Origin of the sequence: Nocardia beijingensis NBRC 16342, from assembly GCF_001612785.1 — a bacterium.
GTDB lineage: Bacteria > Actinomycetota > Actinomycetes > Mycobacteriales > Mycobacteriaceae > Nocardia > Nocardia beijingensis.
The window spans coordinates 1-115,343 of sequence record NZ_BDBC01000012.1 but is presented as its reverse complement, the minus strand read 5'-3'; the positions used below and the strand labels follow the sequence as shown (position 1 = coordinate 115,343).

The 115,343-nt window shown below is 69.8% G+C and carries 88 protein-coding genes and 1 pseudogene (1 of these 89 running past the window's edge); 52 read left to right on the top strand and 37 right to left on the bottom strand.

Annotated elements, in window-relative coordinates:
• The 7 genes in view from NB3_RS08360 to NB3_RS08330 are tightly spaced (at most 40 nt apart) and all read left to right on the top strand, a layout consistent with a single transcriptional unit that may run on beyond the window.
• Positions 1–281 carry the 3' portion of a sulfurtransferase gene (locus NB3_RS08360; protein ID WP_084485997.1) on the top strand. It extends 628 nt beyond the left edge of the window, so only the last 281 of its 909 coding nucleotides appear in the window; its start codon lies off the left edge, out of view; it ends in the stop codon at positions 279–281.
• Between the two features lie 6 nt (positions 282–287).
• Entirely contained in the window at positions 288–1,235 is a 948-nt protein-coding gene (locus tag NB3_RS08355; protein ID WP_084485995.1) for an ABC transporter permease, read from the top strand.
• A complete protein-coding gene (locus tag NB3_RS08350) occupies positions 1,232–2,083 on the top strand; it encodes an ABC transporter permease (protein WP_067799059.1) in 852 nt (283 codons plus the stop codon). The genes NB3_RS08355 and NB3_RS08350 overlap by 4 nt, the downstream gene beginning before the upstream one ends.
• Positions 2,080–3,693, top strand: coding sequence for an ATP-binding cassette domain-containing protein (locus NB3_RS08345; protein ID WP_067799056.1), 1,614 nt, complete (start codon positions 2,080–2,082; stop codon positions 3,691–3,693). Before NB3_RS08350 ends, NB3_RS08345 begins: the two co-directional genes overlap by 4 nt.
• Positions 3,686–5,389, top strand: a complete 1,704-nt coding sequence (locus NB3_RS08340) for an ABC transporter substrate-binding protein (RefSeq protein WP_067799055.1) — start codon at positions 3,686–3,688, stop codon at positions 5,387–5,389. Before NB3_RS08345 ends, NB3_RS08340 begins: the two co-directional genes overlap by 8 nt.
• 40 nt (positions 5,390–5,429) lie before the next feature.
• Entirely contained in the window at positions 5,430–6,428 is a 999-nt protein-coding gene (locus NB3_RS08335; protein WP_067799054.1) for a ScbA/BarX family gamma-butyrolactone biosynthesis protein, read from the top strand.
• On the top strand, positions 6,425–7,090 hold the full coding sequence (locus NB3_RS08330; protein ID WP_067799053.1) for an HAD family hydrolase: 666 nt from the start codon (positions 6,425–6,427) through the stop codon (positions 7,088–7,090). The genes NB3_RS08335 and NB3_RS08330 overlap by 4 nt, the downstream gene beginning before the upstream one ends.
• A gap of 8 nt (positions 7,091–7,098) precedes the next feature.
• On the opposite strand, the gene NB3_RS08325 is transcribed toward NB3_RS08330, so the two are convergent.
• On the bottom strand, positions 7,099–8,505 hold the full coding sequence (locus NB3_RS08325; RefSeq protein ID WP_067799051.1) for an FAD-dependent monooxygenase: 1,407 nt from the start codon (positions 8,503–8,505) through the stop codon (positions 7,099–7,101).
• 165 nt (positions 8,506–8,670) lie between these two features.
• Here NB3_RS08325 and NB3_RS08320 point away from each other — a divergent pair, with 165 nt between their 5' ends.
• Positions 8,671–9,999, top strand: a complete 1,329-nt coding sequence (locus NB3_RS08320; protein ID WP_067799049.1) for an MFS transporter — start codon at positions 8,671–8,673, stop codon at positions 9,997–9,999.
• Positions 9,996–11,207, top strand: a complete 1,212-nt coding sequence (locus tag NB3_RS08315; RefSeq protein ID WP_067799038.1) for a cytochrome P450 — start codon at positions 9,996–9,998, stop codon at positions 11,205–11,207. Before NB3_RS08320 ends, NB3_RS08315 begins: the two co-directional genes overlap by 4 nt.
• Here NB3_RS08315 and NB3_RS08310 read toward each other — a convergent pair.
• Entirely contained in the window at positions 11,197–11,541 is a 345-nt protein-coding gene (locus tag NB3_RS08310; RefSeq protein WP_067799034.1) for an ArsR/SmtB family transcription factor, read from the bottom strand. The genes NB3_RS08315 and NB3_RS08310 overlap by 11 nt on opposite strands.
• Positions 11,542–11,784: 243 nt before the next feature.
• On the opposite strand from NB3_RS08310, the gene NB3_RS08305 reads away from it, so the two are divergent.
• From NB3_RS08305 to NB3_RS08275, 7 genes are all read left to right on the top strand, one after another.
• Positions 11,785–12,198, top strand: a complete 414-nt coding sequence (locus NB3_RS08305; protein ID WP_067799031.1) for a YciI family protein — start codon at positions 11,785–11,787, stop codon at positions 12,196–12,198.
• Positions 12,199–12,205: 7 nt separating this feature from the next.
• Entirely contained in the window at positions 12,206–13,447 is a 1,242-nt protein-coding gene (locus NB3_RS08300; protein WP_067799028.1) for an RNA polymerase sigma factor, read from the top strand.
• Between the two features lie 80 nt (positions 13,448–13,527).
• Complete coding sequence (locus NB3_RS08295) at positions 13,528–14,172, top strand: pentapeptide repeat-containing protein (RefSeq protein ID WP_067799025.1); 645 nt, start codon at positions 13,528–13,530, stop codon at positions 14,170–14,172.
• Positions 14,173–14,412: 240 nt separating this feature from the next.
• Positions 14,413–15,378: an AraC family transcriptional regulator gene (locus NB3_RS08290; RefSeq protein ID WP_169810656.1), complete on the top strand. Its 966-nt coding sequence runs from the start codon at positions 14,413–14,415 to the stop codon at positions 15,376–15,378.
• A gap of 282 nt (positions 15,379–15,660) precedes the next feature.
• Positions 15,661–16,686, top strand: a complete 1,026-nt coding sequence (locus NB3_RS08285) for a PP2C family protein-serine/threonine phosphatase (protein WP_067799019.1) — start codon at positions 15,661–15,663, stop codon at positions 16,684–16,686.
• A gap of 35 nt (positions 16,687–16,721) precedes the next feature.
• Positions 16,722–17,582, top strand: coding sequence for an SDR family oxidoreductase (locus NB3_RS08280; protein ID WP_067799016.1), 861 nt, complete (start codon positions 16,722–16,724; stop codon positions 17,580–17,582).
• 53 nt (positions 17,583–17,635) lie between these two features.
• Positions 17,636–18,163 carry an AAA family ATPase gene (locus tag NB3_RS08275; protein WP_067799013.1) on the top strand — a complete coding sequence of 176 codons (528 nt, stop codon included), beginning with the start codon at positions 17,636–17,638 and terminating at the stop codon, positions 18,161–18,163.
• 15 nt (positions 18,164–18,178) lie between these two features.
• On the opposite strand, the gene NB3_RS08270 is transcribed toward NB3_RS08275, so the two are convergent.
• From NB3_RS08270 to NB3_RS08250, 5 genes are read right to left on the bottom strand one after another with little or no spacing between them, the layout of a single operon-like run.
• Positions 18,179–19,684, bottom strand: a complete 1,506-nt coding sequence (locus NB3_RS08270; RefSeq protein ID WP_067799010.1) for an FAD-dependent oxidoreductase — start codon at positions 19,682–19,684, stop codon at positions 18,179–18,181.
• Positions 19,685–19,736: 52 nt separating this feature from the next.
• Complete coding sequence (locus NB3_RS08265) at positions 19,737–20,672, bottom strand: glycosyltransferase family 9 protein (protein WP_067799007.1); 936 nt, start codon at positions 20,670–20,672, stop codon at positions 19,737–19,739.
• Entirely contained in the window at positions 20,669–20,986 is a 318-nt protein-coding gene (locus NB3_RS08260) for a hypothetical protein (RefSeq protein ID WP_067799004.1), read from the bottom strand. Before NB3_RS08260 ends, NB3_RS08265 begins: the two co-directional genes overlap by 4 nt.
• Positions 20,983–21,441, bottom strand: coding sequence for a hypothetical protein (locus tag NB3_RS08255; protein WP_067799001.1), 459 nt, complete (start codon positions 21,439–21,441; stop codon positions 20,983–20,985). The genes NB3_RS08260 and NB3_RS08255 overlap by 4 nt, the downstream gene beginning before the upstream one ends.
• 52 nt (positions 21,442–21,493) lie before the next feature.
• Entirely contained in the window at positions 21,494–21,835 is a 342-nt protein-coding gene (locus tag NB3_RS08250; protein ID WP_067798999.1) for an MFS transporter, read from the bottom strand.
• Between the two features lie 195 nt (positions 21,836–22,030).
• Between NB3_RS08250 and NB3_RS08245 the strand changes: the two genes are divergently transcribed.
• Entirely contained in the window at positions 22,031–22,447 is a 417-nt protein-coding gene (locus NB3_RS08245; protein WP_067798996.1) for a CBS domain-containing protein, read from the top strand.
• Between the two features lie 12 nt (positions 22,448–22,459).
• Here the strand turns inward: NB3_RS08245 and NB3_RS08240 are convergent, their stop codons facing one another.
• Genes NB3_RS08240 through NB3_RS08230 form a run of 3 tightly spaced genes read right to left on the bottom strand, consistent with a single transcriptional unit; the run spans position 22,460 to position 24,018 of the window.
• Positions 22,460–23,179, bottom strand: a complete 720-nt coding sequence (locus NB3_RS08240) for a metallophosphoesterase family protein (protein WP_067798993.1) — start codon at positions 23,177–23,179, stop codon at positions 22,460–22,462.
• Between the two features lie 5 nt (positions 23,180–23,184).
• Positions 23,185–23,454, bottom strand: a complete 270-nt coding sequence (locus NB3_RS35520) for a BON domain-containing protein (protein WP_067798990.1) — start codon at positions 23,452–23,454, stop codon at positions 23,185–23,187.
• Positions 23,455–24,018, bottom strand: coding sequence for a nucleotidyltransferase family protein (locus tag NB3_RS08230; RefSeq protein ID WP_067798988.1), 564 nt, complete (start codon positions 24,016–24,018; stop codon positions 23,455–23,457).
• 141 nt (positions 24,019–24,159) lie between these two features.
• On the opposite strand from NB3_RS08230, the gene NB3_RS08225 reads away from it, so the two are divergent.
• On the top strand, positions 24,160–24,585 hold the full coding sequence (locus tag NB3_RS08225; RefSeq protein WP_067798985.1) for a ChaB family protein: 426 nt from the start codon (positions 24,160–24,162) through the stop codon (positions 24,583–24,585).
• Positions 24,572–25,084, top strand: a complete 513-nt coding sequence (locus tag NB3_RS08220; protein ID WP_084485985.1) for a DUF6328 family protein — start codon at positions 24,572–24,574, stop codon at positions 25,082–25,084. Before NB3_RS08225 ends, NB3_RS08220 begins: the two co-directional genes overlap by 14 nt.
• Before the next feature lie 15 nt (positions 25,085–25,099).
• On the opposite strand, the gene NB3_RS08215 is transcribed toward NB3_RS08220, so the two are convergent.
• Complete coding sequence (locus tag NB3_RS08215) at positions 25,100–26,311, bottom strand: glycosyltransferase (RefSeq protein WP_067798979.1); 1,212 nt, start codon at positions 26,309–26,311, stop codon at positions 25,100–25,102.
• 387 nt (positions 26,312–26,698) lie between these two features.
• Here NB3_RS08215 and NB3_RS08210 point away from each other — a divergent pair, with 387 nt between their 5' ends.
• The 4 genes from NB3_RS08210 (at position 26,699) to NB3_RS08195 (ending at position 29,237) form a co-directional block, all read left to right on the top strand.
• Positions 26,699–27,112, top strand: coding sequence for an STAS domain-containing protein (locus NB3_RS08210; protein WP_067798977.1), 414 nt, complete (start codon positions 26,699–26,701; stop codon positions 27,110–27,112).
• 91 nt (positions 27,113–27,203) lie between these two features.
• On the top strand, positions 27,204–27,887 hold the full coding sequence (locus NB3_RS08205) for a PAS and ANTAR domain-containing protein (RefSeq protein ID WP_067798974.1): 684 nt from the start codon (positions 27,204–27,206) through the stop codon (positions 27,885–27,887).
• Between the two features lie 143 nt (positions 27,888–28,030).
• On the top strand, positions 28,031–28,462 hold the full coding sequence (locus NB3_RS08200) for an ATP-binding protein (protein WP_067798971.1): 432 nt from the start codon (positions 28,031–28,033) through the stop codon (positions 28,460–28,462).
• Positions 28,452–29,237, top strand: coding sequence for an RNA polymerase sigma factor SigF (locus tag NB3_RS08195; RefSeq protein ID WP_067798968.1), 786 nt, complete (start codon positions 28,452–28,454; stop codon positions 29,235–29,237). The genes NB3_RS08200 and NB3_RS08195 overlap by 11 nt, the downstream gene beginning before the upstream one ends.
• Before the next feature lie 10 nt (positions 29,238–29,247).
• Here the strand turns inward: NB3_RS08195 and NB3_RS08190 are convergent, their stop codons facing one another.
• Positions 29,248–29,544 (bottom strand): hypothetical protein, encoded by a 297-nt coding sequence (locus NB3_RS08190; RefSeq protein ID WP_067798965.1) that lies wholly within the window; start codon positions 29,542–29,544, stop codon positions 29,248–29,250.
• 203 nt (positions 29,545–29,747) lie between these two features.
• Between NB3_RS08190 and NB3_RS08185 the strand changes: the two genes are divergently transcribed.
• The 7 genes from NB3_RS08185 (at position 29,748) to thpD (ending at position 35,617) form a co-directional block, all read left to right on the top strand.
• A complete protein-coding gene (locus NB3_RS08185) occupies positions 29,748–30,095 on the top strand; it encodes a hypothetical protein (RefSeq protein ID WP_067798962.1) in 348 nt (115 codons plus the stop codon).
• A 445-nt stretch (positions 30,096–30,540) separates the two neighbouring features.
• On the top strand, positions 30,541–31,251 hold the full coding sequence (locus NB3_RS08180; RefSeq protein WP_067798959.1) for a response regulator transcription factor: 711 nt from the start codon (positions 30,541–30,543) through the stop codon (positions 31,249–31,251).
• Between the two features lie 55 nt (positions 31,252–31,306).
• On the top strand, positions 31,307–32,347 hold the full coding sequence (locus NB3_RS08175; RefSeq protein WP_244891809.1) for an ATP-binding protein: 1,041 nt from the start codon (positions 31,307–31,309) through the stop codon (positions 32,345–32,347).
• 84 nt (positions 32,348–32,431) lie between these two features.
• Complete coding sequence (gene ectA / locus NB3_RS08170; protein WP_084485983.1) at positions 32,432–33,034, top strand: diaminobutyrate acetyltransferase; 603 nt, start codon at positions 32,432–32,434, stop codon at positions 33,032–33,034.
• Complete coding sequence (gene ectB, locus NB3_RS08165) at positions 33,031–34,308, top strand: diaminobutyrate--2-oxoglutarate transaminase (protein WP_067798950.1); 1,278 nt, start codon at positions 33,031–33,033, stop codon at positions 34,306–34,308. The genes ectA and ectB overlap by 4 nt, the downstream gene beginning before the upstream one ends.
• Positions 34,305–34,703, top strand: coding sequence for an ectoine synthase (locus NB3_RS08160; RefSeq protein WP_067798947.1), 399 nt, complete (start codon positions 34,305–34,307; stop codon positions 34,701–34,703). Before ectB ends, NB3_RS08160 begins: the two co-directional genes overlap by 4 nt.
• Positions 34,704–34,711: 8 nt before the next feature.
• The gene (gene thpD / locus NB3_RS08155) at positions 34,712–35,617 is read left to right on the top strand and encodes an ectoine hydroxylase (RefSeq protein ID WP_067798945.1); all 906 of its coding nucleotides are present in this window, start codon (positions 34,712–34,714) and stop codon (positions 35,615–35,617) included.
• A gap of 82 nt (positions 35,618–35,699) precedes the next feature.
• Here thpD and NB3_RS08150 read toward each other — a convergent pair whose 3' ends face one another.
• The 3 genes from NB3_RS08150 to NB3_RS08140 form a co-directional block, all read right to left on the bottom strand.
• A complete protein-coding gene (locus NB3_RS08150; RefSeq protein WP_244891808.1) occupies positions 35,700–36,863 on the bottom strand; it encodes a lactate 2-monooxygenase in 1,164 nt (387 codons plus the stop codon).
• A 66-nt stretch (positions 36,864–36,929) separates the two neighbouring features.
• Positions 36,930–37,742 (bottom strand): 23S ribosomal RNA methyltransferase Erm, encoded by an 813-nt coding sequence (gene erm / locus NB3_RS08145; protein ID WP_084485981.1) that lies wholly within the window; start codon positions 37,740–37,742, stop codon positions 36,930–36,932.
• A 281-nt stretch (positions 37,743–38,023) separates the two neighbouring features.
• Positions 38,024–40,114, bottom strand: a complete 2,091-nt coding sequence (locus tag NB3_RS08140; protein WP_067798939.1) for a tetratricopeptide repeat protein — start codon at positions 40,112–40,114, stop codon at positions 38,024–38,026.
• Between the two features lie 432 nt (positions 40,115–40,546).
• On the opposite strand from NB3_RS08140, the gene NB3_RS08135 reads away from it, so the two are divergent.
• Both NB3_RS08135 and NB3_RS08130 read left to right on the top strand, forming a co-directional pair.
• On the top strand, positions 40,547–41,629 hold the full coding sequence (locus NB3_RS08135) for an NAD(P)H-dependent amine dehydrogenase family protein (RefSeq protein WP_067798937.1): 1,083 nt from the start codon (positions 40,547–40,549) through the stop codon (positions 41,627–41,629).
• The gene (locus NB3_RS08130) at positions 41,626–42,126 is read left to right on the top strand and encodes a carboxymuconolactone decarboxylase family protein (RefSeq protein WP_067798935.1); all 501 of its coding nucleotides are present in this window, start codon (positions 41,626–41,628) and stop codon (positions 42,124–42,126) included. The genes NB3_RS08135 and NB3_RS08130 overlap by 4 nt, the downstream gene beginning before the upstream one ends.
• Here NB3_RS08130 and NB3_RS08125 read toward each other — a convergent pair.
• Both NB3_RS08125 and NB3_RS08120 read right to left on the bottom strand, forming a co-directional pair.
• Positions 42,099–42,830, bottom strand: coding sequence for a hypothetical protein (locus NB3_RS08125; RefSeq protein WP_157111633.1), 732 nt, complete (start codon positions 42,828–42,830; stop codon positions 42,099–42,101). The genes NB3_RS08130 and NB3_RS08125 overlap by 28 nt on opposite strands.
• 77 nt (positions 42,831–42,907) lie before the next feature.
• Positions 42,908–44,470 (bottom strand): amino acid permease, encoded by a 1,563-nt coding sequence (locus tag NB3_RS08120; RefSeq protein ID WP_067799523.1) that lies wholly within the window; start codon positions 44,468–44,470, stop codon positions 42,908–42,910.
• A gap of 153 nt (positions 44,471–44,623) precedes the next feature.
• Between NB3_RS08120 and NB3_RS08115 the strand changes: the two genes are divergently transcribed.
• On the top strand, positions 44,624–45,997 hold the full coding sequence (locus NB3_RS08115; protein WP_067798929.1) for an FAD-dependent oxidoreductase: 1,374 nt from the start codon (positions 44,624–44,626) through the stop codon (positions 45,995–45,997).
• A 5-nt stretch (positions 45,998–46,002) separates the two neighbouring features.
• On the opposite strand, the gene NB3_RS08110 is transcribed toward NB3_RS08115, so the two are convergent.
• Together NB3_RS08110 and NB3_RS08105 are read right to left on the bottom strand one after the other, a co-directional pair.
• Positions 46,003–46,392, bottom strand: coding sequence for an ankyrin repeat domain-containing protein (locus NB3_RS08110; RefSeq protein ID WP_067798927.1), 390 nt, complete (start codon positions 46,390–46,392; stop codon positions 46,003–46,005).
• Between the two features lie 27 nt (positions 46,393–46,419).
• Positions 46,420–47,055, bottom strand: a complete 636-nt coding sequence (locus tag NB3_RS08105) for a UdgX family uracil-DNA binding protein (RefSeq protein WP_067798924.1) — start codon at positions 47,053–47,055, stop codon at positions 46,420–46,422.
• 126 nt (positions 47,056–47,181) lie between these two features.
• Between NB3_RS08105 and NB3_RS08100 the strand changes: the two genes are divergently transcribed.
• The gene (locus tag NB3_RS08100) at positions 47,182–48,477 is read left to right on the top strand and encodes a glycosyltransferase 87 family protein (RefSeq protein WP_067798921.1); all 1,296 of its coding nucleotides are present in this window, start codon (positions 47,182–47,184) and stop codon (positions 48,475–48,477) included.
• 12 nt (positions 48,478–48,489) lie between these two features.
• On the opposite strand, the gene NB3_RS08095 is transcribed toward NB3_RS08100, so the two are convergent.
• Both NB3_RS08095 and NB3_RS08090 read right to left on the bottom strand, forming a co-directional pair.
• Positions 48,490–48,936 (bottom strand): nuclear transport factor 2 family protein, encoded by a 447-nt coding sequence (locus NB3_RS08095; RefSeq protein WP_067798918.1) that lies wholly within the window; start codon positions 48,934–48,936, stop codon positions 48,490–48,492.
• 74 nt (positions 48,937–49,010) lie between these two features.
• Positions 49,011–49,202: a hypothetical protein gene (locus tag NB3_RS08090; RefSeq protein WP_067798915.1), complete on the bottom strand. Its 192-nt coding sequence runs from the start codon at positions 49,200–49,202 to the stop codon at positions 49,011–49,013.
• 111 nt (positions 49,203–49,313) lie between these two features.
• Between NB3_RS08090 and NB3_RS08085 the strand changes: the two genes are divergently transcribed.
• Entirely contained in the window at positions 49,314–50,507 is a 1,194-nt protein-coding gene (locus NB3_RS08085; RefSeq protein WP_067798913.1) for a GNAT family N-acetyltransferase, read from the top strand.
• A 58-nt stretch (positions 50,508–50,565) separates the two neighbouring features.
• On the top strand, positions 50,566–51,330 hold the full coding sequence (locus tag NB3_RS08080) for a trans-aconitate 2-methyltransferase (protein WP_067798912.1): 765 nt from the start codon (positions 50,566–50,568) through the stop codon (positions 51,328–51,330).
• 9 nt (positions 51,331–51,339) lie between these two features.
• Here the strand turns inward: NB3_RS08080 and NB3_RS08075 are convergent, their stop codons facing one another.
• On the bottom strand, positions 51,340–51,624 hold the full coding sequence (locus NB3_RS08075; protein WP_067798910.1) for an ANTAR domain-containing protein: 285 nt from the start codon (positions 51,622–51,624) through the stop codon (positions 51,340–51,342).
• Positions 51,625–51,798: 174 nt separating this feature from the next.
• On the opposite strand from NB3_RS08075, the gene NB3_RS08070 reads away from it, so the two are divergent.
• Complete coding sequence (locus NB3_RS08070) at positions 51,799–52,080, top strand: hypothetical protein (RefSeq protein ID WP_067798908.1); 282 nt, start codon at positions 51,799–51,801, stop codon at positions 52,078–52,080.
• A gap of 72 nt (positions 52,081–52,152) precedes the next feature.
• Here the strand turns inward: NB3_RS08070 and NB3_RS34880 are convergent, their stop codons facing one another.
• The 3 genes from NB3_RS34880 to NB3_RS34875 all read right to left on the bottom strand — a co-directional run bounded on the left by NB3_RS34880 (position 52,153) and on the right by NB3_RS34875 (position 53,778).
• Positions 52,153–52,326, bottom strand: coding sequence for a hypothetical protein (locus tag NB3_RS34880; protein WP_157111631.1), 174 nt, complete (start codon positions 52,324–52,326; stop codon positions 52,153–52,155).
• A gap of 264 nt (positions 52,327–52,590) precedes the next feature.
• Positions 52,591–53,349: an SDR family oxidoreductase gene (locus tag NB3_RS08065; protein WP_067798905.1), complete on the bottom strand. Its 759-nt coding sequence runs from the start codon at positions 53,347–53,349 to the stop codon at positions 52,591–52,593.
• 258 nt (positions 53,350–53,607) lie between these two features.
• Positions 53,608–53,778, bottom strand: a complete 171-nt coding sequence (locus tag NB3_RS34875) for a hypothetical protein (RefSeq protein ID WP_157111629.1) — start codon at positions 53,776–53,778, stop codon at positions 53,608–53,610.
• Between the two features lie 484 nt (positions 53,779–54,262).
• On the opposite strand from NB3_RS34875, the gene NB3_RS08060 reads away from it, so the two are divergent.
• Positions 54,263–55,054 carry a hypothetical protein gene (locus NB3_RS08060; RefSeq protein WP_067798902.1) on the top strand — a complete coding sequence of 264 codons (792 nt, stop codon included), beginning with the start codon at positions 54,263–54,265 and terminating at the stop codon, positions 55,052–55,054.
• A 128-nt stretch (positions 55,055–55,182) separates the two neighbouring features.
• A pseudogene (locus tag NB3_RS08055) lies at positions 55,183–55,830 on the top strand (dienelactone hydrolase family protein); the annotation flags it as partial.
• Here NB3_RS08055 and NB3_RS08050 read toward each other — a convergent pair.
• Positions 55,811–56,932: a CapA family protein gene (locus NB3_RS08050; RefSeq protein ID WP_067798899.1), complete on the bottom strand. Its 1,122-nt coding sequence runs from the start codon at positions 56,930–56,932 to the stop codon at positions 55,811–55,813. The pseudogene NB3_RS08055 and the gene NB3_RS08050 overlap by 20 nt on opposite strands.
• Before the next feature lie 68 nt (positions 56,933–57,000).
• The gene (locus NB3_RS08045) at positions 57,001–57,531 is read right to left on the bottom strand and encodes a hypothetical protein (protein ID WP_067798896.1); all 531 of its coding nucleotides are present in this window, start codon (positions 57,529–57,531) and stop codon (positions 57,001–57,003) included.
• A gap of 642 nt (positions 57,532–58,173) precedes the next feature.
• On the opposite strand from NB3_RS08045, the gene NB3_RS08040 reads away from it, so the two are divergent.
• Positions 58,174–58,950: an MHYT domain-containing protein gene (locus NB3_RS08040; protein ID WP_157111625.1), complete on the top strand. Its 777-nt coding sequence runs from the start codon at positions 58,174–58,176 to the stop codon at positions 58,948–58,950.
• Between the two features lie 143 nt (positions 58,951–59,093).
• Complete coding sequence (locus NB3_RS08035; RefSeq protein WP_067799513.1) at positions 59,094–60,062, top strand: TIGR03557 family F420-dependent LLM class oxidoreductase; 969 nt, start codon at positions 59,094–59,096, stop codon at positions 60,060–60,062.
• A gap of 22 nt (positions 60,063–60,084) precedes the next feature.
• Here the strand turns inward: NB3_RS08035 and NB3_RS08030 are convergent, their stop codons facing one another.
• Positions 60,085–60,546, bottom strand: coding sequence for a MarR family winged helix-turn-helix transcriptional regulator (locus NB3_RS08030; protein ID WP_067798893.1), 462 nt, complete (start codon positions 60,544–60,546; stop codon positions 60,085–60,087).
• A gap of 113 nt (positions 60,547–60,659) precedes the next feature.
• On the opposite strand from NB3_RS08030, the gene NB3_RS08025 reads away from it, so the two are divergent.
• Positions 60,660–61,307, top strand: a complete 648-nt coding sequence (locus tag NB3_RS08025) for a nitroreductase family protein (protein WP_067799510.1) — start codon at positions 60,660–60,662, stop codon at positions 61,305–61,307.
• Positions 61,308–61,313: 6 nt separating this feature from the next.
• Here the strand turns inward: NB3_RS08025 and NB3_RS08020 are convergent, their stop codons facing one another.
• The 3 genes from NB3_RS08020 to NB3_RS08010 form a co-directional block, all read right to left on the bottom strand.
• Complete coding sequence (locus NB3_RS08020; RefSeq protein ID WP_084485977.1) at positions 61,314–61,925, bottom strand: TetR/AcrR family transcriptional regulator; 612 nt, start codon at positions 61,923–61,925, stop codon at positions 61,314–61,316.
• Entirely contained in the window at positions 61,922–63,553 is a 1,632-nt protein-coding gene (locus NB3_RS08015) for an FAD-binding oxidoreductase (protein ID WP_067798890.1), read from the bottom strand. Before NB3_RS08015 ends, NB3_RS08020 begins: the two co-directional genes overlap by 4 nt.
• 110 nt (positions 63,554–63,663) lie before the next feature.
• Positions 63,664–64,701, bottom strand: a complete 1,038-nt coding sequence (locus tag NB3_RS08010) for a cupin domain-containing protein (RefSeq protein WP_067799504.1) — start codon at positions 64,699–64,701, stop codon at positions 63,664–63,666.
• A gap of 361 nt (positions 64,702–65,062) precedes the next feature.
• Between NB3_RS08010 and NB3_RS08005 the strand changes: the two genes are divergently transcribed.
• Positions 65,063–74,176 (top strand): non-ribosomal peptide synthetase, encoded by a 9,114-nt coding sequence (locus tag NB3_RS08005; RefSeq protein ID WP_067798887.1) that lies wholly within the window; start codon positions 65,063–65,065, stop codon positions 74,174–74,176.
• Here the strand turns inward: NB3_RS08005 and NB3_RS08000 are convergent.
• Entirely contained in the window at positions 74,166–75,302 is a 1,137-nt protein-coding gene (locus NB3_RS08000; RefSeq protein WP_067798884.1) for an NAD(P)/FAD-dependent oxidoreductase, read from the bottom strand. The genes NB3_RS08005 and NB3_RS08000 overlap by 11 nt on opposite strands.
• Before the next feature lie 183 nt (positions 75,303–75,485).
• Between NB3_RS08000 and NB3_RS07995 the strand changes: the two genes are divergently transcribed.
• The 4 genes from NB3_RS07995 to NB3_RS07980 all read left to right on the top strand — a co-directional run bounded on the left by NB3_RS07995 (position 75,486) and on the right by NB3_RS07980 (position 103,993).
• The gene (locus tag NB3_RS07995; protein ID WP_067798882.1) at positions 75,486–76,853 is read left to right on the top strand and encodes a wax ester/triacylglycerol synthase family O-acyltransferase; all 1,368 of its coding nucleotides are present in this window, start codon (positions 75,486–75,488) and stop codon (positions 76,851–76,853) included.
• Between the two features lie 185 nt (positions 76,854–77,038).
• Positions 77,039–77,491 (top strand): pyridoxamine 5'-phosphate oxidase family protein, encoded by a 453-nt coding sequence (locus NB3_RS07990; RefSeq protein ID WP_067798879.1) that lies wholly within the window; start codon positions 77,039–77,041, stop codon positions 77,489–77,491.
• Positions 77,492–78,752: 1,261 nt separating this feature from the next.
• Positions 78,753–103,205, top strand: coding sequence for a non-ribosomal peptide synthetase (locus tag NB3_RS07985; protein WP_067798877.1), 24,453 nt, complete (start codon positions 78,753–78,755; stop codon positions 103,203–103,205).
• A complete protein-coding gene (locus tag NB3_RS07980) occupies positions 103,199–103,993 on the top strand; it encodes an FkbM family methyltransferase (RefSeq protein WP_067798874.1) in 795 nt (264 codons plus the stop codon). The genes NB3_RS07985 and NB3_RS07980 overlap by 7 nt, the downstream gene beginning before the upstream one ends.
• 94 nt (positions 103,994–104,087) lie before the next feature.
• Here NB3_RS07980 and NB3_RS07975 read toward each other — a convergent pair whose 3' ends face one another.
• Complete coding sequence (locus tag NB3_RS07975) at positions 104,088–105,923, bottom strand: acyl-CoA dehydrogenase (RefSeq protein ID WP_067798871.1); 1,836 nt, start codon at positions 105,921–105,923, stop codon at positions 104,088–104,090.
• Positions 105,924–106,143: 220 nt separating this feature from the next.
• Positions 106,144–107,370: a TetR/AcrR family transcriptional regulator gene (locus NB3_RS07970; protein ID WP_067798867.1), complete on the bottom strand. Its 1,227-nt coding sequence runs from the start codon at positions 107,368–107,370 to the stop codon at positions 106,144–106,146.
• 210 nt (positions 107,371–107,580) lie between these two features.
• On the opposite strand from NB3_RS07970, the gene NB3_RS07965 reads away from it, so the two are divergent.
• Positions 107,581–108,027 carry a MarR family winged helix-turn-helix transcriptional regulator gene (locus NB3_RS07965; RefSeq protein WP_067798864.1) on the top strand — a complete coding sequence of 149 codons (447 nt, stop codon included), beginning with the start codon at positions 107,581–107,583 and terminating at the stop codon, positions 108,025–108,027.
• A gap of 31 nt (positions 108,028–108,058) precedes the next feature.
• On the opposite strand, the gene NB3_RS35885 is transcribed toward NB3_RS07965, so the two are convergent.
• Positions 108,059–108,244 carry a hypothetical protein gene (locus NB3_RS35885; RefSeq protein ID WP_218020554.1) on the bottom strand — a complete coding sequence of 62 codons (186 nt, stop codon included), beginning with the start codon at positions 108,242–108,244 and terminating at the stop codon, positions 108,059–108,061.
• A gap of 154 nt (positions 108,245–108,398) precedes the next feature.
• Between NB3_RS35885 and gnd the strand changes: the two genes are divergently transcribed.
• Positions 108,399–109,844, top strand: coding sequence for an NADP-dependent phosphogluconate dehydrogenase (gene gnd / locus NB3_RS07955; protein ID WP_067798859.1), 1,446 nt, complete (start codon positions 108,399–108,401; stop codon positions 109,842–109,844).
• On the opposite strand, the gene NB3_RS07950 is transcribed toward gnd, so the two are convergent.
• Entirely contained in the window at positions 109,841–111,793 is a 1,953-nt protein-coding gene (locus NB3_RS07950) for a heavy metal translocating P-type ATPase (protein ID WP_067798856.1), read from the bottom strand. The genes gnd and NB3_RS07950 overlap by 4 nt on opposite strands.
• 93 nt (positions 111,794–111,886) lie before the next feature.
• On the opposite strand from NB3_RS07950, the gene NB3_RS07945 reads away from it, so the two are divergent.
• The 3 genes from NB3_RS07945 (at position 111,887) to NB3_RS07935 (ending at position 114,691) form a co-directional block, all read left to right on the top strand.
• Positions 111,887–112,249: an ArsR/SmtB family transcription factor gene (locus NB3_RS07945; RefSeq protein WP_067798853.1), complete on the top strand. Its 363-nt coding sequence runs from the start codon at positions 111,887–111,889 to the stop codon at positions 112,247–112,249.
• 46 nt (positions 112,250–112,295) lie between these two features.
• Positions 112,296–113,723, top strand: coding sequence for a DUF1214 domain-containing protein (locus tag NB3_RS07940; protein WP_084485973.1), 1,428 nt, complete (start codon positions 112,296–112,298; stop codon positions 113,721–113,723).
• Between the two features lie 92 nt (positions 113,724–113,815).
• The gene (locus tag NB3_RS07935) at positions 113,816–114,691 is read left to right on the top strand and encodes an LLM class F420-dependent oxidoreductase (RefSeq protein ID WP_067798850.1); all 876 of its coding nucleotides are present in this window, start codon (positions 113,816–113,818) and stop codon (positions 114,689–114,691) included.
• Positions 114,692–114,768: 77 nt separating this feature from the next.
• Here NB3_RS07935 and NB3_RS07930 read toward each other — a convergent pair whose 3' ends face one another.
• Entirely contained in the window at positions 114,769–115,251 is a 483-nt protein-coding gene (locus NB3_RS07930) for an adenosine-specific kinase (protein WP_067798847.1), read from the bottom strand.
• Between the last annotated feature and the right edge of the window lie 92 nt (positions 115,252–115,343).

The window sequence follows — 115,343 nt, the reverse complement described above, 5'->3', positions numbered from 1 at the left end:
GCGCCGAACGGGCAGGCCGGATTCCGGGCGCGCGTAGCCTGCCCGCGCAGGATCTGCTGGACGAGCACGGACTGCTGCGGCCGGTGCCCGAACTCCGGGAACGGGTGGCGGCGCTCGGCATCGACAGTGCCGACCGGATCATCGCCTACTGCAGGCTCTCGCATCGCGCCGCGCTGGGCTGGCTGGTGTTCACCGACCTGCTCGACGATCACCGGGTCCGCGTCTACGACGGGTCATGGACCGAATGGGGCAGCCTGGTCGGCGCGCCCATCGAGGACTGAGCCGCGATGAATCCACACCGGCGCAAAGTGTTCGGCCGCATCGCGAGCGTGGTCCTGTCCGCAGCGGCGATGATGTGGGCCGCGGTCACCCTGGCATTCCTGGCCGTGCACATCGCCCCCGGCGATCCGGTCACCGCGATCATGGGGGAGTCCAGCGATCCGGCCTTGCGCGCGCGGATCGAACAGGACTGGGGTCTGGACCGCCCGCTGCTCGTGCAATACGGGCAACACCTCGCACGGCTGCTGCACGGCGACCTCGGCTACTCGTACGTGCGCGGCGAACCCGTGACCGACATCGTTTTCGGCGAACAATTGGGCAGCAGTGCGCAACTCGCCGGATTCGCCCTGCTCCTCGCGGTCGTCCTCGCGCCACTGCTGGCCGTGCTCACCGCGGGCAGACGCGATGCCCTGAGCCGGTCGATCACCACGGCCGAGATCGTGGTGGCCTCCGCGCCGCCCTTCTGGACCGGGTTGTTGCTGATCTGGATCTTCGCCTTCACGCTGAAAGTGCTGCCGGTGACCGCGGGCAACGAGTTCCAGCGCCTGATACTCCCGGCCGTCACCCTGGCTCTGCCGATCGCCGCGGTGCTGTCCCAGGTCATGCGGGAGGGGATCGAGCGCGCGCTCGAGCAACCGTTCGCGCTGACGGCCCGATCACGCGGCATCGGCGCCATCCGCCTGCGCCTGCGACACGGGCTGCGGCACTCACTGATCCCGGCCGCGACCCTGGCCGGATGGGCCGTGAGCGGTTTGCTCACCGGGACCGTCGTCATCGAGGAGGTCTTCGGCCGGTCCGGCGTGGGACGGGCGACGGTCGAGGCCGTCGGCTATTCCGACGTTCCGGTGGTACTCGGTGTCGCGCTGCTGTCTGCCGCGGTCTATCTCATCGTCACGGTCGTCGTCGACATCGCCTATCTCTGGATCGATCCGCGCCTGCAGGAGGCCGCCGCATGACGACAGCCATACTGCGGCAACGCTTCACCTTCCCGGTGCCGCACCGTCCCGTCGCCGTCCTGATCGCGGGCGCTGTGCTCGTTCTCGCGGTGACCGCCGCCCTCGTGCCCACCCTGCTGGCCTCCGGCGATCCGCTGCACACCGATCTGGTGGCCGCGCATCACGCGCCCTCGCTGTCGCATCCGTTCGGCACCGATCAACTCGGCCGTGACGTGTTCACCCGTGTCGTGCACGGCACCCGGTTGTCGCTGTTCATCGGGGTGTCGGCGACGGCACTCGCGGTGCTGCTCGGCGTGAGCGCCGGACTGGTGGCCGGAATCGGTGGCCGGATCGTGGACTCCGTCGCCTCGCGCGCCTTCGATCTGCTCGGCGCGTTCCCCGAGGTGCTGCTCGCCTTGGTGCTCATCACCTTCACGGGCACCGGAACCGGCAATCTCGTCTTCGCCCTCGGCATCGCCGCGGCGCCGAGATTCGCCAGGGTGATGCGGGCGGAAACCCGGGCGGTGCGCGCCGCCGACCACGTCGCGCAGGCACGGCTGCTGACCCGCTCACGCGCGCGGATCGTCGTTCGCCACATCCTGCCGAACGCGTTGCGGTCGTTGCCGGTCGTGGTCACCCTCGGCCTCGGGACCAGCATTCTCGGCGCCGCCGCCCTCAGTTTCCTCGGCTTCGGCCCGCAACCCCCCGACCCGGAGTGGGGTTCCATGCTCGCCGAGGCGCACGGCGATCTGCGTATCGCGTGGTGGTCGGTCGCCTTCCCCGGCGCCGCCGTCACGGTCGTGGTCCTGGCCACCACGGTGCTCGGCCGCCACGTGGGACACCGTTTCGAACGAAGGGCACAGCCATGACGCTCACCGCCGCCGCCGTGCCGAGCGCGGGCACCGTGACCGAGACCGTGCTGAGCGTACGGAACCTGCGCGTCGGTTTCCCAGGGACCGAGGGCGATGTCGTCGAGGGCGTCGGCTTCGACCTGCGGCGCGGCGAGATCCTCGCCATCGTCGGCGAATCGGGATCGGGCAAATCGGTGACCACACGCAGCCTCGTCGGCCTCGCGGGGGCGGGCGCCCGGGTGCGAGCCGACCGTTTCGACCTGTTCGGCGCCCCGGCACTCGGACTGAGCGAACGGCAGTGGCGCCGGATCCGTGGCGCCCGAATCGGATTGGTGTTCCAGGACGCGCTCGTCGCGCTCGATCCGCTGCGCACCATCGCCGCCGAGATGTCCGAAGCGTTGCGCGCGACACCGCGCTCTCTGCGCGCCGCCCGCATCGACGAGCTGCTGCTCTCGGTGGGGATCGCCGATCCCGAGGCGCGCAAGCGGCAGCGGCCGTTCCAGCTGTCCGGTGGCCAGCGCCAGCGCGCGCTGATCGCCTCCGCCCTCGCGGGCGACCCGGACATCCTCATCGCCGACGAACCGACCACGGCGCTGGATGTGACGGTCCAGGCGCAGGTGCTCGACCTGCTGGTCCGGCAGGTCGCCGACGGACGGTCGATGATCCTGGTGAGCCACGACCTGGCGGTGGTGGCCTCGGTGGCCGATCGCATCCTGGTGATGAAAGCGGGGCGCGTCGTGGAGCAGGGGCCCGCGGCACAGGTCATCGGCGCTCCGCGGCACGAGTACACCAGGGCGCTGATCGCCGCGGTGCCGCGGGGCCGGGCGGGCGCACCGCCGTCCCGTCCGGGCGCACCGATCTTCACCGCGAGGGCGCTGAGCAAGTCGTATCGGGTGCGTGGCCGTTCGGTACCCGCGGTCGCAGGCGTCGGCTTCGAGATCAGGGCCGGTGAGGTGCTCGGTGTGGTCGGTGAATCCGGTTCGGGCAAGTCGACGGTGGCGAAGATGGTCACCGGGCTGATCGAGCCGGACAGCGGCGACATGCGTTTCGCCGCAGCGCCGTTGACGCCGCGCACCCGCCGTCCCGGCCGGATCGGCCTGGTCGCACAGGATTCGACCGGGTCCTTCGACCCCCGCTACCGGGTGGGCGAGATCATCGGCGAGAGCGTCGCCCTTCGGGTCGGCCGTCGCGAGCGGCGCGCCGAGGTGCTGGATCTGCTCGACGCGGTGCACCTGCCCGCGGCCTGCGTCGATCGCCACCCCCGCGAACTGTCGGGCGGACAGCGGCAGCGCGTCAATATCGCCAGGGCGCTGGGCAGCAGGCCGGAACTGGTGGTCTGCGACGAGCCGGTGTCGGCGCTCGACATCTCGGTGCAGGCCCAGATCCTCGATCTGATCGCCGAACTGGCGCGCGAGCGCGGGGTCGGCATCCTGTTCATCTCCCACGATCTGGCCGTGGTGCGGCAGATCTGTCACCGCCTGCTCGTCCTGCACGGCGGCGTGATCGTCGAATCCGGTTCGTCCGACGACGTTTTCACGGCGCCGACTTCGCCGTACACCCGTTCCCTGCTCGATTCCGTGCCGCGCCTGGCGGTACCGGACACCACAGAAAGCCCCTCGCGTGCGTAATCGCCTCACTCGACTGTTCACCGCGCTGGCCGTCGGCGTCGTCCTCGCCGCAGGCGCCTGCGCCTCGGACCCGGAACCCGGCAGCGGCAAGGGCGGGCCGACCTCGCCCGCACAGCCGGGCGGCACCTTCACCATCGCCTTGCCGTCCTATCCGACCCGCGGCCTCAATCCCCACGTCGGCGCGGCCTTCGACGCCTCCCAGGTGCTGCGCAACAGCTACGACAGTCTCATCGCCGAGGACCGCGACGAACAGTTCCACCCGTGGCTCGCCTCCGAGTGGACCGTTTCCCCCGACGGCACGGTGTACGAATTCACGCTGCGCCGGGACGTGACCTTCCACAACGGGGAGAAGCTGGACGCCGCCGCGGTCAAGGCGAACATCGATGTGCTGAGGAACCCGGACAACCCGTCCTGGACGGTGCTCGGCCTCCTGCAGTACTCGAGCGTCAGCGCGGTGGACGTGGTCGACCCCTACAAGGTGCGGATCACGCTGAGTACGCCCCGCGCTGACTTCCTGTCCACCCTCGCCGGACTCAGCGGCGCCATCGTGGCTCCCAGCACGCTGAACGTCGACAAGGAGACCCTCACCAGCGGCGCCGGGCTGGTGGGTTCGGGTCCGTTCATCCTGGACAAGGCGGTCCAGGGGCAGGAACTGAGGTTCCACCGCAATCCCGACTACCGATGGGGTCCCGCCACCGCCGCGCATCAGGGCGCCGCGTACGTGGACGATCTCGTCGTCAAGTACATCCCGGAAGCCTCCACCCGCGCCGGCCTGCTGCGCAGCGGCGAGGTGGACGCGATCGGCACGGTCAAGGCCACCGACATCTCCCTGTTCGACGGGATCGACCGATTCCAGTACGAACAGATCGGCTCGTCGGCCGCGCCCACGGTGATCATGCTCAATCTCACCAACGGCCCGACCACCGACGTGCGGGTGCGGCGCGCCATCGCCGGGGGCGTCGACATCGCCGCGGTGGTGGACAGCCTGACCAAGGGTTCCCAGAAGCGCGCCTGGAGTCTCATCTCTCCGGACAGCGCCTATTACGACGCCAAGTACGAGTCCAAGGGCAAGCCCGATGTCGCCGCCGCCCGCGCCCTGCTCGATCAAGCGGGCTGGACCGGCAAGGACGCCGACGGCTACCGCACCGACGCGGCGGGACAACGCCTGACCGTCCGCCTGCTGGCCACGACGCCGACCTACCCGGAGGACGATTTCCTGAAGGCATGGCAGGCCGAGCTGCGCCAGAACCTCGGCATCCGGGTCGAGCTGCAGTTCGTCGAGAACGCCCAGGTCTACGACCTGCTGGCGCGCAACCAGTACGAGGCGTTCCCGCGGCAGGTCGGCGGCCTGGACCTGTCGCTGCAGTTCAACCGCGCCTACGGCTCCACCACCCCCGATCTGAAGTACGGCCAGATCGACGGCATCACCCTCGGCTCCATCGTGGCGGGCGCCAAACTGGCCGATCCCCAGGTGGACCGGTGGCTCGTCGAATCGACCAAGGCGACCGACCCGCAACAGCGCAAGCGGCTGTTCGACACCATCACCGCGCACCTGCTCGACAACGCCGTCGCGATCCCGCTCTACACCGACCGCAACAGTGTCGCGGCGAGTTCCGCGATCCACAACGTGACCACACTGTTCGACCCGCCCCGCAACACCGTCAATGCCTGGGCATACGACATCGCCGTCCGCTGACCAGTCTGCCGCCAACCCATAGTTCCAGGAAGGCTCGATCATGACCGCCGCAACGCAAACCCTCACCTTCGATCGCAATATCCCGCGCGGCATCGTGCACCGGGAATCGATCGCCGAGGTGTTCCTCACCGACGCGCAGCCGATTCTCGACGGCGCGGTGTTCGCCGCCCAATTGCCGCGCAACCACTCGTATTTCAGCGACCACCGTGGCACATCGACCACCTACGATCCCCTGCTGCTCATCGAGGTGTTCCGGCAGGTCGCGATCTATTACGCGCACACCTTCCTCGGAGTGGCCCGCGAGGAGAAATTCATCTTCGGTTCGGCGGATTTCACCATCGCCGACCCCGACACCTTGCGGATCGGCAACTGCCCGGGGCACTGCGTCATCGAGGCGCGGGTGATCGGCGAGAAGCGCCGTGACGATCAGGTCATCGGCCTGTCGCTCGAGATGGTCGCCGAGATCGAGGGCCGGGAAGCCGCCCGGGAGGTGATGGTCTACCAGTGGATGCCCGCCGCGGTGTGGAACCGGATCAGGGTGCGGGGGCGCGCGGCGCTGGGTCTGCCGGCCCAGCACGTGATCCCGGAGCAGGTGCCGGTCGCGCGGATGCGGCCGGGTTCGGTCGGCAGGCACAACCCGCGCAACGCGATCCTGGCGAATCCGGTGCTGTCGGCCGAGCACGAGCTGACGGCGTCGACCATCATCGACACCAACCATCCCTCCCTGTTCGATCACGCCCTCGACCACGTCCCCGGCATGTTGCAGTTCGAGGCGGCCCGGCAGGTCGCGATGGCCGCCGCGAACGCCGTCCTCGGCCTGGACACCAGCCGCATGGTGATGCAGCGGCTGAGCATCGAGTTCACCAAATTCGGTGAATTCGAGCGCGAGACCATCGCCAGGGCCACCGTCGCCCCGCTTCCTGGTGCGGGCGGCGGCGTGCGGGCGCAGGTGGCACTGACCCAGGACGCGGATGTCATCGCCGCCGGTGAGGTGGAGCTACGCTTCCGCCCGGCCGACGTCGGGACGATGGTCCAGTGACCGCCGCGAAGACGGCGGGGCCGTTCGTCTGGTTCGATTTCGGCGGGGTGCTCTCGCCGCCGCTCGACGAGCTGTTCCTGCGCTACGAGGAGGTCGCGGGCATTCCGTCCGACCTGCTGAAATTCGCCATCGCCGAGGTGGGCGCCGAATACGGGCTCGCGCCGCTGGCCCCGATCGAACTGGCGCTGCTCGATGAACGCGAGTGGGTCGGCAAGCTGCACGCCGTGCTCAGGGCCAAGCAACCCGAGCTCGATCTCTCCCGCAGCGAACCCGATTTCGGCAGGCAGTGGTTCGCGGGCCACCGGGCCAACAGCGCGGTCCGCGACTTCGCGATCGAGCTGGCCGACAGCGGCATCCCGGTCGGGGTGCTCAGCAACAATGTCGTCGAATGGGAGCCCTACTGGCACGAAATGATCGATCTGGACGGGGTCCTGAGCGCCCTGGTCGATTCGTGCAAAGTCGGGTTCCGCAAGCCCGATCCGGAGATCTTCGCCCTCGCCGCCGAGCAGGCGGGCGTCGCCCCCGGTCAGTGCCTGCTCGTCGACGACCTCGCGGAGAACTGTGCCGCGGCACGGGAATCCGGCTGGCGGGCGGTGCGGTTCCGTACCGCCGAGCAGGCGATCGCCGAGGTTCGCGAGGTGCTGGAGCGATGGCCGGGCTGAGCGCCGTCTCACCAGGTGCCGGCAAGGTAGCCGTCCGGACGGACCAACGCGCAGGTCCACGTCTGGTCCGGAGACACCTTGCCGGTCACCGTGATCGCGTCGGCGGGGGCGTGCGGCACCGGGACGTGCTCGTCGGGCCGGATTGCCACGAACCGGCCCGCCCGCAGCAACTCGGTGAGGGTCCGCACGCCGCCGCCGGCTTCGGTGACCACCAGATCGTGCTGGAATCCGGACTGGAACTGCCCGCTGACGAGCTGCGCGACGGCGTCGTGGATCGCCGGGACCGCGAGCATGGCCACCATCGCCGTACGCAGCTCGGGCTCGCGCGGGTTCATCATCCGCGATTGCAGCACGGTGTTGGCGACCACCGCCGCCGCGACGGCGACCCGTTCGCGCGAGTACTCGTCCAGGACGGCGGGCCCGTCGTGGCCGGTGATCACGCGGGCCAGTCGCCAGCCCAGCGCGAAAGCGTCCTGCATGCCGGTGTTGAGGCCCTGGCCGCCGAGCGGGTAGTGACTGTGCGCGGCGTCGCCCGCCAGCAGCAGCCGTCCGTCCCGCAGACGGGTGCGGTAACGGCCGTGGTCGCTGAACCGGGTGAGGTGGCTGATCCCGCTCAGCGCGGGCGGTGCGCCGAGCACGTATTCCAGGCGTTGCCGGTACTCCGGCGCGCCGGGCTCGGGCCGGTGGTCGAGGGCGCCGCTGAAGTCCATGGCGATGATCCGCGCGGGACCGTGCGGATTCGGATTGTGCAGGGTCCATCCGGTGGGCGTCGGATTCCAGCCCGGTGGAATCCCGCTGTCCGTGGCCGCGATCGCCAGCCCGGCGATGGCGTTCATGGTCGCCGGGTACACCTGCGCGGGGAAGTCTCCGGTGCGGGCGACGAGGCTGCGGGCGCCGTCGGCGCCGACGGCGTAGCGGGCGCGGACACGCAGCGAGCGATCCGCGCCGTCGACGGCCACCTCGGCCACCACCGCGTCGTCGCGGACCTCGAGCCCGGTGACGGTGTGACCGCGCAGGATTCGTGCGCCGAGATCACCCGCGCGCGCCTCGAAGGCCGCCTCCAGCCGTGCCTGCGGGATGCCCGCGATCGGACCGGGCTCGACACTGGGCGCGCTGATCGTCAGCACCGGTTGCGCCGCGAACTGGAAGGGGGTCCGGCGTACACCGTGCGGATCACGCTGTATCGCTTCGGGATTCACGGACGGGAGGTATCCGCGGCGCGCCAGCAGCGACAGCGACCGGGCGTGCACCGTGCCCGCTCGTGGGCGCAGGTCCAGTTCGGTGCGGGTCTCGACCACGACGACCCGGATGCGCTGGAGCGCCAGTTCGGCGGCGACCAGCATGCCGACCGGGCCGCCGCCGACCACCAGCACATCGGTGTCGAGGAAATCCGGTCCGGGGTGCGCCGTGCTCATCACATGCTCCTGGGGCGAGGTCGGGGATCTGGTCCGCGGCAGCAGTTGTACGAAGCTCATCGTAGCTACTAACATCATAGTACCTATTAGCCCGGTGGTACCTCGCGCGTTCCGAAGTCCTTCCGCCGTGCCGAGCCCACCCGACCACCGCCCCAGGGGGTATGCATGTCGACCGTCACCACCGAAACCGAAACCCGCGGCGCGCCACCCAGCGGCGCGACACTGCCCGTGGTGCTCGCCGCCCAGTTCGTCACGCCGATGGCCATCGCGGGCACCGCCATCGCGCTTCCGCTCATCTCGCAGGACCTCGGATCGAATCCCGCCGCGCTGCAATGGGTCGTCAACGGATTCAATGTCGCCTTCGCCCTCACCACGCTGCTGTGGGGTGCGGTCAGCGACCGCATCGGACATCGGCGCACCTTCGGAATCGGTACCGCGCTCGTGGTCGCGGGCAGTGTGGGCAGCGTCGCCGCACCGAACCTGTTCGTCCTCGACCTGGCGCGCGTCGTCGCGGGCGTCGGCGCCGCGGCCATCCTCACCGGCGCCACCGCGCTGCTGTCGGCGGCATACGAGGGTGCCCGCAGGACCAAGGCGTTCGCCGTCTTCGGCACCGTGAACGGGCTCGGCCTCGCGCTCGGCCCCACCATCTCCGGCATCCTGATCTCGCTGCTGGACTGGCGAGGCGTCTTCCTGGTGCACGCGGTGATCCTCGCGGCCGCAGGCGTCGCCACACGGGTGCTGCCCGCCGTGAAACCCGCTGTCGCCGAACACGGCCCGATCCTCGACTTCGGCCTGCTGCGCAATCGGGAATTCCTGGCCATGTGCCTGGTCCCGGTCGCCGGATCGATCGGCTTCGTCACCCTGCTGACCTACCTGCCATCGGCGTTGAGCGGCATCACCGACCTCTCGGCGGGGGCCTCCGGATTGCTCATGCTCGCGATGACCATTCCCGTCTTCGTCGCGCCGGTGGCCGTCGGCCAGCTCGTCACCCGCTTCCCGGCGCTGACCGTCGGCCGGGTGGTCTACCTCGCGCTCGGCGCAGCGATCCTCGGCAACGCCGGTGTGCTCGCCCTCTCCGAAGACCGTTCGGTGGCCTGGATCATCGTGCCGATGGTGTTGCTCGGCCTGGGTTTCGGCCTGCCCATCGGTCTCGTCGACGGTCACGCGCTCTCGGTGGTGCCCGCCGAACGCGGCGGCACGGCCGCGGGCCTGCTGAACTTCTTCCGCATCGGCAGCGAAGCGCTGTTCGTCGCCGGATACGCCATCGTGCTGTCCACGGTCGTCGGCACCCGGCTCAGCGGGAAGGCCGCCGACGACACCGCCGCGGGCCAGTTCGGCCACCCCGACGTCTACCGCTCCGCCTTCACCGTCACCGTCGGCGTCCTCATCGCCCTGCTCGTGGTGCTCACCATCCTCATCGTCGCGGTGCGCGGCAACACACGAGCCACCGAGAACCGTGACATCGGTTCCAGCCCAGAAGGAGTCACCTCATGACCCACGCACTCGACGCGGTCCGCGTCGATCTCGACGGCATCGCCAATATCGCGCCGCCCCTGATGATCGAACCACTACCGCGGCGTTCCGCCGGCGGACTACCGCAGGTGAAACTGCCCAGCGGCCACACCGCCGTGCACGTGACCGCTTACCGCGACGTGCACGCGGTCCTGACCGACCTCAGCTTCGCGCGCGCCGAGACGAACGTCGAGGACGGGCCGAGCTTCCTGCCGACCATCATGCCGACGGAAATGCTGCTCAACCTCGACCACCCCGAGCACGGGCGGCTCAAGGGCTTCGTGGCCTCCGCCTACAGTGCCGCCACCATGGCCAGGCGGGTGCCCGCGGTGCACCGGGTGCTCGACGACGCGCTCGCCGACCTGCGCGCCCAGCACGAGCGCGGATCGGCCGATCTCGTTCGCGCGCTACTGGATCCGGTCACCATCGGCGTCAACGTCGACTACCTCGGCATACCGACCGCCGACCTCGCCTATTTCCGGCACCTGTCGCGGGAGATGCAGCTCGGCGACGGCAGCGATGTGGACAAACTGCTGGCCGATTTCTGGACCCTGTACCACTACATCGAGGATCTCGTCGCCCGGCGGCGTGAGCTGCGGCCCGGCCTGATCCTCGACCTGCTCGCCGCGCGCGATTCCGTGTCGCCGCCGGTCACCGACGGGGAGTACGCGGCGATCCTGCTCGGCTCACTGGTCGGCGGCGACCAGAACATCCTGTCGGTGATCACCAAAATCGCCTACGTCGCCCTCGCCAGGCCGGAGCTGTGGCAGTACCTGGTGGACCATCCGGACGCCGTCCCCGCCGCGGTGGAGGAGTTCCTGCGGTTGCTTCCGCTGGGACGGATCTCGACCTTCCCGCGCGTCACCACCCGGGAACTCGCGCTCTCGGAGGGGACGCTGTATCCCGGCGACATCGTCTACGCCGACGCGCATTCGGCCAACCGTGATCCCGAGGTGTACCCGGACCCCGCGGTGATCGACCCGGCCCGTAACGGCAAGCGGCACCTGCAATTCGGTTACGGCATGCACCACTGCATGGGTGCGGCCATGGCGCGCATGGAGATCACCGAGGTGCTGCGCAGGCTCGTCACCGAGCTGCCGACGCTCCGGCTCGCCGTCCCTGAAGACCGGATTCCTTGGGAGACCGGCATTCTCGTGCACCGGCCGACATCGCTGCCGGTCACCTGGTAGCCGGCGTGGCCGGATGGCGACTCCTGTCGGCGTCGAGAATCGCCGCCAGCAGGCCGGGAAACACCTTTTCCATGTCCTCGCGTCGCAGCCTCGTCATCCGGCCGTTGCCGACATCACGCTGCCAGATCAACCCCGCCTTGCGCAGCACCCGGAAATGATGCGTGCGCGTAGACGGCGCCCACGGCATCCCGAACACGCTGCAGAACTGCTCGGTGCCCTCCGGCTCCGCATAGAGTTGCGCGATCACACTGCGCCGATTGTCATCGGCGAGCGCGGCCAGCACCGTGGAAAGATCGAACTCCTCGATATCGGGATGCCCATCCGCATCGGCCACGACCCACTCCTCTCCGCCGCAGCAGCCTGCGAGCGACTGCCGAAGGTATGAAAACCATAGTACCTATCCGGACGGGTTCCGGACCCGCTGGGTTGCGGTGCGCTGGCTCGTCCGCATGGTTGTCCTCGGGCTCACCTCGCGGAAATGGCCTGCGCGTCCACCGCGATGTCCGAGAATGGTCAGCGGCTCCGACGTTCCGGACGAGCGGCGCCACCGGGGCGCCGACGACGCAGAGGAATCGCCATGAAATACATGATCCTGAGCTACGCCTCGCAGCGGGACTACGACGGCATGGTGGGCAAGGACACGGGCAAGCCCGCGTGGAGCGCCGAAGAATTCGCGGCGATGGCCCAGTTCATGACCGAGTTCAACAAGAGGCTCGAGGAATCGGGCGAACTCGTGGAGACCCGCGGCCTGGTGGAGCCGGTGCATACCAGGAGGCTGGGCGTCGAGGACGGAAAACCGTTCGTCACCGACGGCCCCTACGCCGAGACCCAGGAAGTGCTCGCGGGATTCTGGATCGTCGAATGCGAGAGCTTCGACCGCGCCACCGAGATCGCCTCCGAGCTGAACAAGTGCCCGGCGCCCGCACACGTGCTCCAATCCGTCTACGTCGATGTGCGCCCGATCGCCGAGGCCGCCCCCGAGTTCGGCTGAGCGACGCGTGTCCGATTCCGCGGCGACGGACCTGCTGCGCCCGCTGGCGCCGCAGGTCCTCGCCGCGCTCGTGCGCAGATACGGGCACTTCGACACCGCGGAGGACGCGGTGCAGGAGGCGCTGCTGGCCGCGGCGACCCAGTGGCCCGCCGACGGTGTCCCGGCCAAGCCGCTGGCCTGGCTGATCACCGTCGCGTCGCGCAGGCTCACCGATCTGTTGCGCGCCGAGCAGGCCCGCAGGCGGCGCGAAGAGACCGTGGCCCGGCGGATGCTGCCGGAGGACTGGCTGACGCCGCCCGCCGACCGGCAGACCAGCGACGCGGACGACACCCTGATCCTGCTGTTCCTGTGCTGTCACCCCGCGCTGTCTCCCACTTCGCAGGTCGCGCTCACACTCCGCGCGGTCGGCGGCCTCACCACCGCGGAGATCGCCCGGTGCTTCCTGGTCCCGGAAGCGACCATGGCCAAACGCATCGGCCGGGCCAAGCGCGCCATCTCCGCCAGCGGCGTGCCGTTCGCCCCGCCGTCGGCGGCCGACCGCGCCGACCGGCTGGCCACCGTGCTGCATGTGCTGTACCTGATCTTCACCGAGGGCTACGCCGCCACCTCCGGCCCCCGTCTGCACCGAGTCGAGTTGTCGGCCGAGGCGATCCGGCTCACCCGCCTCGTGCATCGCCTGCTTCCGGAGGACGGCGAAGTGGCGGGGCTGCTGGCGCTGATGCTGCTCACCGACGCCCGACGCGCCGCGCGCACGGGCCCCGGCGGCGAGCTGATCCCGATGGAGGAGCAGGACCGCGGCCGGTGGGACGCCGAGGCGATCACGGAGGGCATCGCGCTGATCACCGCCGCACTGCCGCGGGGAATTCCGGGGCCGTACCAGTTGCAGGCCGCGATCGCCGCACTGCACGACGAGGCGCCCAGTTACGCCGCCACCGACTGGCCGCAGATCACCCTGCTCTACGAACGCCTGCTGGCGGCAGTCGACAATCCGATGATCGCGCTGAACCACGCGGTCGCGGTGGCGATGGCCGTCGGACCCGAGGCGGGGCTGAAGCTGGTGGAGGACCTCGGCGACCGTCTGGCCGACGACCACCGGCTGCACGCCGTGCGCGGGCACCTGCTGGAGCTGCTCGGCGACATCGCCCGCGCCCGCGAGTCGTATCTGACCGCGGCACGGCGGACCACGAGCATTCCGCAGCAGCGCTACCTCCTGTCCCGCGCCGTCCGGCTGGAGCCCGACGGCGGGTGATCCTCGCCGGGCGCCCAACTTGTCATGGCACACCGGAATACTCGGCGCCGACCGATCTTCGTGACGAACTGGAGGACCGAATGGCGCGCGAACTCGAGGACCTGCCCTACGCGCGGTACCTCACCGCCTTGGACGGCGACCTCGAAGCGGAAGGCGACTACGACTGCGTCCGGCTGGACGGCGGTGCCCTGGACGACGTCGATGTGCCGCACGCGCGCTTCAACGAGTCGGCGTTCGTCTCGAACACCTTCACCCGGGGGACTCTGCGCTACAGCCGGTTCACCGATGTGTGGCTGCGCCACGTCCGCTGGGTCGGCACCGAATTGGCCGACACGACTTGGCTCGACGGGGAGATGGTGGCCGGCGCGATGTCCGGCGTCGACTTCGCGGGGGCGAACCTGCGGCGGGTCCGGTTCGAAGGTTGCAAGTTCGACTCGGTCAACTTCCGTCGCGCCCGCTTGCGCGAGGTGTCCTTCGCCGACTGTGTGCTGCGCGATTGCGACTTCGCCGAGGCGGCGCTGACCGAGATCACGGTGCCCGGCTCGGCATTGGTGCGGCTCTCGTTGCGCAATGCTCGCCTGACGAAGGTGGACCTGCGCGGCGCGACGGCGCTCGACATCACCGACGGGCTCGACAGTCTGCGCGGCGCGACGATCAGCAGTCCGCAGCTGATGGATCTCGCGCCCGCCTTCGCGCGTTCCATCGGTATCGCCGTGCGGGATTGAGCGCGCGTCGCTCGCACGATACCGGTCACCGCGCTCGGTGCGGCGACGAAAACGCCCGACTGCCAGGGGCTGTCGTGACGGCATTTCGGCGAACCGCCGATGCGCGCGACACCCGATTGATACATTGCGCCGATACCGCGCAGTACCGCTTCATCGAGGATACGAGCCATGGTCGATCCGGATCTCCTCCGCAGTACCGCCGGCGTGCGCGCTCTCGTCCGCATCGCCGGAGAGCGGGGCATGACGTCCGCCGAGTGCCTGGCGGGCACCGCTCTGGCGCCCGCGGAGCTGGGCGACCCGTCCGCCATGATCACCGTGCAGGACGAACTGCGGGTGGCGCACACGGTGCTCGGCCGGTTCGGCGACGAGCCGGGACTGGGTCTCGCGGCGGTTCGTCACGATCCGCGGTCGCGCGGACCGTGGCGCCTCGCGCTGCTGGGCAGCCGGACACTGCGTGAGCTGATCGAGGTGGGGTCGCGCTACGTCGGCCGCACGGTGCCGTTCGGGCGGCTGACCGTCGAGGAAGCCGACGGCGAAGCGCGGCTGGTGTTCGAGGACACCGGCCTCCCGCCGGGGATGCGGGCGTTCTTCGCCGAGGCGGCCCTGGCCGGGCTGCCCGCCTTCGATCGCGAATTGTTCGCCGTCGGCGTCCCGGTACGGCGAGTCAGTTTCCGGCACGCGTGCCCGCACGATACGAAGCGATACCGCGAAGCCTTCGGCGTCGTACCGATTTTCGGCGCGAAGATCAGCGCGGTGGTCTTCGACCGCGGTTTGCTGGACCGGCCGCTGCCACCGGCGAGCGCCGCCGCGCGGGACAACTGCGGGCAACTGTGCCGCGACCTGCTGGACCGGCACCGGTCGCGCACCGGCGTCGCGGCGTCGGTGCGCGACCGGCTGGTGCGCACCCCGGGAGAGATCCCCGATCAGGCGACGGTCGCCTTGGGGCTGTTCATGAGTTCGCGCACGCTGTCGCGGCGGTTGCACGAGGAGGGCACCTCGTTCCGTGCGCTGCTGGACGAGGTGCGCCAGACCATGTCGGAGCTGCTGCTCGCGCATACCGATATGACCACCGAACAGGTCGCCGCACGGCTGGGGTACGCGGAGGCGGCCTCCTTCATCCGGGCCTTCCGCCGCTGGCAGGGCTGTCCGCCGCAGACGTTCCGCTCGCAGGGTCGGCGCTCGTTCCGGGCGCCCGAGCTGGTCTGAGCGACGCACGGCCGCTCTCGTGCCGGACCATCCGCCGCCGCGTGCCGTGCCCGGCGGAGGTGGGCAGACCGTGGGCTATCGTGCTGCCGGGCAGCGCGCAGGTCGATCCGGCGCGGGAATCCCGGACCCGAACGCTCCCGTACTATCGCGAGCGGAGTCGGCCTGCCGGGGAGATGAAGGAGGAGGGTGTGGAAGTTCGCACCAGCAACGAGCCACTGTGGTTACGGTTGGGCCAACGACTTCCGGAGCATGCCGCGGCGCCGTCGGCCGGGGAGCCGTCCGATGAGCGATGACGGCACCGACCTACGCTGCGCCGGATGCTCGGCTGTCGGACTCGACGGCGAGCGGTGCGCGTCCTGCGGTCTGGAACTCGGTTATCGATATGTAGCGCTGCCCGGTCCCGAGGCGACCTCGTGCGCCGAGTGCGGGGGTGACCACTTCTACGCCGACGGGCGCTGCGCGCGGTGTGGCCGGTCCGGGCCGGTGCGGGATCGCTTCGACATCGATCTCGGCGCGGTCGCCGTGCTCACCGATCGTGGCATCGTCCACGCGCGCAACGAGGACGCCGTCGCGGCCGGGGTGCTGCGGGACGTGGTGGCGGAGGTGGATACGGCCGTCGTGATCGCGGTCAGCGACGGTGTGTCGACGTCGTCGCGGCCGCAGGTGGCCTCCGGTGCCGCGGTGCGGGCCGGTGTCGGCGCCACCGCAGCCGCGCTCGCCGCCGGGCAGCCCGCGGCCGAGGCGATCATGGCCGGGCTTGCCGCGGCGGTGCAGGCGGTCCGCGACGTGGACGTGCCCGACGGCCCGGCGCCCTCGTGCACCTACGTGTCCGCCGTCCTCGCCCACCACGGCGCGGAAACCGAGATCACCGTGGCCAATGTCGGTGACAGCCGCGCCTACTGGCTGCCCTCGCCCGAAGGCGAGGGGCAACCCGAGCGTTTGACCGTCGACGACTCGTGGGCACAGGCGCTGGTCGACGCGGGCGCGATGGACGAGCGCGCGGCGATGGCCGATCCGCGGGCGCATACGCTGATCCGCTGGCTCGGCGCCGACAGCCCGCCGCGGCCGTGGGCCGACAACTGCGTACGGACGGTGCGCGTCTCGGGCCCCGGCGTACTGCTGCTGTGCTCCGACGGACTGTGGAACTACTCGCCGTCGCCATCGGCGCTGGCCGATCAGGTGGCGGGGAAGCCGCCCGCGGAGGCGGCGCGCGCCCTCGCGGAGTTCGCGCTGCGGTGCGGCGGCGGCGACAACATCACGGTCGCGCTCGCGCCCGTTCCGGGGGAGAGCCCTTCGCCGGTTCCATAGACAGCGGTGTTCATGGTTGCGTATGGTCGTCGACTATGACGAAGTTCGCCGGCAAAACCTGTCTGATCACCGGCGCGGCCAGCGGTCTCGGCCGTAGCACGGCGCTCGCGGTGGCGGCCCGAGGCGCTTCGCTCGTGCTGACCGACATCGCCGCCGACGGCCTGGCACGGACCGCGGCCGACGCGCGCGCCGCCGGGGCGACCGTCCACCTCGCGCAGGCGGCCGATGTCAGCGACTACGAGCAGGTCGTCGCGCTGGCAGCCGAGGTGCACGACGTGGCCGGCAGCGTCGACATCGTCATGAACGTGGCCGGAATCGCGACCTGGGGGACCGTCGACCGGCTGACGCACGAGCAGTGGCGGCGCACCGTCGACATCGACCTCATGGGCCCGATCCACGTGATCGAAGCGTTCGTTCCGCCGATGATCGCGGCCGAGCGCGGCGGTCACGTGGTGAACGTGTCCTCGGCGGCCGGCCTGTTCGGCTTGCCGTGGCACGCGCCCTACAGCGCGGGCAAGTTCGGCCTGCGCGGGGTGTCGGAGGTGCTGCGTTTCGATCTGGCGCGCCACCGCATCGGCGTGAGCCTGGTGTGTCCCGGCGCCATGGCCACTCCCATGGTCGACAGCGTCGACATCGCGGGCGTCGATCGGACGGCCGAAGCGGTGCAGCGGGGCATGGCGCTGTTCATGCGGCACGCGGTCACCCCCGAGGCGGCGGCGCGATCGATCGTGCGTGGCGTCGAGCGCAACCGCTACCTCGTGTTCACTTCGCCCGACATCCGGGTGGGCTTCTGGGCGCAGCGGTATTTCCCGCCCGCGTACAACGCCGCGATGCGCGGACTGAACTGGGCGATGAACCGCTACGTCGCGCAGGGGGCTGGCGCTCCCGTGAACTGAGCGCGGCGGGGCCGCCGCCACCGGCCGCACGGCGGATCGCCATGATCGTTGTCATGGCATCGGCTGTCTATCTGATCACCGGCATCCAGGCCGCGGGCAAATCCACCGTCGCCCAAGCGCTCGCCGAACGCCTGCCCCGCTCGGCGCACGTGCGCGGCGACGTCTTCCGCCGGTTCGTCGTGAACGGACGCGCGGAGATGAGCGCGGACCCCTCGCCGGAGGCGTTGGCCCAGCTGCGGCTACGGCACACCCTGGCCGCCGCGACGGCCGACGCCTATGCCGATGCCGGGTTCACGGCTGTGCTGCAAGATGTCGTCCTCGGCGAATTCCTGCCATGGACGGCGGAGCTGATCGTCACGCGACCGCTCTATGTGGTCGTGCTGGCGCCACGCCCCGAAGTCGTCCTGGCGCGCGAAGCCGGACGCGCGAAAGACGCCTACGACGAATTCACCGTCGCGGGGCTGGACCGAGTGCTGCGCGAGCACACACCCCGGATCGGGCTCTGGCTGGATACGTCGGATCTGACGGTCGAGCAGACGGTCGATCGAATCCTCGCCGACGCCACGCCGCTGGCGGACTGAGCAGCCGGTCCGCTCCTACCCGCTGTCGCGCGGCACCCGCAGGGGAGTCAGCGAACTGGTGGCCGGGCCTTCGAGCAGGGTGCCGTCGGCGGCGAAGCGGGAGCCGTGCAGCGGGCAATCCCAGGTCCGCTCCTCGTCGTTCCAATCGAGGATGCCGTACAGGTGCGGGCACACCGCAGAGACCCGGTTGGTGACGCCGTCGACCGTGCACACCGCCGTCGGGTGCAAGCCCTCGCGCAGTACGGTGCCGCAGCCTTCGGCCGGAGCGGCGCCGTCGTGGCGGGTCGCGACCCGCAGCCAGCCCGCGGACAGCTTCTGCGCCACGGCGCCGTTGATCTTCGTCGCCGCCGGCAGTGCCTTGAGTTCGTCCGGACGCCAGCTCGCCAGCGCGCCCGCCCACCGAGGTGTCGCCCCGGTGAGGCGTCCGGCCAGCGCGATCGCCGCGGCCACCCCGTTGGTCAAGCCCCACTTGGCGTAGCCGGTGGCCAGCTGGATATCGTTCTGCCCCGGCAGCAACGGACCGACATAGGGGAGTTCCCCGACGGGGGAGTAGTCCTGAGCGGACCAGCGGTGCGTGAGCTCGGCGCCGGGGAACCAGGTGCGCGTCCAGTGCACCAGATCCTCCACTTTCTCCCGGGTGGATCCGCCCCGGCCGACGACGTGACCGTTGCCGCCGACCAGCAGGAGCTCGCCGTCCGTTCCCTGGGCACGGCGCAGGGAACGGGTCGGGCTGCCCGCGCTGATGTACATATCGCGCGGCGCGGGCCGGTCCAGGCGGAAGGCCGTCAGATAGGAGCGTTGCGGAGTGAGGCGGGCGAAGAATCCCCCGCGATCGAGGATCGGCGTCCCGGTGGCCAGCACCACCCGGCGCGCACCGAGGTCGCCGTGCTCGGTGTCGACGACGAGCTCACCGCGGTCGCCATGGTGTACGCCGCGCACGAGGGTGGATTCGTAGATCGGCGCTCCGTGCGACTCCACGTCGGCCGCGAGTGCGGCCAGCAGCGCCATCGGATCGAGCTGGGCCTGATCGGCGAGGCGCACCGCGCCGCGCACCGGGAAAGGCGCGTCCACCTCGCGGAGCAATTCGGTGGGCAGCCCCGCTTTCTGGGTCGCGGCGTATTCGGCTCGCACGGCCGACAATTCGTCGTCGTCCTGCGCGTAGGTCAACGCCGCGGCCCGATCGACGGTGACGCCGTGCGCCGCGCAGAACCGCAGGAGCCATTCCTGCCCTTCGCGATTGGCCGCCACGTAGTCGCGCAGGACGTCGTCGGAGTGGTGCCGCGCGATCTGCTGAGCCCGCGTTCCCTGCAGCAGGCTGACCTTCCCGGTGGTCGCGCCGGTGGTGCCCGCGCCGACGCGCCTTCCTTCGACCACGGCCACCTCGACACCGTTCTCGGCCAGCAGCAGCGCGGTCACCAGTCCGGTGAGCCCACCGCCGATCACCACCGTGTCGAAGCGCGATCCCGGCGTCAACCGCAACCGCGCCGGAACCTGCGCGCCGTGCAACCATAGGGACGTCATATGCCCGAGATAGCCGGTCTCGCCGGGGTGAAACGCCCGTGCGGCGTCCTTCTCACACTCGCACGTGGCCGCTGAGTTGCCGATCCGCGGCGGCGAGCACTTCGGCGGCGCTGATCATCGCCAATCCGGGCGCGGGCGTGTCCGACCGCGGGTCGCCGGGGTGCCCGGCCCACAAGGCGACATGGGCGGCCCGTTCCGGTGGCGGTCCCCAGACCTCGGGTGAATCGGGACCGAAGATCAGCACCGACGGCGTGCCGAACGCCGTGGCCAGATGCCCTACCCCGGTATCGCCGCTGAGCACGAGGGACGCGTCGGCCACCGTCACGGCGAGTTGGCGCAGCGTGAGTTCGCCTGCCAGAACATCGTTCTCGGACAACCCGGCCCGGTCGGCGACGCTGCGCGCGAGCGGCCGGTCCTCGGCGCTGCCGACTATCCGCACCGGACATCCCCACTCGCGCAGGCCCGCGGCCACGGCCGCGAAGCGGTCGGCGGGCCAGCGCCGAGCCGGCGCCCCGCCCGGGTGGACGACGATGGAGCGGCGTTCACCGGTGCACTCCGGTGGCGGCGTGATGTCCAGTCGAGCCGGGTCGGCCGGGATTCCCGCCCATTCCAGCAGCTTGCACCACCGCAGCGGGTCGGGCAGGCCCGGCTCGAACAGCGGGCCGGGCACGCGCGGAAAGTCCTTGTGGCGGTGAGTGATCATTCGTTCCGGGTCGGTGGCCAGCAGCGCGCGGATGCTCTCGGCTCCGGCGTCGTGCAGATTGACCGCGAAAGTCGGCGCGGGGGCATTCCAGCGCAATCCGCCCGCCAGCGGCGTCGCGTGGAATTCGTCGGCGCACGCGGCCAGATCGACGACCGGGCGCAGCCATCCCGGCGCCGCCAGCACGAGCCGGTGCCGCGGACGCGCCTCGTGCAGCGCGCGCAGAGCGGGAACCGCGGTGAGCAGTTCCCGCAACCCGTGCGCGCGCAGCGCGAGCAGCACCGTCATTTCGGCACGAAGATGCCGGTGAGGTCGGCCTTGCGGATCGGCGTGTCCGGGTTGGCCTGCGCCGCGCACATCAGCTTGATCGCCGCGATCGCCGCGTCGACGGTCCTGGCGTCGGGCGTCTCGTTACCCTCGCGCTCCTCTTCGAGGAACTTCTCGGTGGTGATGCGCTGTTTGTCGGGATCCTGGGCGACGTATTCGTTGCACGGGGTGTCACCGCCCTTGTTCACGATCTTCTCCGGCTCGTCGCCGCACCCTGCCGCGCACACCGCCAGCGCGGCCAGCACGGCGACACCCATCCGGCTCGCGGCGCTCATCGCCCGAACCCCGCCAGCGCCGACGCCAGGTCCGGCACGCCCAGCGCCTCCAGCGCCTGTTCGCGCACCTGCGGGCAGGTCTGCGTGGTGATGGTGTCGATCGTGCCGCGGTCGGTGACGACGACGTCGTTGAGCCCGCCGTTACGGGCCGCCCAATTATGGACGGTGCCGTTGAACGTCACTTTGGCCACCGTGGCGCCCTGGCTGCGCCAGGTGTCGATGTCTGCGCCCATCATGTCGCACAGCTGCTTCGCCGCTTCCGCGGTGATCTGGTCGGTGTCGGGCACCTGGCGGCTGCTCGGCGCGGGCATGGTGATCGAGACGGTCGCGGGCGCCGGCGTGTCCGCCGCGGAATCGCCGTCGTCGACCGAACACGCCGTGAGCGCCGAACCCGCGGCCAAGACGCCGGCGAGCAGGGTGAAGCGGCCCAAGGGCCGGTTGGGCTGGTTTCTCATTCTTTCTCCTGGAGTGCAAAGCCCCGTTCCCGGGGCGGGCGCGAGCGATCGATCAGTGGCCGGCGGCGTCTCGCAGCCGCTTGCCTTCCCGTGCCTTGACCCGACGGTGCTCGGCGACGATCACCAAGACGCCCGCGATGATGCAGACGCCGCTGACGATCCCCGCCACCACCGCCCATCCCTCGAACCCGTACCCGGCGGCGGTGAGCGTCAGCGCCATGGCCACGAGGCCGACCGCGACCAGGATGATGCCCGGCCAGTTGCGGGCGTCCTCGATGGATTCTCCGGCGTGCGCCCGGATGGTGCGGCTGTCGTCCGGGAACCCCTGGGTCCGGGGTGTGTGCTGCTCTCCGGGGCCGGATCCCGCGGTCGGCTCGTTCGGTGCTGGCAGCATCGGATGTCCTTTCTGCTGAGCGGCAACGATTTCGGTGCGCCCGGCAGCCCGTGGCCCGCGGTGTTCGAGCGGGCCGTCCTTGGCGGCCGTACCGGTCGAATGCCCGCGTTAAGGCGTCCGAAACGGGGGTAGCACCTCAGCGAGCGGCCCTGTTCCCGGCCGCTCGTACCCGCGAGAAGTTCCAGGAGGATCCCGATGACAACAGCACGGGAGATCATGACCCCGAACGTCGAGTGCGTCCGCTCCAGCGACACGGTGGTCGCGGCCGCGCAGCGTATGGCGGAGTTGAACGTCGGCGCCTTGCCCATCCGCGGTGAGGACGACAAGCTGAAAGGAATGCTCACCGATCGCGACATCGTCGTGAAGGTGATCGCCCAGCGTAAGGACCCGCTCGGCGTCGACGCGGGCGAACTCGGGGGCGAATTGGTCACCGTCGAAGCCGACGACGACGTCCGCAAGGTGATGTCGGTGATGTCGCAGCATCAGGTGCGCCGCGTGCCGGTGCTTGACCACGGCAGGCTGGTCGGCATCATCGCGCAGGCCGACGTCGCCACCACGGTCGAGAACGCCCAGTCGGGCAGCACCGTGGAAGCGATCTCGATCGACTTCTGAGTCCGGCGGCGCTCAGACCGCGGCCGGGTGCATGTCGTAGACCGCGTAGGCCGCTCGGATCACCGGCTGGGCGACATTGCGCACCCGGATGCCGCCCGGGGTGGTGCCGCGCTCGGTGCCCGCGTGGGCGTGACCGTGCAGCGCCAAGTCGGCGCCGTGCGCATCGATCGCCTCGCCGAGCAGGTAGGAGCCGAGGAACGGATAGATCTCCCTCGGCTCGCCGTGCAGGGTGTCGCTGATCGGGGAGTAGTGCGTGAGCGCGACGGTGACATCGGTCCGCAGATCGGCCAGCGCGTCGCCGAGCGCCGCGGCCACGTCCACGGTGTGCCCGGCGAATTCGCGCATCAGGGGTTCACCGAAGACGCTCGCGCATTTGCCCGCGAAGCCGCCGCCGAAGCCTTTCGTGCCCGCGACTCCGAGCGTGCTCCCGTCGACGTCCAGCGTCACGGAGGTGCCCTCGAGGACCGTGATGCCGTGGTCGGTCAGCACCTTGCTGATCTCCTGTTCGGCGTCGCCGTGATAGTCGTGGTTGCCGAGGACGGCGACGACCGGCACACCCAGCTCGGCGAACTCCTCCGCGACGACCCGGCCCTCCTCGACGGCGCCGTGGCGGGTCAGATCGCCCGCGAGCAGCAGCACATCCGCCCGCTCGGACAGCCCCTCCAGCGCCGGCCGCCACTGGCCGCGCGAGTCCGCGCCGAGATGTACGTCACCGACCGCGGCTATCCGCATGCGGCTCAACCCCTTTCGGATACGTCGGGCTCCAGCGTCTCGATCTCGACGGGCGCCGTCGGGCGGGTGACATGGACGTCGTTGTGGATTCGCGCGTGCGGAAGTTGCTCGTGCACAACGGTTTCCATCTGCTGCTTGCAGTTCTCGCTGCTCACCTCGCCGCACAGCACCACGACGTCGCCGCGAATGGTCACCTGCACACCGAGTTCGGCGGTGCGGGGATCCTCGGCCAGCGCCCGGCGCAAGCGGGCGACCAGGTATTGCGGCTGCTCCATCTACTCCACCTTTCCGGTGCGGGTGATGCCGAGATCGTCGATCAGGCCCATGAACGCCCGCGCGTAGGGCGAGGCCTTGGTCTGCTCGCGCACCACCTCCCAGTCGACCTGCTCGCGCAGGTCGCGCGCGATGTGCAGGATCGGGCTGAGATCGAGGCGGTGCGCGTCGAAGACGAGCATCTTGTCGATCATCAGGTCGGTGCCGCTGATCACCGGGGCCTTGGCCGGTCCGATGCGCATCTGGGTGGCCCGGTCGAGCAGTTCGTCGGTCACCTCGCGATCGTTCGGGCGATGGATGACGTCGACCAGGATGTCGTCGGCGTAGACCTTGCGCAACCAGTTCTCCGGCGGGTCGCACACCCGCAGGCCGGCTCGGGCCAGCGCGTTGATCGCCCGCCCGCTGTCGGCGGGTTTGACGAAGATGTCGACGTCGTGCTGGGAGGCGGGGCCGCCACGGGCGTAGACCGCGCAGCCGCCCGCCACCGCGAATCGGATATCAGTCGCCGCCAGGGCGTTCACCGTACGGGTGAGCGCATGCAGCAGCTGATCGGTGGTAACGGCCATGCAGCGGTGGTACCCGGCGGACGCCGGGTTAATCGGCGTTTCACCGGGTATGCGTCCGGATATCCGGAGGGCCCGGCGCGGCCCCACCCCGGGTTTCCGGACCACTTCGGACCGACTTCGCGAGCAGGGAAGGGAGCGATCATGCCCAAGACGACAGCGCGCGGCGACGTGAAGAAGTCCGAGTTGCCGAGCACGCTGAAAAGGTCGGAGGAGAAGGCGCAGCGCACCTTCGCCGAGGCGCACGACGCCGCGCTGGAGCAATACGACGGTGACGAACAGCGCGCGCACCGTGTCGCCTACGCCGCGCTGAAGCACAGCTACGAGAAAGTCGGCGACCACTGGGAGGCCAAAGCGCGCCGCGGTCCATCGGATGAACGCGCCGAGCAACGCGGGCCGGACGCGCGGGGCGAGACGGCCGAAGGCGTCGACGCCAACGCGTCGAAGGACCACTTGCTCGATATCGCCCGGCGATTGGAGGTCACCGGGCGCTCGCGGATGACCAAGGACGAACTCGTCGAGGCGATCAAGAAACGCAATCGCCAGGAGGCCGCGCGTGCCAGGAAGTGACGACGACGCCTGGGCCCGCCGCGAGCGCGGCGAGACCGAGCTGGAACGGCTGGACCGGAACTGGGGAAGCCTGGTCCAGGAGTTGCGTGTCGTGCAGACGGGCGTGCAGTTCCTGTTCGGCGCGCTGCTGGTCCTGCCGTTCCAGGCGTCGTTCGGCACGTTGACACCGGGGATGCGAGCGCTGTACCTGGCGACCTTGGCCACCGTTCTCGGTGCCACGGTGTTCCTGATCGCGCCGGTGTCCTGGCATCGGATCCTGTTCCGCAGGCACCGGCTGGGCAATGTCGTCTCGGCGGCCCACCGCTGCGCGATGGCGGGCGTCGCCCTGCTGGGGCTGGCGCTGATCGGCGCGGTGATCCTCGTGGTCGACTACGTGATCGGCGTGGCCGCGGCGATCGTGGCGGGCGTCGCCGCCGTGGCGTTGTTCGTGTCCACGTGGCTGGTCGCGCCGTGGCGCTGGCGCAGCGCGTCCGAAGACGTCCGCGCCGAGCGCTACTGAGCAGGCGCTACCTGGTCACCGCGCCCAGGACACGACCTCGCCCGCGTGCGCGGGAGCGCCGCGGTGATAGGCGCTGAGCGTCTCGACCGCGACCCGGTCCCAGGAGCTGCGGCTCGCGGCCCGCTGATAGCCCGCGGCGCCCCAGGTTTCGCGCAACGTCGAGTCCGCCAGCAGCGGGCGCACCGCCCGCACGATGGCGTCGGGTTCGGGCGGAGCGACGAATCGTCCCGTGACGCCGTCGACCACGGTGTCCAGCAGGCCACCGACGGCCGTGGCGACCACCGGCTTCCCGCAGGCCATCGCCTCCAACGCCACCCGGCCGAACGGCTCGTACCAGGGGGTGCAGACCACGACGTCGGCGGAGCGGTACAGCCGGGGCCGCAGCGGCCGCGACACCGGCCCGGTCAGCCGGAGGCGTTCGCGCACACCGTGTTCCGACGCGATGCGGCGCAGCCTGCGGCCTTCGGCGTCGTCCTCGTCGTCGGCCGCCGGGCCGCCGACGATCACCAGTTCGGTGTCGGGCAGCTGCGGCAGCGCGCGGATCACGGGGTCGAATCCGCTGCGACGCACCAGCTCTCCGGCCGCGAGCAACCGGTGGGTGGCGTGCCGATCGGCGGCGGCGCCCTCCGGGGTGAACGTCGTGAGGTCGACCCCGTGCGGCACGATCGATGTCCGGAAACGCGGCACGCCCATCCTGGCCAGTTCCGCGACCTCGTCGGAGCAGGTCGCCACCACGTGCGCCGCCCGCGTCGCGATGAGCCGCTCGAACCTGATCCGCGAGCGCGGGCTCGGGTCGGCGAGGCCTTCGGAGCGCCGCTGCACGGTGCCGAGCCCGTGGAAGGTCAGCACCACCGGGATGCCGTGCGCGCGGGAGGCCAGCTCGGCGGCGAGCCCGGATTTCCAGTAGTGCGCGTGCGCGATGTCGGGTCGGTCGGCGGTCCAGTGCCGCCGCAGCACCGTGCCGAAATCGCCGAGGTAGGGCAGCGTGCGGTCGCTCGGCAGGGGAGTGGGCGGTCCGGCCGGCACGTGCACCACGCGATAGCCGCCCTCGGCCAGTAGCTCGGCGGGAGCACGCGGACTGATGCGCCGGGTGTAGACCGTCACGTCGTGGCCGCGGCGGGCGTACGCCGCCGACAATTCCGCGACGTAGGCGCCGCGGCCGCCCCCGTCCGCGGGGCCGCCTTCGGCGAGCGGGCTGGCGTCTTCGGAAACCATGGCAATCTTCACCGGGTGCTCCGTTCTCTCGTCGCGGGCACATCCGGACGCGCGTGTACGCGCGGTTGCCCTACGACCGGCATCGCGTGACGTTCGGGAATATGGTCGGGATGCCCGGAGGCCGCCCGATGAAACCCCACGTCAGCGGCCGCATAGCGGGCCGATCGGTCGGTTTTGCCCGGTTGCGGGCCCTGCGGCGGCGGGTCACGTTCTCCTACCGAACGCTGTCGGGAACGGGTCGGCCGTGCCACACTGTAGGGAGGTTGAGATCACAGCCGACCCCGGTTCGACGCATTCGGCGCAGCCGGTCGATGGGACGGCACGGCAACCGGTTCGCGCTCGCGCCGCCCTCCCCGGCCGTCGCGAAGGACTGGATACCCCCTACACGGGAGGTTCGACTTGTCTGCCATTTCTCTGCTACGGGACCACGCCGATGGCGTGCATCTCAATGGTTCGGGACCGGGACGTCGTCGGGACAACCGGTTGTGGGCACAGCGGGTGGACCGCCGTCGCGAATGTGTGGTGGTCCGGGTCGAAGGCGAGTTGGACGCCGCCGTGTCGGCCGAATTCTTCGAGACGGTCGAGCGTGCGCTGCAGTCACCGTGCGATGCCGTGGTGATCGATCTGCGCGGGGCGAGATTCCTGAGTCTGCGCGCGGCCGTGCGGCTCGGTGCGCTGCGGGGCGAGGGGTCGGGTCATCCGGATCTGCGCATCGTCGCGGGCGGAGCGGGAGTCGAGCGGGCACTCGAAGTGACCGGCGTGCGGTCGCTGTTCGCCCGCTATCCGTCCATGCGCACGGCCTTGGACGCCTGAGCCGGAGGCCGCCGACACGAAGCCCGTGCTCGCCGGTGTGACCCCGTCCGATCCGGTCACACCGGGCGCACCGGCATCGGATACTTCAGCAGTGAGTGAGAGCAGGTCGGTCCAGCCGGAGAACGCCATCGCGCTGGATCGGGTGATCGGTACCGGAACGCCGCAAAGTGTCGGCAGCTTCCGTTTCTGGTTCGCCGACCAACGGTGGGAATGGTCGGGCGAGGTCGCATCGATGCACGGCTACGCACCGGGGGCGGTGACCCCGACGACGGAGTTGTTGCTGGCGCACAAACACCCCGACGATCGCGAAGCGGTGGCCAGCGCCTTGGCGCGGTCGATCGCCGACGCGGAACCGTTCTCCAGTCGCCACCGCATCATCGATACCGCGGGCGCCGTGCACCATGTGATCCTGGTCGCCGACCGGATGGTCGACGACGCGGGGCATGTGGTCGGCACCTCCGGCTACTACATCGATGTCACCGACACCCTCGCCGAGCATCGGCAGGAGACACTGCACGACGCGCTACCCGAGCTGTACGCGGCCCGCGCGGTGATCGAGCAGGCGAAGGGCGCGCTCATGCTGATCTATGGCGTCGGCCCCGAACAGGCGTTCCGGGTACTGAGCTGGCGATCGCAGGAAACGAACGTCAAACTGCGCAAACTGGCCGCGCGGCTGGTCGCGGATCTACCCGGCCTTGCCGGGGTCACGGTAAGGCTGCGAACCGAATTCGATCATCTGCTGCTCACCGCCCACGAGCGCATCGACGGCGACTGACCGGCGTTTCGATCCCGGCGCGGCGGGTACGTCCCCGAACGAGGAACGTGGCGATTTATTTCCGCTCCACAGTCCGTGGCGCCAGGGTGTGCGGTACGCAGGCCACAGTGGAGTGGCTGTGAGGACAAGGTGGTGATGGGCCAATGGGGGAGTCGACTTCCCGATCCTCGACCGACACGACGACGGTCGGTGTACGAGTGCCCGCCCGGCTGGAACAGTTGACCATGCTCCGCGCGCTCGCCGAGACGGTCGCTCTCATCGCGGACTTCGCCTTGGACGAGGTGACCGACATCCGGCTCGCGCTGGACGAGGTGGCGACCTCGCTCATCCTCGACGCCGCCCCCGGCTCGACGATCGACTGCGAGTTCACCTACGACGACGGCAAGATGTTCGTGCACGTCTCCTCGGTGGCGGTCACCGAGTCGGTGCTCGGATACGCCGGGCTCGGCTGGCACATCGTGCGCACGCTGACCGACTCGATCGCGGCCGCGCAGGGCTCCTACGACAGTGTGCTCGGCGGATATCCCACCGTGATCGACTTCAGCTGGGTACGAGGGGCCCCGAATGGCGGGTGAGCCGAGGTCGCGCGGGGACACCTACGACAACATCGAGCCGCTGTTCGAGAAGATCGCCGCGCTGGACCCGGGCGACGCGCGCCGCGAGACGCTGCGCCGGGAACTGATCGAACGATGCCTGCCGCTGGCCGAGCACATCGCCCGCAAGTTCGCGGGCCGTGGCGAGAACTTCGACGACCTGCTGCAAGTGGCCCGCCTCGGGTTGGTGCAGGCAGCCGACCGGTTCGACGTCACGCGCGGCTCGTCGTTCCTGTCCTTCGCCGTGCCGACGATCATGGGCGAGGTCCGGCGGCACTTCCGGGACAACACCTGGGCCGTGCGGGTGCCGCGCCGCACCAAGGAGATCCAGCTGAGCATCGGTCCGACCGTCGAAGCGCTGTCGCAGAAGCTGGGCCGGATGCCACGCGCCAGGGAGATCGCGGCGGAGCTGGACGTCGACCTGGTGGAGGTGACCCAAGCACTGATCGCGGGCAACGCCTACCAGTCCTCGTCCATCGACGCGGCCACCGGCGAGGACGCCGAGAGCGCCGCGCAGCCGCTGCTGGACAGCCTCGGCGCGGAGGAGCCCTCGTATCACCTGGTCGAGGACGTGATGGCGGTCGGGCCGCTGCTCGGCGAGCTTCCCGAGCGCGAGCGTCAGGTGCTGACCATGCGATTCTTCGAGTCTTTGACCCAGAACCAGATCGCCGAGCGGCTCGGGGTCTCCCAGATGCACGTCTCGCGCATTCTCTCCAGAACCCTGAGCGCGCTGCGCGAGCAGGCGCTGCGGGACTGAGCGCGGCCCGCTACACCGGATTCGGCGGCGCCGGGTCCGGTGACGGCCCCGGCAGACCGGGGTCCGGCGACGGGCGGCCCGGGTCCGGCGTCGGCGGGACCGGGTCGGGGCCGGGGCCGGGCGGCCGCGGCGCGGGACCGGGAACCGGCGGCAGGGGATGCGGATCGGGTTCCGGCGGAACGGGATTCGGCTCCGGAATGGGGTCGGGCTCGGGAATCGGCGGCACGGGATCCGGTTCCGGGATGGGCGGCACCGGGTCCGGCTCCGGCGTGGGCGGGACCGGATGCACCGCGCTGTCGGTGGACATGCGAACTCCTCCTCCTTCGGGCGACCGGCTGCGCGACCTCGGCGACCGCGCTCGACCGGCCGATCATCGGCCGGTTACCCACCGATCGCCGGGCCAACCGGTCCGCGCCCGGCGGCGGTCCGGCCGACCAGTTTGCCGATCGGACCCAACGGGTAGTCAGACAGGAACCGGACAACAGATGCCGATGGCTCGAGGAGCTCGTCATGACCGACCAGCGCCGCCCAGGCACCCGGAATCCGCGGTTCGGACCGGGTGGGCCGGGGGCGTCGACGCAGTCCCGAGGGATCTCCGTCACCAGGAACCACGACGTCATCCGCCGCTGGGCGGCCCAGCGCGGAGCGCGGCCCGCGACAGTGCCGGGCAGCGAGCAGGACGGGCGGCTGGGGGTGCTGCGATTCGACTTTCCCGGGTACGGGGGCGCCGTGCTGCGCCGGGTGGGATGGGACGAGTGGTTCGCGACGTTCGATGCCAGGAAACTTCGCTTCTGGTACCAGGAGCGCGACACCGACGATCCGCCGAGTAACTTCAACCGCTTGGAGCCGCCGCGATAGCCGGTCGGGCGCTGGGGTGGCCGTGATACCGGTCACGGACGGCTGGAGTGATCGTTCCATCGGAAGCGATGTGACGCAGGGCATGATCGCCCGGCGAGCCCCGTTGTCGCGCCTGCGGTTCTCTCCGTTGCGAGAAGAGCCGATTACGCCGTCGAAAATGGCTGTTACCGTGCGCCTTTCATGATCCGACTCGTTCTCTGGGTACTGCGGTGGCGCGCGGACGACAAACTTCGGTGCCGCCCCGCTGTTGCCGGAATCGGGCGGGTGTATAGCGTCGAGGGAACGACGACGAGGCCCCGCTTCGGTCTGCCGGATGTTTACCGGAGGGGCACCGGGGTACTCCCAGCCGAGCAAAGGTTGCTCGAAAAGCGGAAAGTCGCGTCGGTATGGGGATGCGGTCGTCCGCATCGTGACGCGCTTGCGCATGTCTGCAAGGGATAAGGTCTTGAGCGCAAACCTGATGATCGTGGAAGACGACGACCGGGTCCGTGGTGCGTTACGGCTCGCTATGGAGGACGAGGGATACGACGTCGACGAGGCGGAGGAAGCCGAGGACGCGCTCACTCATCTGCGCAGCAACGGTGTTCCCGATGTGATGATCGTCGATCTGATGCTCGGCGGCATGGACGGATTCGAATGTATCCGGGAGATCCGCCGCGACCACGACGTCCCGATCATCGTGGTCAGCGCCCGCGACGACACCCACGACGTGGTGGCCGCACTGGAGGCGGGCGCGGATGATTTCGTCACCAAGCCGTTCGAGATCAAGGAGATCACCGCGCGTATGCGCGCGGTGCGGCGCCGCGCCCGGCTGACCGCCGAGCGCGAGACGCCACAGGAGATGGTGCTCGACGCCGACGACACGGCTCCGCTCGTCCTCGCCAGGGACAGCGGGGTGGTGCGCCGCGGCGACGAGGAGATCCGGCTCACGCTCACCGAGTTCCGGCTGCTGTGTGAGCTGGCCGAGACGCCGGGTCGCGTGCTCAGCCGGACGGTGTTGCTCGAACGGGTATGGGACCGTGGCTTTTTCGGCGACGAGCGCATCGTGGACGTGCACATGCGCCGCTTGCGCACGAAGATCGAGCGGGACCCGTCCGATCCGCGCATCGTGGTGACGGTGCGCGGGCTCGGCTATCGGCTCGATGTGCGGCGCTGAGCGCTGCCTCGACGCCGAACGCTGGAATCCGAACGCCTGGAGCCTACGAGCCAGGGTGACCGCAGCCTTCGCGACCATCGCCGCACTGATGTCGCTGGTCCTGGTCGTTTCGGTCTTCGTGATCAGCCGCGGCTACCTGGAAGGGCAGCGAACGCACGCGGGCAGCGAATCGCCGGGCGACCTCAACGCGGATCTCGATCTGCTGCGCAACGTGCTCATCTGCTGCGCGGTCGTGGTCACCTCGATCGGCGCGGCCGTCGGCTGGTGGGCGAGCAGGCGGGTGCTGACACCGCTGCACCAGCTCGCGGGCACCGCGGCGCGGATCGCCTCCGGCGACCTCGATCAGCGGCTGCCCGCGACCGGGGACCAGGATCTGGCGATCACCGTCGAATCGTTCAACACCATGGTGGACTCGCTGCAACGACGCATCGAGCGCGAACACCGGCTCTTCGGTGACGTCAGCCACGAGCTGCGCACGCCGCTGACCACCCTGATGGCAGGCGTCGACGTGCTCAACCGGCACCGCGACGATCTGCCGGAACGTTCGCAGCGGGCGCTCGGCCTGGTCACCGCCGAGGTCGAGCACCTGCGCAAGCTGCTGGACGATCTGCTCGCCCTGGCGCGGGTGGAAGCGGGCATGCACCACGGCGACGCCGAGCCGCTGTCGGTGCGCGACCTGCTGGTCCACACCCTCGGCGACCGCCGTTACCCGGGTGAGCTGCTCACGGTGCGTCAGGACGTCACCGTGCGCGGCCGCAAGGTGGAGCTGGAACGCGCGGTGGCCAACCTGCTGCACAACGCCGACCGACACGGCGGCGGTGTGGTCGCGGTCACCGTCGACCGCGACGGCACCGACGCGGTGCTCACCGTCGACGACGCGGGCCCCGGCGTGCCCGCCGCCGATCGCGACCGCATCTTCGAACGATTCGCCACCGCCCGCAGCGGCCGCCGTTCACCGGACGGGACGGGGATCGGCTTGGCGCTGGTCGCCGAGACGGTCGCCACGCACGGTGGCCGGGTGCACTGCACCGACCGGCCCGGCGGCGGCGCGCGATTCGTCGTGCGGCTGCCCCGGCTCGGCGACATCCATCCGTAATACGACCGTAAAGAACTCGACAGGTTCACCTCAAAGTGGCTTCGCAAGCCTGAATAAGTAGTGCTGATCAGACGAGGGAGTTGTATGTCATCGCCAACCCTGTCCCCAGCGGAGATCGAGCGATCGCGGGTCGGTAACGCCGCGGCCGCTCTCCGGGCCACCCCGGCCCGGAACGAGGCCGGACCGGCCGTGGTCCTGCGCACGCCTCGCTTGGCCGACGGCGCGCAGATGTGGCGGATCGCGAAGGATTCCGCGGTGCTCGACGTCAATTCGAGCTACGCGTACCTGCTGTGGTGCCGGGACTTCGCCGGAAGCTCGGTGGTCGCCGAATCGGACGGCCGCGTCGTGGGATACGTGATCGGATTCGTCCGTCCGCAGGCGCCCGACACCGTCTTCGTCTGGCAGATCGCGGTGGACCGCGCGCAGCGCGGCCGCGGCATCGGCGCCCAGCTGCTCAACACGTTGCTCAACAGTGTTGCCGCTCAGGGTGTTTCGGTGCTCGAAACGACCATCTCGCCGGACAACGCCGGTTCCGTGGCGCTGTTCACGTCGGTGGCCGCGGCGCGCGGCGCCGACGTGCACAAGCGCCCCTTGTTCGACGCGGGCGTCTTTCCCGACAGCCACGCACCCGAAGACCTGTATCGCATAGCCCCGACCGCCCGCACCACCGAGGAGGATCACCGATGATCAACGCGGACACCACCGTTTTCGAAAGTCTGGAGTCGAACGTGCGCGGTTACTGCCGCGCCTGGCCCACCGTGTTCACCACCGCGAAGGGCAGCTGGCTGCGCGACGAGGAAGGCAAGGATTACCTGGACTTCTTCGCGGGCGCGGGCGCGCTGAACTACGGCCACAACAACGACGTGCTCAAGAGCGCGCTGCTGGACTACATCGCGAGTGACGGCATCACCCACGGCCTCGACATGTCGACCGGGGCCAAGCGAGAACTGCTGGAGACGCTGCGCGACACCCTCTTCACCCCGCGCGGCCTCGACTACAAGGTCCAGTTCCCCGGCCCTACCGGCGCGAACGCGGTGGAGGCCGCGCTCAAGCTGGCACGCAAGGTCACCGGGCGCGAGACCATCGTCAGCTTCACCAACGCGTTCCACGGCATGACCCTGGGCGCGCTGTCGGTCACCGGCAACGCCGCCAAGCGCGCCGGGGCCGGTGTGCCACTGGTGCACGCCGCGCACATGCCCTACGACGGCTACTTCGACGGCACCACCGCCGACTTCCAGTGGATGTCGAAGGTGCTCGACGACACCTCCTCCGGCTTCGACCGCCCCGCCGCGGTGATCGTGGAGACGGTGCAGGGCGAAGGCGGCGTCAACGTCGCCCGCGCCGAGTGGCTGCGCCACCTCGCCGGTCTGTGCGCCGAGCGCGAGATCCTGCTGATCGTCGACGACGTGCAGATGGGCTGCGGCCGCACCGGACCGTTCTTCTCCTTCGAGATCGCGGGCATCACGCCCGACATCGTGACGCTGTCGAAGTCGATCGGTGGTTACGGGCTTCCGATGGCTCTGGTGCTGTTCAAGCCGGAGTTGGACGAATGGTCGCCGGGCGAGCACAACGGAACCTTTCGCGGCAACAACCCCGCGTTCGTCACCGCGACGACCGCGCTGCGCCACTACTGGTCCGACGACGCTCTGCAGACGGCGACGCGGGCCAAGGGCGAGAAGATCGCGCGCACCCTGGGCGAAATGGCCGATCACTTCCCCGGTGTCTCGACCCGTGGACGCGGTCTGGTGCAAGGCGTGGTGTTCGACGATCCCTCGCAGGCAGGCAAGGTCTGCCAGATCGCGTTCGAACGCGGACTGCTGGTGGAGACCTCCGGCTCGACCGACGAGGTGGTGAAGTTGCTGCCGCCGTTGACGGTCACCGACGACGAACTCGACCAGGGCCTGCAGATCCTCACCGGCGCGGTCGATTCGGTGTGCGGCGGGATGGGGGCGATCGCATGATCGTGCGCAGCACCGCGGAGATCACCGGTACCGAGCGCGACGTGGCGGGCGAGGGCTGGCGTAGCAAGCGCATCGTCCTCGGCGGCGACGGCGTCGGCTTCTCCTTCCACGAAACCACCATCGACGCCGGGACGGTGCACGTGTTCCACTATGTGCACCATGTGGAGGCCGTATGGCTGGTCGAGGGCGAAGGCACGCTCACCGATCTGGACAACGACGTCACCTACGAACTCGGGCCCGGCTCGATGTATCTGCTCGACGGACACGAGCGGCACCGCTTGGAGGCGCGCACCAGGATGCGGATGATGTGCGTGTTCAACCCGCCGGTCACCGGGCAGGAGGTTCACGACAGCAACGGCGTCTACCCGCTGGTCCACGCGGCGATCGGAGGTTGAGCACACCCATGGTTCTGCAGCACATCGAAACACCGCCCGAGACGGCTCGCTACGATCGTTACCCGACCCGTCTCGGCGCGCCCGCTCCGCACCTGGAACGGGCCGACCCCGCGGTGTGGGGGGAGATCGAGAGCCAGGAGCTGGCGTCGTTCGACGCCGACGGGTTCGCCATCCTGGACCAGCTGCTCACGCCGACGGAAGTGGCCGAGTACAGCGAGGAGATCACCAGGCTGGCCAACGATCCCGCGCTGCGCGACGACGACCGTGTCATCGTGGAGAAGTCGTCGAACCGGGTGCGTTCGGTCTTCGAAGTGCACAAACTGAGCGAGGCGGTCGCCGAACTGGTGCGTCAGCCGCGGGTGCTCGGGCTGGCCGAGCAGGTGCTCGGGTCGCCGGTGTACGTGCACCAGAGCCGGGTGAACTACATGCCCGGCTTCCGCGGCACCGGTTTCTACTGGCACTCCGATTTCGAGACCTGGCACGCCGAGGACGGCATGCCCGCGCCGCGTGCGGTGAGTCTGTCGATCGCGCTGACCGACAACTATCCGATCAACGGCAGTCTCATGGTGATGCCGGGCTCGCACCACACCTTCGTGCCGTGCCTGGGCAGCACTCCGGCCGAGCACTACCGGGAATCGTTGCAGGAGCAGGAGATCGGCGTGCCGACGACCGACGACGTCACCGCGCTCGCGAACCGGTACGGGATCAGTCAGTTCACCGGCCGGGCCGGCTCGGCGCTGTTGTTCGACTCCAACCTGATGCACGGGTCGTCGAACAACATCACGCCGTTCCCGCGCTCGAACATCTTCGTGGTGTTCAACAGCGTGCACAACACGCTGGTCGAGCCGTTCGCCGCGCCCGCGCCGCGACCGGAGTACATCGGCAGCCGCGACTTCACGCCGCTGTCGGCCTGATCTCGGCGACCGCCCCGCGCGTGCGGCTCGCTCCCTCCCAGGGGCGGGCCGCACGCGCGGGGCGTTTCGCGTGTTCCCCGTGTCAGGCGAGCCGCCGGATCGCTTCCGGACCGAGGTCGGCGATCGTCGGGTAACCGTCCACTGCCATCAGCAGATCGGCCTCGGCGAGCAGCGAACGCACCACGTGCACGAGCCCGTCGACGCCTCCGAGGGCGAGGCCGTAGGGGTAGGGGCGGCCGAGGCCGACGGCCGTGGCGCCGAGCGCCAGCGCTTTGACGATGTCGGCCCCGGTGCGGACGCCGGAGTCGAACAGCACCGGAAGGCCGTCGGCGGCCGCCACCACTTCCGGCAGATGCTCGATCGCCGGAATGCCACCGTTGGCCTGCCTGCCACCGTGATTGGAGCAGTAGACGCCGTCGACCCCCGCGTCCTTGGCGCGCCGCGCGTCGTCGGGGTGGCAGATGCCCTTGAGGACGAGCGGCAGGTCGGTCAGCGAGCGGAGCCACGCCAGGTCGTCCCAGGTCAACGGATTGCCGAAGAGCGAGATCCAGGTCAGGATGGCGGTCTTCGGGTCCTGTTCGGGCGGGCTGGGCAGCAGGGCGCGGAAGACCGGATCGCTGAAATAGTTGGCCAGGCAGTGGCCGCGCAGCTGCGGGAAGTTGGACACCGACAGGTCGCGCGGGCGCCAGCCCGGCACCCAGGTGTCCAGGGTGACCACGATGGCCTTGAATCCCGCCGCCTCCGCCCGTCGGACCAGGCTCTGCGCGAGGTCTCGATCGGTGGGGGTGTAGAGCTGGAACATGCCGGGGGTGTCGCCGAACTCCGCCGCGACCTGCTCGAGCGGATCGACGGTGAGGGTGGAGGCGATCATCGGCACGCCGGTGCGCGCCGCGGCCTTGGCGGTGGCGATGTCGCCGTGCCCGTCCTGAGCGCACAGTCCGATCACCCCGACCGGGGCCAGGAAGATCGGCGTCGGCAGCGTCATGCCGAACAGTTCGATCGAGAGGTCGCGTGTCTTGCTCGCGCGCAGCATGCGGGGGATCAGGCCCAGTTTCTCGAACGCCGTCACATTGGCACGCTGGGTGAGTTCGTCGCCTGCTCCGCCCGCGACATACGACCAGATGCCCGGTGGCAGCGCCGCCTGTGCCTTGGCTTCCAGGTCGGCATACGTCATCGGGAAATCGGGCAGCACGCCCCCGAGGCCTTGGAAGTAGATCTCGTTCTGGTAGTCGCCGAAGTTGGTCACGCTGCTCCTGTCCACGTCTCGATGCATGAATGTATCCGATACGTTCCTGTAGCGGGTTGGTTCTCCTCAGGCGGACAACGCGCGGAACAGTGCGAGCCAGCGATCCGGGGAGACCAGCCCGACCGGCCGATCGAGCGGTATCCCGGCCGCCCCGCAGGCGCTGCGCACCGCACGCGCGGGAAACTGCCGCCGCAAGGACGCGGCCACGCTTCCTCCGACTCCGGAGAATCCCAGCTCGACGAGTTCGCGGTACGCGGCGAGTTGGTCGCATGGCAGCAGCGGGGCGGGCCGGGCGCGCAACCGCAGGACGGCGGCATCGACTCCGGGGACCGGGTGGAAGCTGCGCCTGCCGACGCGCGCGCCCAGTTCGATCGCCGTCGTGGGCCAGTGGACCACGGTGAGCTTGGTCCACCGGCCGTAGTCACCGGAGTGCTTGCGGGCGAATTCGAGCTGGGTGAGCAGGGTCGCGGAGGTGAGCCCGTCGGCGGCCAGGCACCAGCGCACGATGTCGGTGGTGACCGCGAACGGCACGTTGGCCACGACCGCGAACGGTTCCCGCGGCGGGCGTGCAGTGCGGAAATCCCTGTGATACAGGCGAATTCGTGGATCGTCCGCGTATCGGCGGCGCAGCAGCGCCACGTAGCGGTGATCCTTCTCGTAGGCGAGGACCCGGCTGCCGACGTCCAGCAAGTGCCGGGTCAGCATGCCGTCGCCTGGTCCGGCTTCGAGGACGAGGTCGCCGGCGGTGACGCCGGAGGCGCGCACGATCAGCCGGGCGGCGCGCGCGTCGGTGAGGAAATTCTGCGACAGCCGCTTGCGCGTAGTCGCCGGGTGACTCGCGCCGCCGTGGGCGCGCGAAAGGGAACGATGGCGGGACATGGGTGTCCTCCGAACGGAGTGGTCGAATCGGGAAGGTCGATTCGCCCGGACCCATGCCGGGGCACGAATCCGGCGACCGCTACCGGTCGCCGACGGGGATTCCGCTCGAACGGATCAGCAGATGATCGGAGCGCTACGGTGCATCGGCAGAGTCCGGGCCTCCGCACGCAGCCGGATGTGATACGCGCCGACCGCGTACGCTCCGTTCATCCCGGGACTGCCGCACATGTGCGGCACCGTATGACATCCGCGCGGTCGTCTGCCACTTCTTTTCGGAGGGGTCAGCGCGCCGACTGGCCCACAACGCCCCGGTCTTGCTGCTCGGCGGCGTAGACCCGCCAGGACTTGGCCTCCGCGTGCTTGCCGAGTTGGTCGAGCAGATCGGCGAGTTCGGCGATGGCGCGCGGCTCGCGACGGTCGGCGGCGGTGCGCCACCAGGATTCGGCCCCGACGGGGTCGCCGCGCCGTAGCCGCACCATGCCGAGTTCGTACGCGGCGCCCGCGTGCCCGGCGTCGGAGGCCTGCGTCCACAGTCCGCACGCCTGTTCTTCCTCGCCGCGGCGGTACATCGCGACGCCGAGTTCGTAGAGCGCGCCGCGGTACCCGGGGTCGCCCGACGTCTTGGACTCGCCGGTGCGCGTCGGCGCGGCGGGTCGTTCGGTGGGTTGCGGAATCCCTTCCACCGCCGACGCGGTGTCGGGGGCCCGGTTACTCGGCGCACTCTCCGTGGGGCTGCCGGGGGTGACCGCCGCGTCGAATTCACGGACAGGTTCCTCAGGGGATGGCGCCTGCGATACCTGGGCGCCGGCGGTGAGGTTCGATGCGCTCGGTGCGTGAGTCGGTTCCGCGGCCGCGGCGCCGGAATCCGCGGGCGGAGTCTGGGCGAGGGGCCGGGCGGGCGGGCCCGCGAGGTCGAATGCGCGATATGGCTCCGTCGTGGTGGGAGAGTTCACGACCTGCGCACTCGGCCCCGAGCGTGGAGTGTCCGCCGCAGGGGGAGTCGCGGCAGGGCCGGGAAGAGTTCGGGTAGCTTGCGGCCCTGCGGGAGCGGGCCCGGGAAGCGAAGGTTCTGCCTGCGGAGGGGCGTGCGTGCCGCCAGGGTCGAGCGCGCGGTACGGGTTCGCGGTCAAGGGGTTCGCGACGATCGGGCCGGATGCGGTGCTCGGGCCGTCCATCGCGAGCGGAGCGCTCGATGCGGGGGGTGCAGCGCCGACCAGCGGGCCGGTGCTGGAGCGCGCTGGGCCCACGGGTGGATACGTATGCGCGACCGGCGGTCCGAAGGTTCCGTACGAGTCCGCCGCCGCCGCGCTGCCGCCGGAGGATCCACCCGCGGTGGTGGCCGGACTCCGCCGCCCGCCGGGCCTTTCGGGCGCCGTCCCGGGGCGGGAATCGAGATGTTGTGCGCAGATCTCGGCCTGCGGCTGCGATCCGGGCGAGGCCAGCACGCCATTGGCTTCGGGTGCGATGTCACCGGCGAGGGAATTGTGCCCGCTGTGCGCGGCGCTGGTGACGAATTGCTCGGCGGGCGAACTCGGCGCCGCATGCGCGCTGTCCCGGGTTCGGGTGCCGGGAGCAGGATGCGGAGTTTCCGGAGTGGATCGCGCGGCCCGGGACGACTGCAAATTCACGAAGAGACTGCCCGCGCGGCGGGGCGGGGCGTGCTGCTGGGTCTTCCCCGGCCCGTCGCCGACAGCTGCGGCCGGATCGGCGGCGGGCCGTTCGGCGCGAGCCCTGGGTAGGCTCGCGGCGTCGATACGCGGAACCGGCATGGTCGGCAGGGTCGGCGGGCCCGCCGACGAGACCGCGTGCGGGATGGACGGGTTCGTGCCACTCGGAGCGGTCGCGGGCGGCTGCGGTGCGACGGGCGTGGGAGCGGTGGACAGCTCCACGACCAGGTTCGCGAAGTTGGGTGGCCCCTCGCCGATGCTGCACCACAACACGACGCGACCGTTGGGCCGGTGTTCGACGACGATGCCGTAGTTGCCCGCCCACGACTTCTGCGTGCCGAATTCGTCCACCCAGACCGGGGTCAGGGTCACCAGGGTCACCGGCGCGGTGGGCGTGACGTCGAAGCTGACCCCCGCGGCGAGCGCGTCGCTCCACGCGTCGACGCCGGCGAGTGAACGTCCGTGCAGGTCCAGATATCCGTCGACGACCGAGAGCCCCATGCCGAGCCCGCGCAGTCCGGCGGGCGGGGCGGCGGAGATCATCGTCAAGGTGACGGTGGTGGGGGCGGGGCCGACCTGCTCGGTGTACATCGGGTAGACCATGCTGCCGTGCCAGCGGATCGGATCCGCGCTCTGATAACGTGCGGCCAGCGGCAGCTCTTCGGGCGTATTCCGGGCAGCCCACGACGAATACCGCTCGTTCACTGTCGCGCGCCTGCCTTTCCACCCGATCCCTACCACCGCCCCCGCGCCGGGCAGCGGGGTATACCGTACTCGCCGCGAACCGGAACCGCGCCGCAATCCCGAGGCGGTGGGTAATGCCCCGAGCCCCAACGCTACCGGGGACTTCGCGCTATTTCCCAATGGTGCGCAGTGGGGCGCGGGCCGTCCGCGCGGAATCGAGCGGCGCGCGTCGTCCTTGGCCGGAGACAGGCCGTCGCGATGGCGACCGCATCGGCATTGCCCCTGCCCGGCGCTGCCGTCGTGTGCCCCACGGTGCACCGGTTCGGCAGGCCGAGTGGCGGGGTGCGCCATAGGCCTCGCATCGTCGTGCGGGACCGGAAGCGCCGCGCCGCGGGTGTTGGCCGCTTTGCCGGAACGCCGACCAGCCGACCAAGCGCTTGCTACGCTCGATCGATGATCTCCACGGTGGTCTGGGGAACCGGCAATGTCGGCCGGGCGTCCATTCGGGCCGTCGATGCTCACCCCGCGCTGCGATTGACCGGAGTGCTGGTGCACGACCCGGCGAAGATCGGGCGCGACGCGGGCGAACTCGGCGGACTCGAGCGGGAACTCGGTATCGCCGCCTGCGGCGATGTCGACGGAGTCCTCGCCGCGCGCCCGGACGCGGTGGTCTACGCGGCTTCCGGCGACATCCGGCCCGACGACGCGCTCGCCGATATCGTGCGGGCACTGCGGGCCGGCGCGGTGGTCGTCACCCCGGCCCTCTACGCTCTCTACGATCCGCGCAACGCACCGCCGCAGGTACGCGAGCCGGTGCTGGCGGCGATCGCCGAGGGCGGCGGCTCGCTGTTCGTCTCCGGCATCGATCCCGGCTGGGGCAACGACGTGCTGCCACTGCTGATCAGCGGGCTCGGCAGCACGGTGGAGACGATTCGCTGCCAGGAGATCTTCGACTACTCCACCTACGACCAGCCGGACTCGGTGCGCTATCTGGTCGGCATGGGCCAGCCGATGGACTATCAGCCGCCGATGCTCGCGCCGTCGGTGCCGACCATGGTGTGGGGCGGGCAGATCCGGCTGATGGCACGGGCGCTCGGCGCCGAACTCGACGAGATCCGCGAGACGCTCGACCGGCGCGCCCTGGACACCACGGTCACCACGGCCTCCATGGGGCAGTTCGCCGCAGGCACGCAAGGCGCCGTGCGATTCGAAGTGCAGGGCATCGTCGCGGGGCAGCCGCGGCTGATCGTCGAGCACGTCACCCGCATCCATCCCTCCTGCGCGCCGGACTGGCCCGCACCCGCCGACGGCGGCGCGGGGGCGCACCGGGTGATCATCGAGGGCCACCCGCGCATCGAGGTCACCGTCGAGGCGACCGACGAAGACGGCAACCGCTCCGCGGGCGGGAACGCCACGGCCGTCGGCCGCCTGGTCGGCGCCATCGACTGGCTGGTGGCGGCGCAACCAGGACTCTATGACGCGCTGGATGTCCCCCTGCGTCCCGCGGTCGGCAAACTCGGAAGGAAACATCCATGATCATCGACGTCCCCGCGGGCAAGGATCCGATCGGCTACGTCTGGGGCGAGATGGTGCCCGGCATCGGCGTCGCCGCCTCGAATTTCTCGCTGGCGGTGTACTCGCACAGCACGCTGGGCCTGCGCGAGTTCGAGGCGGCCCGGCTGCGTATCGCCCAGATCAACGGATGCCTGTTCTGCATGGACTGGCGCACCGAACGCGATGGGAGCAAGGTCGAGCCGGAATTCGCCGACGCCGTCACGAACTGGCGCACCACCGAAGCCTTCGACGAACGCACCCGGCTCGCCGCCGAATACGCCGAGCGATACGCCACCGATCATCACCACCTGGACGAGGAGTTCTGGCGCCGGATGCTCGCCCGCTACAGCCAGGCGGAAGTGGTCGAGCTGAGCATGTGCATCGGATCGTGGCTGGCGTTCGGCCGGCTCAACCATGTGCTCGGCCTGGACTCGGTGTGCGTGCTGCCGGGTCATTCCGGCGACCGTCGGAGCCGCTGAGCCGGGTGTCTCGACACCCATGCCGGCTGCCCGTCGACCAGGCCCAGCTCGAACTCCTCCGGAGCGTCGAGCACCGCGGCGAGCTGGCGAAGCGCTCGATCGGCGGAGATCTGCGCGGGAAAGCGGATGTACTCCAGGGTGGCTCCGGATATCCGGGCGCGGAATCCGTACCGGAATTCCACCTGCCCGGCGTAGGTCAGCGCGATGCGACCCTGCCAGTGGATGTCGTGCCTGCCGTCGGGGCGCCGGGTGAACGACACTTCCTGGTCGGCGACCGAGTCGTGCCCGAGCAGATAGATGTTGAACGCCAGGCCTTCGATGTCGTCGGCGTGCGCGAGGGGGAGCGGGTCGACCGTGAGGCACTGCGGCTGTTCGGATCTCAGCAGAAAGGGCCGGCCGGGCGCCGCGGCGCGCAACCCGGTGGCGTCGTCCTCGCCCCAGTAGGTGGACGAGAGCGTGCAGCTGTGATAGTTCTGCCAGACGATCGGCGACAACCAGTCCTCGCCGTCCTCCTCGCCGTGGTCGGGGTCGCGTTCGGCGTTGTACGCCGCGGAGCGCAGATGCAGATCGAACCACAGGCTACCGGCCTGGTCCATGCGGCCGGTCCACGCGAACTCCTCGATCGCGTGCCCTTCCGGCCACGGATTTCCCGGGAACACAATTCTCCCGGCGGGCGAAAATCGCACCAGGTCGGTCCTTTCCATGCCGACACACCCTAGCGACCGCGACCGACAAACTCGACACGCCGGAACGAGAAGGCCACCACCGGCCGGGTCACGCCTCAGGCGTTGGCCGGCGCCTCTTCCTCCGGCCGGCCCGCGGGCGGCTCGTCCACCGTCCGTTTCGGCCCGGTGAACCAGGTCCGGGCCGACACCAGCCACCAGATGCCGATCGCGCCCACCACGCCGACCAGTGCGATCGGCGCGTAATTCACTGTGTTCCAGGTGAACTCGCTGTGCCAGGGATAACCGCGGGCGTCGGTGGGCAGGATGAACAGAAAACTGATCAGCGCGATCCAGCCCAACGCGACCAGACCGACCGGGCGATACCAGGCCCCCAATCGCCATGGGCCGGTGCGGAATCGGCTCCCGTGCCGCTGCCGCAGCAGAATCGGAATGCCGTAGGCGATGTAGAGCCCGATGGTCGCGATCGAGGTCGCCGCGGCGTAGGCGGTCGGCGCGTCGGCCGCGGGCACCAGCATCGAGGGAATCAGCAGCAGGAACGCGAAGAACGAGATGAACAGCACCGCGTGCACGGGTACCTTGCGCGCGGAAAGCCGCGCCCAGTACCTCGAACCCGGTACCGCGCCGTCGCGCGCGAACGCGAACAGCATCCGGGACGCCGAGGTCACCGAGGCGTATCCGCAGAACAATTGCGCCACCGCCGCGATGATCAGCAGCAGACCCGACCAGAAGCCGTTCAGCGAGTTCTCCAGGATGTAGATCACGGGATAGCCGCTGTTCTGCGCGGGATCGAGCGCGGCGTCCAGATCCGGGATGGCGAACGTCACCGCCATGATGAGCAGGTATCCGGCAATCGCCGACACGACGATCGTGTTGATGATGCCTTTGGCCGCCATCCGGGACGCGTCGTGCGTTTCCTCCGACATGTGCGCGGAGGCGTCGTAGCCGGTGAACGTGTACTGCGCGTGCAGCAGGCCGAGCAGGAAGCTGAACGCCACCCCGCCGAATCCGATCGCGCTGTTGTCGACCGTCTCGGTGAAGACGAATCTGGCGCTTTGATGGTGCTCCGCTCCGAACCCGAGGACCACGACGAAGATCGCGACGCCGCCGACGTGCCACCACGCGGACACGTTGTTGATCACCGCCGACAGGTGCGGACCGATGACGTTCAAGACGGCGTGCAAGACCAGGATGGCGGCGAACACCAGGAAGATCGCCGTCCGGTCGGTGCCGATGTCGATTCCGACGACGTTCAGCACCACGGTGGTGAAGATGGCGGCGCCGTAATCGATCGCCGCGGTGACGGCGATCTGCCCGATCAGGTTGAACCATCCGGTGAACCAGCCCCACACCGGTCCGCCCAGTTCGGCGGCCCACCAGTACAGCCCGCCCGAGGTCGGATAGGCGGAGGCGAGTTCCGCCATGGCCAGCCCGACGAACAGCACCATGATCGAGACCAGCGGCCACCCCCAGGCCATGGTGATCGGGCCGCCGTTGGCCAGACCGATGCCGTAACTGGCCAATCCGCCGGTCAGGATGGACACGATCGTGAAGCTGATGGCGAAATTCGAGAAACCCGACCAGGACCTGGCCAGTTCTTGTTTGTAGCCCAGTTCGGCGAGCCGACGTTCGTCGTCGGAAGGGGTTCGGGTTTCGGTCATGTCGTGCTCCCGGGTGAAAACGCTGCCCTCATACCGCGTCTGCCAGAAGATCAGTGTGAAGTACCGATCGGTCACCCGCAGCGCAACCAGCGAATTCGCGGCGGCGCCCGGCCCACGGGCCCGCTCGGGGCGCGCTGAACGTAGCGTTTAGCCATGAGTGAGCGACTGGTGGTCATCGGCGGTGACGCGACCGGAATGTCGGCGGCCTCGCAGGCGCGCCGGATGAAGGACCCGAGCGCGCTGGACATCGTGGTCTTCGAACGCGGCGGGTTCACCTCCTACTCGGCCTGCGGCATTCCGTACTGGGTCGGCGGTCACGTCGCCGACCGGGACGCGCTGATCGCCCGCACGCCCGAAGAACATCGCGCCCGAGAGATCGACCTGCGGTTGCGCACCGAGGTGACCGAGGTGGATGTCGACCGGGCGCGCGTGCGCCACCGTGACCGCGAAACCGGCGATTCGGCATGGATGTCCTACGACCACCTCGTCCTCGCCACCGGAGCCCGCCCGATCCGGCCCGCGCTGCCCGGCATCGACGCGGACGGTGTGCACGGCGTGCAGACCCTCGACGACGGGCAAGCGCTGCTCGACACGCTGGAACGGACGCGCGGCAACCGGGCCGTCGTGGTGGGGGCCGGTTACATCGGGGTGGAGATGGCCGAGGCCCTCATCCGGCGCGGCTACGACGTCACGATGGTCAACCGCGGCCGCGAACCCATGTCGACGCTCGATTCCGACATGGGAGCCCTGGTGCGCGACGCGATGTGCGGCATGGGCATCAAGGTGGTCGGCGCGGCGGAGGTGACGCAGTTCCGTACCGATGACGACGGCCGGGTCGCCGCGGTCGTCACCGACACCGCCGAATACCCGGCGGATGTGGTGGTGCTCGGCATCGGCGTGCGCCCGGAGACCGCACTGGCCCGCGCCGCCGGTCTGCCGGTGGGGGAGTACGGCGGGCTGCGAACCGATCCCGCCATGCGGGTGCGCGGGCACGAGAACATCTGGGCGGGCGGCGATTGCGTCGAGGTGCTCGACCTGGTGTCCGGCCGCGAACGCCACATCCCGCTCGGCACCCATGCCAACAAGCACGGTCAGATCATCGGCGCGAACATCGGCGGTGGCTACGCGCTGTTTCCCGGCGTCGTCGGCACCGCGGTCAGCAAGGTCTGCGCGCTCGAGGTCGCCCGAACCGGCCTGCGCGAGAAGGACGCGCACGCGGCGGGCCTGCAATACGTGACCGTCACGATCGAATCCACCAGCCGCGCCGGCTACTATCCGGACGCGGCGCCGATGACGGTCAAGATGCTCGCCGAGCGGTTCACCGGACGCTTGCTCGGCACCCAGATCGTGGGACGCGAAGGCGCGGGCAAGCGCGTCGACATCGCTGCGGTCGCGCTGACCGCCCGGATGACCGTCGAGCAGATGACGATGCTCGACCTCGGTTACGCGCCGCCGTTCTCCCCGGTCTGGGACCCGGTGCTGGTGGCGGCGCGCAAGGCCGTCACCGCGGTGCGCGAGCGCGGGTAGCCCGCTCAGCCGAAGAGCTCCAGCAGCTCGGTCCTGCCGAACATCACCGCCGCGTCGCGGGCGCTCGGGGTGCCCGCGTCGGGGTCGGCCCCCGCCGCGGCGAGTTGCCGGACGATCTCGGTCTCGCCCTTGAACACCGCTCCGGCCAGCGGGGTCTGGCCTTTGTCGTTGGCGCGGTCCGGATCGGCCGACCGTTGCAGCAGCGCCGCGACGGCGTCGGCGTGCCCGTGGTAGGCGGCGAGCATGAGCAGGGTGTCGCCCGCGTCGTTGGTGAGGTCGACCGGCACGCCCGCGTCCACGTAGGCGGCCAACCTCGCGGTGTCGCCGCGGCGGGCGAAGTCGAACACCTTGGCGGCCAGTTCGAGCAGTTCGGGGTCGATCTCGTCGGCGCTCATCCGCTCACTCCTGTCCCGGCCGCGCGGTCAGCGCGCCGCCGCAGGCTTTCCCAGCTGTTCGCGCACGATACGCAGGTCCGCGGCGAACGCTTCGTAGGCGGCGGTCCGGTCGGGCGCGCGCAGCACCGAGGACGGGTGCACGGTGGCGATCGCACGGAACTGCGCCGTCTCGACGACCTCGCCGCGGCGTGTGCTGACCTTGAACGCGGGGCCGAGCACCGCCTGCGCGGCGATCGCGCCCAGACACACCACCAACCGCGGCCGCAGCAGAGCGAGTTCGGCGTCGAGCCAGGCCGAGCAGGCGACCACTTCGGTGCGGCCCGGTTGTTTGTGGATGCGCCGCTTGCCGCGCTCCACGAACTTGAAGTGTTTCACCGCGTTGGTCAGGTAGACCGCGTCGCGGTCGATGCCGACCTCCGCCAGCGCCCGATCGAGCAGCCGCCCCGCCGGGCCGACGAACGGCTGGCCCGCCACGTCCTCCTGATCGCCCGGCTGCTCGCCGATCAGCACCACCTCGGCGTCACCCGGCCCGGCGCCGAACACCGTCTGGGTGGCGTGGCGGTAGAGATCGCATCCGCGGCAGCCGCAGGCCGCCTGCCGCAACCGCGTGAGGTCCGCGTCCTCGGGGACGTACATCGCGGCGCCTGGCGCCTTCGTAGCCATGGGCCGACCTCCTCTGCCGCCTTGTGCTGGTGGCGGCTTACCCGTTTCCGCGACCCTCACGCGAGAGCCGCGAATCTGCCTCCCATGTGGTGAACGACCGGACCCGGGTCGGTATAGTCGCCGCGGATGAGTAGTGTCACCGCCACCGCCGGAACGCCGATATCCCAGAACCGTCGACTCGCGCGCGTGCTGCGCCCGGCGCCGGTCCTGGCGCTCGCGTTCTCCGCGTTCTGTCTGCTGACACCGGTCTGGCCGTTCCACAAGATCACCGGCGGGTTCATCGACCTGCAGGTGTATCGCCTCGGTGTGGATGCCATGCGGCACGGCGCCGACATGTACGGCCAACTGCCGCAGACCACCATCGGGGCGGGCCTGCCGTTCATCTACCCGCCCTTCGCGGCGCTCGCGCTCGGTCCCTTCGCGATGCTGCCGTGGGACGTCGCCGCGTTGAGCTTCTTCGTCTCGTCGGTGGCCGCCCTCGCGCTGACGCTGTATCTGGTGGCGCGGCGGGTGTGGCCGGAGGAGTCACAGCGGGGTCTGGCGCTTTGGGCCACCGCGTGCGCGACTCCGCTGGGGCTGCTGCTGGAGCCGATCCACTCCACGCTGGACTTCGGTCAGGTCAACCTGTTGCTGATGGCCCTGGTCGCCGCCGATTGCCTCACTCACAAGCCGCGCTGGCCCCGTGGCGTGCTGATCGGCGTGGCCGCCGCGATCAAGCTGACGCCCGCCGCGTTCGTGCTCTACTTCCTGGTCCGGCGGGACTACCGCGCGGCCGCGACCGCCGCGGTCACCGGCGCCGCCGCGACGGCGCTCGGCTTCGCGATCCTGCCGAAGGAGTCGGTGAAGTACTGGTTCGGCGGGCTGGGCAACGTGTCTGGGCTGAGCGGTTCGGCATTCCATACCAATCAGTCGATTCAAGCGGTGTTCGCTCGCTTCGAAGTACCCGAGCCCGCGTTCACCATCATCTGGCTGGTCCTCGGCGCCTTGCTGCTCGCGCTGGTCGTCACCGCCATGCGCCGCGCCGCCGACCTGCCCGCGCTCGCGCTGGCCCTCAACGCCGTCTTCACGCTGCTGGTATCGCCGATCTCCTGGTCGCACCACTGGGTGTGGATCGCGCCCGCGTTGTTCGCCGTGGTCGGTTACGCGTCCCGCCTGCCTGCGCGGCGGGCGATCGGATGGTGGGTGACCTTTGTGGTGACCGCCGCGGTGTTCGTCATCGGCCCGCACAACTGGCTGCCCGACGGCGAGCATCGGGAGACCGCGTGGACGCCATGGCAGCATTTCATCGGCAACACCTACGTCTGGTTCAGCGTGGTGCTCGTCGTGCTGTTCCTGGCCGCCGCCAGGCGGAACGTCACGGGCGTCGGCGATCTCTCGCCCGATGATCCGGTCCGCGCGTCCGAAGCCCTGTCGGCGCGCTGAGGATCGAGCGCCTCAGGCCGTACCGGGCGCGGAGGGTGCGACGAAGAGGAAGCTCTTCTCCTCGACGCGCTCTTTGATCCGCCACTGTCCGTCCACGCGGACGAACGTGTCCAGGTACCAGAGGCCGCACAGCATCATCGTCGGCGGGCCGTCGCCGCCGGAGACGAGCATCGGGTTGTGGCACATCGTGCGCCCGGTGGCGGTGTCGCCGTCGACTCGGGTGGACGAGTTGCTGATCAGATGTTGGAAGGCGGGGAAGTTCGGCAGGACCGAGGCCAGGAATCGCTTCGTCGCCGCCAGATCGCCCACCGAGCCGCCCATGGCCGAGTAGTCGATGTGCGCGTCGGGGGTGAAGATCTCGTCCAGCAGGTCCCACTGCCGGGTGTCGACCGCGTGCGAATAGCGCACCATCAGGTCTTCGATCTCGAGTCGATCCGAAATCTCCTGCAACGACAGCATGCCTGCCTCCGATCGACGTCGATGTCCCGGGTAGATGCCACCAGGTTTCGGCGTGCGAGGCAAGGTGGGTGTCGTCAGGCCTTGCGCGGCAGGATGTTCAGCACCAGTGTGAGCCCCGCCACGATGCTCAGGCAGGCAAGGAGGGTGGCGAGCGCCGATTGGGTGAGCGTGGCGATGCCGATCGAAAAGGCAAGGCACGTGGTCAAAGCGAGCGCGCCGGTTCCCGGTTCCACACCGGCGATGCGGGTTGGTCGGTAATCCGTCATAGCTATGAGATACCCACGGCGGTCCGTTACGAAACCGTGATGGACGGGAAAACTTCCGGCCAGGGTGTCCGCGCAGGTCGGCCCGCCGCGGCGCTCGGGCAGGATCGAGTCATGACCGTCGCCGTGCAGACCCTCCGCGCCGAGGACGATATTCGTTCCGCCAACGCCCTTTTCCGCACGGCCATGGTGGGCTTGCCGCCGCTGACGCCCACCGCCGAGCTGTCGGAGCCCGGCCGCACGCTGGGCGCTTACATCGATGGCGCACTGATCGGCACCGCGGAGTCGTATACCAGCTGGCTGGTCGTTCCCGGCGGCGCTCGCCTGCCCCATGCGGCGGTCACCCACGTCGGAGTGCTGCCGACGCACACCCGCCGCGGCGCGCTCACCGCGTTGCTGCGCCGTCAGCTCGCCGACATCGCCGAGCGGGGCGAAACGGTCGCCACGTTGCGTGCTTCGGAGGGCGGGATCTACGAACGGTTCGGCTACGGCATCGCCAGTTCGTTCGCGCGGGTGGAATTGCAGCGGCGTCGGGCCCGGCTGCGGGACACGGTGGCGCCGTGCGGTCCGGTGCGTTTCGTCGACGGCGCCGCCGCGTGGAAACTGCTCCCGCAGATCTACGCGACGGCAGGCGTCGCCTGGACCGGCGCGGTCGATCGCCCCGAATACTGGTGGCGGTTGCAGGAATTGCTGAGCACGGAGCCGAGTTACTGCCTGGTCCACGGCCCGGCGGGCGCCGAGGACGGGTTCGTCCGGTACCAGCCGGTCGATCCGAGGAGCTGGCTGTCCCGCACGGAAAAGCAAGTGGTGGTCAACGATTTCGTCGCGACGACGCCGATGGCGTATCGCGGCTTGATCCGCGGGTTGCTCTCGATCGACCTGGTCGACACCTTCGTGTTCCCGTTCGTCGCCTTGGACAGCCCGCTGCGGCACCTGCTCACCGACGAACGCGCGCTGCGCGTGGTGTCGACCAGGGACGAGACCTGGTTGCGCCTGGTCGATGTGGGGCGAGCGCTGGCGGGGCGGGCCTTTCGCGAGGCCGCCGCGGTGGTGGTCGAGGTCGTGGACGCGATCTTGCCGTCGAACTCGGGCCGATACCGGATCGCGGGCGACGGTGTGCGGCGGGTACGGGAAAGCGCGGACGTCACGACGGGGGTGGCGGATCTCGCCGCGGTCTATCTGGGCGGAACCACCTGGCGTGATCTGGCCTTCGCCGGGCGGGTCGACGAGCATCGCCCCGGGGCGCTCGCGGACGCGGACGCGCTGTTCGCCATCGAGTCGTTGCCGTTCTCGGGAACCTTCTTCTGAGCGGGCGCCAGGCGTACAGTACGTACGTACGGTTTGGTAGCGAGTCTCGGAGTGGCCTATGTGGGATCCCCAGCAGTACCTCGCGTTCGACGATCACCGGTCCCGTCCGTTCTTCGACCTGCTGAGCCGGGTCACCGCGGCCGAACCCCGGGTGGTGGTGGATTTGGGCTGCGGCCCAGGGCATCTCACGGCGGTCCTGGCGCGGCGCTGGCCGGGGGCGCTCGTGCAGGCGCTGGACTCGTCGCCGGAGATGGTCGCCGCCGCACGAGAACGCGGCATCGATGCGACGCTCGGGGCGGTGCAGGACTGGCAGCCGAGCGCGCAGACCGATGTCGTGGTCTGCAACGCCGTCCTGCACTGGGTGCCCGGGCACGCGGAGCTGCTGTCGCGGTGGATGCGGCAGCTGCCCGCGGGGGCGTTCCTGGCCGTTCAGGTGCCCGGGAATTTCGACGCGCCCTCGCACCGGGCGATCCGTCAAGTGGCCGCCCGCGACGAGTGGCGCGACAGCCTCGCCCGAGCGGGCATCCTCGAGCCGAGGGCCGTGCTCGATCCCGCCGGATACGCCGACCTGCTCGCCGCCGCGGGCGGGACGGTCGACGCTTGGGAAACGACGTACCTGCAACGTTTGACGGGTGCGGATCCGGTGCTCGAATGGGTCACGGGCACGGCATTGCGACCGGTGCGTGACGCCCTCGACGACGCGCAGTGGCAGGAATTCACGGCGCAGCTGGCGCCCCTGTTGCGCGGCGCCTATCCGCGGCGAGCCGACGGCGCCACCTGGCTGCCCTTCCGGCGCGTCTTCGCCGTCGCCAGGAAGCGGTAGTCTCGGCGCTCACCGGTCTTCCTCGTGTGCCGTCGAAAGCAGCCGGTCGACTCGCCTGCGCAGCTCGCTGGTCACGGCGGGCACGCCGACCGACGGGAGCTCGGCGGCCACATTGGCGGCGAGCACGCGCAATTTGGTGTTGGTCTCCTGAGAGCGCACGCGCAAGATGGCGAACGCTTCGTCGGCGTCGAGACCGTAGACCAGCATGACCGCGCCTTTGGCTTGTTCGATCACCGCCCGCGCGGCCACCGGGTCGAGGTCACCGCCCGCCGTACCCTCACCGATGTAGCTCACATGCACGCACTACCCGCCCGTGGCGGTCTGACACGGCGACGCGCGCAGGAACGATGGCAGCGCGGTGATCTCGGCCAGGCGGGGGGTTGACGCGAGCCGCGCGGATCGCGATACTTCGAACGTCATAGCGATTGCGTATAACTTTCCCTGCGGATACGCGACGGAGACAGATCAATGACGATCCATGCGGCAGTCGAAGCGCTTCTCCTGGCTCAGGTGGACGACCCGGTCCCCGAGGCCCCTCCGAACTCGGAAAAAATCCTCCAACTGTTCCGGTATTTCACGTGGTTCGTGATTCTCTCCGGAGTTGCCGGAATCGCCTACGCCGGTGGGAAATTCGCTTGGGAAAAATGGAACGGCGGTCCACTGGCGTCGGCGAAGATGGTCGCCGGCGGCATGCTCGGCGGCGTCATCGCCACCAGCGCCGGGACGATCATGAACGCTTTGATCGGTTGAATCGGACGGCCGGCGCGGCGGAGCGCGGAACACGCACTCCGCCCGCCGGTCGGCCGAAGCGGGCCGCCGCGGTCAGTCGGTGACCTCCAATTCGACCAATTGGCCCGGCGTAAAGGATTTTTCGCGCCGGTTGGTTTCCACGCCGAAGACCGCGACCACGAGGTCACCGCCCGGCTGGACCACTCCTGCTTGGGTGAGCGTGCCGTATCCCACGACGGATTCGCCGACATGATCGGCAAGTTCCACCGCGGGAATTCGAATCGTCCTGCTCACGGGGCACCTCTATCCAGTCGAAGTGTCAGTGGCTGCTGTGTCCTTGTTCGCAGGACTCGATCCTAATACCGGGAAAAGCGGTGCAGCACCCTCTGCCGCCGCTGATTCACCACGCGGCCGGCGCATGGCGGCGAATCGCGCCGTCAGGGCGGATTTCCGTGCGCCATAACGATTTACCTGCGGTCTCCACCGGTTCGTGACCGGTACGAGCGCTGCGGCGATCTCGGGCGCTTCCGGTCACAGCTGTGCCGGATACTTGTGATCGAGCCATTCCCGGAACGTCGGCCCGGCGAGGATCGCTTCCGGCCCGGGCAGGAGCGCGCCGGTGGCCTGCAATTCGTGATCCGGGTCGTCGGTGTCGATGATCTCCTCCACCCGAGCCGGTTCCCCTCGTCGCGCGGCCGACTCGGCGGCGGCCGCGGCCAGGCTCAACTCCTGCGGTCCCGCGATCTCGGTCCGCTCGGGCGCGGCGTCCGCCACGGCCAGCTGCGCCAGGTGCTCGGCGACGGTTCGGGCGGCGACCAGCTGAGCGAGGTACTTCGGGACGTAGGCCGTGTCACCGCGAGTGGTCCAGTCCAGCATCATCTCGGTGAACTCGTGGAACTGGGCGGCCCGCAGGATTCGCACCGGGACCGGGCCTTCCAGGTAGGCGTGCTCGTGGGCCGATTTGCCTGCGTAATGCCCCGCCGTGAATCGATCGATCCCGATGATCGACACGAGCACGATCCGCCGCACGCCGGCCGCGGCGGCCTCGCGTTGCACGTTCCCCGCGACGGTCCGGAAGAAGTCGGTCACCGCCTCGGTCTCGGTGGTCGCCGCGTTGACCGCGTCCACCACGACGTCCACTCCGCCCAACGCCCCCGCCAAGCCGTTTCCGGTATGGACGTCCACCCCCGCGGATCGGCTGATCCCGACGACCTCATGGCCCTGGGCCTCCAGTACGTCGGTCACTTCGCGACCGATACGCCCGCCCGCTCCGACAACAGCTATCCGCATGACGACCTCCTGTGAGTCACTGGTTCGGTGAGTGGACGAAGCGGCGACCACGGGTGTGACACAGGAAAGTCGGTGGTGAGGGTGCCGCCGCAACGGTCGATCCACGTGCGGCGGCAACTATGGTGCTCTGCCTCCCTTACGTCGGTGTGCGCGAGACGCGGCGGAATGCCTTGCGCGCCGCCGATCGGCGGAACCGGCGAAGGCTTCCGGTCGGAATGCGACCCGCCGGAACGCGGCTCGGCCGCACAGCAGGTGTGCTCAGATGCACCAGACGGCGCTGCCGAGCGGAATGCAGAGCACTACGGAGCCCCACACCGGCGTCGCAGTGTTCGACGGTGTCGTTTCGGCGGAGGCCGCGGGCGCGGCGATGACGCCAAGGGAGGCGGCCATTGCGGTCGCGGCGACGAATTTCGTGATTCTGGTGGACATTGCGCATCCTTCGACTCGAATGAAACCTAACTCTGACTCACGGATTTCATGCTTCACCCATAGGCGGGTGAGCACCAGGCAAGGAAACGTCAAGTTCCCCGGCGGTACGTCACAGGAAGATCACCGATGGTGCTATTTTCGGGGTAGCCGCAGCCGATTCGGCCGGATAACGTACCGGCAGATTTCTTTCTGCCCTATAAATGCCCGTATCGCGCGCTTCGAAATGCGGTCGCGTCGCCTTTGCCCATTGGAGACCTGGCGGTCGTCGACCTTGTCGTACTGCGATCCGCTCGTCCCCGATCCCGGCGCCCCGGCGGGTGCTGTGTGATTGGTTCGGTGCGGCGTGACGGCGTTTGGTAACGGGGATCGTAACCGGAACTCGGACCGTTCCGGCGACCGCCACGCCGGATCTCTATTCGCGGACTTCCCACCGGCGGTGAGCCGGCTCCGAATTCGGACAGTGACGCGACCCTAAACTGAGGCAATGGTGCAGCCAACGCCCTGGCAGTCGGACGAAACGCGAGACGACCGCTCCGCCCAGCAGAACCGGGCGGCCAGTGGCGCCGTCGTGCCGGCGAAGGCGATTCTGGCCGCACTGCGCGGCCACTGGGGCTATGTGTGGGCCGCGGTCGGTGGCCTGGTGACGCTCGTGCTGCTGTTCCAGCCGTGGCTGACCGCCGCGGGCGCCGACGGCAAGGTCAGCACCAACGCGTTCGGCCGGATGGAGATCACCACGCGGTTCCTCAACGTCTGGTCGCGGTCGGCGCCGCCCGGCGCCAAGATCACCGGCTTCTGGGCACTGCTGGCCTGCGCCGCGATCATCATCGCGATCTTCGCGGTGCTGGTGAACCTGCGCCTGCGGCTCGTGGCGCTCGATCGGCTGGCGACGCTGGCCACGGTGGTCGCCGCGCTGTTCGTGGTGTCCACCGTGCTCTACATCAACAGCAAGGGCGCCGAGCTGAAGGCGATGGTCGGACGTAGGAACGATCTGGGCGGACAGATCGGATCGTTGATGAACTGGGCGTTCGGCAACGGCAGGCTCGTCGTGCCCGGCATCGGGCAGGTCGCCTACACCTCGGCGACGCTCACGCCGTGGGCGCTGATCGCGGGCGCGACTTCCCTGGGCTCGGCCGTCGCGGCCGTCACCCAGTGGGTCCGCAACCGATCGGGCAACCTGTTCCGTCTTCCGCTGCGTGTGCAGGTCGTGACGTCGGAGCAGCGCGCCGAATCCGAAGAAACGGAGCGGCCGTCGCCGTCCCCCGGCGAGCCCGGCTAGCTCCGCCCGAAGCACTCCATGTCACCGCGCCCAGGCGCGGACGAAGGCCCTTCCCCTCTTGCGCACGACCGGTTCGATCGGGTACGCCGGAGAGCAGGAGGTGTCCGATGCCGTTCGCACACCGGTCCCCGACGCGGACAGAAGAGGTCATCGTGCCGTCGGAGTACGCCCGGCTGGCCGGGGTGCTGGCTGTCCCGCCGGAGCGCACCGCGCTGATCGCCTTCGCGCACGGCAGCGGGAGCGGCAGGCGCAGTTCGCGAAACCGGTTCGTCGCCGAGGTCCTCAATCGGGCCGGTTTCGCGACGATGCTGGTCGACCTGCTGACCGTCGAGGAGGAAGGCGACCGCGGCCGCGTGTTCGACATCCCCTTGCTCGCGCATCGGCTGGTCGAGGCGACCCGCTGGCTGCGGACGCGGCCGGAGCTCGGTGGCCTGCCGACCGGATATTTCGGCGCCAGCACCGGCGCGGGCGCGGCGCTGTGGGCGGCGACCGAACCGGGCGCCGACATCGCGGCGGTCGTCTCCCGTGGCGGCCGTCCGGATCTGGCCGGTCCGAGGCTGGGCGGGGTACGCGCGCCGACCCTGCTCATCGTGGGTGGCAACGACAGATGGGTGCTGGAGATGAATAGGGAGGCCCAGCTACGGATGCCGTGTCCGAGCGAACTGGACATCGTTCCCGGCGCGACCCACCTGTTCGAGGAACCCGGTGCGCTCGAGCAGGTCGCCGACTCGGCGGCGCAGTGGTTCCACCGCCACCTCACCGTCGTGCGGCACTGAACACCTCGGGGAGATCATCGGTTCCTGGTGCCACACGGGTGCCGAAATCGCGGCTGATGTCCTCGAGCTTCGCGCAGAGCCAGCGGGTTTCGGCGTGCGGGGCCCACTCCAGGCGCATGTGCCGCACCTGCAGTGGAATCAACCGGACCTCCGCCGGGCTCCGATCGACCGACACGAGATACAGCGGATGCAGATCGGTGTGGTATCGCTCGTGGCCGCGGATGCCTTCGTAGTCGTCGATGACATCGCCGCACCCGTAGAGGATCGGTTTGCCGCGGTAGATCTCGATCGGACGCGGATGATGCGCGGAGTGCCCGTGCACCAGGTCGACTCCGGCGTCGATCAATCGGTGTGCGAACTGGGTTTCGGTGCGGGTGACCTCGTAACCCCAGTTCGGTCCCCAATGCACCGAAACGATGCCGATGTCGTTGTCGCGCTTGTGCGCCGCCACCTCGGCGGCGACATCGTCGGCGGCAGCGGCGCCGGGGGAGTAGCCCACTCGCCACAGCCCTGGCCGGTCGCGTCGAGCCGACCAGGATTCCGGGACGCCACTGGATCCGGCGGCGACCGAGACGATCACCACGCGGCGGCCGTCGGCGAGTTCCACCGTGGCGGGGGCACGCGCGTCTGCCAGGTCGGCGCCCGCTCCGGCGCGGCCGATATGGGCGGCGTCGAGCGCTTCGATGGTGTCGGCCAGTCCGGGCATCCCGAAATCGAGCACGTGATTGTTGGCCAGCGCGCAGACCACCGGTGCGATGGCGGTCAACGCGGGCAGGTTGTCCGGATGCATCCGGTAATGAATGCCCTTCGCGGGGGCGAACATCCCGTCGGCGGTGATCGACGTCTCCAGGTTGAGCAACCGCACCTCGGGGTCGAGCCGGGCGAGCAGCGGCAGGACATCGCCCCACACATGCCGGTATCCGACCGGGTGAGCGAACGCCCCGTGCGCGCGCTCGGCCAGCTCGACGTAGGTTCGCGCGTCGTGAACGTATCGTTCACGCAGCCTCGGGTCACCGGGATGCGGCAGGATCTGGTCCACACCCCGTCCCAGCATGACGTCGCCGCCGAGCAGCACCGTCGTCATGACACCATTGTCGATCATCGCGGTCTCGATGGGAACGCGGTGTGCGGGTCACGTGCCCGGTTGCCACGGCGGCCCGGCGACCGGGGTCACCTCCTGGACATCGAGAGCAGCTGTTGCGGATCGTCGGCGTAGACCGTGGCGATGACGTTCGCGCGGGCGGCGAGATCACGGGCCAGATCCCGGATCTCCTCCGACGCGGACGGATCCGCGTCGATCCCGGTCAGCAGATCGCGGGTGTGGATGGCCGTCGCCTGCGCGCAGCGCCGCAGCCGAGCTTTCGCGACGGTGTCGAGTGCGGCGGGGCTGAGATAGCGCTGAATGTGCTCGCCTCGGTCGGTGATCTCGTTGACGACCGATTCGGTCGCCGCGTCGGTGAGCCAGCGTTCCGCGTCGGCCGTGATCTCGAAGACCAGATCGTGATCGCGGATATCGGTGGGATTGGCGGACGTGGTCAGCAGGGCCATGCTCGCCCGACCGATCGCGAGGAAGCCGCTCATGGCGTGGGCGAGCTGGATATGCGGGTTTGCTGTCGGCAAGCCGTTGAGGCGTTGCCCGACGACGGTGACCCAGCAGGCGAGGTGTTCGGCTCCGGTGTCGATCGACGTCACTGTCGGCATAGCGCGACCATACGCCGTTACCCAGGTGAGACATATCAAGAAACGCTGAAAGTTCGCCAGATGTCGCGGATCGGGCGGGATCCGGCGTCCGCCGCCATCGGGATTCGCTTGCCGCGCTGCGGTAGGAGCGCTGGAAGCGACGTCTCGATCATCCCGTTCGCGTCGCCCGTAGAGGCGGGCCCCGGCGAATCGGAGGCGCGGCAAGCGTCGTGCCGCCAGGGGTCCGCTCGGGAGAGATGTCGACGCGGGCGCCGCCTTCTCCGGCGTTAACTGTGATTGTGCCGAGCCGTGTTCGCCGAAACGGCCTCAGCTGGCGTGTCCACCATCGCATTGCACGTGCAGCGGGTGTCCGACCGCATTGCGCACTCTTGCGCGCCGCTTGTGTTCGACAGATGGGCCCCGGGCTGTCGCCCTACGGAAGCCAGCGGCTAGCTATCGGTTGATACGACGCCCGAATCGGCGGGCTGGGATCGAAGGCCCGCTCAATTCGGGGGCCTGGCAGCACACTTCCCGCTAGTCGGAACTCGTCCTATGTTTTTAAAGAGGATAGTAGTACTCTAAACTATCTACCTGCAGTTTCACTATGTGAGATTCGGGCTTACTGCCCGTGATGTCCGAATCTATCCAGCGAGGGAGTGTCGCGTGCTGGAAATCGATCACTTCAGCCACGGATGGCTAACGCCCATCGTCGCCTATGTCATGTCGTTCACCGGATCATTGCTGGGACTCCGCTGCGTGGCCAGGTCGCGCACCGGTACCGCACGTGACGGCTGGCTGATCGCCGCGGCGATCGCGATCGGCGGCACCGGCATCTGGGTCATGCACTTCATCGCCATGCTCGGCTTCGCCATCGAGGGCGCGACAATCCGGTACGACGTTCCGCTCACTCTGATCAGCGCGTTGATCGCCATCACGGTCGTGTGGATCGGACTGCGCATCGCCCACCAGCGAGCGCTGGGGGCGGTGGGATTGCTGGCCGGCGGCGGCATCACCGGTCTCGGCGTCGGGGCGATGCACTACGCGGGCATGTACGCCATGAAATCCGACGCGACGATCGGCTACGACGGACGGATCGTCGCGCTGTCCATGGTGATCGCCGTGGTCGCGGCCACCGCCGCGTTGTGGTTCACGCTGCACACCCGCAGCACGGTCGTCACTGTGGGCGCGGCGCTGGTCATGGGTGTCGCGGTGTCCGGTATGCACTACACGGGCATGTTCGCGATGCACGTGCACGAGGCCGAGCACATGCACGCGCCCTCGGGGGCGGGCGCGACGCAGCTGCTCACCCCGCTGATCGTGAGCATCAGCCTGGTGACGGTGCTGCTACTGCTGCATCTGGGTGTCACCGAAGTCGACGACGAGAACACCTATGTTCCACAGGGCAGGCACGCGGCCAGTTACTGGCCGACCAGGGACTGAGCCGACGGCGCGCCGCCCCGCCTTCGATCGGGGACGACCGGAGCCGGACGACCTGGACGTTTTCGCCGCCGCCTGCCGGGTACGCGCGCCGAGAGCCGGTTCGTGCGGTGACCGGCCGCTCCCCGTCGAACCAGGAGGTGGCGATGCGCATCGGGTACAAACTGGCGGCCGAGGCATTCGGTCCGAACGAGCTTGTCCGGCAAGCGATTCGAGCGGAAGAGGCGGGGTTCGATTTCGTCGAGATCAGCGATCACTTCCATCCCTGGCTGGACAACCAGGGCCATTCGCCGTTCGCCTGGACCGTGCTCGGCACCATCGCGGCGAAGACCGAACGGATCGAACTGGCGACCGGCGTGACCTGCCCCATCCTGCGATACCACCCCGCGATCATCGCGCAGGCGGCGGCCACCCTGGCGATCTTGTCGGACAACCGCTTCACGCTCGGTGTCGGTTCGGGTGAACGCCTCAACGAGCATGTCGTCGGCCGGGAATTCCCGTCCGTGCGCATCCGGCATCGCATGCTGCGCGAGGCCATCGAGATCATCCGCTTGCTCTGGAGCGGCGGCTACCAGTCCTATGACGGAGAGTTCCTTTCCCTCTCGGAGGCTCGCGTCTTCGATCTGCCCGAGACGCTGCCGCCGATCGCCGTCGCAGGCGGCGGGCCGGACGCCGCCCGCATCGCCGCCGAACTCGGCGACGGCCTGTTCGCCACCGAGCCGGAGCCGGACATCGTCGAGTGCTATCGCGCGGCGGGCGGCGCGGGACCCCGGTACGCGGAAGTCGGCATGGCCTGGGCGCCCGACGAGGAGACGGCCGCGAAGGCCGCGCTCGACACGAGTCGCTGGGCCGTGACCGGATGGAAGGTGATGAGCGAGTTGCCGAACCCGGTCAATTTCGCCGCGGCGACCACCACCGTCCGGCTCGAGGACATCCTCGACAACTTCGCCTGTGGTCCGGACCCCGCCCGCTACCTCGACGCCGCCGAGCAATACGCCGAGGCCGGCTTCGACCATCTCGTGATGCAGAACGCCGGCCCCGACCCCGACGGGTTCTTCGACTTCTACCGCCGGGAACTCGACAAGCCGCTGCGCGCATTGACGCCGAGCGCCTGACGCCCGCGCCGGTACGAGATTCTCAGCTCGCGGCGAGCAGCAGCTTGCCGAGCAGCCGGACGAGCTGCGCACGCTCCTCCGGCTCGAGAACGGCGAAAGTGCGGCGCAGGTAGTCGGGCACCGTCTTCTCGGCACTCGCCAGCGCCTGCTGCCCGGCCTCGGTGATCGTCACCGCATAGGCCCGCCGGTCGGCGGGATCGCGTTCCCGCCGGACGTACCCCGCTGCCTCGAGGTCGTCGGCGATGCCGACCATCACGCTGCGGTCGATGCGCAGTGCCTCGCCGAGTACTCGCTGCGAGCGCGGGCCGACATCGGCCAGCATCTTCAGCACCAGATGCTGGCCGACGCCGAGGCCCTGCTGCTGCGCGTGCGTCTCGGCGGCGCGGGCGACGAGGGAGGAGACCCGGCACAGGGCGATGTCCGGGCGCTCTGTGGCGAGCCTCTGCAGGTACTCGCCCTGTGCGTGATCGGTCCTGCTCGGCATCGACGCAGCTTAGCAAATCGTCTGTCGGAAGATCGTTTGACGCCAGATCGAACAAACCGTACTGTCACAGATCATCTGTACACAGACTGTTTTCGAGAAGATGGATGGGCCCGATGTCGTTGCACCTTTCCGCGGACGAAGTTCTGTCCACGACGCGCGCTGTGCGCAAACGTCTCGACTTCACCCGGCCGGTGCCGCGCGGACTGATCGAGGAATGCGTCGATCTGGCGACCCAGGCGCCGACCGGGCGCAATCGTCAGCGCTGGCACTTCCTGGTCGTCACCGACGACGCGCGACGCGCGGTTGTCGCCGATATCTTCCGCCGCGCGGTGCACGTCGCGGGTGGACAGCCGCTCACGCCCGCCGACGTGCGGCGCATGTCCGCTCATCCCGCGTCCATGCGACGGATCGGTGAGGGCTTCCAGCACCTGTACGACAACATTCATCGGGTGCCGGCCTTCGTGATTCCCGCCGTGGAAGGCCGCACCGACCGCGCCGGGGTGCTGGAACAGTCGATGACCTGGGGCTCCATCCTTCCCGCGGTCTGGAGTTTCATGCTCGCCGCTCGTGCCCGTGGCCTCGGCACGGTGTGGACCACCGCGCACGCGCCGCTGGAGCGCGAACTCGCCGACGCGCTCGGCGTGCCCTACGAGAAGATCATGCTGGCGGCGTTCCTCCCGCTCGCCTTCACCATCGGCACCGACTTCCGTCCCGCGAAACGTGTTGCCCGCGAGCAGGTTCTGCACTGGAACGAATGGTGAGCACGGTCAGGTCCGTGGGGCGGCCGTCGCGCGGATCGTGGTGAACAGGCGCAGGCAGCGCTGGGTCATGTCGTCGGGCGTATGGCCGGGATGATCGCTCCACCAGGAGATGGTGGTGGACACGACGCTGAACCACAGCGCAAGCAGCAGTGAGTGATCGGCGGGGTCGGTGATGCCCGCATCGGCCAGAACTTCCGACACCCCGGCCGAGCCCATGCCGTTCAAGGCGTCCTGATAGTGCCGGGCCACCGCGAAGGCCGCACTCGCACGCGGCAGTGTGGGGTCGTAGACGATCTTCCAGTTCTGCGTGCGCCCGTCGAGCGCGCGGAAGATCCCGGTCAGTGTCGCCAGCGCACGGTCGTGTGCGCCGTGCGCTGACTGCGCTGCCGCGACCGCGTCCACCAGTCCCTTCCCGGCGCGGTGCACGCAAGCCGCGTGCAGACCGTCGCGTGAGCCGAAGTACGCGTACACGAGCGGCTTGGAAACACCTGCCGCCGAGGCGATCTCGGCGACCGAAGCCTTGGCGTAGCCGCGTTCGCCGAACTCGGTGGTCGCGATGTCGAGAATCTGCTCCTCCCTCCGCTCGCGCGGCACACCCTTGGTGCCCGGCCTGCTCACCGGTCCTCCCGCGCGGGCCGGTGAGCGACCGGGTCGATCAGCACGCCGGGATTGAGAATGTCCGCGGGGTCGAGCGCCGACTTGGCCGCCCGCAGCGCGGCGGCGAACGGGTCCGGGCGCTGGCGGTCGTACCACGGGCGGTGGTCGCGGCCGACGGCGTGATGGTGCGTGATGGTCGCGCCGTTGCTGTGCAGCGCCTCCGATACGGCGGTCTTGATCTCGTCCCATTGCTCGACGGTCCGCCCCCACCGGCCCGCGGCGTAGACGCCGAAGTACGGCGCGGGTCCGTCCGGGTAGACATGGGTGAACCGGCAGGTGGACACCCCGGTCACACCGGCGGATCGGAACGCGGACGTGGTCGCTTCCTGCACGGCCGCCCGCAGGGCGTCGAAACGGTCCCAGGTGCACGCTGTTTCGAAGGTCTCCACGATCATGGATTGCGCGGCGAGCGCGTCGCGCTGGTAGGGCATGCGCAGGAACGCCGAGCGCCAGGTGTCGGCCGCGCCCGTGCGGGCCGAGTCCTCCGCCGCATCGGTGGTGCGGACACCGTCCGGAACCTCGCCGCCGTGCTCGCGGCAGATCTGCACCGCGCGGCGCATCGGCTCGTCGACGGGATGGTCGGCGGACTCGAAGCCGAGGACGAGCACACCGCCCGCCGCGCCGGTGCCCGCGTTGAGGAACGCCTCCACCGGATCCAGCAGCCTGCAGTTCGCCGGGTACAACGCGGCCTGGGCGATGGCGCGCGTCGCGGCCACGGCCGCTGGGTAGTCGCCGAACATTACCGACGCCCCGGACCGCCAGCGCGGACGTTCCTGTACCCGCATCCACGCCTCGGTGATGACGCCGAGCGCGCCCTCCGAGCCGAGGAACAACCGATCGGGTGAGGGACCGGCCCCCGACGCGGGCAGCCTGCGGGATTCGCTGATCCCCGCGGGTGTGACCACCCGCATCGACTCGACCATGTCGTCGATGTGGGTGTAGACGGTCGCGTAGTGTCCGCCAGCCCTGGTGGCCAGCCAGCCACCGAGCGTGGAGAACTCGAACGACTGCGGAAAGTGCCGCAACGTCAGACCGTCCGGTCGCAAGGCCGCCTCCAGTGCAGGGCCGAGGATGCCCGCTTGGATCCGTGCCGCCCGGCTGGTGCGGTCGAGTTCGACGATCCGATTCAGGCGGCCGGTGTCCAGCGACACGGACCCGGCGTAGGCGTCGGCCTCGCGCGGTTCGACACCGCCCACCACCGACGTTCCACCGCCGAAGGGCACCACGGCGATGTCGGCGCTCGCGCACCAGTCCAGGATGTCGAGCACGTCTTGCTCGGTGCGTGGCCGCAACACCTGGTCGGGCACGTGGTCGACGCGGCCGAGCAGATTGCGCACCACATCGCGGAAGGCCTGGCCGTGGCCGTGCGCCACCCGATCGCCGAGTTCCTCGGAAGCCAGGGGAGCCAGAGCGTCCGGCACCCGGACGCGAGGTGCGGGGACGCGCAGCGACGTCAGATCCGGGGCCTCGTGCACGGCCAACTCGGCTCCCGGTAGGAGTGCCGCCACGCGTCGGGTGAGGTTCTCCCGCTCGGCGCCGGTCACCGCGTCTTCCCGGTTGCCCCATCCCCACCATGATCTCGTCGCCACCGCATCGCTCCTCGCCGAATTGACTCGAAGGTAAATTACCTGATGATCAATCAGCGGGGAATGCTCGAGCGCGATGTGGTCCGAGGTAGCGGCGGGTGTCTCGGACGCGGTTACGGGGCGAGGGCGTTGTTACGCGTGACGATCAACGGATCGATCGGCGTGAAGGGCAGGTCGGGAAGTTCGTCGAGCGCGACGCCGAATGTCGCGGCGAGCACTTTCCGGGAGTACGCGCTCATCGAGGCGCGGTAGCCGATGTCGGCGGGGGTGGGCTGGTCGAAGAAGATCAGCAAGTGGATCTCGGGGGAGTCGACGACTTCGATGTGGTGCGGGTAGGCGCGCGGAACGAAGTACACCTCGCCTTCCCGCACGGTGTAGGTGTCCAGGGTGCCGTCCGGATCCATGATCGTCATTCGCGCCGAGCCGCGATGGACGTAACCCATCTCCGCGGTCACGGGATGCCAATGCGGTTCGCGCATGCCGTCTTCGCGCACCCGTAGCGAATACATCGAGATATCGCGCAGTGCCGGCCAGAACTGGGCACGGGCGGTGCGCGCGGAACCGACCGGCGAGTCCACCGGCGCGGGCATCGCCTCGATCGCGAAGTGGTGCGGATCGCCGTAGTGGGCGGTGGGCGGGATGTCGGGCTCGCCCTCGCGTCGCACGACGAGCTTGGCGGTGGTGTCGCGCCGGATCTTCGCGAAGTCCGCGGCGGGCAGGTCGTAGGTGTTGCCGAGCACCGAATCGGTCATCGCGCCGAGGCTCGCGCCGAAGCCGAAGTCCTCCGGCCGTTCGTGGCGGAAGGCGAGGATGAACTCGGCCTCGGTATCGCCGACGTTCTCCACGTGGTGCAGCGCGCCGGAGTCGATGTGGAACATCTCGCCCGCACGCACCAGGAACGAGGAGAATCTGCTGCCGTCGTCCAGGACCGAGACCAGTGCCAGTCCCGCGGTGCAATAGGTGAGCTCGGTGGCGTTGGCGTGCCAGTGCGGTTCGCGGATCGCGCCCGGCGCGAGGGTGAGGCGTTTGATCGACAGCCCACTGAGGATCGGGAAGCTGTCGGCGGTGAGCCGGGTGAGCGAGCCGAGTTCGCTGCGGTGGATCTGCTCGCCCTCGCGCAGGGAGGCGACATGGATCGATGGTGTCTGCACGGTTGCTCCTCGCTCGCGGTCGAAGGATCGGTTTCGCGCGATCGCGCCGGTCTCGGCGTGCTGCGGCCCGGAGAACCGAGCCGGGCGCGGCACAGCACAAGCATCGGGTAGTGATTTTCGTCACAAAAGTTATGGCCGAATTCCGCTGCCCAAATGAATGTTTTTCACATCACACCATGTCATAGCCCAATACCGCCCCGGGTAATCCTGGGACCTTTCATAACCTCGGCGCGCCGATCGGATCGGTCTTCGCTAAGGTCCGTTCTGCACGCTCGGGTCATGGTTCACGCATTTGAAGCATCGCTTCTGGCTCCATAGCCAGAGCGGATGATGATCGACCAGAGAGTGAACTCGCCGCCGCATGACCCCGACACGCCGTTCCGCACGTCGCACTCAGCACCCCCGAGCACGCAATCTCCTGTTCCCGCAACTGCTTACCGCCGCGGTCGACACGGCGTTCGACGCGGCGGCTGTCCGGTACAATCCCACCGGCGAACCTGCCGATCAGCGTGAGCTCAGCTACCGGGAACTGGACGAGATGTCCTCGCGCTGGGCCCGCTACCTGATCGGGTTCGGCGTGGGGCCGGGAGACTTCGTCGCGGTGGCCGTCACCCGCTCGATCGAGTCGGTGCTCGCGGTGTGGGCGGTCGCGAAGACCGGCGCCGCCTACGTGCCCGTCGATCCCGCTTATCCGGCGGACCGGATCGCGTACATGCTCGCCGACTGCGGCGCGTGCATCGGCCTGACCACCTCGGCGCATCGCGCGACGCTCACCGCGCCCGGCATGACGTGGATCGAACTCGATGCCGAAACCCACCTGCGGAAAGCCGCCGCCGAACCCGGTCATGCGGTCTGCTACCTGGACCGGATCCGTCCCCTCACCGAGCAGCACCTCGCCTACCTGATCTACACCTCCGGCTCGACGGGCAAGCCGAAAGGCGTCGCGGTCACCCACGCCGGTCTGGCCGGGCTGGTCGAACACGAGATAGCCGCCCGCGCCGTGACCCGGGCATCGCGAGTCTCGCATCTGTGCAGCCCGAGCTTCGACTTCTCGGTGATCGAGATGCTGCTGGCCTTCTCGGCGGGCGCGACGCTGGTCGTGGCCCCGCCCACGGTGTTCGGCGGCGTCGAACTGGCGGATCTGCTGCGGCGCGAGCGGGTGACGCATCTGTGCATCACCCCGGGAGCACTGGAATCGATCGAACCGGCGGGGCTGGACGACCTGCGCGCCATTCTGTGCGGCGGGGAGCGCGTCGGACCCGAACTGGCCGCGCGGTGGGCGACCGGCGGCCGGTCCTTCTACATCGTCTACGGCCCGACCGAGACCACCATCTTCGCCACCGGCACCGAAGCGCTGGGTGCAGGCGGCGCGACCCATATCGGCACTCCGGTACCGGGCCTGGGCGTGCATGTGCTGGACAGCCGGCTGCGCATGGTGCCCACCGGCGTGATCGGCGAGCTGTATCTGTCCGGACCGGCGCTGGCGCAGGGCTACCTCGGACGCCCCGCGACGACCGCCGACAGGTTCGTCGCCAATCCGTTCGCCGCCTCGCCCGGCTCCCGTATGTATCGCACCGGCGATCTGGTGCGACGGAATGCGGCGGGACTCCTCGAACACCACGGAAGGGTGGACTTCCAGGTCAAGATCCGCGGACTGCGGATCGAGCTGGGCGAGATCGACAACGCGTTGACCGCCCACCCTGACGTCGACTATGCCGCGACCCTCGGCGCCACCCTGCCGTCCGGCAACACCGTGCTGGTCTCCTACGTACTACCGCGAGCGGAGGCCGCTCCCGACGGCCGTGGCCGGGTGGCGCTCGACACCGCCGAACTCTCCGATCTCCTCGCGAAAACCCTTCCGGCATATATGGTTCCGGCCGCGATCACGGTGCTCGACGAACTACCGCTCACGCCCGTCGGCAAGCTGGATCGGGCCGCGCTACCGGAGCCGGTGCTCACTACCCGGCAGTTCCGTGCGCCCGCGACGCCGACCGAGCAGGTGGTCGCCGACGTCTTCGCCGCCCTGCTCCTCCCGCCGGGTGGATCCGGCGCCGCCCGGGTCGGCGCGCACGACGATTTCTTCGAACTGGGTGGCAATTCGCTGCTCGCGACGCAAGCTGCGGCGCGCATCGGCGCCGCGCTCGGCGTCCGCGTTCCGGTCACGCTGCTGTTCGAGTTCTCGGTGGTGGCGAGACTGGCCGAACGCCTGAACGAACTCGGCCGAGCCGCCCATCCGGCGCCGCGACCGATGGCGCGACCGGAGCGGGTGCCGCTGTCCTACGCTCAGCGACGGATGTGGTTCCTGAATCGCTTCGATCCGGCCGGAGCGAGCAACAACATCCCCCTGGCGGTGCGGTTGAGCGGACAGTTGGACGTGGACGCGCTGCGGGCGGCGATCCGGGACCTGGTCGAGCGGCACGAGGTGCTGCGCACCAGCTATCCGGAGTACGACGGGGCGGGCACCCAGCGCGTGCACGCCATATCGGAGCCGGGCGCGGTACCCGAACTGACGGTGCTCGACGTCGGTGAAGCCGAGATACTCGAACGCACGGTGGCCGCGGTGGTCGACGGCTTCGACGTCACCGCCGCCCCGCCGATCCGGCTGCGTCTGCTCCGCTCGAGCGAGACCGAGCACGTGCTGGTCGGCGTGGTCCATCACATCGCCGCCGACGGTTCCTCGATGGGCCCGTTGACCGCCGACCTGATGAGTGCCTACTCGGCGCGGGCCGCGGGCCGCGCTCCGGATTGGCAGCCGCTGCCCGTGCAGTACGCGGACTACACGCTGTGGCAGCGGGAAACGCTCGGCGCGGAGAGCGACCCGGATTCGACCCTCGCCCGCCAGATCGGCTTCTGGCGAGAGCGGCTGGCGGACCTGCCCGAACGACTGGACCTGCCCGCCGACCGGCCGCGCCCCTCGGTGTTCTCCGGTCGCGGCGCCACGCACGAATTCAAGATCGACGCGACGGTGCACGCCGCGCTGCGCCGCCTGGCGCACCGCCACGACGCGACGCTGTTCATGGTGGCGCACGCCGCCTACGCGGTGCTGCTGGCCCGGCTGTCGAACACCCGCGACATCACCGTGGGCGCGCCGGTGGCCGGTCGCGGCGAGGCCACGGTGGACGGCCTGATCGGCATGTTCGTCAACACGCTGGCGCTGCGCACCGACATCGACCCCGGCCACACCTTCGCCGAGTTGCTCGAACAGGTGCGCGGCCGGGACATCGAGGCGTTCGGTCATGCCGACGTGCCGTTCGAGCGCCTGGTGGAGGTGCTGGACCCGGTGCGGTCGAGCGCGCATCACCCGCTGTTCCAGACCATGCTGACCTTCCAGAACTTCGCACCCGCGGCGCTGGAACTGCCCGGACTGCGTGTTTCGCCGGTGGATTTCGCGCTGCCGCTGGCGAAATTCGATCTCGAGCTGACCATGGTGCCGCACGAGGACGAGCGGACGCCGCTGGGCATCTCGGCGGCGTTCACCTATTCCGCCGACCTGTTCGACGAGGCCACGGTGGCGGCCTTCGCCCGGCGGCTGTGCGCGATCCTCGCGGCCGTCGCGGATTCGGCGGATCGGGTGATCGGGGAGATCGACCTGCTCGATGCCGTGGAGCGCGCCGCGATCCTGGCCGGATGGAACGACACCGGGCACCCGGTCGCCGCGGGCCTGGTGCTCGACGGGTACCGGCGGGCGGTGGCCCGGTATCCGGACGAGATCGCGGTCGTCCACGCGGACACCCGGCTGACCTACCGTGAGTTCGACCAGCGGGTGAACCGGATTGCCCGCGTGCTCGCCGACCACGGCGTCGGCGCCGAAACCGTGGTGGCGCTGGCGGTCCGGCGATCGCTGGACCTGGTGGTCGGCATGTACGCGATTCTCACCGCCGGTGGCGCGTACCTGCCGCTGGACCCCGATCACCCGGCCGAGCGGATCGCGCACGTGCTAGAACTCGCCCGGCCGGTCTGCGTGCTCACCAGGTCCGCCGACGCGATCCCGCTGCCCGACCAGGTCGCCGTCCTGTCTCTGGACGACCTGCGCGAGCATCAACGCTCGGGCGCTGCCATCGGCCCCGGCGAACTGTCGCGGCCGGTGCGGCCGCAGCACCCCGCCTATGTGATCTTCACATCCGGTTCGACCGGACGTCCGAAGGGCGTGGTGGTCTCGCACGCCGCGATCGACAACCAGATCGAGTGGATGCTGCACCGGTATCCCATGGGTCCGCACGACGTGTACCTGCAGAAGACCGCGGCCACCTTCGACGTCTCCTTGTGGGGCTACCTGATGCCGCTGCGCGCCGGCGCGAAACTCGTGCTCGCCGACCACGACGGGCACCGGGACGCGGCCTACCTCGCCGACACCATCGCCACCCACGGTGTCACGGTCACCGATTTCGTGCCATCGATGCTGACCGAGTTCGCCGCACACGCGACGGCGAAAAGCCTTGCGACACTGCGGGATCTGTTCGTCATCGGGGAAGTGCTCGCGCCGGAGACCGTCCGGGCGGTCCGCGCGGTCACCGGCGCGCGGGTGCACAATCTGTACGGCCCCACCGAGGCGGCGGTCTCGGTGACGTACTGGCCCGCCGACACGGGTGACGGCGTGACGGTGCCGATCGGCCTGCCGCAGTGGAACACCCAGGTGTACGTACTCGATTCGCGCCTGCGGCCGGTTCCGGCCGGGGTGCCGGGCGAGCTGTACCTGGCCGGGGACCAACTCGCCCGCGGTTACGTGCGGCAGGCGGCGCTCACCGCCGGTCGTTTCGTCGCCAACCCGTTCGACCGCGGGACGCGGATGTACCGCACCGGCGACCTGGCGGTCTGGCGTGCGCCCCGCGCGGACGAGCCGCAGCGCCTGGACTACCTCGGGCGCACCGACTTCCAGGTCAAATTCCGTGGCCAGCGCATCGAACTCGGTGAGATCGAGACCGCACTGCTGGCCCGGCCGTCGGTGAGCCAGGCGGTCGCGGCGGTGGTGCCCTCGCCGTCGGGCGACCGGCTGACCGCCTATGTGGTCGCGCGACCCGGGCAGGTCGTCGATCGCGGCGAACTGCTGGCCGGGATGTCGGCGGTCCTGCCCGCCTACATGATCCCGTCCGCGCTGGTGGAACTGACCGCGCTGCCGCTGAACGCGAGCGGGAAACTCGATCGCACGGCGCTGCCCGAGCCCGAGCTCGAGACCAGGGCGTTCCGGGCGGCGCGCACTCCCGGCGAACAAGCCGTCGCGCGGGTGTTCGCCGAGCTGCTCGGCGTCGAGCGAGTGGGCATCGATGACGACTTCTTCGCGCTCGGCGGCAATTCACTGCTGGCGACCAGGGCCGTCGCGCGGGTGAACGAGGCGCTCGGATCGCGGGTCACCGTGCGGGACCTGTTCGAGGCTCCCGTGGTGTGCGCACTCGCCGCGAAGGCGGCCGCCGGTGGGGCCTGCGCCGCTCGCGCACCCCTGACGCGATCGCCGCGGCCGGACCGGATTCCGCTGTCGCTCGCGCAGCAGCGGATGTGGTTGCTCAACCGGCTCGAACCGGACTCGCCCGCCTACAACATGCCCTTCGCCGTCCGGCTGATCGGCGCTCTCGACCTGCCCGCGCTGGGTGACGCGATCGCCGACGTGATCGAACGGCACGAGGTGCTGCGCACCCGATACCCGGTCGACGCCGACGGGCAGCCGTATCAAGAGGTCCTTCCGACCGGCGCGGTCCTTCCCGACGGCATCGCGATCGAGCACGGCGGCACCGATGTCGCGGCCATGGTGGCGGCGCTGATGTCCGCGGGCTTCGACGTGACCGCGGCCGCGCCCGTGCGGCTGCGACTGTTCACCTCGGGCGCGGACCACCTGCTCGTCATCGTGACCCACCACATCGCCGCGGACGGGTCCTCGCTCGCGCCGCTGGCCCGCGACCTGGCCACCGCCTACGCGGCCCGGCTCGGCGGCGGCACGCCCGGCTGGTCGCCCCTGCCGGTGCAGTACGCCGATTACGCGATCTGGCAGCATGCCACGATCGGCTCCGATGACGACGCGAATTCCGTCGCGGCGCACCAGCTCTCGTATTGGCGCGGGCAGCTGGCTGGGCTCGCCGGACCGCTGGAACTGCCTACCGACCGCCCGCGGCCGCCGGTGGCCTCGGCCCGCGGCGCGTCGACCGGCTGCACGATCCCGGCGCGGGTCACCGAGCGGCTGACCGAGATCGCGCGCGAGCACAACGCGACGCTGTTCATGGTGGTGCACGCGGCGCTCGCCACCCTGATCGGGCGACTGTGCGGCGGCACGGACGTCGTCATCGGAACCCCGGTGGCCGGGCGCGGCGAACGTGCGCTGGACGAACTGGTCGGGATGTTCGTCAACACGTTGGCGCTGCGCGTCGACGTCGAGCCCGCCATGACGTTCCACGATCTCGTCGAACAATCCCGGGCGGCGGCTCTCTCGGCCTTCGCCAACGCGGATGTTCCCTTCGAGCGAGTGGTCGAGGAGGCAGACCCCGCACGGACGGGAGCGCGCGCCTCGCTGTTCCCGGTGATGCTGTCGTTCCAGAACCTCGAGCAGCCCGCCTTGGAGTTGCCGGGCCTGACGGTGACCGCCGTCGACAACGGCGCGATCACGGCCAAATTCGACCTGCACGTGGTCGTCGAGCCACGGGTGTGCGGCGACGGCCGGACGGAAGCGGCGGTCACCTTCACCTACGCCACCGACCTGTTCGACGAGTCGACCGTCCGCGCCTTCGCTCGCCGCTTCGAGCGCATCGTGTCCGCGGTCGCCGACGATCCCTCGGCGCGCGTATGGGATATCGACATCCTCGACGAGAGCGAACGCCGCCCGGCGGTCTCGCGCTCGTCCGAGCCGCTGCTCGCGGTCGCCCCCACGACGACCCTGCCCGAGCTGATCGCCGAGCGGGCTCGGCGCAGGCCGGAGGCGGAGGCCGTCCGGTTCGGCGCCGCCACGCTGAGTTTCGGCGCGTTGCACCGGCAGGCCAATCGCGTCGCCCGCACGCTGATCGCGGCCGGGGCCGGACCGGAAACCGTTGTCGCCGTGGCGATCCCGCGCACCGAGGAACTCCCGGTCGCCCTGCTCGGCGTGCTGGCCGCCGGCGCCGCGTACCTGCCCGTCGACCTGAGCTATCCGGCGCAGCGGCTGGCCTTCGTGCTCGCCGACGCGGCGCCGGTGTGCGTGCTGACCACCGCCGCCGAGCGGTCCGCTCTCCCGGACACCGCACTGCCCACCGTCCTGCTCGAGCAGGCGGCGGAGTTCTCCGACGATCCGATCACCGACGCCGACCGCCTCGCGCCGCTGCTGCCGGACAACCTCGCCTACGTCATCTACACCTCCGGGTCGACGGGCGTGCCGAAGGGCGTCGGCGTGACGCACCGCAACGCGGTCCGGCTGTTCGCCGAGGCGCAGCCGCTGTTCGAATTCGGCGAGCGCGACGTCTGGACCTTGTTCCACTCCTTCGCGTTCGACTTCTCGGTGTGGGAGCTGTGGTGCGCGCTGGTGACCGGCGGCACCGTCGTCGTGGTCGACTACGCCACCTCGCGCTCCCCGGAACTATTGCGCGAGTTGCTGATTCGCGAGCGCGTGACGGTGCTGAACCAGACGCCGTCGGCGTTCTGCCAACTGATCGACGCCGATCTGGACGCCACGGCCGGATCCGGTGAGTTCGCGCTGCGGTACGTGATCTTCGGCGGTGAGGCGCTGGATCTGCGACAGCTGCGACGCTGGCGCGAGCGTCATCCGGGACCCGCGCCGCGCCTGGTCAACATGTACGGCATCACGGAGACCACCGTGCACGTCTCCTTCCTCGACGTCGGCGCGGATCTGATGGACAGTCCGGCGAGCCTGATCGGCCGCGCGCTGCCAGGGCTGGACACCCATGTGCTGGACATCCGCTTACGCCCGGCGCCGGCCGGGACTCCCGGCGAGATCTATGTCGCAGGCGATCAGCTCGCCCGCGGCTACACGGGACGGCCGGGACTCACCGCGACGCGCTTCGTGGCGAATCCGTTCGGGCCGCCGGGCGCACGGATGTACCGCTCGGGTGACCTCGCGCGCTGGGGCCGTTTCGGCGGCGAGGCCGGGCTCGCCTACGCCGGTCGCGGCGACCAGCAGGTGCAGTTGCGCGGATTCCGGATCGAACTCGGGGAGATCGAATCGGCGCTGGTGCGGTGCTCCGGCGTGCGTCAGGCCGTCGCGCTGGTCCGCACCGATCCCACGCTCGGTGACCAGCTCGTCGGCTACGTCCTGCCTGAGCCGGGTGCGCGGCCGGACCCGGCCCGGGTGCGCGAGCAGGTGGCCGAATACCTGACCGGCTACATGGTGCCCGCCGCGATCGTCGTGATCGACGCCGTGCCGTTGACACCCAACGGCAAGCTCGACAAGCGAGCGCTGCCCGCGCCGGTGTTCCGCGCGCGCGAGTTCCGCGCCCCCGTCACTCCCGTGGAAGCGACCGTCGCCGCCGCCTTCGCCGCGGTGCTCGGCGCCGAACGCTTCGGCATGGACGACAACTTCTTCGAACAGGGCGGCAACTCCCTGCTCGCCGCGAAGCTGACCGTTCGGCTGTCGTCCGCGCTCGGCACGCGGATTCCGGTGATGCGGGTGTTCACCGCGCCCACCCCCGCGGAACTGGTCGCCGACCTGGCGCGGCGGGCGAGCGGCGAAGTCGAGACCGAGGCGGCCTTCGACCCGCTGCTGCCGCTGCGACCGGGCGGTTCGGCCGCGCCGCTGTTCTGCGTGCATCCTGTGTCGGGAATCTCCTGGTCGTATGCGGGCCTCGCCGCCTACCTCGACCCGCAACGGCCGCTCTACGGCCTGCAGACTCCGGTGCTGGCGAACGACGAGGTGATGCCGGATTCGATCGAGGAATGGGCCCGCCGCTACATCGAGCTGATCCGCGCGAAACAACCGACGGGTCCTTATCACCTGCTCGGTTGGTCCTTCGGGGGCGTCATCGCGCACGAGATGGCGGTCCAGCTGCAACGCGACGGCGAGCAGGTCGCGCTGCTCGCGGTGATGGACAGCTATATGGTCGATCCGCCCGGCACGCCGCCGGGGGACGCGGGCCAGGTCCCGGTGGCCGAATTGATCGGTGGCCTGCTGGGTGAGCAGGCCGGCGACCTCGGCAATGTCGCGGATGTCGACTGGGCCGCGCTGCCGGAGAGGATGGCCGAACTACCGGAGCCGTTCGCGTCGTTCGGCTCCGACCGCGTCACCCGGATCCTCGACGCGGCCGTGCACTCCGTCGAGCTGCGCGGCGCCTACGATCCGCCGGTGTACCGGGGCGACGTCATCTACTTCACCGCCGCGCTCGACGATCCGACCGGTTGTGCCGGTGCGTCGCTCTGGAGTGAGATCGTCGACGGACGCGTGCACAATCACCCGGTGCCGACGACGCACTGGCGGATGACCGTGGCATCCGGTCTGGCCGAGATCGCCGCGGTGCTGACCCGCGCCTGGCAGGCGGGAGAGCCGGACGGGCCGGAGCCGGTCAGCCGGTGAACCAGCGGCGCAGTCTGCCCTCGGCCGCGGCGGCCTTCTCCCTGGCCAGTTCCGCCGACGGCGCGGTGAACGGCGCGACCGGCGCGGGACCGGAGAGGAAATCGGCCTCCACTTTGCCGACCAGCCCGCCGCCGAACTCGATGTGGCAGGTGCCCCGCCCGCGGTAGCGTTCCGGTGGAGCGAGGCCGTGCAACCGGGCCTCGATGCCCGCGGCGACCGTGCCCGCGGCGTCCTCGGCGAACACACCCGCCCGTGGGACCGGTGCGTCGGCGCAGTCACCGAGGGCGTAGACACCCGGATACGGCGTCTCGAGGGTGTGCGGGTCGACGGCGATCCAGCCGTCGGTCCCGCCCTCGGTGAGCCCCGATGCCGCGATGACCGCGGGCGCCCGGTGCTTCGGGATTCCGATGAACAGGTCGTAGGGCACGTCGCCGGTCGAGGTGAGCGCCATCTGCCGGGCCGGGTCGAGCCCGTGCACCGGACGCCCCGGCGCGTACGCGATGCCACGCCCGGCCAGCGCTTCGACGATCGCGGCGGACGTGTCCGCCGACACCGGGATCGGTGCGTCCATCGGGGTGAGGAATCGCATGTCGGTGCGGCTCCTGACCCCGCGCCGGGCGAGCGTCTCGTGCAGGAGCATCGCGCCTTCGTACGGCGCGGGCGGGCACTTGAACGGAACACCGAGCACCGCGAGGACCACGGCCCCGCCGTCGAAGCGCGCGAGGCGTTCGCGCAACCGGAGGGCGCCCTCGATCGAGTAGTACTCGTAGCCGTCTTCGGCGAAGCCTGGGGTCGCGCCGGGATCGTAGTCGGCGCCCAGCGCGACGACGAGGATGTCGGGGTCGTAGACGGCCTGATCGGTGCGGACCCGGCGGGTCTTCGGGTCGATCTCGGTGACCTCTTCCTGCCGGAATTCGACGCGCGGATGCGTGAAACGGGAGTACGGCACCCGGGCGGTCTCCGGCGACAGATCACGGAACAAAATGTCCAGTTTTGCGAAGCCGAAGGTGAACGAATCGTTCCGGTCGATGACGACGACACGCAAATCGTCGGCCGGCGAATCCGACAGACGGGTCGCCAGCTCCAGCCCTCCGAACCCCGCACCGAGAATGAGTACGGTTCGCATACGCCGATTCTTCTCCTGGTGACGCCGCCGAGTCGAGCGCTCGCGCGCTCGCGGGCGACCGAGGTCGCCGCGACGTCCCGCGCCGTGGCCGGAGTGCTCTGCATTCGGTGACCTTCGGCCATCATCTGCGCCCGCGCCGCGCGCGATGCTGGAAGGACCAAGCGACTCGAATGAGCATCCCGCATGACAGAATTACGCCCCCTCGATTCGGGCTTCATGGAACTAGAGGACGCCGACCGGCACATCAGTCTCGGCATCGGCGCCGTCGCGATCGTCGCCGGCGCCCCGCCGAGCCGGGCGGAGTTGAGCGCCCTGGTGGCACGGGGTGCGCAGCGGAACGCGCGCCTGCGCCAGAAGGTGCGTCGCGCGCCGCTGGACCTGACCGCGCCGGTGTGGGAGGACGACCCGGATTTCGATGTCGCGCACCACATCCGGTGGACCGCGCTGCCGACGCCGGGCGACGAGACCGCGCTGTGCGAACTGGTGGCCACGGAGCTGGAGGAGCGACTCGATCGCGATCATCCGCTGTGGCAGTGCGTCGTCGTCGAACACCTCGCGGGTGACCGGTGGGCACTGCTGGTCAAAGCGCATCACAGTCTGGTGGACGGCGTATCCGGGATCTCGGTGTTCCAGAGCCTCTGCGATGCCGTGACCGGGGAGCCGCGAGACACCGCCGAGCCGAAGGGGCAGCGTACCGGGGTGCGCTGGCCGGATCTGGTTCGCGGACTGTCGCGTCTGCCGGTCGCCGTGCCCCGTTCGGCGGCCGCCATGACGCGGGGCCTGGCTCCGCTGCTGTCCGCCATCGTGTCCCCCACCGTCGAGTGCTCCCTCAACGGCCCCATCGGACGCCAGCGCCGGTATGTCGTGGCCCGCGCCGCTCTGCCGGAGGTCCATGAGATCGGCGCGGCGTTCGGCGTCACGGTCAACGATGTCGTCCTGGCCGCGGTCGCCGCCGCTTATCGTGACCTGCTGATCGGCCGCGGCGAACGGCTGTCGCCGGACAAACTGCGTGTGCTCGTCCCGGTCTCGATGCGATCCGAACAGGCGAAATACACGCTGGACAACCGCGTTTCGGCGGTACTGCCGTTCCTGCCGATCGAAATCGCAGACCCGGTGGAGCGGCTGAGGGCGATCCGGGAGCGGATGAACCGGCACAAGTCGGGCGGCGAAGCGCAAGCGGAGGATTCGGTGCTCGCGTTGGCGGGTCTGCTGCCGTTCGCGCCCCTGGCCTGGACTCTCCGTCTGCTGGCGCGAATCCCGCAACGGACGGTCGGCGCGCTGGTGACGAATGTGCCCGGTCCGAAGGAAGAGCTGACCGTCCGTGGGCGGGTGGTCTCGGAACTGCTGCCCGCCATGCCGATCGCGATGCGGTTGCGCACCGCGATCGCCGTCCTCAGCTACGCGGGCCACCTGACCTTCGGCATCACCGGAGATTACGACACCGCGCCCGACATCGCCGTGCTCGCCGAAGGCATCGAGCAGGAGATCCGTCGATTGTGGGAGCGTGCGAGGCTCCGGCGGCCGTCCCGGCCGGAGGTGACCCGACCGTGACGCGCCCTTCCGGCGCGATTTCCCTGTCGCCGGGGTCGGCCGTGCGAAGAGGACGGATCGGGGACTTTCTGCCCTGTCCGGCAGGGGGACTCGGTGATGGTATGGGAGGCCGTGGTGGCGAGTGAAGACCGGAAAGCGAGGTCGTTGCCAGTGGATGCACGCGCGACGCGCCCCGGCGCGAGATCATGATCGCCTCGAACGGCCGTGTCACCGACAGCGGCGCGCAGGGCCGCACGATGGTCGAGATCGACCGCGAGGAGGCGCTGCGGTTGCTGGCCGGCGTCGCCTACGGACGCGTGGTGTACACCCGCGACGCGCTGCCCGCGATCCGTCCGGTCAACCATTTCGTCGACGGCGGTGTGGTCATCGTGCGAACCCGGGTCACTTCGCGGCTCACCGACACCGTCCGTGCCGATCCCTCGGTCGTCGTGGCCTACGAGGCCGACGACATCGACGCGGTGACTCATGCGGGCTGGTCGGTCGTGGTGACCGGTCTCGCCCGGACGGTGACCGATCCGGAACGAATCGCCCGCTATACGCGGCTGCTTCGCCCGTGGGCCGACGGGGTCATGGACACCGTCATCGCCATCGAACCCACGATCGTGACGGGAGTCAGGCTGGTCGGCGAGCAGGACTAGCCTGTTCCGCTCCGGCGGTGCCGCGAAAGGCGGCGGTCGGACGGACGGGGGAACGAACCGACTGGGCGGCAAGAGATCGCGCGGCGGGAAGCCGCAGGCCAATTTACCGAACGCTGCTAGCGAGAATTCTTTGCGGAGCCGTATCCGGTGGACTCGTACGCGGCTTCGCCACCGCCCGGTTCCGTTGCGGGCAAATTATCTTCGGCGTTGTGCCGGTGCGAGTCCGGCGCGGAAGTCGCGTGATTGCTCCGGCATGAGCACCGGTCGCCGACGCCTGCCCGGTCGGCCGTCGCCGCCGCGTGAATCCACGGCCTGACCGGGGCGATGTGTACCGGTCGGCGCTCATCGACGGGCCGCTCGCGGGCGAGTGGAAACAGTCGCATGCCCGGGACTTCCACCGACGAGCCCTCCTTCTGCGCCGACGGTCTTCGGTGCGAGTGATACCACGAAAGGCGATCGGCGGACCGATATGAGTGCACTGCCGAACGGAACTATGTATTGTCGGCTATCAACCGCTATGGCGGATTTGGACGTGGCGGAATAGGGATCGGGTGCGAGTGATGGTACCCATAGGTAATTGGGTAAAGCGACATATATTGGCAATAAGCGCTGGATTGCCAGATTATTGCTAGAAGTGCATATGGGCAATTTTCTACCGATTTCAGGCGTGTGTGGAGAGGGTTTGCGGTCCGCTCGAGGCCGTCTGGGCTGTCGTAGCCGTCCCGGCTTGATTGCGGCCCTGACCCGGCATGTACTATGCCCGATCGCAGGTGTCTGTCTCTGGTTACTTTGCTCGGAGCCAGGCTCTTCTCGGAGGAAGCCGCGTAGGGCCTGTGGTGCCTTCGGAGGTGTGCGCGGGTTCGCATTGCTCCGAATCGGGATTCGAAACACCCGGCTTCCGTGCGGGGTCGAGAGGTTTGATACGACTAGACTGAGCCGGGCTGCTGTCAGATAGCTTGACCCATCAGAGTGTCGATGCTCCACCGCAGATTCAAAAGTTCTGTTTTCAGATTTCGAGACGACTGGAAATGCCGACAAACGGGAGGTGTGGGAGCTGTCGCGGAGGCCGCGGTGTCCGATCCGGATACCGGGGACCGGCCGATCGAGCTACACGCGAAACCTGAACGGCGCGGCGAACAGCAGGGGTAGCGCCGCTTCTGAGTAGACGAACTGCATATAAAAGCCAGATTTCGGACGCGGAGAGCCCGGCGGGCTTCCGTCATGCCTTCGTGCGTCCGGGTAGGAATAAGGGGTTCATGCGATGCATCTGAAGTCAGACGGAAGCGCCGACGGCGAGCAGGGTCTGATTCCGCTCTCGAGTGCGCAATACGGCATGTGGCTCGCGGACCATGTGCCCGGTGGGCCGGCTGTCAACATCGCACACTGCGTCGAGATCGAGGGGCCGGTGGATCACGACGCGTTCACCCGAGCGGTGAACGACGGCGGTCACGAAACCGAGTCGCTTGTGGTGCGCGTGGTCGAATCCGACGGCAAGCCCTATCAATTCGTCGACCGGACCATCATCTACGACGAGCCGGTGCTGGATTTCAGTGATGCGGAGGATCCGGTCGCGACGGCGATGGAGTGGATGCGCCGCGACTACAACACCAAGGCGGTCGATCTCAGCCGCGACCGGCTCACCGAGACGAGGCTGATCCGGGTCGGGGAGGACCACTACTTCTGGTACGGCCGCGCGCACCATCTGGTGATCGATGGGTACGGCGCCTTCAACAGCTTGACCCGGATGGCCGAGCACTACAACGCCCTGCTGGAGGGCAGGCCGCCGACGCGACTGGACGCGGCGAGCCTGCACGACATCGTCGCCGCCGAGCACGCCTATCGCGCCAGCTCGCGCTACGAGGCGGACAAAGCGTATTGGTTGAACAAGGTTTCGGATCTGCCGAAGCCGGTCAGCCTGTCCGGCCGCACGGCCCGTGCAGGCAAGATCGATCGCGTGGCCGGGTTGCAGCTGCCCGCTCAGCTGACCGACCGGCTCGACCGCTTCGCCGACGAAGTGAACGCCTCCGCAGCGCAGGTCGTGATCGCGGCGTTCGCCGCTTTCCTCGCCAGGATGACCGGCACCGACGACGTCGCGCTGTCGCTCCCGGTGACCGCGCGGGTGACCAAGCGCCTGCGCAACGCCGCCGCGATGCTGGCGAACATGGTGCCGATCCGCTTCGCCGTGAACCACTCGACCACCGTGGGAGAGCTGGTGCGCGCCTCGGTGTCCGAGATCGTCTCGGCCATGCGCCACCAGCTGTACCGGTTCGAGGATCTGCGCCGCGACTCCGCCGCGATCGACTCCTCGGCGAACTCGTTCGGCCCGATCGTGAACATCCTGTTCTTCGACTCGGAGATTCGCCTGGGCTCGGCCGTCGGCCGCTACCGCGCCCTGACCTCGGGCGCGCTGGAGGATCTGCAGCTGAATCTGTATCGCTCCGGTGCGGACGCGCCGCTGCTGATCGAGCTGCACGGCAATCCGAATCTCTACGGGCAGGACGAACTCGAGTCGCACGCCGACCGGTTCCTCGATTTCCTGCGACGGATGATGGACGCCCCCCTCGACACCCGCATCGGTGACATCCAGCTCGTCGGCCCCGCCGAAGAACTGCGCATCGTGACCGAACTCGCGGGCCGCGACGGCGAAACCCCCACGGCCACATTGGTGGATCTGCTGACCAGGCAAGCCGCGGCGGCTCCGTCCGCGGTGGCGGTGACGTCGGAGTCCACCACCCTCACCTACCGCGAACTCGACGAACGGTCCAACCGGTTCGCCCGCGGGCTCATCGCGCTCGGCGCCGGACCGGAAGCGCTGGTGGCCATCGCGATGCCACGCGACGCCGACCTGATCGTCGCCGTGCTCGGCGTGCTGAAATCCGGCGCGGGCTACCTTCCGCTGGATACCGCCCATCCGGCCGAGCGGCTGGACTACGTGCTGGGCGACGCGAATCCGATCGCGGTGGTCACCACGCGGGACATGCGCGAGCACGTGCCGGGCGATCCAGGCCGCGTGGTGCTGTTCGACGACGTTCTCGCCGCGCGGGAATCCGCCGACCCGATCACCGAGGCCGAGCGGACCCGCGTGCTGCGTCCCGACCACCTCGCCTACGTCATCTACACCTCCGGTTCGACCGGCCGCCCGAAAGGCGTCTCGATCACGCACCGCGCCGTGTCCACCTACCTGGTGAACTCGTGCGCGGAGATCGGAATCCGGTCCGACGACGTCTGGACGCTGTTCCACTCCTTCGCCTTCGACTACTCGGTCTGGGAGATCTTCGGCGCGCTGGTCAGCGGCGGCCGGATCGTCGTCGTGGACAGCCTCACCGCCCGTTCGCCGGACGACGTGGTGCGCCTCGCGGCGCGGGAGAAGGTCACCGTCTTCAGCCAGACGCCTTCGGCGTTCTACCAGTTCGCCGCCGCACGGCAGCGCTACGCGCACGCCGGTGAGCCGGACGGCGAGCTGTCGCTGCGGCTGGTCGTCCTGTCGGGCGAAGCGCTCGACCCCGCCGCGCTCGCCGACTGGTACGAGCACAACCCCGGCCTTCCGGTGCTGGCCAACAGCTACGGCATCACCGAGACCACCGTCTTCGTCACCTACACCGCCCTCACACCGGACGTCGCCGTTCCGGGCGCACCGAGCACGGTCGGTCCGGCGCTGCCGGGCTTGCGCACCTACGTCCTGGACGAGCGGCTGCGCCCGTGCCCGCTCGGAGCGTGGGGCGAGATCTACGTCGCGGGAACGCAGCTGGCGCGCGGCTACCTCGACCGGCCCGCGCTCAGCGCGGCGCGTTTCGTCGCCGATCCCTTCGGCGCTGCGGGGCAGCGCCTCTACCGCAGTGGCGATGTGGCGCGCTGGAATCACCAGGGCGAACTGGAGTATCGCGGCCGCGCCGACCAGCAGGTGCAGTTGCGCGGATTCCGCATCGAGCTCGACGAGATCCGCAACGCGCTGCTGGCGCACCGCAGCGTGGCCGCGGCGGTCGTCATGGTGCATCTGCCCGGCACCGAGGCCGCCCGGCTGGTGGCGTACGTCGTGCCCGCCGTCGGCGCCACCTGCGAGCCGGATGTCCTGCGTGCCCACGTCGGCGAGATGCTGCCGGAGTACATGGTGCCGTCGAGCGTCGTCGTCATCGACGCGGTGCCGCTGACGGTCAACGGCAAAGTGGACTACCGGGCGCTGCCCGAGCCGGTCTTCGATTCGGCCGCGGCGTACGTCGCGCCACGGACGGCCGTGGAGGAATCGATCGCGGACGTGTTCGCCGAAGTGCTGGGCACGGACCGGGTGGGCGTGTTCGACAGCTTCTTCGAACTCGGCGGCAACTCGATCACCGCGACCAGCGCGGCCGTGCGCATCGCGGAGGCGACCCGGTGCGACGTGTCGGTGCGCGACCTGTTCGTCAAGCAGACCGTCGCGGAACTGGCCGCGCACATCGAGGACGGACACCGCTCCGGCAGGCCGGTGCTGCGGGCGGCGGCCCGGCCCGACCCCGTCCCGCTCGCGCCGGCGCAGAACCGGATGTGGCTGGTCAACCAGACCGACCCGGCCTCGGCCGCCTACAACATCCCGCTGATCGTGCAGCTCACCGGACGTCTCGACGTGGCGGCGCTGCGTGCGGCGCTGACCGACGTGATCGATCGGCACGAATCGCTGCGCACCGTCTACCCCGCCGTGAACGGCGAAGGGACACAGGTGATCCTGCCGGCCGAGGAGGTCGTCGCCGGGCTCGACCTGACGCCGCGGCCGACCGACCAGGACGACATCGAGGACCGGATTCGCGACCTGGCTTCGGTGGGGACCGATCTGCGCGAACGCGCCCCGATCCGGGTGGCGCTGCTGGCGACCGCCGACCGCACGCGGCATGTCCTTGCCGTGGTGCTGCACCACATCTGCTGCGACGGCTCGTCGCTGCGGCCCCTCGCGACCGACGTCGCGATCGCCTACGAGGCGCGGGCGCAGAAGAAGATCCCGGACTGGGAGCCGTTGAGCGTCCAGTACGCCGACTACAGCGTCTGGCATCGCAGCCTGCTCGGCGACCCGGACGATCCGGAGTCACGCGCGGCTCGCCAATTACGGTACTGGGCAGAGCGTTTGGCGGGCATGCCGCCGGTGCTCGAGCTGCCTGCCGACCGGCCGCGTCCGGCCCGCCGGTCCATGCGCGGCGACGTCGCGGACACCGTGATCCCCGCGGAGACCTTCGCCGGGATCGAGCGGCTGGCGCGCGCGGCCAACGTCACGACGTTCATGGTCGTCCACGCCGCCCTGGCCGTGCTGCTGGCCCGGATGTCGGGCTCGGCGGACATCACCGTCGGCACACCGGTCGCCGGTCGCGGTGAACGCGCCCTCGAGCCGCTCATCGGCATGTTCGTCAACACCGTGCCGCTGCGTACCGAGGTGTCCGCCGAGGAGTCGTTCCTCGAGTTCCTGACGCGCGTCAAGGGCATCGACGTGGACGCCTTCGCCAACAGCGACCTGCCCTACGAGCGTGTCGTGGACGAACTGCATCCGAAGCGGTCGATGGCGTACGCGCCGCTGTGCCAGGTGTATCTGGCGTTCCAGAACATGGACCGGGCGAGCTTGGAACTGTCCGAGCTGACCGTCGAGTTGCTCGATCCCGGCGCCGAACCGGCGAAGGTGGACCTCATCGTCACCGTGGCCGAGAACACCGCAGCGGGCGGTGATGTCGCGCTGCGCGTCAACTACGCCACGGACCTCTTCGACCGGGAGACCGTCGAAGAGCTGGCCGAACGGCTGAACCGGGTGCTCGACGCGTTCGTGGCGAACCCACGGGCGCGGGTCGGTGACGTCGACCTTCTGTCGGGGGTCGAGCGTCTGGGCCTGGTCCCGGCCTCCGGCGGCCGCGCCGAGACGCCGAAGGTGCTGGCGGACGTGCTGCTGGTCGGTGAGCGCACCTCGCCCGCCGTGGTGGCGGGGGAGCGGGTGCTGACCTACGGAGAGCTGGACGAGTGGTCGAATCGTCTCGCGCGGGTGCTGATCGACTGGGGCGTCGGGCCGGGTGACCAGGTCGCGCTGGCCATGGGGCGGTCGGTGGAGTTCGTGGTCGGCGTGTGGGCGGTGGCGCGGGCGGGAGCCGCGTTCGTGCCGGTCGACCCGCGTCATCCCAGCGAGCGGGTCGCGCACATGGTCGCGGACTCGAACATCGAGGTCGCGCTCACCGTGGAGGCGTCGCGCGCCCTGCTTCCCGGTCACGTGCGGCAATTGGTGCTCGACCATCCCGGCACCGAGGCGTTCCTCGCGGCGCAGTCACCGGCCGCGGTGACCGACACGGACCGCGTGCGCCCCTGCCGGGTGGCCGACGCGGCCTACGTGGTGTACACCTCGGGCTCGACCGGCAAGCCGAAGGGCGTGGCCGTGACTCACGAGGGCCTGGCGAATTTCGCGATCGAGCAGCGCGAGCGCTATCGGGTGGACCGCAGGTCACGTGTGTTGCAAGTGGCCGCGCCCGGCTTCGACGCGGTGATGCTCGAACTGCTGATGGCGCACGCGAACGGTGCGGTGCTGGTCGTGTCACCGCCGGAAGTGTTCGCCGGAGCGCAACTGGCGCAGTTGATTCGCGCACACGAGGTGTCGCACGCCTTCGTGACCCCCAGCGTGCTGGCGACGATGTCGCCCACCGGACTCGATTCGCTGCGGGTGCTGGTGGCGGGCGGGGAAGCGGTGTCGGCCGAGACGGTCGCCGTCTGGGCGCCGGGGCGACGGCTGCACAACGGCTACGGCCCCACCGAGACCACGATCATGGTGGCGATCAGCGATCCGCTGTGCGTCGGCGACACGGTGACCATCGGCGGCCCGATCCGCGGCGTCGACGCGGTGGTCCTCGACGACCGGTTGCGGCCCGTCCCGGTCGGGGTGACCGGGCAGTTGTACGTCTCGGGCGTGCAGCTGTCGCGCGGGTACCTCAACCGTCCCGCCTCCACCGCCGCGACATTCGTCGCCAACCCGTACGGCCCTGCGGGCACCCGCATGTACGGCACCGGTGACCTGGCGCGCTGGACCGCCGAGCACACGCTGGAATACCTGGGCCGCACCGACTTCCAGGTCAAGATTCGCGGCCAGCGCATCGAACTGGGCGAGATCGAAGCCGTCCTCGCCGGACACCCCACCGTCGCGGCGGCGGTCGTGGTCGGCGTGCAGACCGAGACCGGCGCGCGGTTGGCGGCATACGTGGTGCCCGCCGACGGCGCCGTCGACACGGGGGAACTGACCAGGTACGCGGCACAGCGCCTGCCGTCGCACATGGTGCCGGACACGGTCGTGGTGCTCGACCGGCTGCCGCTGTCGTCGGTGGGCAAGGTCGACCGCGCCGCGCTGCCGGAACCGGAATTCGCGCCCGCCGTTGAGTTCGTCGCGCCGCGTAACGCCACCGAGCAGATCGTGGCGGACATCTGTGCCGGCGTGCTCGGCATCGAACGCGTCGGCGTGCTCGACAGCTTCTTCGATCTCGGCGGCAACTCGCTGTCGGCCACCCGCGCGGCCGCGCAGCTCAGCGGCGCGTTCGGCGTCGAGGTGCCGTTGCGCGCGATCTTCGAGGCGCCGACCATCGGGGCGCTGGCGGAGCGGCTGCGCAGCGCCGACGCGGCGACCAGGGCGCCGCTGGCGCCGCAGGAGCGCCCTGACCGGATTCCGCTCTCGCCCGCACAGGCCCGGATGTGGTTTCTCAATCAGTTCGACACGAGCTCGGCGGTGTACAACATCCCGTTGGTGGTGCGGATGTCGGGAGACCTCGACGTGGCGGCGATGCACGCGGCGATCGGGGATGTCCTCGAACGGCACGAGGCGCTGCGGACCGTCTACCCGGACAGCGACAGCGGGCCGCATCAAGTGATCGTTTCGGTGCCGACCGCGCTGCCCGTGCTGACACCGGTGCCGGTCACGGCCGATGAGGTGGAGGCGCGCGTCGCCGCGGAGGTCACCGTCGGCTTCGACGTCACCGCCGAGGTGCCGCTGCGCGTCGCGCTGTTGCGCAGCGCACACGACGAGCATGCCTTGGTGCTCGTCGTCCATCACATCAGCTTCGACGGGTCCTCGCTCGCGCCGCTGGCCGCGGACCTGATGACCGCCTACCGCGCCAGGGTCAGGAACGAGGCGCCGCAGTGGGCGCCGTTGCCGGTGCAGTACGCCGATTACGCGCTGTGGCAACGGAAGGCGCTCGGCAGCGAGGACGATCCGCACAGCCCGGCCGTCGCCCAGACCCGGTACTGGCTCGCGGCTCTGGCCGGACTGCCCGAGGTGCTGGACCTGCCCACCGACCGTCCGCGGCCGGCGAAGCAGTCCTTCCGCGGCGCCACCGTCTCGGCCACCCTCCCCGCGGATCTGCACCGCGAGGTGGTCGCGCTGGCCCGCCGCCACGACGCCACGGTCTTCATGGTGATGCACGCGGCCTACGCGGCGCTGCTGGCGCGGCTGTCCGGCACCGGGGACATCGCGGTCGGCACACCGATCGCCGGTCGCGGCGAGCCCGGGTTGGACGGCTTGGTCGGCATGTTCGTCAACACGCTGGTGCTGCGGACGCACATCGAGCCCGCCGCGTCCTTCGTCCGGATCCTGGATCAGGTCAGGGCCACCGACCTGGCCGCGTTCGAGAACGCCGACATCCCGTTCGAGCGTCTGGTGGAGGTGCTGAACCCGCCGCGCTCGACCGCGCACGCGCCGTTGACACAGGTGGGCTTCTCGTTCCAGAACATCGAGATCCCCACGGTGCGGTTCGAGGGACTGACCGTGTCGGCGCAGATGGCCGATCCGAGCGTGGCGAAATACGACCTGCACCTCAATCTGGTCGACGCCCTGGCGGCGGACGGCGAGCCGGGTGACATGGCGGTCGAATTCGGTTACGCGACGGATCTTTTCGACGAGGCGACGATCCGGTCGATGTTCGATCGCTACGTGCTGTTGCTGCGCGCGATCGTCGGTGATCCCACCCGCGCCATCGGCGACATCGATCTGCTGACCGCGCGGGAGGCGCGGCGGATCGCGGCCCGGTCCAGCGGGGTGCGGACGCAGGCTCCGGCGGCGACGATCGCGGACCTGTTCGCCGCGCAGGTGGCGGCGACGCCGGAACACACCGCGGTGCTGGACGCCGCCGACGGCGCCCGGCTGGATTACCTGGAGTTCGGCGCGCGGGTGAATGCGCTGGCCCGTGCGCTGATCGGGCGCGGCATCGGGCCGGACGCCATCGTGGCGGTGGCGATGCGCCGCTCGGTGGATCTGCTGGTCACGTTGTACGCCGTGCACGCCGCGGGCGCGGCCTACCTTCCGCTGGACCCGGACCATCCGGCCGACCGGGTGCGCTCCGTCCTCGCCGCCGCGCGGCCCCGCGCGATCCTCACCCGGCCGGACGACGGGGCGAGCCTGCCCGGCGACGTGCCGGTCTGGACGCTCGGCGAACTGGAGGACGAGCGCCCGGACGCCTCGCCGCTGACCGATGCCGACCGGACCCGGCCGCTGCGCCCGGAGGATCTGGCCTACGTCATCTACACCTCCGGTTCGACGGGTGTGCCCAAGGGCGTCGCGGTTCCGCACGCCGCGGTGGTCAACCAGCTGCGCTGGATGCGCGATCACTACCGGCTCGGCGGCGGCGACGTCATGCTGCTGCGCACCCCGGTGACCTTCGACCTGTCGGTCTGGGAGCTGTTCTCCGCTCTCACCTGCGGCGCCACCTTGGTCGTCGCGGGTCACGACGCGCACGGCGACCCGCGCGAGATCGCCCGGTTGATGGCCGAGTACCGCGTGACCACCGTCGATTTCGTCCCGTCGCTGCTCGCGGCGTTCCTCGACGTGGCGACGCCGGACCAATTCCCCGACCTGCGGCGCGTGCTGTGCATCGGTGAGGCGCTGTCCGCCGAGATCGCCCGGCGCTTCCGCGCTTTCAGCGATGCCAGGATCGACAACCTGTACGGTCCGACCGAGGCGGCCGTCAGTGTCACCGCGCACCGGATCGACGCGGTCGAAGGCGCGGCCGTGCCGATCGGCGTCCCCGAGGCGAATGTGACCGTGCACGTGCTGGATTCGCGGTTGCATCCCGTGCCGGTCGGCGTCACCGGCGAGCTGTACCTGGGCGGGGCGCAATTGGCTCGCGGATACCACGAACGCCCCGATCTGACGGCGGCGACGTTCGTGGCCGATCCGTTCGGCGGCGCGCCAGGCGCGCGTCTCTACCGCACCGGTGACCTCGTGCGCTGGGGCGACGACGGCAACCTGCGCTATGTCGGCCGAGCCGACACGCAGGTGAAGCTGCGCGGCCTGCGGATCGAACTCGGCGACATCGAAGCCGCGCTGATCGCGCACGAGCAGGTGCACGCCGCCGTCGCGCAGGTACGCGTCGACGGCGGCGAGCAGCGCCTGGTGGCCTATGTCGTCGCGGACACCGCGGTGGACGTCCGGCAGATTCGCGCTTCGCTGCTGGACCGGCTGCCCGCGTACATGGTGCCGTCGTCGGTCACCCGGATCGCCTCGATTCCGCTCAACGCCAACGGCAAAGTGGATTACCGGGCCTTGCCCGAACCGGACCCGAGCATCGAGGACGCCGAGTTCCGCGCGCCCCGCGGCCTGGTCGAACAGGCCGTCGCCGCGGTTTTCGCGGAACTGTTCGACCGTCCCGAGATCGGCGCGGACGACGACTTCTTCGAGCTGGGCGGCAACTCGCTGGTCGCGACGCGCGCGCTGAGCCGGATCGGGGACATCGTCGACGTGAGCATTCCGGTGCGCGCGATCTTCGAGGCCCCGACCGTGTCCGGTCTGGCCGAGCGCATCGCCCGGTTGCGCGCCGTGCCGAGCCTGCCCGCGCCGACGCGGGTCACGCGGCCGGACCGTATCCCGTTGTCGCACGCGCAGACCAGGATGTGGTTCCTCAACCAGTTCGACCCCGCGGCGCCAGGGTATGTCGTGCCGCTGGCGATCCGGCTGGAAGGCGCGCTCGATCCGGCCGCTCTGACCGCGGCCGTCGGCGATGTCCTCGAGCGGCACGAGAGCCTGCGCACCATGTACCCGGCGGTCGACGGCACGCCAACGCAGGTCGTGTTGAACGCCGCGGACGTGCTGGCGACGGTCGATCTCACCCCGCAGGCGGTCGGCGAGCGGGACCTGCCGCACCGGCTGGCCGAATTCTGCGGAACCGGATTCGACGTGGCCAAGGGTGTGCCGCTGCGCGTGGCGCTGTACCAGTTGTCCGACGAGGCGTGGACGCTGGCGCTGGCCGCGCACCACATCGGTTGCGACGGCTTCTCGGTGGCGCCGCTGGCCGCCGATCTGGTGACGGCGTATCGCGCCCGCTCCGGCGGCGCCGCGCCGGACTGGGCGCCGCTGCCGGTGCAGTTCGCCGATTACGCCTTGTGGCAGCGCGCGGTCCTCGGTTCCGCGGACGACCCGGACTCGGTGGTGGCCCGCGACATCGCCTACTGGCGAACGCGACTCGCGGGCGTACCCGAGCTGCTCGAGTTGCCGACCGACCGGCCGCGGCCGGTCGAGCAGTCCCAGCGCGGCGCGGTGCTGCGCGTCGCCATACCCGGTGAACTGCAGGGCCGGGTGAAATCGCTGGCCCGGCGGTCCGGCGCCACCACGTTCATGGTGGTGCACGCGGCGCTGGCGGTGCTGCTGTCGAGGCTGTCCGGCAGCGCCGACGTCACCGTCGGCGTGCCGCACGCGGGCCGGGGCGACCGGTCGCTGGACCACCTGGTCGGGATGTTCGTCAACACCTTGGTGCTGCGGTCGCGGATCACGCTCGACCAGACCTTCGCCGACCTGCTCGACCAGGTACGGCGCACCGACATCGAGGCGTTCGACCACGCCACCGTGCCGTTCGAGCAATTGGTGGACGCGCTGAACCCGGTGCGATCGACCGCGCACACACCGTTGTTCCAGGTGCTGCTCGCCTACCAGAACATGGCGCGTGCGCGCGTCGAGCTGCCGGGGCTCACCGTGGAGAACGTGGACCCCGGCGACAGCGCGGCGATCTACGACCTGCTGCTGATGATCAGCGAAGGGCACGGCACGCACAACGAGCCGACCGGCATGACGCTGCGCCTGACCTACGCCACGGACCTGTTCGACGAGGACACGGTGCGCGACTTCGCCGACCGGTTCGTCCGGGTCCTCGACGCCGCGGCCCGTGACGCCGAGGCCACCGTCGGGGAGATCGGCTTGCTCGACGAGGCGGAGCGGTCCCGGATGCTGGAGCGGTGGAACGACACCGGCGGCTCCGCCGCGCCGGGGCGCACGCTCGTCGACGTCTTCGACGAACAGGTCGCGCGCACCCCGGACGCGACAGCGCTGCTGCTTCCGGACGGAAGCACGGCGACGTACCGGGACTTCGACGCACGCGTCAACCGGCTGGCGCGCGGGCTCATCGAGCGCGGCGCCGGGCCGGAGACGATCGTGGCGGTGGCCGTCCGCCGGTCGGCCGAGCTGGTCACCGCCCTGTACGCGGTGGTCAAGGCGGGCGCCGCGTTCCTGCCCATCGACCCGGATCACCCGAGCGCGCGGATCGCGCACGTGCTCGGCGCGGCCGATCCGCTGCTGGTGCTCACGACCGAGAACGACGGGCGCGGCCTGCCCGGCGGATTCGCATACGAGCGGATCGACCGGATGGACCTGACCGGCTTGTCCGGCGCCCGGATCACCGATTCGGAGCGGCACACACCGCTGCGGCCGCACCATCTGGCCTACGTGCTGTTCACCTCCGGATCCACCGGCGTCCCCAAGGGCGTGGCGCTGACCCATGCCGCCACCGTCAGCCAGCTGGCGTGGGCGCAGCGGCAGTGGCCGCACGGAACGTCCGACGCGGTGCTGCACAAGACGCCGATCACCTTCGACATCGCCGTGTGGGAGTTGTTCTGGCCCTTGCAGACCGGCGCGCACATCGTCGTCGCCGAGCCGGGCGGACATCGCGACCCGGCATACCTGGCCGAGATCATCGCACGGCACGAGATCACCACCGTGCACTTCGTCCCCTCGATGCTCGACGTCCTGCTGGAATCGGCAGGCGTCGCGGAACTGCCGTCGATCCGGCGGGTGTTCGTCGCGGGTGAGGCGCTGGCGCAGCGCACGGTCGACGCCGCCGCGCACGTCTTCGCGCACGCGGAGCTGGTGAACTGGTACGGGCCCGCGGAGGCGGAGGTGGTCACCGCGCAGCGGTGCGCGCCCGGCGCGGCCGCCGTCGCGGCGGTGCCGATCGGAGCGCCCGCCGCCGGGATGAAGGTGTACGTGCTCGATGCGCGGTTGCGTCCGGTGCCGGTCGGCGTCGTCGGTGAGCTGTACGTCTCGGGTGTGCAATTGGCGCGCGGATACCACGCGCGCGCAGGCCTCACCTGCGCCGCTTTCGTCGCGAACCCGTTCGGCACGGCGGGGGAGCGGCTCTACCGGACCGGTGACCTGGTGCGGTGGCGCAGAACGGGCGAGCTGGAGTATGTGGGGCGCAGCGACTTCCAGGTGAAGGTGCGCGGTCAGCGGGTGGAGCCCGGCGACATCGAAGCCGCGTTGCGCGCGGTCGGGCCGGTGGCGCGTGCGGTGGCCGTCGTGACGACCGATCGCATCGTCGGTTACGTCACGCTGACGCCGGGCGCGGTGACCGACGGACGCGCGATCCGCGAACAGCTGACGCGCACCCTGCCGTCCTACCTGGTGCCCGACGTCGTGCAGGTGCTCGACGCGATGCCGCTCACCGCCAACGGCAAACTCGACCGGTCGGCGCTGCCACGGCCGATGTTCGACGACGGCGCCGACTTCGTCTCGCCGCGCACGGACACCGAGGCGGTGCTGGCGCGCCTGGTCGCCGAGCTCACCGGCGCGCAGCGGGTGAGCGTCACCGCGAACCTCTTCGAGATCGGCGTCAACTCGCTGTCGGCCGCGCAGCTCGCGGCGCGGGCGCAGGCGGGCATCGGTGTCGATGTCGGCATCAAGGACGTCTTCGACGCGCCGACCGTCGCCGCGCTGGCCGATCGGATCGCGGCGCGGAGCCGGTCCACCGCAGTGCCGTTGACCGCGCGGCAGCGCCCCGCCGCGGTCCCGTTGGCGGCGGCGCAGCGAAGAATCTGGTTCCTCAACCAGTTCGACACCGAGTCGGCGGCCTACAACATCTGCTTCGCGGCCCGCTTGACCGGCCCGCTGGACGCCGATGCGCTGCGCGCCGCGTTCCTCGACGTGGTGACCAGGCACGAACCCCTGCGGACGGTCTATCCGCTCGTCGACGGCGAACCCTGCCAGCTCGTGCGAGACGTCGCGAGCGTCGCCGCGGACCTGGCGTTCGACGCGGAGCCGGTCGCGGGTGCGACGGAACTGGCCGACCGCATCCGGGACGCGGTGAAAGCGGGATTCGACCTCGCGGAATCCGTGCCCGTGCGGGCGCGGCTGTATCGCACCGCACCGCGCGAGCACGCGCTGGTGGTGGTCGTCCATCACATCGCGGCCGACGGCGCGTCGATGGCTCCGCTGGCGCGCGACGTGTTCGCCGCGTACCGGGCGCGGGTGAGCGGCCACGCGCCGCGATGGGAACCGCTTGCGGTCCAGTACGCCGACTACGCCCTGTGGCAGCGGGAACTGCTCGGCTCCGAGGACGATCCGGCCTCGCTGATCGCGCGGCAGATCGATTACTGGACCGAGGCTCTCGACGGTTCCCCCGAGCTGCTCGCCCTGCCGACGGACCGGCCGCGGCCCGCCACCCTCTCCACCGACGGCGCCGGCATCCGGTTCGAACTGCCCGCGCGGCTGCACGACCAGATCGTGCGGCTGGCTCACCGGGAGGGCGTCACCGTGTTCGTCGTGCTGCACGCCGCGCTGGCGATCCTGCTGGCGCGCACCGCGCACAGCGACGACATCTCGGTCGGCACCCCGGTGGCCGGTCGCGGCCGCCCGGAACTCGACGACTTGGTCGGCATGTTCGTCAACACCGTGGTGCTGCGTACCCGCATCGACGAGAACCGCTCGTTCCGTGAACTTCTGGCCGAAGTGCGGGATGTCGACCTGGAAGCGCTCGCGAACGCCGAGCTGCCCTACGAACGGCTCGTCGACGTCATCGGACGTCCGCGTTCGACGGCGTATTCGCCACTGTTCCAAGTGATGTTCGGGTTGCAGAACACCGCGCCGGCCCGGTTCGAGCTGCCCGGCATCGGCGTCGAGGTGATGGATCCCGGCATCGCCCAGGCCAAGACCGACCTCACCGTGCTGGTGACCGAGCGCCGCGACGGCGATCGGCCCGCCGGAATCGACGGCGAGATCATTTACGCCACCGACCTTTTCGTCGAGTCCACCGCGCACGCGCTGGCGGAGAGGTTCGTTCGCGTTCTCGAAGCGGTCTCCGCCGATCCGGCGCGGGCCATCGCAGGCATCGGTCTGCTGAGCGCTGCCGACACCGAACGTCTGGTGCCCGCGCGGGGCAGCGAGGGTACGCGTCCTTGCCTGCTCCCCGATCTGCTGGCCACGGCCGTGGCCGCCGCTCCGGAGGCGGTCGCCCTGATCGGGGACACCGAAACCCTCACCTACGCACAGCTCGACGCCAGGGCCAACCGGCTCGCTCGTCACCTGCTCACCCAGGGTGCCCGGCCGGGCGCGTTCGTCGCGCTGGCCGTGTCCCGGTCGGTCGACTATCACGTCGCCATGTGGGCGATCGCGAAGACCGGCGCCACGTTCGTTCCGATCGATCTGCGCTACCCCGCCGAGCGGATCGCGCACATGATCGGCGATTCCGGTGTCGGCATCGGGATCACGATCGCGACCGCCCGCGCGGAACTGCCCGACGCCGTGCGCTGGCTGCTGCTCGACGATCCGCGCACGGCGGAACGGATCGCGGCGAACTCCGGCGACGCGGTGACGGACGCGGAGCGCGGACGGGCGCTGCGGATCGAGGACGCCGCGTATCTCATCTACACCTCCGGTTCCACGGGCACGCCCAAAGGTGTCGTGGTCACGCATGCGGGGTTGGCGAACTTCGCGGCCGAGCAAACCGATCGTTACCAGGTCGACGGCACGTCACGGGTGCTGCAAGTGGCGGCGCCCGCGTTCGACGCGGTACTGCTCGAAGCGTTGATGGCCCACGCGGCCTGCGCGGCGTTGGTCGTGTCGCCGCCGGAGGTGTTCGGCGGGCCGGATCTGGCCGAACTGATGCGCACGCACCGGGTGTCGCACGCGTTCCTGACGCCGAGTGTGCTGGCGACTATGTCGCCCGCCGGTCTCGACTCGGTGCGGATGCTCGCGGTCGGCGGCGAGATGGTGCCCGCGGAGCTGATCGCCACGTGGTCGCCCGGACGGCGGTTGCACAACATCTACGGCCCGACCGAGACCACCATCGTGATCACGATGAGCGACCCGGTGCGGCCGGGCGATCCGATCGCGATCGGCGGCCCGATCCGCGGCGCGGAGGCCCTGGTGCTGGACGCGCGCTTGCGCCCGGTGCCGGTCGGAGTCGCCGGGGAGCTGTACCTTTCGGGTGCGCAACTGGCGCGCGGATATCTCAACCGGCGCGCGGTCACGGCGGGCGCGTTCGTCGCGAATCCCTACGGTGGGCCGGGCGCGCGCATGTACCGCACGGGTGACATCGTCCGCTGGACGGCGCGGCGCACGGTGGAATACGTCGGCCGCAGCGACTTCCAGATCAAGATCCGTGGCCAGCGCATCGAACTCGGCGAGATCGATGCCGCGTTGCTCACCCATCCCGCGGTGGCCGCCGCGGTGACCGTCAGCCGCACGGGACCGGGCGGGCAGCCCGTGCTGGCCGCGTACATCGTCGCCGAGGCCGCTACGGCGGTGGATCCGGAGGCCGTGCTCGAACACGTGGCGTCGGTGCTGCCTGCGCACATGGTGCCGTCGGTGCTCACCGTGCTCGACCGCATGCCGATCACCTCGACCGGCAAGGTCGATCGGAAGGCGTTGCCGGAGCCCGTTTTCCGCGCCGTCGCGGACGACGCCGAAGCGGCGTCGACCGATCTGGAACGCACCATAGCTGCGGCGTTCGCGGATGTGCTCGGCATCGCGTCGGTCGGCGTCAGCACGTCGTTCTTCTCCCTGGGCGGCGATTCCATCCTGTCGATCCAGCTGGCTTCCCGGTTGAAATCCGCGGGCGTGGTGGTGACGGCACGCGACATCTTCGAGCAGAAGACCGTCCGCGGTCTGGCGCGGGTCGCCGCGGCCGCCGGACGGGTCGGCCTCGCGGAGTTGCCTGGCGGCGGCGTGGGAGAGATCCCGTTCACGCCGGTGGTCTCCTGGTTCACCGAACGCCTCGGCGCCGCACCTCGTTTCGCGCAGTCGATGCTGGTGCGCTTGCCGGGCGACGCGCGCGTCGACGACGTAATCGCGACCGTGCTGGCCGTTCTGCGACAGCACGACATGCTGCGCGCACGACTGCGCGAGCAGTACATGGAGGTGCCGGCCCCGGCCGCCGCCGAGGCCACGGGCGCGGTGCTGGCCCGCACCTTCGGCGCGCACGAGACGCCGGGCAGCGCGGGATTCGCCGCGGTGGTGGAAGCGGCGCTGGCCGAGGCGTCGGACCGGCTCGACCCGGCCGAGGGCCGGATGGTGCAGGTCGTGTGCCTGTTGCCGGACCCGGGCATCGACGCGGAGGGGCGGGCGCTCGTCGTCATCCATCACTTGGCGGTCGACGGCGTGTCCTGGCGCATCCTGATCCCCGACTTCGCGACCGCCTGGCAGCAGGTCACCCAGGGACGCGCGGTGGAACTGCCCGCGCAGGGCACGTCCATGCGACGGTGGGCGCACGCGCTGGCCGACGCCGCCGCGGCCCGCGCCGAGGAGTTCGACCTGTGGCGCCGGATGAGCGCGGCCCCCGACCCGCTGCTCGGCCGCGCGGCGCTGGACCCCGAGGTGGACACGCACGCGACCGTGCGGCATCTGACGCTGTCGCTTCCGGTGGAGATCACTTCGGCCTTGCTCGACACGGTGCCGAAGGCGGCGCACGGCACCGTCGACGACGCGTTGCTCGCCGGCCTGGCCGTGGCGACGACGCGCTGGCGCCACCGGCGCGGTATCGCGCACGCGGGTGTGAAAGTCCTGTTGGAGGGCCATGGCCGCGCGGAGCAGATCGCCGAGGGCGCGGATGTCTCCCGCACGGTGGGCTGGTTCACCGACACCTACCCGGTGGCGCTGGACCTGAGCGGTGTCGACGCGGACGATCCGCGCGCCGCGGTGAAAACCGTGAAAGACCAGCTGCGCGCGATCCCGGACAAGGGGATCGGCTACGGCCTGCTGCGCTATCTCCACGCGGGCACTTGCGACCGGCTCGCGGCATTGCCGGAGCCGCAGATCAGCTTCAACAATCTCGGCCGGGTCGGCGTCGATCTGACGACTCTGTCGGAGCTGGCGTGGATTCCGACCGACGAGCCCTTCGACCGGCGCGGCGCCTTCGATCCGGACATGCCCGCGGCGGCGGCCGTCACGATCGACGTGCACATCGAGGACACCGCGGCGGGACCACGCCTGGCGGCGCACATCGGCTACGCGTCCCGGCTGCTCGCGCACGACGACGTCGCCGAACTCGCCGACGAATGGGCCGGTGCGGTGACCGCGATCGCCACCACGGCCCGCGCCGACGAGGACTGGGGGCTCTCACCCGCCGACGTTCCGCTCGTGGCGGTCGCCCAATCCGATCTGGACACGTTCGCCGACCGCTACGGAACCCTCCGCGAGGTCTGGTCGCTGGCGCCGCTGCAAGCGGGCCTGCTGTTCCACGCCGAGCTCGCCGCGGGTGATCTCGACGTCTACACGGCGCAATCGACGCTCACCCTCGCCGGCGTGATCGATGAGGATCGGCTCGAACGCTCCGCCGCGGCCTTGCTCGAGCGCCATCCCAACCTGCGCGCGGCCTTCGTCCGCACCGCCGACGGTGTTCCCGCGCAGGTGATTCCGGCGTCCACGGCCGTGCGCTGGCGGCGCGTCGAACCGCACGAGGCGACGACGCCGGAGGAGCTGATCGCGGCGGAGCGAGCGGTTCCGTTCGATCCCGCCGATCCTCCGCTGCTGCGCTTCCTGCTCATCGCTGTGGGGCCGCAGGACTACCGGCTCGTGCTGACCGCGCACCACCTGCTGCTGGACGGTTGGTCGTTGCCGTTGCTGTGGCGGGAGTTGATCGGCCTGTACGCGGTCGGAGCGCGGGCGCAGCTGCTGCCCGCCGCGGCGTCGTATCGCGGTTACCTGGAATGGCTGGATCGGCGCGAGTCGTCGGCCGGGATCGAGGTGTGGCGCGAGGTCCTGCGCGATTTCACCGAACCCACCGTGGTCGCCGACGCGCGGACGCACACGACGGTCGGCATCCCGGTCGACCTGGCGGTGGTGCTCGATCGTGCCGTCACCGCGGAACTGGTGGAATTCGCTCGGGCGCGGGCGGTGACCATGGCGACGATCGTGCAGTTCGCCTGGGCCGTGGTCCTGGGCAATCTGCTCGGCGCCGAGCGCGTGGTGTTCGGCAGCACGGTGTCGGGACGTCCCGCCGATCTGCCGGGCGTGGAGTCGATGATCGGCTTGTTCATCAACACCATTCCGGTCGCGGTGCACGTCCCGCCGGTGTGCACCGTCGAGGACGCGCTGCGCCGGTTGCAGGCCGACAACACCCGCGTGCTCGATCATCACGACGTCGAGCTGTCCCGGATCCTGTCGGCCGCAGGCGCTGGGCAGCTGTTCGACACGCTGGTCGTGTTCGAGTCCTACCCGGTCGACAGCAGCGGCCTCGGCGACGCCGACATCGACGGCATGCGGGTGGTCGCGGCGGACGGAAGCGACGCGGCGCACTACCCGATCACCGTGCAGGCCCACCAGACCGATGAGCTGCACGTCAGGATCCGCTACCAGCCCGACCGCGTCGACGACCGCACGGCCTCCGGTCTGGCCGCCCGCATGGAGACCGTGCTGCGCGCCGTCACGCGTGACCCAGGGGCGCGGTTGGACGCGGTCGACCTGCTGACACCGGCCGAGCGCCGTGCCCTGGTACCCGCGACGGGCGGACCCGCCGCCCCGCCCCGCCTGCTGGCGGAGCTGTTGGGCGCCGGCGTCGCGGTGAATCCGCAAGCGGCAGCGGTGATCTCGAACGAGGGCACGATGTCGTACGCCGAGTTGGACGCCTGGTCGAACCAGGTCGCGCGTGAGCTGATCGACTGGGGCGTCGGCCCCGGCGACCAGGTGGCGCTGGCGATGGCCCGATCGGTGGAACTCGTGGTCGGCATGTGGGCGGTCGCCAAGACCGGCGCGGCGTTCCTGCCCGTCGACCCGCGCAATCCCGCCGAACGGGTGGGGCACATGGTCGCCGATTCCCAGGTGCGGGTGGCGGTCACGGTGCTGGCGTCGCGAGAGCTGGTCTCCGGTCCGGTCCGGCGTCTGGTGCTCGACGATCCGGAAACCAGGAAGACGATCGAGGCGCGGTCGCAGGCCGCGGTGACCGACGTGGACCGGACGCGGACGCCGCATATCCGCGACACCGCCTACGTGCTGTACACCTCGGGCTCGACCGGGACGCCGAAGGGCGTGGCGGTCACCCACGAGGGGCTGGCCAATTTCGCGGCCGTCGAACGCGATCGCTTCGGCGTGGACAGCCGGTCGCGGGTGCTGAACGCGTCCGCTCCCGGGTTCGACGTCGTGGTCCTCGAGCTGCTGCTGGCGCATGCCAACGGCGCGGTGCTCGTGGTGCCGCCACCGGAGGTGTTCGGTGGCCCCGAACTGGCGGACTTCATCCGGAAACAGCGGGTGTCGCATTCGTTCATGACACCGAGCGTGTTGTCGACGATGTCGCCGGAGGGGCTGGACTGCCTGCGGGTGCTGATGGCAGGCGGCGAGGCCGTGACGCCGGAGATCGTCACGCAGTGGTCGCCGGGACGGCGACTGCTGAACGGATACGGTCCGACCGAGACGACGATTCTGGCCGGAATCAGCGGCCCGCTGCATCCCGGTGCGACCGTCACGATCGGTGGTCCGATCAGCGGCGTCGAGGCCGTCGTGCTGGATGCCAGGCTGCGTCCGGTGCCGGTGGGCGTGGTCGGTGAGCTGTATCTGGCGGGTGCGCAGTTGGCCCGCGGATACGTGAACCGGCCCGTGGCGACATCGGGTGCGTTCGTCGCGAATCCGTTCGGCGCGCCGGGATCGCGCATGTACCGCACCGGCGACCTGGCTCGCTGGACGCCGGAACACACCGTGGAATACCTCGGTCGCAGCGACTTCCAGGTCAAGATCCGCGGGCAACGGATCGAGCTCGGTGAGATCGAGGCCGCGCTCGCCGCGCATCCCGATGTGGAACACGCGGTCGTCGTGCTGCGCGAAGACGAGCGCGGCGTCGGCAGGCTCGCCGGCTATCTGGTCGGCGCCGAGCACGTGGACCCGGAGGAGGTCATGGCAGCCGTCCGGCTGCGGCTGCCCGCGCACATGGTGCCCGACGCGTGCACGGTGCTCCCCGAATTCCCGCTCACCAGAACCGGGAAGCTCGACCGCCTAGCGCTTCCCGCCCCGCGGTTCGCGGCGGCGCGGGCCTGGATCGCGCCGCGTACCGAGACCGAACGGCGAGTCGCGGAGGTCTTCGGCAGCGTGCTCGGCATCGACCGGGTCGGAGCAGCCGACAGCTTCTTCGACCTCGGCGGCAACTCGTTGTCGGCCACGCGGGTGACCGCCCAGCTCGGGACCGCGCTCGGCGTCGGCGTCGGCGTGCGCGACCTGTTCGAAGCGCCGACGGTGGCGGAACTGGCCGTCCGCCTCGACGCCTCCGAGCGGACGACCCGGGTTCCGCTCGTGCCGCGCACCCGGCCTGCGCTGATGCCGCTGTCACTGGCACAACAGCGGATGTGGTTCCTCAACCAGCTCGACACCTCCGTGGGCGCGTACAACATCCCACTGGTGATCCGGCTGACCGGCGACCTCGACACCGACGCATTGCGGCGCGCGTGTGAGCTGGTCATCGACCGGCACGAGTCGCTGCGGACGAAGTTCCCGATGACCGACGGGGCGCCGCATCAGGTCGTGGTCCCCGTCGAAGAGGTCGCGATCGGGCTGACCGCCGTGCCGGTCGAGGCGGAGCGGCTGATGGAGCGAGTGCTCGCCACCGTCTCGGCGAGCTTCGACGTGACGCAGGCGCCCCCGCTGCGCACGGCGTTGTTCCGGCTCGGCGACGACGAGCACGTTCTGGTCATCGCCGTGCACCACATCTGCGCCGACGGACAGTCCATGCTGCCGCTCGCGCGGGATGTCGCGATGGCTTACCAGGCGAGTAAGCAAAGGACGCAACCGTTCTGGCCCGCGCTCGCGGTGCAGTACGCGGACTACACGCTGTGGCAGCGTGAAATGCTCGGTGACGAGCGCGACCCCGGTTCGGTCATGTCCCGGCAGCTGCGGTTCTGGACCGACACCCTGACCGGGTTGCCGGAACTGCTCGAACTGCCCACCGACCTGCCTCGTCCCCCGGTGGCGTCCATGCGCGGCCGGACCGTCGATTTCGAGATCTCCGCGGCGGTGCAGGAGCGGATCGGCGCGGTCGCGCGCGCGGCGAACGCGACGGTGTTCATGGTCGTGCACGCCGCGCTGACCGTCCTGCTGTCGCGCTCGGCCGGTGTCGCCGACGTCGCGGTGGGCACCCCGGTGGCGGGCCGAGGGGAGCGCGAACTCGACGATCTGATCGGCATGTTCGTCAACACCCTGGTGCTGCGGTCACGAGTGTCGTCGCGCCAGTCGTTCGCCGACCTGCTCGCGGCGACGCGGGAAACGGATCTGGCCGCGTTCGCGCATGCCGACGTGCCCTTCGAGCAGGTGGTGGAGGCGATCAACCCGCCGCGTTCCACGGCCCATCTGCCGCTGTACCAGGTGACGCTCGATGTGCAGAACCTCGGCAAGGCCGCGCTGCGGCTGCCGGGGCTCACCGTCGAGCCGGTCGAGAACGGTTTCGAACCGGCGCAGGCCGACCTGAACCTCAATCTGGTCGAACGGTCCGGCGCCGAGGGCGAGGCGGACGGCATCCGGGGACGCCTGACCTACGCCACCGATCTCTTCGTCGAGGAGACGATGACCCGGTTCGCGGCGGCCTTCGTGCGGATCTTGGAGCAGGTCACCGCGAACCCGGACATCGTGGTCGGCGACATCGACCTCGTGGGTCCGGCGCAGCGTCGCGAGCTGCTGGCGGCGGCCGGTGGCGCCGGAGTCGCGGTGCCGGAGACGACTCTCGCGGAGCTGTTCGCCGCCCAGGCGCTCGCGCGCCCGGACGCCGTCGCGGTGACCGACGGCGCGTCGCGGCTGACCTACGCGGAGCTGGACCGGCGCTCCGCCGCGGTGGCGGCTCGGCTGGCGCGGCTGGGCGTTGGCCCGGAAACGCTTGTGGCCGTGGCGTTGCCGCGCTCGGCGGAGCTGATCGTCGGCCTGCTCGGCGTCGTCCGCGCGGGTGCGGGTTATCTGCCGTTGGATGTCGCGTATCCAGCTGAGCGATTGCGATTCATGCTCGACGATGCTCGTCCGGCCGCGGTTCTGACTTCGGCAGCGCTGGCAGCCGGGGTGCCGGAGTGCGCCGCGCCGGTACTGCGCATCGAGGATTGCGCCGACGCCGATCCGGCACCGGTATCGGCTGCGCGGCCGGGCAATGTCGCCTACGTGATCTACACGTCGGGATCGACGGGCCGCCCGAAGGGTGTGACGGTCGGCCACCGGGAAGCGGTCACCCTGTTCACCAACGCGGCCGAGCGATTCGACCTCGGACCCGACGACGTGTGGACGATGTTCCATTCCTACGCTTTCGATTTCGCGGTGTGGGAGATCTGGGGCGCGCTGCTGTCCGGCGGCAGGGTGGTCGTGGTGGACTACGACACCTCCCGGTCGCCGGAGGCGTTCGTCGACGTCGTGGCGCGCGAGGGCGTGACGGTGCTGAGCCAGACGCCGTCGGCGTTCTACGGATTCATGGACGCGGAGCGCCGCTATCGCGAGTCCGATTGCCCGGCAGGCGATCTCGCATTGCGCTATGTCGTCTTCGGCGGTGAGGCGCTGGACACGTCGCGACTGGACGACTGGTTCGCCGCGCACGCGCCGGGAACGCCACGGCTGATCAACATGTACGGCATCACCGAGACGACCGTGCATGTCACCTTCTCCGAGGTCACCCGGCCTGGCTCGGCCGGGATCGGTGTGCCGCTGCCCGGGTTGCGGGTGTACGTCCTCGACGACCGGCTGCGTCCGGCGCCGATCGGCGTCGCCGGAGAGATCTACGTGGCCGGTGGCCAGCTCTCGCGCGGGTATCTGGGAGCCCGGGCACTGACCGCGAGCCGATTCGTCGCGAACCCCTTCGAGCCCGGCGGCGCCCGGCTCTACCGCTCCGGGGACGTCGGCCGGTGGCGGAAGTCCGGGAGCGCACTGGAGTTGGCGTACGCGGGCCGCGCCGACGCGCAGGTGCAGTTGCGCGGCTTCCGCATCGAACTCGGCGAGGTGGAGTCGGCGCTGCTGCGGCACCCGCTCGTCACCCAGGCCGCGGTCACGGTGCACCGGCACGAGCGGGGTGTGGATCAGTTGATCGGCTACGTCGTCGGCGTCGACGGCGAGCGGATCGACCCGGCCGAGGTCCGCGAGACCGCCGCCCAGGTGCTGACCGGTTACATGGTGCCCGCGACGATCATGGTGTTGCCCGCACTGCCGTTGACGGTCAACGGCAAGCTCGACCGCAGAGCACTGCCCGACCCCGAGTTCCAGGAGGCGACGACCGCGTTCGTGGCGCCGCGGACCCACACGGAGAAGGTGATCGTCGAGGTCTACGCGCAGGTCCTCGGCGTCCAGCGGGTCGGCGCGACGGACGGGTTCTTCGATCTGGGCGGCAACTCGCTGCTGGCCACCCTGGTGGTGACCGAGTTGCGCGGGCGCGGCGTGACGATCCAGTTGCCGTGGATGTTCGACGACGCGACGCCGCGGGCCTTGGCTGCCAGGGCCGACGGCACGGCGGGCGGCTCCGGGCTGCAGGTGCTGCTGCCGCTGCGCGCGCACGGCGCGAAGCCGGCGGTGTTCGCGGTGCACCCCGCGGGCGGGCTGGCGTGGTTCTACGGCGGCGTGGTCGAGCATCTGCACAAGGACCGGCCGGTCTACGGCCTGCAGGACCCCCATGTCGTGGCGGGCGAACCCGGTGCGCATTCGGTCGACGAACTCGCCGAACGCTATGTCGCCGAGATCCGCCGGGTGCAGCCGAGCGGTCCGTATCACCTGCTGGGGTGGTCGCTGGGCGGTGCGATCGCGCATGCCGTCGCGGTCCGGCTGCAGCGGGAAGGACAGCGGGTCGGCATGCTGGCCATGATGGACAGCGCCGTCGGCGACGCCGAGTCGCTGGCCGCGGCGATGGGCGGCGCGGCGGACGAGCCCGCGCCGGGCGAGCTGATGGCCGATCTGCTCGGTGGCTGGCGTGAGCTGTTCGACCTCGGCGCCGAGGTGACCGCGCGGACCCACGAGCAGGCCTGGACGGTGATCCGTGACCAGGTCACCGCCACCGGGATGTTCACTGCCGACCAGGTCGACCGGGTGATGGAGAGCTTCCGGACCGCGACCGGCATCGCCCAGGAATACCGGCCGCAGGTCTTCGACGGCGATCTGGTCTTCTTCACCGCGGGCAAAGACCGCGCCGACCACGACGCGGCCGTGCGGACGTGGCGGCCGTTCATCACCGGCGAGCTGTACAACACGGTCGTCGACGCACGGCATCTCGAGTTGACCCACCCACACGCTCTGGCCGCCATCGGCCCGATCCTCGAAAGGTTCTTGCACGCATGCTGAAGACTCTCGATCAACTCCAGCAACTCCGGCTCGATGACGGCAGGACGGTCGCCTGCACCAGTCCGGCCGAGGCGCGGATGTTGTGGTGCGAGATGTCGACCGACGGCTTCTACCGGCTAGCCGCGGCGCTCCTGCGGCCGGGGGACATCGCACTGGACATCGGCGCGAACATCGGGCTGAGCGCGATGATGTTCGCCGACGCCTGCCCCGGCGTCCGGGTGATCGCCGCGGAGCCCGCCCCGGCGACCTTCGACTGTCTGCGGCACAACATCGCCGCGCACGTGCCCGGCGGCGTGCCGTTGCCGGTCGCGGTCGGCGCTGCGCCCGGCAGCGCGTCGTTCACCTGGTACCCACGGGCGTCGGCGAATTCGGGTCTCTACGCCGACCGCGAAGCCGACGACCGCGCCACCGAGATGTATCTGCGCAACAGCGGCCTGAACGACGAGGCGATCGCGCTCATCACCGCGGGACTGCACGAGGGGGAGCGGATGGACGTCGAGGTCACCACCGTCTCGCGGATCCTCGACGAGCACGGCGGGAGGGCGGAGGTCGGCTTGCTCAAAGTCGACGTGGAGCGCGCGGAGCTGGACGTGCTGCGCGGCATCGCCGACGCGGACTGGCGGCGCATCCGCGCCGTTGTCGCCGAGGTCCACGATCGCGACGATCGCTTGGCCCAGTGCTGCGCGTTGCTGGGCAGGCACGGCCTGCACGCGCGGACGCGCCAGGACCCGAGCCTGGCCGGAACAGAACTGCACGAGATCTACGCCGTCCGGCCGGAGACCGTCTGACGGTCGCGCGCCGTACATCTCCACCCGGGCACGGAAATGGACGCCGCCGCATCGGCTGATGCGGCGGCTCGCCCGATCGTGCTGCCCGGCCGGGTCAGAACGCGGCTTCGTCGAGATCCATGACGCTGATGTCGACGTCGGAGATGACCGACCATTCCGCGCTGAGATGCGGCAGCACCGTCTTGGCGAAGAACGACGCGACGGCGATCTTGCCCTGATAGAAGGCGCGGTCCTGGTGGTCCGGCTCGGCATCCAATGCCGCCGCGGCGATCTCGGCGGCGACGATCAGTCGCCAGGCGACGAGGAGATCGCCGACGGCTAGCAGGAACCGGACGGAATTCAGTCCGATCTTGTACAACTCGGTGGGCTGCTGCTGGGCGGCGAGCAGATGCTGGGTGAACCGGCCCGCCATGTCCTGGACATCCTCCAGCGCGGTGGCCAGCAGCACTTTCTCGGTCTTGAGCCTGCCGTTGCCCACGCCGGATTGCGCGGTGTCGCGGATCTTGCCTGCGAGGTGGGCCAGTGCGACGCCGCGGTCGCGGGCGATCTTGCGGAAGAAGAAGTCCTGCGCCTGGATGGCGGTGGTGCCCTCGTAGAGCGAGTCGATCTTCGCGTCGCGGATGTACTGCTCGATCGGGTAGTCCTGCAGGAAGCCGGAACCGCCGAGGGTTTGCAGCGACTCGGTCAGGTACTGGTAGGCCCGCTCGGAGCCGACGCCCTTGACGATCGGCAGCAGCAGGTCGTTGACCCGCGCGGCCAGTTCGGCATCCGCCCCCGAGATGTGCTGCGCCACAACGTCGTTCTGGTGACCGGCGGTGTAGAGGTAGACCGCGCGCAGGCCCTCGGCGTACGCCTTCTGCATCATCAGCGACCGGCGCACGTCGGGATGCCGGGTGATGGCCACCTTGGGTGCGGACTTGTCCGCGAGCTGGGTCAGGTCGCTGCCCTGCACGCGGTTCTTCGCGTATTCGAGGGCGTTGAGGTAGCCGGTCGACAGGGTCGCGATGGCCTTCGTGCCCACCATCATCCTGGCTTCCTCGATGACGTGGAACATCTGCGCGATGCCGTTGTGCACCTCGCCGACCAGCCAGCCCTTGGCCGGGATGCCGTGGCCGCCGAAGGTGAGCTCACAGGTCGCGGAGGCTTTCAGGCCCATCTTGTGCTCGACGTTGGTGACGAAGACGCCGTTGCGCTCGCCCAGTTCACCGGTCTCGTGGTCGAAGTGGAACTTCGGCACGAAGAACAGCGACAGGCCCTTGGTGCCCGGTCCTGCGCCCTCGGGGCGGGCCAGCACCATGTGCGCGATGTTTCCGAACAGGTCGTCGGAGTCGGCGGAGGTGATGAACCGCTTGACGCCCTCGATGTGCCAGGAGCCGTCCTCCTGTTCGATCGCCTTCGTCCGGCCCGCGCCGACGTCGGAGCCCGCGTCGGGCTCGGTCAGCACCATGGTGGCGCCCCAGTTGTGTTCGGTGATGAATCGAGCCCAGCGCCGCTGCTGCTCGGTGCCGATGCCATCGATGATGTGGGCCATCATCGGGCCGGTCAGGTACATGTAGGCCGCCGGCTGCGCCCCGAGCACGAATTCGCTGATGGCCCAGCTGACCATCGAGGGGGCGGGCACCCCGCCGACCGCCTCGGACTTGCCGACGCGCCACCATTCCGCGTCGAGCCAGGCGCGCACCGCCTTCTTGAACGACTCGGACAAGCTGACCGAGTGGGTGGCCGGATCGAAAACCGGTGGGTTCCGGTCGGTTTCGGCATACGGTTCGGCGACCGGCCCTTCGGCCAGCCGCGCGGCCTCCGTCAGCATCGATCGCACGGTGTCGCCGTCCAGGTCCCCGAACGCTCCGGTCCGGAGGATGTCGTCGAGTCCGTACACCTCGAACAAGTTGAACTCGAGGTCACGCACGTTGCTCTTGTAATGGCTCACGAGCCAGGGCCTTTCGAGAAACGGCCGGTGTACCGGCGAGGGATTCGGCGGGCGCACGGATCGGTGCTCACCCACGGCACACTGTGCGGCACGGCTGACCGGGAAGGCAATCTCATGTTAATGACCACTAAGTAGATGGTCGAACGTCCGAAAGCGATCAACGCGCTGCTAGCGCGTAATTGGCTCGAATAAGTTAATCGTGACTAAGTGCTGTAAATCACTATGGGAAGGTCCGGCCAGGTGTTCCCGCCGTCTCGATCCGCTCGCCGATGGCCACGAGAACGTCCACGAGATCGGCGCGCCGCCGGAAGCGAGGATTGCGCACGGCATCGATGACGACGGTGCTGACGGCGCGGCTGAGCACCCGCGCGACGGGGGCGGACAAGTCCGGCCGCACCGCCTGCAACATGCGGGCCCATTGCGCGATGCCGTCGAGGCGCACTCGCCGGTAGCGCTGTACCCCGTCCCCGGGAAGGTGGCGGGTCTCGCTGACCGTGATCGCCAGCAGGTCGGGTTCGTCGACGCCCAACTGCGCGAAGCTGCGCATGAGCGTGCGCAGGGATTCCTCGGCGCTGCGACCCTCGGCGATCGCTCGGGCGAGCAGCAGTCGAAGCCATTCGTCCTGACGCCGGACGATCTGATCCAGCAACTCCGCCTTGCTCGCGAAATGGTGATACAGGGCGGGACCGCTGACGCCGACGGCCGCGCCGATGTCCTCGATGCCCACCGCGGCATAGCCGCGGGTGCTGAACAGTCGCGCCGCCTCGGCGAGCATTCGCTCCGACCGCAGGGCCCGGTCCAGCGCGGTGTTGCCGGTCTCCAGGCGCGGTGGCCGGTGCCGCGCGTGTCCGTCCGGGTGCTCGGGCATGCGGGTCGTGATGACCGCGGCGACGGCGGCTTCGAGCACCTGCGCGGCCGCCGGCGCGGGTAACTCCGCGCGGTGATAGGACGGGCTGACCGCGATCGACAGCACACACCAGCTCAGCAGTTCCACATCGGCCGCGCTCAGTTCGGGCCTGCGCAGGCGAATCGTGTGCCGCAGGTAGCGGGTGATGCGCGTGGCGCGCACGAGCACCGCGGTCTTGTCCGCCGCCGTCAGATTGCGGAACTCCAGTTGCCACAGCCGCGGCAAGCCACGCAGCTCGAGCGAGACCCGGACCAACTCGGCGAGTACCGCGCCACCGGAGGCGTCGGCGCGATGCGCGGCGTCCAGCCGGTCCAGCGTGCCGTCGAGCCCGACCAGCAGGCATTGGCCCAAGAGTTGCTGCTTGTTGCGGAAGTGCCGGTACAACGCCGTGGCCGAGATGTTCACCGCTGCCGCTATGTCGGCCATCGTGGTGCCGTAATAGCCTCCGTGCGTGAAGGCGTCGACCGCGGCGTGCAGGATCATCTCGCGCCGCTGCGGCGGTCTGCGCCGTGGCTGTCCGCTGTTCGCCTGTGTGCCCATCGCGGTCAGTGTCGCGCATCGGACGCTGCGCGGCGGAATCGGGCCGCCGCCACCGGGCGACCCGCCGACAGGGCGAATCCCTCGCGGGCGGGCGTCCGCATGACGATTCCGTCACAGTCCACGCCGAAGTCCTACTGTCGAGTAGGCTTCCCGCAGCTATCACCAGCCCGGGGATCGTTCATCGATCAGGTAAGCAGAGGGAGCCCGCCCGTGAGCGCCGACATCGCGCACGCCACAGCACTGTCCACCATGGCGGCCCGCCTGCGCATCGCGTCCACCGTGATCCTGCGGCGCGCCAGGAGGAATCCCGACGAGCGGCGGCTGTCCGCGACGCAGTGGGCGGTGCTGGGACGACTGCATCGATACGGTCCCATGGCCGCGGTCGACCTGGCGCGGCTGGAGATGTTGCGGCCGCAGACGATGCGCAACGTGGTCGACGGCCTGCGCGATCAGGGCCTGATCGTCGGTGTGCGCGACCCGGACGACGGACGCCGGGTGAACCTGACCCTCACCGACGAAGGCAGGGCGTGGGTGTGCGGGCACCAGGCGTCCGCGAACGACGCGTTGGCCCAAGCGTTGTCGGAGAGTTTGCGGACGGGCGAGTTGCACAAGGTCGGCGAGGCGCTGGAACTGCTCGAGCGCATCGCCTACGGGTAAACGGAGGCGCTGAGCGCACTCACGCGCCGCATCACCGGTGGCCTGCTCGCGACGACTCGGCCGTCGGCGAGCCCTGGTCGGCAGGCGGCGTGAGCGCCCTGGTCCAGAGATCGATGATCGCCCGGCGGCACTCGTCGGCGGTGCGACCCTCCGGCGGATCGAGGACCGCGCCGTGGACCTGCGCCTCCACCGCCTGCACGAGCAGCAAGGCCGTCAATCCCGGATCGTCGCCGCCGGCGGCTCGCGATGCGCTCCGTGCCCGCACCGGCGGGGTGGGTAAGGTCTGAAGCGTCGTGGAACGGACGCCACGATGCCGCCGCCGAACAGCTTCGCGCGGACGCGCCGCCCTGTCGAACGAAGAGAGCTGATTGATGCCGACCTCTACAGCGCGCGCACAGATCGGGGTCACCGGTCTGGCGGTCATGGGTAGCAACATCGCACGGAACTTCGCCAGGAACGGCTATACCGTCGCGCTGCACAACCGCAGCATCGCCAAGACCGACGCACTGCTCGAGGCCCACGGCGACGACGGCGACTTCGTGCGGACCGAGACGATCGAGGAGTTCGTCGCCGCGCTGGAGAAGCCGCGCCGGGTGCTCATCATGGTGAAGGCGGGCGCGGCGACCGACGCGGTCATCGAGGAACTGGCCGACGCCATGGAGCCGGGCGACATCATCATCGATGGTGGCAACGCCCTGTACACCGACACCATTCGCCGCGAAGCCGCGATGCGCGAGCGCGGGCTGAACTTCGTCGGAGCGGGCATCTCCGGTGGCGAGGAGGGCGCGCTCAACGGCCCCGCGATCATGCCGGGCGGTCCTGCGGAGTCCTACGAGTCGCTCGGGCCGCTGCTGGAATCCATCGCGGCGAAGGTCGACGGAACGCCCTGCTGCACCCACATCGGCCCGGACGGCTCAGGGCATTTCGTCAAGATGGTGCACAACGGCATCGAGTACGCCGACATGCAGCTGATCGGTGAGGCCTACCACCTGTTCCGCGACGCGCTCGGCTTCGACGCCAAGCAGATCGCCGACGTGTTCACCCAGTGGAACTCCGGCGACCTGGAGAGCTACCTGGTCGAGATCACCGCCGAGGTGCTCAATCAGGTGGACGCCAAGACGGGCAAGCCGCTGGTGGACGTGATCGTCGACGCGGCGGAGCAGAAGGGCACCGGGCGCTGGACGGTGAAGTCCGCGCTCGATCTCGGCGTGCCGGTGACCGGAATCGCCGAAGCGGTGTTCGCGCGGGCGCTGTCGGGTTCTCGCGAGCAGCGCAAGGCCGCGCGGGGCCTGGCCTCCGGACGGCTGGCCGACAGGCCCACCGATGTGGAGCAGTTCACCGAGGACATCCGGCAGGCGCTCTACGCATCGAAGGTGGTCGCCTACGCGCAGGGCTTCGATCAGATCGCCGCGGGCAGCGCCGAATACGACTGGAACCTGCGCCCCGGCGATCTCGCGACGATCTGGCGCGGCGGCTGCATCATCCGCGCCCGCTTCCTCAACCGGATCAAGGAAGCCTACGACGAGAACCCGGCGCTGCCGAGCTTGATCCTCGCGCCGTACTTCCGCGAGGCGATCGAGACGGCCATCGACAGCTGGCGCCGCGTCGTGGCCACCGCGACCCTGCTCGGCATTCCGGTGCCCGCGTTCGCGTCGTCGCTGTCCTACTACGACGCCCTGCGCGCCGAGCGTCTCCCGGCCGCGCTCACCCAGGGGCAGCGCGACTTCTTCGGTGCGCACACCTACGAGCGGGTGGACGCCGAAGGCAAGTTCCACACCCTGTGGAGCGGGGACCGCAGCGAGGTGCGCGCCGACTAGCGGGAACCGGCTCGCTCCCACGCCTTCTCGCGCAGCAGGCGCAGCCCGTTCAGCCCGACCAGGACGGTCGATCCTTCGTGCCCGGCGACGCCGAGCGGAAGCGGCAGGGTTCCCGCGAGGTCCCAGACGACCAGCACGCCGATGAACGTGGCGGCGATGGACAGGTTGGCGATCACCACCCGGCGCGCCCGCCGGGACAACGCGATCACCGCCGGGATCGCGGTGAGGTCGTCGCGCACCACGACGGCGTCCGCGGTCTGCAAGGTCAGGTCGGATCCGGCCCCGCCCATGGCGATGCCGACCTCGGCCGCGGCGAGCGCGGGGGCGTCGTTGATGCCGTCGCCGACCACGGTCACCTTCCGCCCGCCTGCCTGCAATTCGCGCACCGCGGTCACCTTGTCGTCGGGCAGCAGAGCGGCCCTGACGTCGGTGATCCCGACCCGCGCGGCGAGCCGATCGGCGGTGGCGCTGTTGTCGCCGGTCAGCAGCACCGGCCCGCTCCCGGTCACCGCGGTGGTTGCGCGCACGGCCGCCACCGCTTCGGGCCGGGCCTGGTCGGTCAGCGCCAGCACGCCGATCGGCTGGCGGTCGCAGGTCACGACCACGACGGTGTAGCCGCTCGCGTGCAGGGCGTCGACGGCCTTCCGGCTCTCGCGCTCGGGTTCCGACGCGGTGGGGGAGCCGACGCCGACGAGACGGTCACCGACGCGGGCGGTCACGCCGCGGCCGGGGTGGGCGGTGAAGTCCGTGACCTCGGGCAGGCGCAATTCCCGGGCGCGGGCCGCGCGCACGACCGCCGCCGCCAGCGGGTGCTCGCTCGGGTGCTCGGCCGCCGCGGCGAGCCGGAGCACCTCGGCGTCGGTGAAACGCGGGTCCAGGCAGCGGATCTCGGCGAGTTCGGGGACGCCGCGGGTCAGCGTGCCGGTCTTGTCGAAGGCGACCTGCGTCGTGGCGCCGAGCTTTTCCATGACCACCGCGGATTTGACCAGCACGCCGTGCCTGCCCGCGTTGGCGATGGCCGCCAGCAGGGGCGGCATGGTGGCCAGCACCACCGCGCAGGGCGAGGCGACGATCATGAACGTCATCGCTCGCAACAGCGCTCGGCGCACGGTGTCGCCGAGCAGCAGGGGGATGGTGAACACCGCGAGGGTGGCCGCGACCATACCGATGGAGTAGCGCTGTTCCACCTTCTCGATGAAGAGCTGCGTGCGCGCTTTGGTTCTGGCTGCCTGCTCTACCAGGGCCGCGATCCGCGCGACCACGGAGTCCTGCGCACGGCGCTCGACGCGCAGTCGCAGGGCGCCCGTGCCGTTGAGAGTGCCCGCGAACACTTCGTCGCCCTCGGTCTTGTTCACCGGCAACGGTTCTCCGGTGATGGTGGCCTGGTCGACCTCGCTGCCGCCGGAGACGACCGTCGCGTCCGCCGCGATCCGCTCGCCGGGCCGCACCACCAGGACGTCGCCCACGGACAGGTCGGTGGCGTGCACCGTCTCTTCCGCGCCTTCGCGCGTGACCCGGGTCGCGGTGTCCGGTGTGAGGTCGAGCAGTCCGCGCACCGAGTCCTCGGTGCGGGCGGTGGCCAGCGCTTCCAGGGCGCCGGAGGTCGCGAAGATGACGATCAGCAACGCGCCGTCGGTGATCTGGCCGATGGCCGCCGCTCCGATCGCCGCGGCGACCATGAGCAGGTCGACATCGAGCGTCCGGTCGCGTAACGCCCGCACTCCGGCCCACCCGGGTTCCCAGCCGCCCGCGGCGTAACAGGCCAGGTACAAGCCCCAGAACAGCCACGGGGGGCCATCGGTGAGCTGCACCGCGAGCCCGGCGCAGAAGAACGTCACAGCCATTGCGGCCCACCGCATTTCGGGCAGGTCGAGCAATCGGGTCCGGCGCGGGTGCGCGCGAGCGGATGGCGGAGTGGGGCGAGTCGGCGCGAGCGTCGGCGCGGCCATGGGGACCTCCAGAACGGCAACGAACGGGACGGCCCGACCATAGCAGAATATATGAACACGTCTTCATTTGTTCCTAGCGTATGCTGTTCAGTCATGGGACACGGTGTCGAAGGCAGGGACCGTCCCGCCGTGCGCCTGGATCCCGAATCGGCCACCCATGTGGCGACCACGTTGCAGGCGCTGGCCACCCCGAGCCGATTGATGATCCTCACCGAACTGCGTCAGGGGCCGCTGCCGGTGAGCGCGCTGGCGGGCGCCATCGGTATGGAACAGTCCGCCGTATCCCACCAGCTCCGGCTGCTGCGCAATCTCGGCCTGGTCACGGGCACTCGTACCGGGCGCAGCATCGTCTACAGCCTCTACGACAACCACGTCGCCCAATTGCTGGACGAGGCGATCTACCACAGCGAGCATCTGCGCCTCGGGTTGTCCGACCGGCCCGAAACCGCGGGCTGACCGGCCGCCGGGCAGCAGCGTTCGCGCCTTTCATCCGATTCGGGTGATGTCCGCCCGCTACGGCGGTGGCACCGTCCAGGAAATGACGGCCGCGGCGATGGTTGACAGCCGATACGACCTCGCACACGGGTATCCGGTCGAGGCTTCCGCGTCCCGGGCTCGGGACGACAGCCTGTTCCAGCGCGCCGTGGTCGCCTATCGGTTCTGGTATCCGACCGTGTCGATGGAGGGCATCCGGACCGGCAACCGGGAGAGCGGACTGAGCGACAACCGCGCGATCGGGATCCTCTCGGCCGGTCCGCGGCACCTCGGGTTCACCCTCAACTCCGACACTCCGTACGGTGCGGCGGTACTGGACCTGTCGGCAGGGCCGATGGTGGTCGATCTTCCGCCGGGGCCGTACATCGGGCTGGTCGACGACCGCCATCAACGGTGGATCACCGACCTCGGCATCCCCGGCCCCGACCAGGGGCGCGGCGGCAGCTACGTCATCGTTCCTCCCGGCTACGCGGGCACGCTGCCGACCGGCTGCCATGTCGGGAGAGCCGCGACCTTCAAAGTGTTGCTCGCGGTGCGCGCGCTGCCGCGCGGCGGCGACGTGGCCGAGGCGATGAATGCGCTGCGAGCGGTCAGGGTGTACCCGCCGGGGGAGGCGGGCGCGGTGCTGGACATCGTCGACATCACCGACTTCGACTTGGACTTCACCTGTCTGCGCTGGGAAGACGATCTCTCCTACTGGCAGGTGTTGCACGGAGTGCTCGAGTCGGAACCGATGGTGCCGGAGTTCTCGTCGATGTACGGGCTACTCGGGGCCATCGGCCTCGAACGGGGCGCCCGGTTCGCGCCCGGCCCCCGGTCCGCGGCGCTGTTGACCGCCGCGGCGCGCACCGGGCGCGACCAGATGCTGGTGTCGGCGTTCGCCGGTGCGCGCCCGGACCGTCTGGCGTGGCCGGACCGCCGGTGGGAATGGGTGGGATCGGCCGATGGCGACGGCGACTTCCGGACTGCCTCCGGTCCTGACCTCGAAGCGCGCGACCGATGGTTCGCCCAAGCGATCACCGCCGCGCCGGGCATGTTCCGGCGGCAAGTGGGCGGTGGATCGCTGTACTGGCTCGGCGTGCGGGACGAGCGGGGGGACTATCTGGACGGTGGTGCCACTTACACCCTCGAGATACCGCAACCGGTGCCGGCCGGAATGTTCTGGTCCGTGACGGTCTACGACGCCGAGACCCGCTCGCAGATCCGGTCCGATCAAGGCAAGGCCGCCCTCCGGTCGCTGTTCGAACTGCGCGACCTCCCTCCAGACGCCCCCGTGCGCCTGCACTTCGGTCCCACCCCTCCCCGCGGCGCCGAGCACCGCTGGCTGCAAACGGTCCCCGGCCGTGGATGGTTCGCCTATCTGCGCATCTACGGACCCGGGGAAGCGGCGTTCGACGGTACATGGAAGCCGGGCGATTTCACGCGCGCGAGCTGATCGGCGTTCGACCGGCTACTTGACCTGGAGCGCACTCCAGCACTTAGTGTGCGCTCTCGTACACGGTTGTCCAGCAAGAAGGGAACCACTTCATGGAGCTCGGTTTTCACATTCCGATCTTCGATATCGACGGTGGCACCACCGCCATCGCCGGTGAGCTGGCGCGGGTGGGCGCCGCCGCGGAGGAATCCGGCGCCACCTGGCTGTCGTTCATGGACCACTACTTCCAGATCGAGCCGACCGGGCTGCCCGCGGAGGCGAACATGCTCGAGGGTTACACCACCCTCGGCTACCTGGCCGCGCACACCTCGCGCATCGACCTCGGGTTGCTCGTCACCGGCGTGACCTACCGGCACCCCGGCCTGCTCGCCAAGATCGTCACCACCCTCGACGTCCTGTCGGGCGGCCGGGCGGTCCTCGGGATCGGCGCCGCGTGGTTCGAGCGCGAACACCGCGGGCTCGGCGTGCCGTATCCGCCGACCGCCGAACGGTTCGAACGACTGGAGGAGACGCTGCGCATCTGCCGTCAGATGTGGGACCCGCAGGACAACGGGCCGTTCGACGGGAAGTACTACCAGCTGGCCGAGACGCTGTGCTCACCGCAGCCCATCAACCGGCCCAAGGTGCTCATCGGCGGTGGGGGAGAGCGCAAGACGTTGCGGCTGGTCGCGCAGTACGGCGACGCCTGCAACCTGTTCGGCTCCTCGCCCGAGGATGTCGGGCACAAACTCGACGTGCTGCGCCGGCATTGCGACGACGTCGGCCGCGACTACGGCGAGATCCGCAAGACGATCCTCGCCAACAACCCGCGGCCGAGCCCGGAGAACCGCGACGAATTCGTCCGGCAGATGGCCGGCTACGCCGAACTCGGCATCGAGGCCGCCATCGTCACGCCGACCACCGGCTCACCGGCGGCATGGATCGATGGCATGGCGCCCGCCGTCGCGCAACTGGCGGAACTCGGCTGACGTGCCTGCGGCACGGGCCCGGATCGCCTAGCGGGAGTCCGGGCCCAGCCGGTGCGCCGGGCGGGGGCGAGCGGTTCCTACAGTTTGTAGCCGATCTGCCGTAACAACTGCCTGCGCGCCGCCTGGTCTTCGGCATCCTCCACGCCGAGTGGCGCCGCACCGTCGATCACCCCGACGATTCCTCTGCCGAGTTCCGTTTCCGCGATCAGGACTTCGACGGGATTGGCTGTGGCGCAGTAGATTCCGCAGACCTCCGGGACCTGCCGCACCGCGTTGAGCACATTGACGGGGTAGCCCTCGCGAAGGAAGACGACGAAACAGTGTCCGGCGCCGATGTCCACCGCGTTCTTGGTGGCCAGCTCGGTGAGTGCGTCGTCGTTGCCGGAATGGCGGACCAGGCGCGGTCCGGAGGCTTCGCAGAACGCGAGTCCGAAGCGCAGGTGCGGGCCGACCCCGACCAGCGCTTCGTGCAGGTCTTCCACGGTCTTGATGAAGTGGGACTGCCCGATGATGACGTTGAGATCATCCGGTTTGTCGATGCGCACGGCTGTCAACTCCACAGCGACATACTGCGCCCCGTCGACGTCGATTCATAGCATTTAGACATTTGTTCCGCGCGCGTCGCGGTCGGATCCTGATCGCCCCTCTGCCA

Bases quoted from the DNA above. Each gene is read 5' to 3' on its own strand.
- NB3_RS08250 (WP_067798999.1), bottom strand. From the start codon at position 21,835: ATGCTGCCAGCACCGAACGAGCCGACCGCGGGATCCGGCCCCGGAGAG.
- NB3_RS08005 (WP_067798887.1), top strand. From the start codon at position 65,063: ATGACCCCGACACGCCGTTCCGCACGTCGCACTCAGCACCCCCGAGCA.
- NB3_RS08305 (WP_067799031.1), top strand. From the start codon at position 11,785: ATGAAATACATGATCCTGAGCTACGCCTCGCAGCGGGACTACGACGGC.
- NB3_RS08230 (WP_067798988.1), bottom strand. From the start codon at position 24,018: ATGGCCGTTACCACCGATCAGCTGCTGCATGCGCTCACCCGTACGGTG.
- NB3_RS07990 (WP_067798879.1), top strand. From the start codon at position 77,039: ATGATCGCCTCGAACGGCCGTGTCACCGACAGCGGCGCGCAGGGCCGC.
- NB3_RS08095 (WP_067798918.1), bottom strand. From the start codon at position 48,936: ATGCTGTCGTTGCAGGAGATTTCGGATCGACTCGAGATCGAAGACCTG.
- NB3_RS08030 (WP_067798893.1), bottom strand. From the start codon at position 60,546: ATGCCGAGCAGGACCGATCACGCACAGGGCGAGTACCTGCAGAGGCTC.
- ectB (WP_067798950.1), top strand. From the start codon at position 33,031: ATGATCAACGCGGACACCACCGTTTTCGAAAGTCTGGAGTCGAACGTG.
- NB3_RS08355 (WP_084485995.1), top strand. From the start codon at position 288: ATGAATCCACACCGGCGCAAAGTGTTCGGCCGCATCGCGAGCGTGGTC.
- NB3_RS08275 (WP_067799013.1), top strand. From the start codon at position 17,636: ATGGCATCGGCTGTCTATCTGATCACCGGCATCCAGGCCGCGGGCAAA.
- NB3_RS08070 (WP_067798908.1), top strand. From the start codon at position 51,799: ATGACGATCCATGCGGCAGTCGAAGCGCTTCTCCTGGCTCAGGTGGAC.
- NB3_RS08125 (WP_157111633.1), bottom strand. From the start codon at position 42,830: ATGGAAAGGACCGACCTGGTGCGATTTTCGCCCGCCGGGAGAATTGTG.
- NB3_RS08245 (WP_067798996.1), top strand. From the start codon at position 22,031: ATGACAACAGCACGGGAGATCATGACCCCGAACGTCGAGTGCGTCCGC.
- NB3_RS07985 (WP_067798877.1), top strand. From the start codon at position 78,753: ATGCATCTGAAGTCAGACGGAAGCGCCGACGGCGAGCAGGGTCTGATT.
- NB3_RS08105 (WP_067798924.1), bottom strand. From the start codon at position 47,055: ATGGCTACGAAGGCGCCAGGCGCCGCGATGTACGTCCCCGAGGACGCG.
- NB3_RS08135 (WP_067798937.1), top strand. From the start codon at position 40,547: ATGATCTCCACGGTGGTCTGGGGAACCGGCAATGTCGGCCGGGCGTCC.
- ectA (WP_084485983.1), top strand. From the start codon at position 32,432: ATGTCATCGCCAACCCTGTCCCCAGCGGAGATCGAGCGATCGCGGGTC.
- NB3_RS08050 (WP_067798899.1), bottom strand. From the start codon at position 56,932: ATGATCGACAATGGTGTCATGACGACGGTGCTGCTCGGCGGCGACGTC.
- NB3_RS08065 (WP_067798905.1), bottom strand. From the start codon at position 53,349: ATGCGGATAGCTGTTGTCGGAGCGGGCGGGCGTATCGGTCGCGAAGTG.
- NB3_RS08100 (WP_067798921.1), top strand. From the start codon at position 47,182: ATGAGTAGTGTCACCGCCACCGCCGGAACGCCGATATCCCAGAACCGT.
- NB3_RS08225 (WP_067798985.1), top strand. From the start codon at position 24,160: ATGCCCAAGACGACAGCGCGCGGCGACGTGAAGAAGTCCGAGTTGCCG.
- NB3_RS08195 (WP_067798968.1), top strand. From the start codon at position 28,452: ATGGCGGGTGAGCCGAGGTCGCGCGGGGACACCTACGACAACATCGAG.
- NB3_RS07940 (WP_084485973.1), top strand. From the start codon at position 112,296: ATGTCCGCCCGCTACGGCGGTGGCACCGTCCAGGAAATGACGGCCGCG.
- thpD (WP_067798945.1), top strand. From the start codon at position 34,712: ATGGTTCTGCAGCACATCGAAACACCGCCCGAGACGGCTCGCTACGAT.
- NB3_RS08320 (WP_067799049.1), top strand. From the start codon at position 8,671: ATGTCGACCGTCACCACCGAAACCGAAACCCGCGGCGCGCCACCCAGC.
- NB3_RS35520 (WP_067798990.1), bottom strand. From the start codon at position 23,454: ATGGAGCAGCCGCAATACCTGGTCGCCCGCTTGCGCCGGGCGCTGGCC.
- NB3_RS08130 (WP_067798935.1), top strand. From the start codon at position 41,626: ATGATCATCGACGTCCCCGCGGGCAAGGATCCGATCGGCTACGTCTGG.
- NB3_RS08265 (WP_067799007.1), bottom strand. From the start codon at position 20,672: ATGACGGTGCTGCTCGCGCTGCGCGCGCACGGGTTGCGGGAACTGCTC.
- NB3_RS08035 (WP_067799513.1), top strand. From the start codon at position 59,094: ATGCGCATCGGGTACAAACTGGCGGCCGAGGCATTCGGTCCGAACGAG.
- NB3_RS08270 (WP_067799010.1), bottom strand. From the start codon at position 19,684: ATGACGTCCCTATGGTTGCACGGCGCGCAGGTTCCGGCGCGGTTGCGG.
- NB3_RS08160 (WP_067798947.1), top strand. From the start codon at position 34,305: ATGATCGTGCGCAGCACCGCGGAGATCACCGGTACCGAGCGCGACGTG.
- NB3_RS08325 (WP_067799051.1), bottom strand. From the start codon at position 8,505: ATGAGCACGGCGCACCCCGGACCGGATTTCCTCGACACCGATGTGCTG.
- NB3_RS08295 (WP_067799025.1), top strand. From the start codon at position 13,528: ATGGCGCGCGAACTCGAGGACCTGCCCTACGCGCGGTACCTCACCGCC.
- NB3_RS08185 (WP_067798962.1), top strand. From the start codon at position 29,748: ATGACCGACCAGCGCCGCCCAGGCACCCGGAATCCGCGGTTCGGACCG.
- NB3_RS08090 (WP_067798915.1), bottom strand. From the start codon at position 49,202: ATGACGGATTACCGACCAACCCGCATCGCCGGTGTGGAACCGGGAACC.
- NB3_RS07980 (WP_067798874.1), top strand. From the start codon at position 103,199: ATGCTGAAGACTCTCGATCAACTCCAGCAACTCCGGCTCGATGACGGC.
- erm (WP_084485981.1), bottom strand. From the start codon at position 37,742: ATGTCCCGCCATCGTTCCCTTTCGCGCGCCCACGGCGGCGCGAGTCAC.
- NB3_RS08345 (WP_067799056.1), top strand. From the start codon at position 2,080: ATGACGCTCACCGCCGCCGCCGTGCCGAGCGCGGGCACCGTGACCGAG.
- NB3_RS08285 (WP_067799019.1), top strand. From the start codon at position 15,661: ATGAGCGATGACGGCACCGACCTACGCTGCGCCGGATGCTCGGCTGTC.
- NB3_RS08260 (WP_067799004.1), bottom strand. From the start codon at position 20,986: ATGAGCGCCGCGAGCCGGATGGGTGTCGCCGTGCTGGCCGCGCTGGCG.
- NB3_RS08000 (WP_067798884.1), bottom strand. From the start codon at position 75,302: ATGCGAACCGTACTCATTCTCGGTGCGGGGTTCGGAGGGCTGGAGCTG.
- NB3_RS08240 (WP_067798993.1), bottom strand. From the start codon at position 23,179: ATGCGGATAGCCGCGGTCGGTGACGTACATCTCGGCGCGGACTCGCGC.
- NB3_RS08115 (WP_067798929.1), top strand. From the start codon at position 44,624: ATGAGTGAGCGACTGGTGGTCATCGGCGGTGACGCGACCGGAATGTCG.
- NB3_RS08350 (WP_067799059.1), top strand. From the start codon at position 1,232: ATGACGACAGCCATACTGCGGCAACGCTTCACCTTCCCGGTGCCGCAC.
- NB3_RS08060 (WP_067798902.1), top strand. From the start codon at position 54,263: ATGGTGCAGCCAACGCCCTGGCAGTCGGACGAAACGCGAGACGACCGC.
- NB3_RS08315 (WP_067799038.1), top strand. From the start codon at position 9,996: ATGACCCACGCACTCGACGCGGTCCGCGTCGATCTCGACGGCATCGCC.
- NB3_RS08085 (WP_067798913.1), top strand. From the start codon at position 49,314: ATGACCGTCGCCGTGCAGACCCTCCGCGCCGAGGACGATATTCGTTCC.
- gnd (WP_067798859.1), top strand. From the start codon at position 108,399: ATGCCGACCTCTACAGCGCGCGCACAGATCGGGGTCACCGGTCTGGCG.
- NB3_RS08080 (WP_067798912.1), top strand. From the start codon at position 50,566: ATGTGGGATCCCCAGCAGTACCTCGCGTTCGACGATCACCGGTCCCGT.
- NB3_RS08025 (WP_067799510.1), top strand. From the start codon at position 60,660: ATGTCGTTGCACCTTTCCGCGGACGAAGTTCTGTCCACGACGCGCGCT.
- NB3_RS08120 (WP_067799523.1), bottom strand. From the start codon at position 44,470: ATGACCGAAACCCGAACCCCTTCCGACGACGAACGTCGGCTCGCCGAA.
- NB3_RS08255 (WP_067799001.1), bottom strand. From the start codon at position 21,441: ATGAGAAACCAGCCCAACCGGCCCTTGGGCCGCTTCACCCTGCTCGCC.
- NB3_RS07995 (WP_067798882.1), top strand. From the start codon at position 75,486: ATGACAGAATTACGCCCCCTCGATTCGGGCTTCATGGAACTAGAGGAC.
- NB3_RS08290 (WP_169810656.1), top strand. From the start codon at position 14,413: ATGACGTCCGCCGAGTGCCTGGCGGGCACCGCTCTGGCGCCCGCGGAG.
- NB3_RS07935 (WP_067798850.1), top strand. From the start codon at position 113,816: ATGGAGCTCGGTTTTCACATTCCGATCTTCGATATCGACGGTGGCACC.
- NB3_RS08190 (WP_067798965.1), bottom strand. From the start codon at position 29,544: ATGTCCACCGACAGCGCGGTGCATCCGGTCCCGCCCACGCCGGAGCCG.
- NB3_RS08200 (WP_067798971.1), top strand. From the start codon at position 28,031: ATGGGGGAGTCGACTTCCCGATCCTCGACCGACACGACGACGGTCGGT.
- NB3_RS08110 (WP_067798927.1), bottom strand. From the start codon at position 46,392: ATGAGCGCCGACGAGATCGACCCCGAACTGCTCGAACTGGCCGCCAAG.
- NB3_RS07945 (WP_067798853.1), top strand. From the start codon at position 111,887: ATGGGACACGGTGTCGAAGGCAGGGACCGTCCCGCCGTGCGCCTGGAT.
- NB3_RS34875 (WP_157111629.1), bottom strand. From the start codon at position 53,778: ATGTCCACCAGAATCACGAAATTCGTCGCCGCGACCGCAATGGCCGCC.
- NB3_RS07950 (WP_067798856.1), bottom strand. From the start codon at position 111,793: ATGGCCGCGCCGACGCTCGCGCCGACTCGCCCCACTCCGCCATCCGCT.
- NB3_RS08045 (WP_067798896.1), bottom strand. From the start codon at position 57,531: ATGCCGACAGTGACGTCGATCGACACCGGAGCCGAACACCTCGCCTGC.
- NB3_RS07970 (WP_067798867.1), bottom strand. From the start codon at position 107,370: ATGGGCACACAGGCGAACAGCGGACAGCCACGGCGCAGACCGCCGCAG.
- NB3_RS08280 (WP_067799016.1), top strand. From the start codon at position 16,722: ATGACGAAGTTCGCCGGCAAAACCTGTCTGATCACCGGCGCGGCCAGC.
- NB3_RS08335 (WP_067799054.1), top strand. From the start codon at position 5,430: ATGACCGCCGCAACGCAAACCCTCACCTTCGATCGCAATATCCCGCGC.